The sequence below is a fragment of the Paludisphaera borealis genome (assembly GCF_001956985.1).
GTDB classification, from domain to species: domain Bacteria; phylum Planctomycetota; class Planctomycetia; order Isosphaerales; family Isosphaeraceae; genus Paludisphaera; species Paludisphaera borealis.
This window is the reverse complement of the sequence record NZ_CP019082.1, coordinates 2,364,144-2,479,486: the sequence shown is the minus strand read 5'-3', so window position 1 is coordinate 2,479,486 and position 115,343 is coordinate 2,364,144. Positions and strand designations below refer to the sequence as shown.

The following is a 115,343-nucleotide window of genomic DNA, read 5'->3' as shown; positions in this document are numbered from 1 at the left end:
GTGGCGACGGTGCTCTTCCTGGGCGGTGGGACCCCGTTCCCGTTCATGGAGTTCCCGATCAGCCTGCTGAGCGACTCGATCGCCTCGCTGATCCTGGTCGACGTCGTCCTGGTGTCGGTGTTCATGGGGAAGGTCCTGTTCTTCATCTTCCTGATGTTCTGGATTCGGGCGACGCTGCCGCGGATGCGGGTCGACCGGCTCATGAATTTCGCCTGGAAGTTCCTGATCCCGCTGAGCATCGTCAACATCGTGTTCGCGGCCGTCTGGTACGAGATCGTCATCCGTCCGGGCGTGCTGCTGTTCAGCAACTGGTTGTGGGGGACGCTGGTGACCGGTGTTCTGGTGGTGGTCGCGGTGTATCTCGTCCTCTGGGCGAACCGCAAGATCACCGCGTCGCAGCCGATCAACGCCGACTGGCCGACCCTGGGGCCCCCCGCCCGCGAGGCCGACGGCCGGCCGGCTCTCCACCCGCAGCCGTGACCGGGGCGCATCGAGAGGTCGTCAACGAACCACGCGAGAATCAGCCGGGCGGAGCGCCGCCCCATCGAACGGAGAGGCGAACGTGGCCGAGTTTCTTTTCCTGGTGATCGCGGTGCTCGGGTTGGCCTCGGCGTTCGGGACGGTCCTGGCGCGCAATCTGGTGCACGCCGCGCTGTATCTGATCGGCTTCTTCTTCACGGTGGCCTGCATGTTCGTGCTGCTGGAGGCCGAGTTCCTGGCGGCGATCCAGGTTCTCGTCTACATCGGCGCGGTGGCGATCCTGTTGATCTTCGGGATCATGCTCACCCGCAACATTCAGGGCGACGACACGACGACGATCCCGACCGCCTGGAAGGTCCCCGGCCTGTTCGCCGGTTTCTGCCTGTTCGTGATCCTGGTCTTCGGGATCAACAACGCCGTGGCGCCGTCGGGAAAAGGGACCTGGTCGAGCTCGACGCTCCGGCCCTCGATCGCCGTCGGGCAAGGCCCCGAACCGGCCTGGGTGACGGAGCGCAGGCAGTCGATCAACGACATGGCCCGAATGGTGGGCATCCAACTGATGACCCGCTACGCGGTGGCGTTCGAGGTCGCCGGCCTCTTGCTGACTGCGGCCCTGGTGGGAGCGATCGCGCTGGCCCACCGCGAGGAAGACGATCCCACGCCGGGCCGGTCGGCCGCCATGGGCTCGCAATCGACCACGGACAACGGCGCTCGCGGCGCCGTCTCGACCCCGCCGGCGGTCGCGTCGTCGCGGTCGCGAGCTTGATCTGGATCTTGAACGTCGCTTCCGTCCGTCGTGCGTCCGGCTCTCCGATTCTGGTCCTCGAACCCGCTCGAGCATGAACCCATGGATTCCGACATTCCGCTCAACTGGTTCCTCTATTTCGCCGCGGCGTCGTTCACGATCGGCCTGGTCGGCGTGTTGCTGCGGCGGAACGCGATCGCGGTCTTGATGGCGATCGAGATCATGCTCAACGCGGCGAACATCAACCTGGTCGCCTTCTGGCGATACGGGACGCCGCCGCCGGGCGCCGGGCCGCTCGCCGGGGTGATTTTGGCCCTGTTCGTGATCACGATCGCCGCCGCCGAGGTGGCCGTGGGGATCGGCCTGATCTTGCTCTGCTACCGTCGTTGGAACGCCGCCGACGTGGACCGCTACGACAGCCTGTCGGGCTGAACGAAGCTCTCTGAGAAAAAAGCTTCTCCAACCACCAGGGTGAACGACCGATGCCCCCGACCGTCCCGACGATCGACTTCCGCGACTTCTGGCACATCGCACCGGCCGTCGTCCTCGCCGCCTGGGGCTTGGTCGTCCTGATCGCCGACCTGGTTCTGGCCAGAAGGATGAGCGTCGACGCGCGCCGGCGGTCGATCGGCCTGTTGTCGCTCGTGGGCGTCGGGCTCGCCTTGCTCGCGGCGATCGGCCTGCTCGCGATCGGCGTCCGCCCGGCGGACTTTTCGAAGTTGCTCGGCCCCTCGCTCGAGGCGTACTTCAGCCAGCCGAGTTCGACGATCTTCCTGGGGACATTGGCCGCGAACTTCCCGACCGACGTCTTCAACGTGCTGTTCGTGATCCTCCTGGGCCTGGTGGTCTGGGTCTCGACGTCGTACACGTTCACGGACAACTGGGGCGAATACTTCGCGCTGTTGATCTGGGCCACGGTGGGCATGATGCTGCTGGCGGCCTCGGAAGAGCTGGTGACGCTGTTCCTGGCGCTCGAGACGATGACGATCTGCCTCTACCTCCTGACGGCGATGGAGAAATCGCGGCGGCGGTCGACGGAAGCGGGGCTCAAGTACTTCGTCTACGGCTCGGTCTCCTCGGCCCTCTTCCTGTATGGTTTGAGCCTGGTCTACGGCCTGACCGGGACGACCCAGTTCGACGGCATCCGCCAGGTCCTCGTGGCTTCGGGGCCGACCGACGTCGGGCTTGCGGGCAACCTGGCCGGCGCCACGGCCTTGCTGTTGATGCTCGTCGGCTTCGGCTTCAAGGTCGCGGCCGTGCCGTTCCACCAGTGGGCGCCCGACGTGTACGAAGGGGCCCCCGCGCCGGTCACCGCCTGGATCGCCACGGGCTCGAAGATCGCCAGCTTCGTGGCTCTGCTGAAGGTGTTTCTGCACGCCGTCCAGCCCTGGTCGCATCCGTCGAACGAGCTGCTGGGCCCCGGCTGGCTGGCCGTGGTCGCGGTGATCTCCGCCGTGACGATGACCTACGGCAACTTCGCCGCGTTGGCCCAGAAGAACTTCAAGCGGATGCTCGCGTATTCGTCGATCGCCCACGCCGGCTACATGCTGGTGGGCGTCGCCGCGGTGAGCGTGTCGACGAGCGGTCCCGCGTCGGCCGGGTCGGTGCTGTACTATCTCGTGGTCTACGCGTTCGCGAACATCGGCGCGTTCGCGGTCGCCGCTTGGCTGGTTCGCGACCGTAACGGCGACCAGATCGACGACCTCAACGGTCTGGGCCGACAGGCCCCGGTACTCGCCCTCTGCCTCGTCGTGCTGATGCTTTCGCTGATCGGCATTCCGCCGTTCGCGGGCTTCTTCGGCAAGCTGTACATCTTCATGGAAGCCCTCAACCAGGGGTCTTCGGGCTACCGACTGACCCTGATGGGGCTCGTCGCGCTGGGGTTGTTCAACTCGGTGATCTCCGCGTTCTACTACGTCCGGGTGCTCAAGGCGATGTACCTGCGCGAGCCCTCGGGCCAGCGTCTGGGACCGCCCCGATCGTCGATCGCGTTCCCGGTTCTGATCTCGGCGGTCGTGGTGACCGTGTTCGGCCTGACCCCGACGCCGCTCGTCGATCTCATGAAAGCGGCCGCGGTGCCGATGCTGACGGCCGCGCAGCCCGCCTCGGAGACGGCCCCGCCCCCGGAAATGGCCCCGGCCCCCGTCGCGGCGCCCGTCCCTGTCGCGGCTCCGGCGGCGGCTGCGGCGGCCCCGTCGCCAAGGCCGGGACTGTCCGGCTGATGTTCGAGTTCAAGCGGATTCCTCTTTCCCCACGCCCGTGAGATCCCTCGATCATGGCGATCATCAATACGTTTCAGAAGTGCCTGGACAGTCCGTACTTGATTGCCGACAAGGACGCCGGCTCGCGGATCGGAGAATTGCTTGCCAAGGCCGGCGACCGCCTCGAAGGTGCGCTGAACATCCAGTCGACCGGCCAGGGCGACCCCGCCGACGCGGTCTTCCTGAGCTACGAGGCGATGTTCTGCTGCCTCCGAGCCCTGGTCTACGCCAAGGGGTACCGCGAGATGGGACTCCGCTGTCTCCTCCTCGCCTGCGAGAGCCTTTACGTGAAGCCCGGACAGTTCGACGCCGAACACCTCCGCAAGTTCGAACTCGCCCAGCGCCTCAAGCTCTCACCCGCCGACGCCGTCGCGTCAGCCTCCGCGTTCGTCAAGAGGACCCTCGAACTGATCGCCCAGTAAGGAAGATGGCTCAGTTCGCGAGCTTCTCGACGAACCGCTGATGTTCGGGACCGGCCATGGCTTGCCGGAGGGTTTCGAGGACCTTCGCGACGTCGTCGGCGAGCATCGCCGGGGAGTCGAGCGCGAGGCCGGGGAAGATTCGGCTCCGATAGACGCCTTGCTCGTCGGGGGCGAGAGCAACGAACTCGCCGTCCTGAAGAGCGAACCAGTCGATCTGGCGATCGCGGACCCGCCAGATGATGTACTCGCGGACCCCGTTGCGGCGGTACGCCTGGAGTTTCTGGTTGCGGTCGATGCTCGCGGTACTGGACGACACCTCGACGACCAGTTCCGGCGCTCCCTCGATGTAATCGTCGCTCGATCGGCGCGTCTGGCCGCCGCGCTTGGGGTCGATCAGGAGGAGGGCGTCCGGCTGCGGCTCATTGTCGAGATCGAGCCGCACGGTAGCGTCGGTGGCGACCCCTACCCCGGGCGTCTCGGCCTTGTAGACGATCAGCCATCCCAGGACTTTCGCGTGGGGCGAACCGTGCCGCTCATAGCTCACCGGCGATGGCATATAGACGATCCCTTCAATCAATTCGGCCTTTTTCACCCCGGGCATCGCCAGATAGCGGCGCTCGAATTCGATGCGTGACAGCCGATCCCCGTTCTCGAGCGGTGGCACGGCGACTTCGGGCGGCTGATGGGACTTCGTCGGCGACGTGATCGTTGACATGGGATCGACTCCACGAGGCTTTGCTTCCAGACAGCGCATGGAGGACGTCGAACTCAGGCGGGCGTGGACCGACCGGTGATCTCGTCGATCGTCACCAGCCGGGCTTCATCGACGGCTTTGCGGACGAGGAGGCCGGTCAGGGTGGCGGCGCGGGCTTCGGCCAGGGAGATCGGCGGAGGAGTGGGAGTCTCGGCCCGGACGGCGGCGAGGAAGGCTTCGAGGGCCAGGCGGGTGTCGTTTTGCGAGCCGGGATGGATCGTCTGCCGGGCCTTGCGGCGGTCGCGGAACGTCAACGCGCCGCTGCCGAAGTCGAGGCCCCCTTCGACGCCGAGCACGCGCAGGTGCGAGCCGGTGAAGTTGTCGTCGGCGGGAGCGACGTAGCTCTGGGAGAACGACGCGCGGAAGCCGTCGGCCCAGGCGAGATCGACGGCGTAGTGGTCGGTCACGTCGCGCCCGGGCTGCTCGCGCTCGAACAGTCCGCGCAGCCCCCAGCCGCTGGCGCGGACGGGAGGTCCGCCGTGCAGCCAGTTCAGGACGTCCCAGATGTGGACGGCTTGCTCGACCATGAAATCGCCCGAGCGGTCGCGGCGGCCGAGCCAGCCGTCGTGGCCGGTGAGCGGGCCGTTGCTGCTCGTCCACGAACCGCGCGCCTCGATCAGCGCGCCCAGCTCGCCGTTGCGGATGCGTCCCACGCCGTCCTGAAACCGTGGGTTCGACCGCCGCTGGAAGCCGACGTGAACGACGACGCCCGGCGCTTTCGCCGACTCGGCGATCAGGCGGTCGCAGCCGGCGATGGTCAGGGCGAGCGGTTTCTCCGCATAGACGTGCTTCCCGGCGCGGACGGCGTCGCCGGCGATCGATTCGTGGAGGTCGCAGGGCACGGCCGCGATCACTGCGTCGAGGTCGTTGCGTTCGATGAGCCGTCGGGGGTCTTCAACCGCCTCCGGGCGTTGCCCACGGGCTTTCTCGACGATTCCCTGGCCTCGGGCGCGGTGCCGCGGCTCGGGATCGCAGACGACCGGGACGACCGTCCCCGGCAGTTCGAGCAGGCTGCGCAGCAGGTTGGTCCCGCGATTGCCGACGCCGATCAATCCCACCCGGACGGGGTGGTCCGGGCCGCCGCCGGCCGTCGGGGGCGCGAGGGCGCCCGGCGACAAGGCCAGGCTCGCCGCCGAGCAGCCGAGGAATCGGCGCCGATTCAGGGAGATCGGGGGCATGGGGACGACTCCAGATCGCGGCTCAAGGACTTTGCATGCGTGGGCTCGACCGACCGGGCGGCCGACGCCACTTGACCTCGGCCTATTGTATCTCATGACGGACCAAACTTCGACCGTCGCAAGTCTCGGATCAGTTGAGACGGTGGATCGCGCCGTTCAGCACCGCGGCGAAACTCACCCAGAGGAGGTAAGGAACCAGGAGCAGAGCGGCACCCCGACTGATTTTGAAGAAGCTGAGGATCGTCGCCGCGATCACCAGCCAGAGCGAGAGAATCTCGGCGAACGCGAGCCCGGTCTGGTGGAGGCCGAAGAACAGCCAGGACCACGCGGCGTTGAGGGCGAGCTGGAAAACGAAGCACCCGAGCGCCGTCTGGACGTCCTCCCGGTGAGTGTTTCGATGTCTCCAGACGAGCCATGCGGCGAGCGACATCAGCAGATAAAGCACCGTCCAGACGGGTCCGAAGAGCGAGCTGGGAGGAATCCACGGCGGCTTGCGCAGCCCGGCGTACCAGGGGGACAGGTTCGGGATCGTCGCCGCGGTCCCGATGGCGGCCGCGCTGAACGAGAGGATTACAAAGCCGAGCAAGCCGGCCAGATCGAGCAGCAGGGGCCGTTTTCGAATCACGAGGTCGACTTTCCGAACGTGAAGCAAGGGAACGACGAAGCCGACGCATCGGCGGCCTCCGGACCCCGAGGAAGCATCGATCATCGACCGAGGCGACGGTCGCGTCAAGCGGGAGGGCCGCCTCGGCGGTCCGCCAGGTGCTTGACGCCCACGCCGCCGTTTCTTAGCATCTTGCCACCCACTCTTCTATAGAACAAAATCAAAATCAGACGTCCAAGGAACGAGTCGCCATGCCGACGCTTATACCGCGTCCGAGCCGGGTCGAGGCCGCCGGGACACCCCCCAAGCTGATCGACGAGTACGTCGGACGGGTCAACACCGGCGACTCTCGACTGAGCGTCGCGCACATGCGCAGCCCGTCGGGCTGGGTCGAGCCCGGACAGACGCCGGCTTTCGACGAGTACACCTTGGTTCTACGCGGCCTGCTGTGCGTCGAACATCGCGACGGTCGGCTCGACGTCCGCGCGGGCCAGGCCGTTCAGGTCGCCTCGGGCGAGTGGGTGCGATACAGCACGCCCGAGGCCGAGGGCGCCGAGTACATCGCCGTCTGCCTTCCGGCATTCACCCTCGAAGCCGCCAACCGCGATCCGGAGTGAGGCGACGCCGCCATGACACCGCAGCATACTCTTCCGTCGATGCAAGGCAAGACCTGCCTCGTGACCGGTGCGACCACGGGCATCGGTTTCATAACGGCTCGCGAACTGGCCCGCGCCGGGGCGCGCGTGCTGATCGTCGCGCGGTCGCCTGAAAAAGGGGCCGAGACGATTCGGCGGATCGCCGAGGAAACCGGCGCTCAGACCGTCGAGGCCCTGACGGCCGACCTCGCCTCGCAGGCCGACATCCGCGCTCTGGCTCGCGAGGTCAAGAGCCGCGTCGACCGGCTCGACGTGCTCATCAACAACGCCGGAGTCATCCTGCTCGACCGCCGCGAAAGCGTCGACGGCATCGAGATGACGTTCGCGGTCAATCATCTGGCGTATTTCCTGCTCACCAATCTCTTGCTCGACCTCCTGAAGGCCAGCAGCCCGGCGCGGATCATCAACGTCGCCTCGGGCGCCCATCGCGGGGCGAAAATCAATTTCGACGATATCGGCGGCCGCGAGCACTACAGCGGGTGGCGGGCGTACCAGCAGTCGAAGCTCGCCAACATCCTCTTCACCCGCGAACTGGCCAAGGCGCTGACGGGCACGGGCGTCACGGCCAATTCACTCCATCCCGGTTATGTGAACACCCAGATCTTCCGCGAGGAAGGTTTGCGAGGGCTGATCATGCGCTGCGCCGCGGGGCTGTTCGCGATCGCACCCGAGCGCGGGGCCGAGACGACGCTCTACCTGGCGTCCTCGCCCGCCGTGCAAGGCGAGTCGGGCGAGTATTACGCCCGGTGCAAGCCCGCGAGCATCTCCAAGGAAGCACGCAACGAAGCCACCGCCCGGCGACTCTGGCAGTTCAGCGAAGACCTGGCCGGCATGAAGTCGCAGACCGTCTGACCCCGCGACGTCGGGACATGGAAATTGACGCTCCGGCGTCGCCAGGATGCGCGGAGCGTCGAAAGAGCGGCGTCATGCGTGGGCGTGGAATCGCTGGCGAGCGGCGGTCATGGAGAAGGTCCGTTCGGTCGACTTCCAAGTTCGGAAGTTCGATAGCCCGCCACTTCGGCGTGCGGTCCGATTGGCGAACGGATGCGCGACGCCGTGCAGGATCGCGGTTCGCGGTCTGATTGAGATCGACGCGGGCGGGTCGGCGATCGCTTGGGGGTTGGTGTTGCCAGCGGTCAGGGCGAAGCTCGTCGATGGGGAGAGCGATCCGGAGGAAAGGCTGCGGGCGTTGTCGAGCTGGTAGGCCCAGAGGTAGCGAGGCTGTCATGAGGTCCCATCTGGCCGCGAGCACCTCCGCGCAATAGAGCCGATGCCTCGGCCTCAACACGAGGCACCGGGTGGAAGGAACCCAGGGCGGCTGCCGTCTCGATGCGCCGCAAGGATCAGTCGTAATCGGCTAACTCTTCCTCAGCTTGAGAAGGAACATGTTTGTTCCCCTCGGGTTCGTCAACGTGTGGGTGCCGATGGGGTCTGGGTCGAAGTCAACCGTGGCGGAGGAGTAGTAGCCGGCCAGGTAGATGTTGCCGGCCGCGTCGACCGCGATCCCGTTTGCGTAGTCACCCCCCGTGCCACCGAACGTCACCGCCCAGTCGACCGCCCCGGTCTTCGTCAGTTTGGTCACGAAGACATCAGTCCCGCCCAGAGAAGTGGCGGTGGGCAGGCCGAAGCCGGGAACAAACGGCTCGTAGAAGGTGCCCGTGGCATAGACGGCGCCGGCGGTGTCGACTGCCAGGCTTGCGACCGGCGCACAGCCCAGCCGGGTCGCCCACTGGAGCGAGCCGGTGGGCGAGAGCCGGGCGACGAACCCGTCGCTGGTGAGCGTCGCGAAGTTCGGCAGTCTGGTATCGACGCTCGTACTCGGGTTGAAGTCGACCTGGCCGTTGTAGATCCCGCCGACGACGATGTTGCCCGCCGCGTCGAGAGCCAGGTCGGTCGGGCTGACCGTGGAGAGCACCTGGGTTGACCGGGTAATGAACGGCGCGACCCAGCCGAAGGAACCGGCCGCCGTCAGTTTGAGGACGTAGGCGTTCGCGTTCGGTCCTCCGGTCACGTAGTTCGTCTTCTTGGCGTCCGGATCGAAGTCGAGGATGCCGAAGAAGGCACCGGCGACGTAGACGTTGCCCCCCGCGTCGGTCGCCAGGCTCGAGGCCCCCCCGCCCGAATTGTCGAAGCGCTTGGACCACGTGACCGCCCCGGTCGGGCTGTACTTCCGGACCTCGAAGCCGGTGTAGTAGATGGTGTTGCCGCTCTGGTACCACGAGGTACCAGCCGTGAAGACGTTGCCGGAGGCGTCGATGGCGATATCCCCGTCGTGTTCCCCCGTGGTCGATGATCCCCAGCTCTTGGTCCAGAGGAAGTTCCCGTTCGCGTCCAGCTTGGTGACGAAGGCGTCGGAGGGTCCAGCCGCCGTCAAGGACGTCGATCCGAAGGCGGCCTGACCGGAGAATTCGCCGCTGACATGGACGTTCCCGGCCCCGTCGACCGCGACGCTACCGGGCCCTGTACTGAGCTTGCTGCCGACCATGCGGGCCCAGACGAGCGTGTTGTCGGGGGCGTACTTGGCGATGTAACCGGCCCAGGGTCCCGGCGGGGTGAGGATGTCGGAGCCGTCGGGGCGGACGACGTTCGGGTCGAAATCCATCGGGCCACTGAAGCTGCCGATCACGTAAGTGTTGCCGGCCGCGTCCACGGCGTTGGACTGCGCGGTGGCCGACGCGGTATCACTCCCGACATCAAAGACCGAGTCGAACACGGCGGAGAGGACGACGCGGTCCTCGAGGGATTCAAGGCGGGGACGCGACGCCTTGCTCACGGTCCGGGGACGCTTCGGGGAGGTTTGGGTTCGGGACGAGAAGGGCTGCCACATTGCTCGGCTCCTTGGGAGGGTTCAGGGTGAAGGTTGAATCGGGATACGCTCGGCGCGCACCCCGGACGTTCGCGGAGTGCACCCGTCGCACCGCGGGGATTGGGAGACATGGGTCTCGGTACAGTGGGCCGCGGCGCGGCTCGGGACTGGTCGACCGACTCACCCGGGGCCTGGCGGCCTCGGGGCGGTTATCGCCCTCGCTCAGGCGACTCGGTGCCCAGCAGGGTCGCCGCCTCGTCGCGAAAGCGGCGGAACAGCGGCGGTTCTGGGTATTTGCTCCCGTTCGAGTGCGTTTCGTAGCCGCGTAACCATTCGTCGCAACGAGCGAACATCGCGCGGGCCCTGGCCTGGTCTCCCAACCTCCAGTAGGCCATGACGGCGACGAAATCGCCGAGGCGTGAGTAATCCTTTTGCTTCTCCAAGGACTTGATGCAGCCCGTCCAGTCCCCCGAGCGGTACTGGGCCCAGCCCAGGGATTGCCACGCTTCGCCATCGTCGGGAGCAACCTCGACCGCCCGGCGAGCCAGTTCCAGCGCGCGCGGCGGGTCATAAAACCGCTCTCCGCGCCAGGCAGAACAGATGTCAGCGAGCGCCTCGAGGCTTCTAGCCAGGGTCACGCGGTACTCGAGCACAGCCGGGTGCTCGCGGACCAGGGCCTCGCCCACCTGAACGGCCAGTTCACCGGTCTGTATCGCTTCCCCTAGACGGCCTGCCACGCGGAGCTTGAGAACCAGTGCCTGCTCGCATTTGGCAAGGTGAGCACGATACTCGGGAACGTCGGGGAACTCGCTGATGAGGGATCGGAGCAGTTCCTCGCCGCGCCGCGAACTCGCGATGGAGTCATCCCGTCGCCCAGTGATTTCCAAGGAGAGTGCGTGGTTATCCAGAGAGACGGCGAGCCGGTGCCGGAGGTCCGCCTCGGTCGGGTCTCCCACCAGAAGCGCATCGAACCGCGTCACTGCCAGACGGTCGGCCTCCTCGGCCTCTCGATATTGGTCAGTACCGTGGAGGACGCTCCCGAGGCTCATGTCCCGGGCGGCGAGTGATCGCAGGCAATCCCGATCGCGAGGGGCGTCCGCCAGGAGCTTGAGGAGGATTTCCCGCCCGCGACGTACGTCGGACTCAGCCTCCTGCCAGCGTCCTTGCGCCACACGCAAGTCGCCCTTCGCCCCGAGTGACTGAGCGAGCCCGAGGCGGTATTTCCGGACATCTGGGAGTCTGGCCACGAGCGAATCGTAGGTCACCACCGCTCGCGTGAGAAGGGGTTCGGCTTCGGCGGATCTCGCGTCCATCGCGTATTGCCTTCCGAGTGTTCCGAGAGCGTCGGATAGCTCGGCACTGTACTCGGCACGATCGGGGTGGCAGCCGACAAGGTCTTCGAGCCGCTCGATCGCCTGCCGCCGGGCGGCCTCCGCCCGTTCGGGCCTCCCAAGCTTGTCCTGAATCGTCCCCGTCCGGAGCCCGGCCCTGGCGGCTTCGAGCCGGACCCCCGAGTCGTCGCCCTCCTCGGCGGCGAATCGCTCGTAGAACGCCAAGGCCTTCTCGAGGAACTCCCGCTGAACCTGGGTGAGCCGCGGCTGCCGGGCGAACCACTTCTCGGCGACCTCCGTGTACATCTCGTCGACGGCGCGGCGGGCCAGGACTAGCCGGCCCTTCGCCTTCGCCTGCTCCCGCGAGATCGCCAGCAGGCTCACCGTGAGACCGACCACCGCGAGGACCAGGATCGTCGCCACGACCGCCGACGTCGTGATCGCCATGCGGTGGCGCCGGGTGTACTTTGTGAACCGATACCATGACGACGGCGGGCACGCCTCCACCGGCTTGTCGGTGAGGTACCGCATCACGTCGGCCGCGAAGTCGTTGGCCGTCTCATAACGCCGTTGCCGTTTCTTGTCCAACGCCTTCATCACGATCCAGTCGAGGTCGCCACGGACGGAGCGGTCGAGGCGGCGTGCGTCGGCCTTGCGATTCGCCGAGATCGTCGACTGCGTCGCCCCGAGAGAACTGAGTCGAGTGCTCGGCTTCGGCGGCTCCTCCTCGCGGACGATCCGGCGGATCTCGTCGAACGCGGCCTTGCGGAACGTCTCGGAGTCGAACGGCGCCGTGCCGGTCAGGAGTTCGTAGAGGAGGACGCCCAGGGAGTAGACGTCGCTGCGGGTGTCCACGTCGACGCCCGCCAGCTCCGCCTGCTCTGGGCTCATGTACATGGGCGTGCCGACGAACTGGGCGAAGGCCGTGAAGCAGGTCTTGTCGGTCAGGGTCTGACCCGTGGCCTTGGCGATGCCGAAGTCGATGATCTTGGGGACCGCCGAGCCGTCGACGACCGTCACCAAGATGTTCGAGGGCTTCAGGTCGCGGTGGATGATCCCCTTCTGGTGGGCGTGCTGAACGGCGCGGCAGACCAGGACGAACAGCTCCAGCCGTTCGGGGATCGAGAGCCGCTCGCGGTCGCAATACTCGGTGATCGGCAGGCCGTGAACCAGCTCCATGACGAAGTAAGGCCGGCCGTCGTCGGTCGCTCCTGCGTCGTGTACCCTGGCGATGTTCGGGTGGTCCATCATCGCCAACGCCTGGCGTTCGACCTCGAAGCGGGCGATGATCTGCTTCGAGTCCATCCCCGGCTTGATGAGCTTGAGCGCCACCTTGCGTCGCACGGGATGCGTCTGCTCGGCCATGTAGACGACGCCCATGCCCCCCTCGCCGATCGCCTCCAGCAACTTATACGGGCCGATGGCCGCGCCAAGGCTGTCGGCCGAAGGCGCGGAGCCGAGTGTAAGGGTGTCGGCCTCGGTGGCAGTCTGAAGGAATCCGCCCGCCCGGATATGGGCGTCGAGCAGCGACTCGACCTGCCGACGCAGCGCGGCGTCGCCGCCGCACGCCCGTTCCAGAAAGTCCGACCGCTCGGCTTTCGAAACGATCTCGATCGCTTCGCTGAAGACGGTCTCGACGCTCGGGAGTTTCACGCTCATTGTGGATCTCCCTGAAGTGACTCGCTCGGTCCTCAACGCAATGCGAGAACGAGGAGGCGACGGGCTCACGAGACGTCGAAAAGTCTTCAGGACGGCGGGGGAGGGTCGGCGCCCTCGATCACGCGGAACAACCAGGCGCGGGCGTACGTCCAGTGTCGCTTGGCCGTCGCCGGCGAGATGCCGAGGACGTTGGCGGCTTGTTCGATCGACAGGCCCGCGAAGTAGCGGAGCTTTACCAGCTCGGCCTTGGCCGGGTCTTCGGCGGCCAGCCGGATCAAGGCCTCGTCCAAGGCCAGCACGTCGTCGTCGGCGGCCTCGGCGACGATCTCGACCTCGTCGAGCTCTCGACGGCGAAGGCCTCCGCCGTGCTTTTCGCACCGTTTCCGCCGGGCGTTGTCGATCAAGATGCGCCGCATGGCCTCGGCCGCGGCGGCGAAGAAGTGGCCGCGGCCGTCCCAATTCCGGCCGCCGTCGTGGCCGACCAGACGCAGATAGGCCTCGTTGACCAGCGCCGTGGCCTGGAGCGTCTGCCCCGGCTTCTCCTGAGCCAACCGCTGGGCGGCCAGCCTGCGGAGTTCGTCATAGACCAACGGCAGCAGCTGCTCGGCAGCTTGGGCGTCGCCCTGATCAATGGCTGAGAGGACGCGAGTCACTTCACTCATCGAATGGAGGCCCCAGAAGGGATCGGGCCGAAAGAAACGGATGACCGGGATCGATGGAAACAAAGCCTGTCCCCGCGATGCGGTCTGTGAGCGACGCCTCGCGCAGTCGGCTCGAATTCATCATTATTGCATAGTTGCCAAAAACGCGGTTCCATGAATCATTTTTAATATATCGGACTCCTCTGCTTGGGAGAGGGGATGAGGGGCCCCGCGCTCGTTCGGAGCTGGCGATTCGAGGCGCGCTTGACCCGCCTCCGCAGGGCCTTCTATCATGCAGATGAGGACGAGAAGCCCCCAGGACCCGGCGGGTCCGCACCGGATGAGAGTGAGTTTACGTGTCGCGATACGTCGTTTCTTATGGCAATGAGAGCCTGGATTTCGAGCTTCCGGCTGAGTCGGTCGTCGGCTGCTGGAATGGTCCCGACGGAATGGAGCCGGAAGCCGCCGAGGCCGCGCTCCGCGCGGCGATCGAGCAACCGCGCGGGTATCCGCCGCTGCGACAGGTCGTTGTTCCAGGGGACCACGTCGCCATCGCGATCGACTCCGGCCTGCGACGAACCGGAACCCTCGTCAAGGTCCTACGAGAGGTCTTGAACGAGTCGGGAGTCGAGCCCGATTCGATCAACGTGGTCGCTCTCTCCGCGCCGGTCGAAGGCGCCGAGGCGGAAAAGGGGGGGCCGACGGTCGAGATCCACGACCCGTCTGATCGCGACCGACTGTCGTACCTGGCGACGACCGCCGAAGGACGGCGCGTCTATCTCAACCGGACCCTGACCGACGCCGACGTCGTGTTGCCCGTCGGGCTGCTTCGGTACGATCCGCTCGTGGGTCGTCACGGTCCCTGGAGCTTGATTTTCCCCGGCCTGAGTGACCAGGAGACCGGTGAATCCTACCGTCGCGGCATGCGCGACGACTCCCAGGATCAGGCCTTTCCGCAGCCGCACATCGACGAGGCGCTGGAGGCTTCCTGGTTGCTGGGGAGTCAGATGCAGATCGGCGTGGTTCCAGGAGTCCGCGGTCCGGCGGAATTCGTGGCCGGGCTGATGGAGACGGTCCGCGACCAGGGTGCCGATGCGGTCGACCGGCTCTGGAGTTTCCAGCCCGAAGCGCGCGCCGAGCTGGTCGTGGCGGGGATCGGGCGGCCCGGCGTTGCGACAACCATCGACGACCTTGCCGCCGGCCTGGCGACCGCGAGTCGCCTGGTACGGCACGGCGGCAAGATCGTCGCGCTTTGCCAGGTCCGCGAAGCGCTCGGCCCCGCGTTGCAGCGTCTGATCGCGTCCGGCGATTCGATCTCGTCGTCGGGCGTCCTGTCAGGACACGAATCCGACCGCGATTCCGTCGCCGGCCGTCGGCTCGCCAAGGTTCTCGGATGGGCCGACGTTTATCTCCTCAGCGGCCTCGATCATGAGACCGTCGAGGATCTGTCGATGATCCCGGTCGAACGGATCGAGGACGTTCGGCGCCTCGCCGCCCGCGCGGCGTCGTGCACGTTCGTCAGCCAGGCCGAATGGACGCGTGGTTTCGTGCCCGACACGGACGCCTCCTGAACTGGGCCGGAGGGCGGCGATAAGCTATAATGACGATATAAGGACAAACGGCGGCCTGCGGTCGGCGTTTTGTGCGCTCTTCCTTGCGCTGTTGTTTCAGACGATCTATCTCCATTCAGAGAACTTGCGTCCATCCATGATGAGTCGTTTCGATTCTTATCGGGCGGTTGACGAGGCGGTCGGCTGGATCGATCGATCCTCGCGCTCGCGGCTGGAGATTTCGGGACCCGACGCCGCCAAGTTTCTGCACAATCTGACCACGAACGACATCAAGCGGCTGCCCCAAGGGCGCGGTTGCGAAGCCTTCGTGACCAGTCCGCAAGGCAAGACGCTGGCGTACATCTCCGTGCTGGCCCGGCCCGACGCGCTGCTGGTCCGATCCGATCCCGACGGCCTGGCGCTGGCGTTGCCTCACCTGCGGAAGTACGGCGTGTTCGACGATGTCACGCTGGTTGATCGCACCGAGGACTCGCGCGAATACCACCTCGCGGGGCCGGTGTGCGAGGCGTGGCTCGCGAGTGTGGGCGGAACCGCGCCGGAGGCCGACGACCTGGCCTTCGTCGTCACCCGCGTGCTCGGCCGCGACGTGCTTTGCATTCGCGAATCGCCCACCGGACGGTCCGGCCTGACCTTGATCGCGTTCGGCTCGGACGCTTCGGAGCTTGGCGAGGCGCTGCGGTCGGCAAGCTCGGGACCGGTCGAGATCGACGCCGAGACCTTCGAGGCGCTCCGGATCGAGGCGGGGACGCCGGTCTTCGGCCGTGAGGCGACCGAGAGCAACCTGCCCCAGGAGATCGGCCGCGACGACCGCGCGATCAATTTCGTGAAAGGCTGCTACCTGGGTCAGGAGACCGTCGCCCGGCTCGACGCGTTGGGCCACGTGAACCGGATCGTCAAGGGCCTGCGATTCGAGCCGGGCGCCCCGTGTCCGCCGCCGGGCGCCGTGCTCGAAGCCGACGGCAAGCGCGTCGGCGTGGTCACGTCGTCGGCCTTCTCGCCGGGCTGGAAATCGTGCGTCGGCCTGGGCTTGGTCCGCGTATCGCACTCGGCTCCCGGCACGACTCTCGCCTGGGTGGGGGCCGAAGACTCCACGTCCTACGCGGCGACCGTCTGCGACCTCCCCTCGCGGCCGCCGCTCGAAGCCGTTCCCGTCGCCCCCCTCGACGGGCTCTGATCAGCGCCTGGGACGTCTCGCCGGATACACCCGGCGACGTCGCATTCCCGAAACGAGTCGACGCATGCCGCATCCTCGCTACATCTGTATTCATGGACATTTTTATCAGCCGCCACGCGAGAACCCGTGGCTGGGCGTCGTCGAGGTTCAGGACTCCGCCGCGCCGTTCCACGACTGGAACGAGCGCGTCACCCACGAGAGCTACGCCCCCAACACCCGGGCGCGGTTGCTCGACGACCGGGGGCGGATCACCAACATCCTCAACAATTACGCGTGGATGAGCTTCAATTTCGGGCCGACGCTGCTCCAGTGGATGGCCGACGCCGAGCCCGACGTGCTGCGGAAGATCGTCGAGGCCGATCGCCTCAGCCGCGAGCGGCGGGGGGGCCACGGCAACGCGATCGCCCAGGCGTACAATCACATGATCATGCCGCTGGCGAGCGCCGTCGACAAGCGGACGCAGGTGCTGTGGGGAGTCGCCGATTTCCGTCATCGGTTCGGCCGCGAGCCCGAGGGGATGTGGCTGGCCGAGACGGCCGTCGACGTCGCCTCGCTCGAAGCTCTGGCCGACGCTGGGATCAAGTTCACGATCCTCGCGCCCCGGCAGGCGAAGCGGTGGCGGAGGATCGGCGAGAAGACCTGGATCGAGAACGGCGGCGGAATCGATCCGTCGCAGGCGTACCTCTGCCGGCTCCCCTCGGGCCGTTCGATCGCGTTGTTCTTCTACGACGGGATCATCTCGCAGCAGGTCGCGTTCGAGCGGCTGCTGGATCGCGGCGAGCGGTTCCTGGGCCGTCTGTTCGGCGGGTTCGACGGTCATCGCGACCATCCCCAACTCATGCACATCGCCACCGACGGCGAATCGTACGGCCATCACCACGCGCACGGCGACATGGCGCTGGCGTACGTGCTCGAACGGCTGTCGAAAGATCCGAACGTCAAGCTCACCAATTACGGCGAGTTCCTCGAACTGCATCCGCCGCGGTGGGAGGTCGAGATCCACGAGAACAGCTCGTGGAGCTGCGTCCACGGCGTCGAACGCTGGCGGTCCGACTGCGGCTGCAAGACGCGGGGCGACTGGCAGCAAAAATGGCGAGGTCCGTTGCGGTCGGCACTCGACGGACTCAAGGAGCAGCTCGACCACCTGTTCAGCACCCGGGGCCGCGTCTGCTTCCGCGACCCCTGGGCGGCGCGCGACGGCTACATCCGCGTGATCCTCAGTCGCTATTCCGAGGAGGCGATTCAGGCGTTTCTGAACGAGTTCGGGCATCCCGATCTCGACGATCAGCAGACGACCGACGCGCTTCGGCTGCTGGAGATTCAGCTCGACGCCATGCTGATGTACACGTCGTGCGGCTGGTTCTTCGACGAGCTGAGCGGCCTTGAGACGACCCAGTGTCTCCAGTACGCGGCGCGGGCGATCTCGATGGCGCGGCAGTTCGACCGCGATCTCGAAGAGGCGTTCGTCACGGCGCTCGAGGCCGCGCCCAGCAACTTGCCGCAGTACGGCGACGGCCGGGGCGTCTGGGAGCAGTGCATCCGGCCGTCGGTCGTGGACCTCGACCGCGTGCTGGCCCATCACGCCATCAGCCTGATCTACCAGTCCGGCGACGACGGCCGGCGCGACGACGCCTCGGCCTACGACGTGCAGACCCTGGATCAGCAGATCCGGACCCGGGGCGTCGGGCACCTGGCCGTGGGCCGGCTCCGCGCCCGGTCGCGACGGACCTGGAACGAAGCCGAGAGCAACTTCGTCGTCGTCCATTTCGGAGGGCTCGACTTCCACACGGTGCTGAGTTCGAGCCTGAGCGCCGAGGACTTTCTGGAGTTCCAGTCGCGGTTGCTGCCGATCTATCGATCGGGCTCGCTGGCCGAGCTGATGAGGCTTCTGGACCAGGAGTTCCCGGGCGCCACGCACCAGCTCGACGACCTGTTCCGGGACGAGCAGCGGCGGATCATCGGGATCGTGCTCAGCGACCGCTTCGAAGACTATCGCCGCGCGTTCGAGCATCTCGCCAACGAGGACGAAGAGGTTCTCAATCGGCTGGGAAGGCTGCGGTATCCGATCCCCAAGCCGCTCCGCGCGGCGGCCTCGACCTATCTCGACCACCATCTGCGCGAGCAGATCGATTGGCTCGAAACCGGCGAGGAGCACAGCCTCGCGCCCGTCGAGCACCTCTGCGACCGAGGACGAAGCTGGGGCTACACTCCCGAACGCGAGGCCCTGGGCAAGGCCGTCGCCGAGGGCTTGCAGCGCACGCTGCGGGGAATCCAGGACGGCTCGAACCTCGGCATGGTCGCCACCCGGGTCGAACTCCTGCTCGACGCCGCCGCCCTGCTGGGGATGAAGCCCGACCTCTGGCAGGTCCAGAACCAGTTCCTCGACGCGTTCATCAGACTGTCCGACGACGGCACCCTCGATCCGTCGCTGCGCGAGATCTTCGCCAAACTCGCCGTCCGCCTCGACGTCAGCCCGTCCGTACTCGACTGGCGTCCCTGACTCGCTTCCAGATCAAGGGAAGCGAGAGGTGCTGATTTCACTTGGGACTGTCCCGCTCCAGAGTTGCATGTCAGACTGATTCCAAGATATGCAACCCATCCGCGATGACGGACTGGAGCTCGCCCGATGTCCCAAAGGCCTGCGCAGTCGACGCCTCAGCTTCCTCCCGGACCCAGGTCCCCGGCCTGGTGGCAGCTCGTTCGCTTCGCGGGCGACCCGCTCGGGCTGCTCGACGAGTGCCACCACCGGTACGGCGACGCCTTCACGCTCGACATCGCCGGCTACGGCCGGTTCGTGATGCTTTCCAACCCGGAGGCCGTCCGCGAGGTCTTCCGCGCCGACCCGGAGACGCTCCACTCGGGCGAAGCCAACGCGATGCTCACCGCGACCGTCGGGCGGAACTCGGTGCTGGTGCTCGACGGGGCCCCGCACGCCCGGCAGCGCCGCGTGTTGGTCCCGCCCCTGAAGGGCGAGCGGATGCGGGCCTTCTTCGACGCGATGCGGAGCGAGACGTTTGACGCCGCGCGGGCGTGTCCGCTCGACTCGCCGTTTCCCGCCCTGCCGATGATGCGGCGGATCACGCTCCGGGTCATCCTCCGCACCGCCATGGGCCTGGCCCCCGGCCCGGAGATGGACCGCTTCGAGCGCAAGATGGAGGCGTTCCTGTCCAACGGGCGGCAGCGGTACGCGCTGGTGCTCATGACGATCGTCCCGATCAACCGGCTGAGCGGTTCGCGATGGGTCCCGCTGTTCCGGCAGTTGAGCGACCTCGATGACGACCTGTCCGCGGTCATCGCGGCGAGGCGGCGCGGCGAGGGCCCGACGGGTGGCGAAAACGTGCTCGACGACCTGCTCGCGGCGACGCACGAGGACGGCTCGCCGCTCGATGATCGGGAGGTCCGGGACGCGCTGATCACGATCCTGATCGCGGGCCACGAAACGACCGCCCTGGCGCTCGCCTGGGCGCTAATCGATATTGTGCCGCGCCCGGAGGTCGTCGATCGCCTGGCCGACGAATTGACGCGGGTCACCGGCGGCGGCCCACCCGAGGCCGAGCACTTGCCGGCGCTTGAGTACCTCGACGCGGCGATCCGCGAGAGTCTGCGGATCAGCCCGGTGGTGCCGTTCGTCGTTCGGAAGACGGTTCGACCGTTCGTCGCGGGCGGGCGGGAGTACCCGGCCGGGGTGGTCCTCTGCCCGTGCTCGTACCTGGTCCACCGGCGCGACGAGCTCTACCCCGAACCGGATCAGTTCCGCTCGGAGCGGTTCCTGGAGCGGAAGTTCGGGCCGCACGAGTGGTTCCCGTTCGGCGGCGGCAATCGAGTCTGCCTCGGGATGCCATTCTCCCTGTACGAGATGAAGACTCTGCTCGCCACGCTTTTTGGTCAGGTCCGGCTGGCTCGCCCGACCGGAGCGCGTTCGCGAGCGAGGCGGTACGGCCTCGTCCTGGGGCCGGACGACGAGGCGCGGGTGGTTGTTAGGAGTTTGTCCCGATAAGACTTTTGCTCGCCTAAAAAAGAAACGGCCCGTGAAGGGCCGTTTCTTTTTTTGTGTGAGCTGGATCGACGTCGTCAGTTGGCCGAGGCGGCCAGGTTGACGTTCCCGGCGTGGCGGGGAGCGACGTCGCGGACGCCGCCGTCGGGGATGTCGGCGATCTGAACGAGGGACAGGGGACCGGGCACGAGGCCCGGCTGCTCCAGGGCGACGACGCCGAAAGGCGAGGCCGGGTTGCGGCGATGCAACGACCGGTCGACGTCCGGCTGGGTCACCCGCCCGCGGACGGTCGCGGCGGCCGTGGTGACTTGCACCAGCGGCGTCGAGGTTCCCTGTTTGCGGCGGATTTCTTGGAGCACCGACTCGAACTGTTCAGCGGTCATCTTGGAACCTTCCTGGGTGGTCATGAAGCCTACGACGGGAGACTTCTCGACGTCACAGAGCAAGAGCCGCACGGCGAGGAGGCCTTCCTGGCCAGCTCCCGGACCTCTCCCTCCGCTAAACTCGCGAACCGCGGCTCTAGCTACTACGGGTGATCGGAAGATTCGGGACACCGCCGACACCCGTTGAAGGAGTTTGATCGGCGTTGACCGGTCGCGGAATTTATGCCAAAACTCCGCCTCTCGGCCGCCGATAGAATTATAGTGCGCCATTCGACGCGTTTCTCAAGCCGGACCGATCTGGAATTCTCCCTCAGGATGAGGACGAGGAGCCGCTCATGGGCAAGGAGTCGCCATATTCGCCAACGTCGCGCGCCGGCGTCGTCCCCCACCGCTGGACGCGCGTCGAGCAGCCCGACGCGGAAGCGGTGGTCGCAGCCTACGAGACGGTGATCGCCGGCGGCGGCCCCGCCGGTCTGACCGGCGCTTATGAACTCGCCAAGCATGGTCGATCCTGCGTCGTCCTTGAGGCCGATTCCCGGCTCGTCGGCGGCATCAGCCGGACCGACGAGTACAAGGGGTTCCGGTTCGACATCGGCGGGCATCGGTTCTTCTCCAAGAGCCAGGAGATCAACGACCTCTGGCGTGAGATCCTCGGCGATCAGTTCGTCACGCGCTCGCGGTTGAGCCGCATTTACTACGACCGCAAATTCTTCCATTATCCCCTCAAGCCGGTCGACGCCCTCCGCAAGCTGGGCCCCTGGCGCGCGGCCCGGATCTTGCTCAGCTACATGCGCGCAAGAATCAAGCCGATTCAGCCTGAAAAGAGCTTCGAGGACTGGGTCGTCAACCGCTTCGGGCGGACCCTCTTCGAGACCTTCTTCAAGTGCTACACGGAAAAGGTTTGGGGGATGTCGACCAGTTCCATCTCGGCGGACTGGGCGGCCCAGCGAATCAAGGGGCTGAGTCTGACCAAGGCGGTCTGGAGCGGCCTGTTCGGCAACGCGGGCAAGCGTCGTGGTGAGGTGATCAAGACGCTGATCGACGAGTTCCAGTATCCTCGGCTGGGGCCGGGGCAGATGTGGGAAGCGGCCCGCGACCGCATCCGGGAGTTCGGTGGAGCGGTGCAGCTCGACCGCCGAGTGGTCAAGATCGAGCACGACGGTTCGAGCGTGACCGCCGTCGTCTCGCGCGACCAGGCCGGTCGGATTTACCGCTACACGGGCAAGCAGTTCCTCTCGACGCTGCCGGTCCGCGACCTGATCCGGTCGATGGACCCGCCGGCGCCGGCCGAGGTGATCGAGGCGGCCGAGTCGCTCAAGTACCGCGATTTCCTGTCGGTCGTCTTGATCGTCGATCGGCCCGAAACCTTTCCCGACACCTGGATTTACATTCACGAGCCCGACGTCCGCGTGGGCCGGATTCAGAACTTCAAGAACTGGTCGCCCGACCTCGTCCCGGACCAGTCCAAGACGAGCCTGGGCCTCGAATACTTCTGCTTCGAGGGCGACGACCTCTGGACCATGTCGGACGCCGACTTGATCGCCCTGGGACGTCGCGAGATCGACGCGATCGGCCTGGTCTCGGCCTCCGACGTCGTCGACGGCTGCGTCGTGCGGATGCCCAAGGCGTATCCGGTCTACGACGACGAATACCGCCAGCACCTCGACGTGATTCGCGGCTGGCTGAGCCGGCTCGACAACCTCGAACTCGCGGGCCGCAACGGCATGCACAAGTACAACAACCAGGATCACTCGATGATGACCGCCCTCCTCGCCGCGCGGAACATCCTGGGGCTCGGCCAGTACGACACCTGGAAGGTCAACACCGACGCCGAGTACCACGAGGAAGCCGCCGCCGACGGCGCGCAAGCCGCGAACGTCGGCCGTGCGGTCCCCCAACGCCTCAAATCGGCCTGAGACGTTGCGGTTGGGTGAATTCCTCCGACAATAGGGCGACCTTCATGCAAGGCGTGATTCCCGCAAGTCTTCCGTCGAAAAACGCCCTCTGGATCGGCCGAGGCCTGTCCGGCCTCGGCGTTCTGTTCCTGCTGTTCGACGGCGTGGGGAAGGTGCTGAAGATCGCGCCGGTCATGGAAGCATGCGCCCCGCTCGAAATCCCCGAATCGGTGATCCCCGGTCTCGGGATCGTCTTGATCCTGGCCACGCTGCTCTACGCGGTCCCGCAGACCTCGATCCTCGGGGCCATCGTGCTGACCGGCTATCTCGGCGGCGCGGTCTGGACCCACGTCCGCATGGGTGGGCCGGTCTTCCCGATGGTTTTCCCGGTACTCTTCGGCGCGATCCTCTGGAGCGGGCTCTACCTGCGCGAACCCCGCCTCCGCGCCCTCATTCCCCTCCGAGGTCAGCGCCCCTGACGCGCTGCTCCCCGCACGTCGGTTCGGCTGTCGGCGCCCATCCCACGAACTGGCGACCCGGCACGTTTCTGGAAGTCTCCGATCGGAATCCAAACCATCGGCGCCCCGGCCTCATGAAGATGGGTGGGCGGCCCGGGTTCGCATTGGATTTCCCCGAAAAACAAGCCCGAAGCGCAAGCGAGAGAAGGGCGCGCGAACCTCGTCGCGTCCGGCGCCAGCAACCCAAAGCCCTTCCTCCCTCGCTTGCGCGTCGAGCTTGCATTTGGAGCCCTCATCTTTATGAGGCAGGGAGTCCCGACGACGTCATGATGGTTCGTGTCGGCGTCTTGCACTCGCTCGCGGCAAAGTACCGGGTCGTTAACCCCTAGTGGAACGGGCCCTCTCGGCACCATACACCCGGCACAAGCCGCCCGGAATTCTTCGCCGAGAGGCTGGAGTTCTTTTCTTAAGCGGTCGGCGTGATCCACACTCAAGATGGAGCACTCTGCTCATCCGTTGCACGAATCTTTGGAAATTCGGTTGGAAGGATCATGGCGATTCGCCGCATTCATCGGGATGCGCCAGACGCACGTCATGGGCCGGCGCGATGAGCGGCGAGCGGGGTGGCGAGGATCGGGAAAAGTGAGCGAGCGAACCCAATTCGCCGGGCGTTGCCTGCGGCGCGCCAGACGAGCCTCGCCCGCCCCCGCAGGGCACCGTTTCCATGGAGCGAAGAGAGGTTCGGAGACGAAAAGCACGCAGACGAAGCCAATTTTTTGAATCGTGAAGAAAGTCTTACCAAATCACGAGTTAGAACACGAAATCGGAAGCCGTGCCGGCGCGAACGAAGCCAATCGACGAGGAACGGGGAGATCGACGCGGCGGGTCGTCGGCCGAGTTGGGGAGGGCGGTTTTCGGCGCGAACGAAGCCAATCGACGGGGAACGGGGGCATCGACGAGATGGCGGCCGAGTTGAGGAGGGCGGTTTTCGGCGCGAACGAAGCCAATCGCGTGGGCCGAAGCGGCGGCTCTCAGAACTTCTTGAGGGCCGAGGGTTCGTCGGGGAAGATCTCGAACAGCTTGTCGAACTGGCTGACCTTGAAGGCGTCGACGATAGGCGGTCGGAGGGCGCAGAGCCTCACCTTGCCGCGAACCGATTGCATCTTACGGTTGAGCCGGATGAGCTGCGCCAGCATGGCGCTCGACATGTACCCCGTGTTGTACAGGTTCAAGAGGATCTTGGTGAACTTCTTCTCATCGATCAGGTCGAAAAGCTCCTTGGCCAGCTTGTCGACGCGATCTCCCTCGATCATCGACGCCGATTCGAGGAAGCCGATGACGGCCACGCCGTCCACGACTTTCACCGTCAGATATTCAAAACGCGATGGAATGACGGGCATCCGACCACTCCCCCTGAAAAGGCCCCAGCATCTGATTCCTGAGAGGCACCTGCGATCCATGGTTCAAGCGGCACCGCCCGCCACCCGGACTGAGGTGAAGGGCTCGGCTTCATGATTCATGATAATCGAGATTGATTTCTCTTCATATTGCTTCGCTGGCGCGTCCCTCTTCTTGATCTGAGACGAGTATCGAGTGCCTGCCCGGTGATGGCCGAAACAAGACTTATTCCAGGGACGTGGATTTCGTGCGTGAGCAAGGGGGGGAACTGATGGCCAGGTCGAATTCCCGTGGTATCCACCCGTCGTTAGAGGGGCTGGAGCCTCGCCTTGCGCTGAGCGCTTCGCCGCCCGCCAACGTGATTGGTGTGAACCTCGGGACGGTCGCGAGCCCACATCAGGTCAGCCGAACGTCGGTGGCCGTCGCTGGTCGGAACATCACGCCTCACAAGCGAGCCACGCTGTTCGGGCTGTTCGTCGAACCCGAAGGCGACAGCAGCCTGAAGCCGCGAATCGTGGCGGCCTCAGCCGATCAGGGGAGGAAGCTGCCCCTCAAGCAGGGACGAGTCGCGCGGTCGGGGGCGAATCCCACGTCCGTCGCGTTCACCAAGACGAACCAGTCCGGAGACCTGACGACGTCCGTGGCCGGTGCCGCGGGGACGACGGGTTTATACTGGTCTCAGACGACGCTTGTGGGCGACGTGAACGGCGACGGCGAGGTGAACTTCGCCGACCTCCAGGCGTTCGCACCGACGTACATGTCCTCGGCGGGGGGATCGAAGTACGTTGCATCGGCCGATTTCAATCAAAACGGCGTCATCAACCTGTACGACGCCAAGGCGCTGCTGCACAACCTGGCCCCCCTGACCCGGAACATCCCGCTTTCCGTATCCATGCATCTGGCGCCCGCCGACCAGGCGCACTACGCGGCGACGACGACGTCGGGCGCGTCGACGCTTCACAAGGTCGTCACGATCATCGGCCGGACGACTCCCGGCAGCCTGATCATCGAAGACAATCACACGTCGCGACTACCCGGCGGGACCCAGACGTACAGCTTTACGGGACCCGCCCACGCCACCGACGCCAACGGCTTCTTCTCGATCCAGACGACGAACGAAGAGGGGCTGAACAACAACGACTTCCTCATACTCGACCCATTCGGGCATCAGCTCATTCGCGCCTTTCCGATTTTCTGGATCCCGTTCGCCGCCGGCAGAGTTTGATCGAACGCGACGCCGCCCGCAGCTCCGATTCAAGAGGAACTCTTCCTATAGTCGATGAAACCGGTGCAATCCCAGTTCCAGGCACGTTGGACCCCAAGGGAAAGCGGGGAATCATGGGCAGGATCATGCGATTGGTCGTCGCTGGAGTATTCACCGCCGCAAGCTCGCTCGGCGGCGGTTCGGCGGCCGCCCAATCCCAATCGCCATTCGCTGACCGACCGGCGGCGGCAACGGACTCGACGGCTGGAAGCGACCTGAAGCCGCTTCCGCTGGAGACGAACGACCGAGGGCAGGCGGACGACTCGAATTCGCGGATTACCACGCCGCCGTCTCCTGCGACGCTCCTCGACCCGAACGTCCGCCCGATCGATCTGAATACCGCGCTTCGGTTGGCCGGCGTGCAAAACCCCCAGTTGATGATCGCCAGGCAGCGCGTGGTCGAGGCCGCGGCGTTAAGGCAACTCGCGGCCGCCCAGATCCTGCCTTCGATCAACCTGGGCATGAACTACGACTCTCACTCGGGCCCGTTGCAACAGTCGAACGGCAACATCCTCCCGGTCAACCGGTCGGCGCTTTATCTCGGGGCCGGTTCGGGCGCCGTGGCCGCCGGCACGGTCGCCGTGCCCGGGGTATTGCTCGAGGGGAACGTGGCCGCCGGCGTGTTTGGGTACCTGGCCTCGCGCCAGGTCGTGGCCCAGCGCCAGTTCGCGACCCTCGCGATCAGGAACCAGACTTTCCTCCAGACGACCTTGGCGTACTCGGAATTGCTGCGGGCCGAAGGCCGGCGCGCCGTGTCGCTGCAAGTTCGAGGCGAGGCGAAGCGGGTCGCCGAGCTAACCGCCTCTTACGCCAACGAGGGGCAGGGCCGGCAGGCCGACGCCCAGCGAGCCCAGACCGAACTGGAGTCGCGCGAATACGATATCCAGGCGGCCGAGGAGGCCATCCTGACGTCGTCGGCGCGACTCTGCTACGTCCTGAACCTCGACCCGTCGATCCGCCTCCACCCGACCGACGCGTTCGTCGTTCCCCATCCGGTGGTTCCCGACCCGACCTCGGTGCGCGAGCTGATCGCCCTGGGACTGCTCCAGCGACCGGAGTTGAAGGAGCGTCAAGCGGCGATTCGCGAAGCCTTCCTGGCCCTTGAGGGGGCGAAGCTCTTGCCGTTCTCGCCCACGATCCTGATCGGGTACAGCGGAGGCGGGTTCGGCGGCGGCAGCAATCTTGTTCGTCCGGTCTTCGGGGCGTTCGGCGGCCGTTCCGACTTCGACGTCATGGCGTACTGGACGCTCCAGAATCTCGGCGTCGGAAATCTCGCCCAGATCAATCTGGGCAAGGCCCGCCTGGGCGTGACCAATTTTCAAGAGATCGCGGTTCTCGACCAGGTTCGGGCCGAAGTCGCGGAAGCATACGCCAAGACGCACGCTCGGTACGCCCGGATCGGGACCTCCGAGAGAGCCGTGCGCAGCGGCACGCGCGGCTTCCAGGAAGACCTGATTCGGATCGAAAACTCGGTGGCCCCGGCGATCGAGACGGTCGACAGCCTGCGGCTGCTTGCTCGCGCCCGGTACGCATATCTCGATGCGATTGTGGATTACGACCGCGCCCAGTTCGAGCTTTACGTGGCGCTCGGTCAGCCGCCGGCCGATGCGTTGGCCCATCCCGTGCCGACCACCGGCGTCACGCCGTCCCCCGAGCCGACGACGGCGTCTCCCGATCAACCCGCCAACAACAACCCGGCCGAATCCGTCCCGCCTCGCGATCCGGGCGCACGAGTGCTTACCCCGATCGCGCCTTCGTCGCCGCCGGCTCGCTCGTCCTGAGTCGACCGACGCAAGGAACAAGGAGGAATGAGAAGACGTGGAAGCCAATGTTTGGAGGGGGCGATGATGACGACATCCGCGGATTATTGGAGCGCGGACCCCAGGCTCCGAATACCTGTCGTACTCTCGTATCTGGCATTGTTAATGTCGTCGATACTCTCTGGGTGTACGTCGACGACCGAACTGCGCTGGCAAGGTTCCCAGGCGCCTCACCGTGAATCTCCGCCGGAGTCCTCGCGCGACGAGGTGAAATCCGACCTGCCGAAGCGCCGAGGGCGGTCGAGGCCTCGGACGCCCGACGCGGAGGAGCCGCGGGTCGGGGACGTCGGACTCGTCCTGACCGCGGCCGAAATGCCGTCCAGGCTTGCGACGGGCGATCCGATCCACGCGATCCCGGCCGCGGAACGAGAATACCCCATCGATCTGACGACCGCGCTCCGGCTTGCTGAGATCGAAAACCCGATGATCGCGGAAGCCCGACAACGGATCGGCGAGGCTCTGGCGATACGGCAGAAGGCCATGGTCTTGCTGCTGCCCTCGCTGAATCTGGGGATGAACTACCACGGTCATACGGGCAACCTCCAGCGCTCGGCGGGCCGGATTCTGAGCCTCGACGAGAACTCGCTTTACTTCGGCGGCGGCGCCGGCGTGATAGCGGCGAGCGCGCCGGAGGTCCCCGCCGTGAGCATCTTCAGTGAATTGACCGACGCGATCTTCGAGCCGCTGGCCGCGCGGCAGCAGGTTGAGGCGGCGCGATTCGGCGCGTCGGCCACGGCGAACAACATCCTCCTCGAGGTGGCGGAACTGTACTTCGAGCTCTTGGCCGCCGAGGCCGACCTCGGTGTTCGGTATGAGACGGCCGAGCAAGCGGCGGAGGTCGCAAGGCTCACCCGCGCCTATGCTCAAGCCCAACAGGGCCGAGAAGCGGACGCCGAGCGCGCGGCGACCGAGCTCAGCCTGATCGTGGACGAAATCCGGCAGGCCGAGGAGCAGGTGGCGGTCGCCGCGGCCCACCTGTCTCAGCGACTTCACCTCGACCAGTCCGTGCGGGTTCGACCGGTCGCGCCGAAAGTCGAGCTGGCCACGATCGTCGACCCCGTCGCTCCGCTGACGGACCTGATCCAGGCGGCGCTCGCGGGACGCCCCGAGGTCGGGGCCAGGGGGGCCGCGGTCGCGGCGGCGGAAGTCCGGCGCAAGCAGGAATGGTACCGTCCGTTTCTCCCGACGCTCTGGCTCGGCTTCAGCGGAGGGGCGTTCGGCGGCGGCAGCAACGTGGCTCCGCCCCAACTCTCGAATTTCGGCGGTCGAACCGATTTCGACGTGCAACTCTTCTGGACGCTTCGCAACCTCGGCGCCGGCAACCTCTCGCTCGTCAAGCGCCGCCAGGCCGAGGTGGGCCAGGCCGTCGGCGAGAGGTCGCGCGCGATCGCGGAGATCCGAACGGAGGTCGCGTCGGCCTACGCCGGGGTGTCGGCCTCCCGCCGGCAGGTCGCTCTGACCACCCGTCAGCTCAACAGCGCCGTGATCGGATTCCGCGAAGACCTGGTGCGGATCAAGAACACGGTCGGCCGACCCATCGAAGTCGTCAACAGCTTGGAGTTGCTGAATCAAGCGCGAGTCGACCGTATCCGGGCGGTCATGGATTACAACAAGGCGGAGGTCCGGCTGTTCGTCTCCCTTGGTTCGCCGCCGCCGCTGGGCGAGTCCGCAACCGAGCCGATCCCGCCAGCCCCGATCGCCTCGCCGCCCTTGCCCCCGCTCGCCGCGATGCGGGCCGCGCCCTAGCCTGGCCTGTGCTGATATAAGCCGACGCGCCCGCTCGCGGGGCCTAGTCACAAGAAGTTATGTGTTAGGGGCGTGCTCTGTGGGGGACGCTTCGGCCGGCTCGGATTCTCCCACTTCTTGATGAATGCCGCGGACGGGAATGCCTTCGGTCACAGAGCTGGGATTCGTAAGCACCTCGTCTTCCGGATTGACGCCGGAGAGGATCTCGACCCGGATGCCGTCGTCGGCCCCGACCGCGACGGCCGTTTTTTTCGCCTTGCCGTCCTTGATCAGGTAGACGTCGGCTCGGCCCCCCCTCGACTCCCCCACGAGGCAGGAGGCGGGCAGGGTCGAGTTCTTTGTGGACATGTCGAGGATGATCTTGGCGATGCCGTACATCCCCGGGCGGATTCGATTCTCGGGGTTGGGGAGATCGATCTCGGTGTGCATGGTCCGGGACGTGGGGTCTTCCCGCTCGGCGATCCGGGAGACCTTGGCCTTGAAGACCTCGGTCCCGAGGGCGTCGAGCGTGATCTCGACCGCGTCGCCGACGTCGGTCAGCGGCACGTCGCGGTCGGGGACCTCGGTGACCACGTAGACCTTGTCGGTCCGGGCGACCGTCAGCAAGGGGACGACGCCCCCCTCGGCGGCCGACCGGATGAACGCCCCTCGAAAGAAGTTGCGCTTGGTGACGACGCCGTCGTAGGGAGAGTGGATCTTGGTGTACCCGAGCAGCGCCTCGGCCCTGGCTCGCTTGGCTTCGGCCACCGAGATGTTGGCCCTGGCCTCGTCGAGGTCGGCCTTGGCCTTCTTGATCCTGGCCTCGGCCGCGATGAGGTCGGCCTTGGCTTTCAAGACCGCATGCCGGGCCGCGTGCTCGTTGGACCTGGCCGATTCATAACTCTCCTCCTCCTCGTCGGCGATCTCCTGGGGAACCGCCTTGCTCTGGACCAGCCGTCTGTAGCGTTCAAATTTCTTGCCGTGGTAGGAGCTCATGGAGACGAATCGCTCGACCTCGGAGGTCGCCTGTTCGACTGCGCTGGCCGCGGCTTCCCGGTCCGCCTTCGCGACCTCGATGAACGCCTCGGTCTGGGCCGAGGCCGCCACGGCCTGCCGCACGTCCGCCACGGCCTTCTCCGCATCGGCCTCGACCTCGGGATCGTCGATCTCGGCCAGGACCTGGTCTTGCTTCACCGAATCGCCGTAGTTGACGTTGAGCTTCGAGAGGTAGCCCGAGATCTTGGCGAAGAGGTCAGCCTCCTCGTAAGGGTGGACCGAGCCGATCTGGGTCGAGGTTCTTATGATCCCCCCCTTGGTCAACCGAACTGTTTCAACCGGGATCGGCTCGTCCGCCGCCTGCCCTTCAGGGGTGTTTGAGCTTCTAGCCGTGCGTGACGCGGCCGCGGCCTCTTTCATGTGAATGTACCAGGCCGCGGCGCTCAGACCGGCGACGACCGTCGCGGCGAGCACGATCCATCGCCGCCGTCCTCGTTTCGCCGGAGCAGCGTGAGGCGACGCATGAGTACTTGTTGCAGTTGACACGGACGAAGGCCTCCAAATTTCAGACGCCGCAACGATTCTTTCAATTGATCATCGGCTGAGAGTTTCGATCCTAGTATTCGTCGACATCCACCGCGAATTCGTCGCTGTCGCGGTTGGGGGCCGCGTCGTCAGCGCCCTCGCCGTCGTGGGCGCCCGCGCGGTCGCGCACCAGGAGCGAATAGAGGCAAGGGAGCACGAACAGGGTGGCGGGCTCCCCGGCCAGCAGGCCGCCGAGGATGGCGCGGGCGAGTGGGGCGTTGGCCTCGCTCCCCCGCTCGAGCGCGAGGGCGCCCGGGATCAGGGCGAAGAACGCCGCGACCGCCGTCATCGTGACCGGCTTGACCCGGATCGACGCCGACTTGAGTATCGCCTGAGTCGGGGTGAGCGACTCGGAGTGTCTGAGTTCCTGGGCGAAGTCGGTCATCAACACCGTGTTGGCCACTTTGATACCGACGACGAAGATGAACCCGAGCAGCGACTGCACATTCACCGCCGTCCCCGTGAAGAAGAGGGCCGGCAGGATGCCGACCAGGCAGAGCGGCACGATCAGCATGACGGTCAAGGGGACGACCCACGACTTGTCCAGACCAACCATCAGGAAGTAAATCAGAACCGATGCGCCGATCAGTCCGAAGCCGAGGTTGCGGAAGGTGTCCTGCATCCGCGAGTACTCGCCGCTGAGCACGATCTTCGAGCCTTTCAGGAGCTGCTTGCGGCTGGACGAAGGATCGAAGGGCTGCCACGACCCGTCCGCCTGCTTCACGCCGAAGGCGTCGACGACGGCGGTCACGTCGTCGGAGATGTGGCCGAGGTCGCGGCCGTAAACGCCCATCGCCAGGTCGATCGTCGGCTGGATGTTGTCGTGGGTCACTTCGGTCGGCACGGTGGTCTTGCGGAGCGTGATCAGGTTGCGAAGCGGGATCGCCTTGCGCTGGTCGGTGCTGGTGATCGGTATGTTCAGCAAGGTCTCGATCGACTTGATGTCCCCTTCGGGATACTGGACGCCGACGAAGTACTGGTTGCCGCCGATCGGGTCGATCCAGAAGTTCTTCTTGTTGAACTGGATCGAGGAATTGAACGCGGCGACCACGTTCTTCATGACGTCGATCTGAGTCAGTCCCAGGTCGGCCGCCTTGGCCCGGTTCACCTCGATCACGTACTCCGGATAGTCGAGCCGCTGGATGATCCGCGCGTCGACGATACCGTCGATCTTGACGCACCGCGCGCGAATCTGCTCGGCGACGCTGCGCGCCGTCCGCTGGTTCTTGCCGGTGATTCGGATGTTGATGGGAGTCGATTTGCCCTCGTTCATGGCGCCGCGAACCAGGCCGCCGGCGTCGAAGCCGAAGTCGAGGTTGTGGAACCGCGAGTCGTTCGCCACGGCGGTTCGAACGATATGCACGTATTCTTGCGCCGACTTGCCGCGATGTTCCTTGAGCTGGACCTTGATCACCGCGTCCATCGGTCCCGAGTTGGGCGTGTACGCCGCCGACCAGTCGGCGTTGACTCCGATCTCGGAGACGAACAGCTCCAGGTCGTGCTTGGGGATCGTCGTCTTGATGAGTTCCTCGATCTGGGCGATCTTCTCCTCGGTCCTCTCGATCCGTGTGCCGCTCGGAGCCCGGACGTACATCTCGAACGCCCCGGCGTCCACCTCGGGGTAGAACTCCCGGCGCATGATCGGCCAGAAGACCAACAGCGTCAGGACCAACGCACCGTAACCGACGCCGATCACGAGGAGTCGATGCCTGAGGACCACTTCCAAAACTCGGGCGTACGCCTCGAACATCCCGTCGACCATCCGTTCCCAGCGAGCGAACGCCCTTGCCGCCAACCATCGGCTCTCGCCGTCGCTCGCGTTCCCCAAGGAGTCCGCTTCCGCGTGCCCGTGCCCCTGGCCGTGGCCGTGACCGCTCAGCCATGCGGCGCTGCAGGCTGGGACCAGCGTCCGCGAGAGGATGTAGGCCGAGCACATGGCGAACGCCACCGCCAGAGTCAGCGGCATGAACAGGAACTCGCCCATGCCGGGCATCAGAGCCAGCGGCGCGAGCACCAAGAACGTGCAGAGGGTTGAGACCAACTCGGGCAGCGCCACTTCGCTGGCGCCGAGGTAGGCGGCTTCCCTGGAACTCGCCCCCAGGCCCAGGTGTCGATGCGTGTTTTCCAGACAGATGATCGCGCTGTCGATCATCGGCCCGATTGCGAGGGTGAGGCCGGCCAGTGTCATGACGTTGATCGTCTGGCCCGCGTAGAAAAGCAGGATGCACGCCGAGAGCACCGAGATCGGCAGAGTCATCACGGCGATCGCGGTCATTCGCCACTGGCCGAGGAACAGCAAGATGGTCAGCGAGCAAAGGACGGCTCCCAGCACGCCTTCCTGGACCAAGCTGGAGATCGCCTGGCGGACGAAGATCGACTGGTCCATGACCAACTTGAGCTCGATCCCGTCGCGGGTCAGTCGCGAGGTGAATTCGTCGAGCTTCGCCTTCACATTGTTGACGACGGCCAGGGTGCTGGAGCCAAGCTGGCGGAAGACGGGGATGTAGACTTCGCGGCGGCCGTCGATCCGCACCACGTTCGTCTGAATGTACGACGCGTCCTTGGTGGTCGCCACGTCCCGTAGGTAGGAGACGTTGCCGATCTTGGAACCGAGGGGGATGTCTCCCATGTCCGAGGGATAGTCGAACATCGAGTTCGAATCGAGCGCGTAATCGACGTCGCCGATCTTGGCGTCGCCGGTGGGGAGAAAGACGTTGTAGTTGTCCAGCGCGTTCATGACGTCCAGCGGCGAGAGCCCCCGAGCTTGAAGCCTCTGGCGGTCGAGATACGCCATCACGGCCCGGATCTTCCCGCCGTAGACGACCGGCGCCACGGCGCCCTTGATGCTCATGAGCATGTTCCGGACTTCGTAACGTCCCACGTCGTAGAGGATCGATTCGTTCTGCGAGCCGTCGGGACTGTCGACCGCGACGATGCCGACGGGCGTGATGCTCGTGGGGTCGAACGGCAGGACCACGGGGGGAAGAGTGCCCGGCGGCAGGTTTGGAACCGCTGCCAGGGCCAGCGAGTTGACCTGGGTCAGTGCGCCGTTGGGGTCGACGCCGCTACGGAAGAAGTCGCGGACGATGCTCGCCCCGACGATCGACCGCGACTCTTGCCGGGACGTGCCGTTGGCCTGGCCGACCCAGCGTTCCATGCGGTTGGTGATGTCCTTCTCAATGCTCGCCGCGGGCATTCCCGAGTAGAACGTCAGAACTTGCACGGCCGGGCTCTTGAACACCGGCAGGATGTCGATGGGGATCATGTATACCGAAACCGTTCCGAGCATGACGAGCGTCAGGCAAAAGACGGTCACGGCGTAGGGATTCCTGAGCGATGCACGGATCAAGCCGTTCAATTGAGAGTCTCCACCGTTGGAAAGGCGATTCCAGATGGGGGTGAATGGTCGGAATGTAACGACGCGCACGGGATCCCGACTGGAAACTCGATACGGCCGATCATCAGGAGGGTGGGACGAAGCGGCTCAACAGCGCGGACTATCGACCAGTCGGCTGGCGGTCGTGCTTCGAAATAAGCTCAGGACGAGCTGAGAGAGGCAGGCGCGGGTCAGGCCGGCGGACCCACGAACCAGAGAACTCAGCGGCGGATCGTCGTTCGGAGTCCACCGTTGGCGCCAGATCCTTGAAAGGATCGACGCACAGGTCAAGCGTTGCGGCTTCTGGGCCGGCCACGCGCACATGCGGACCACGAAGTGGTCGCGCGCCGGGAGCCTGAGCGCGTCCGACCGTAAGGCGACGGGCGCTGCGAGCATGCGCAAAAGGATAAGCGCTACCAGAAATCTCATCGTGCCCGATAACGGACGCATGCTCGATTTCAGACTTTCGCTGGGTGCGACGGAGCGATCAAGCCTATCTGGCTTCCATACTATTATTAAAAACAGCTAAGCCTGGCTGTCAAGGTAGAAGAGACCCAATCGGATGAGACAAAGCCGCCGACGGGCGACTCCTGGTCAGGATCTCGCAAGTCGTCGGGGGGCATGATAGGATCGCGTTCGGTCGTCCTCGGCCGCGTTGGGATTCGTGCATATTCTCGATCCGGCGATTCTGTCGCCACTCCTCTGACCCGGCGGTGATCGATGCGGATCGCGTTGCTCGCCTTGGTGTTGATGGGATATCCCCCCGATGATGAAGCGCCCCGGTCGCTGTTCGACGGCAAGAGCCTGAACGGTTGGATCGCCGAGGGGGCGTCGGAGTTCCAGCGCGACGGCAAGACCGTCCCGGTCTGGACGGTTCACGACGGCCTGCTCTCGTGCAAGGGCAAGGGGTTCGGGTTCCTCCGGTTCAAGGAGCGGGAGTTCGACGACTTCACGCTCCATCTCGAATTCCGGATGGCGCCCGGCTGCAACAGCGGCCTGGGGATTCGCACCGGCGCCTTCAACCCCGAGCAATCGCGGGCCACGCGGCCGTCGTTCTACTCGTACGAGATCCAGCTCGCCGACGATTCGGGGAAGCCCCCCACGCCGCACAGCACCGGCTCACTCTACCGGTACGTCGCCCCGAAGGAGAACGCGATCAAGCCGGCCGGCCAGTGGAACACGATCGAGGTCACCTGCATCGGACCGAAGATCCGCGTTTCGCTCAACGGCAAGCTGATCCAGGACGTCGACCAGAGCGCGCTCGAGCCGCTGAAGACGAAGCCGCTGCGAGGCTTCATCTGCCTTCAGAACCACGGCGGCGACATCGAGTTCCGGGCCATCGAGGTCAAGGAGCGGAAGGCCGGCGATCGGGGCCGGGTCGATCGATCATCGGATCGAAACGTCCTCAGCGCGCGTTAGACCAGGTTAAAGCTGAGTTGCGCCCGAAGGCGGATCTGAATTCCCTTCTCTCCTTGAGGGAGAGGGTATGCTCGCGACAGCCGTTTTTGATGAATATCTGAAACCCCAGAGCAAGAATCGCGTTAGGCTCGCCTCACGCCTCCGGCTTGTCTTCGGACAGGATGATCTGCTGGAAGATCGCCCGGGCGCGGGTGGTGAACCGGGCCGAGTCGAGGAGGAACGTGGAGACCGCGAGCGTTGGATCGGCGGCGTCGTAGTTGAGCCGACGCGCGAGTCGGGTCAGGTCGTCGGGGTCCTCTGGAAGCTCGGTCCCCGCGCGGTCGTGGACCAGCCGGAGCCGAGCCTCGACGCTTCGGAGGAAGTTGTAGATGTCGCGAAGCTCGGCGTGCATGTCGGCTGGGAGCACGCCCGCTTTCAGGAGCGCGTCGAGCCCGTCCCAGAGATTCGTACGAAGCACATCGGGCCGTTGGGCGGCGTTGACGAGCATGAGATACTGGACGATGAACTCGACGTCGGCCAACCCGCCGATGCCCCGCTTGAGGTCGTTTCGGCTGCGTGAATCTTCGAGCCGGCGGCGCATGGCGGCGACTTCGGGGCCGATCGTCGCCGGGTCCACGGGCGCTGTGAGAATCGCGCGGAGCGCCTCGCCGACCTCGCGGCCGAAGCCGCCGGTGGCGAAGATCACGCGCCCGCGCGTCAGTGCGAGTCGTTCCCATGACTGCGCGGCGGTCTCATAGTAATGCGTGAACGACTCCAGGGTGTTGACCAGCGGCCCGGCGGCGCCGTGGGGTCGGAGCCGGGTGTCGACCTGGTAGAGCGTCCCGGTCAGGGCGTCGCGCCCCAGCGCCTTGAGCATCCGCTGGGCGACCTCGGTCACGAACTGCTGATTCGAGGTCGTATCGACGCCTCTCATCGTCTGTCCGTCGCTCTCATGGAGGAAGACGAGGTCAAGGTCGCTGTGGTAGTTCAGCTCGCGTCCGCCGAGTCGGCCGAGAGCCAGGATCGCCCACCGGTCGCGCGCGCCGTCGGTCGCGCGCGTTGGGACGCCGAACCGCTTGGCGCGCTGGGTCCACTGGTTGCGCGCGATCTGGCCGACGACGGCCTCGGCGACGTCGGCCAGCTCGCGCGTCACCTCGCGGATCGGTTCGCGCCCCAGCACGTCGCGCGTGCCGATGCGCACCCACTCCTTGTTGCGGAAACTCCAGAGGATCGGCGCGAGGTCTTCCGCGCCCTTGGTCAGCTCGGCGAGTTCGGCCTTGATCGCCGCGCCCGGGAGCGGCCGGTCGATGACCAGAGAATCCATCAAATCGTCGATCATGCCGGGGTTCGTGATCAAGAGCCGTGAGACCAACTGGCTGGTCGCGCAGAGATCGACGTACAGCCGCAGGCTCGGTGGGTTGAAGTTGAACAGCTCCCAGAGGATCGCCTTAGCGCCGAGCGAGGCCGAGACTTTTTCGAGGTTCGCGAGCGTCAGGTCGGGGTCGGCGGTCTGGCCGAGGGCTTGCATCAGCCGAGGCGCGATCGACGCCAGGAAGTGCCGGCAGCGCGCGTGCGACAGGAACGGGAAATCCTCGCGCGCCAGCGCCATCAAGTTCTGATACGCGCCGGCGCGGTCGCGGAACGGGTATCGTCCGAGCACTTCGGCGACGAGTTCATCGCTAGGATCGGGGTCGAGGACCAGGTCGACGACCGGATCGGCCTCGGCGCCCGCGTCATCGAGAAAGGCGTCGTGGAGGATATGGTCGAGGATGCGGCGGTTCAGCTCGGTCTTGCTCTTGTAGTCGGCGAGGAACCGATGGGCCGGGCCGGACCGTTCGTCGAGCGCGCCTTGCGCGGTGTATCCCATCCGGATCGCCAGGGTGCGCAGGTCTTCGATGTCGCGCGGCATCTCGTGGGTCTGGCGGTCGAAGAGAATCTGGAGCCGGTGCTCGACCTGCCTGAGAAACCGGTAGGTGCCGTCCATCACGGCGCGCTCTTCGGCGGTGAGCGACCCGAGCTGTTCGAGGCGGTCGATGGCTTCGAACGTGTTAGGGCCGCGGACCTCGGGGTATTCGCCGCCGTGCAGGAGCTGGAGGAACTGGACGACGAACTCGACGTCGCGAATGCCGCCGCGGCCGGTCTTGACCTCGACTTCGGCCCGTCCCGCCGAGGCCGTCCGCTGCTCGATCCGCCGCTTGAGCGCCTTGATTTCCGCGATCTCCGAGGCGCTCAAATAGCGTCGGTAGATGAACGGCGTGATGGCTTCGATGAAGCCGCGGCCGAGATCGAGGTCGCCGGCGACCGGCCGGCACTTGATGAGCGCCTGGCGCTCCCACGTCCGACCGCGCGTGACGTAATAGCCCATCGTGGCGTCGAACGAGCGGACGAGGACCCCCTGGTCGCCCTCCGGCCGCAGCCGCATGTCGACGCGGTACGCCATGCCGAGCTGGGTGTGATCGGCCAGCAGCCGGACCACCTCGCCCCCCATCCGCGCGAAGAACTCGGACGACGAGACGACCCGAGGCCCCCGCGTCATCCCGTCCTCGTCGTACATGAAGATCAGGTCGATGTCCGAGCTGTAGTTCAGCTCGGTCCCGCCGAGCTTGCCCAGGCCCAGGACCACGAACCGAGCGGGCTCGCCGTCGGCTCGCATCGGCGTTCCGTAACGCGATTCGACCGACGCCCGCGCCAGCCGCGTCGCCGCTTCGACGCAGGCGTCGGCCAGGTTCGAGAGGTCGACGGTGGTGACTTCGAGCGGGAAACCCCGGACGATGTCGTTGTAGCCGATGCGGAGCGTCTCGCGGAGCCGGAACCGGCGGAGGGCCAGCCGATGATCGTCGGCCGGTTCGCTCCTGGTCAGGATGTTCCAGAGGTCGTCGATCAGGGTCTGGCGATCGCGACGCTCGGCGCCTGACTGCAACCAGTCGATCAGCTCGGGACTGCGGATCAAGACCTCGCTGAGATGCTGGCTGGTGCTGAAAACCTGAAGCAGCGTCTCGGTCGCCCTCGGCCGCACGGCCAGCCTCGCAAGGCCGCCTCGCGGGGTCGCCAGGGCCGCGACGTAACGATCGAGGTTCGTGAGCGCCATGCCCGGATCGGAGCAACGCGGGAGGAGGACTTCGAGCTGCTCAAGGATTCTCACGACGACGTCGTTCGAGTCCGAACCGCAGCGGCCGACCAGATCGAGCAGATCATCGACGCCCCGTTTGGCGTCGCGAACGCCCAGACCGACCAGCCACTCGCGCGCGTCTTCCAGGTTTGCGAGCTTGCTCAGGAGCCGATGGGCGTGCAACGACGAGATCTCCAACGAACCCGGGAGCGGACTCGACTGCGGTGGCGCTCGTTCACGAGGGGGCGAAATCCGGCGGGACGTGCTGAACGTGTCGGATGATCGCTTCCACATCGTCGTTGCTCAGGCCGGTTCGCGCCGCGATCTCGCGTTCGTCGACGCGGGCCGAAACCAGCGAACGGACCTCGGCGGCGAATCGACGGAGACGGCCGGGCAACTCGGGCTGCGGCGTGAACCGCCGATGCGCCGCCCAGGGGTCGCCGAGATCCGTCGAACCCGGGTCCAGCCAGTATTCCCGGCCTCCCTGGCGGAGCAGTTCGAGAAACCACTCTTCAAAGCTCCGGGCGATGATCCGAGGGGAGGTGCCGGCCTCGTCGTCGCCCGAGACGAAGATTGGATGGCCGCCGCCGGGCCAGCGGTAGGCCAGATCGACGCAGACCGTTTCGATGTTGGGGTTGCCCAGCTCGAACCAGCTTTCCGGCTGGATCAACAGCTCGTTCATCCGCGCGAAGATGACCATCGGACCGATCGCGGTGATCGGGTGGATCAGCGGGCCGCCGCGGTAGAGGCCGTTGGAGAGCAGCAGCCAGGCGCGAAGGCCCGTGGGCAGGCGGAACCCGTGACGGTTCTCCCACGCCGCGATGGCACCGGGATCGGCGGGGGGCCGGCAGACGTCGGTCTCGGCGAAACCGGTCGCCAGAACCTCGTCGTCGGGCGCAAGGCTCGACTCGATCCCGCCCCAGGCCATCCAACAATTCACCAGCGCGCCGAGCTGGCACGCCATCGGCTCCCCCTTCACACCGAAGACGCGATTCGCTCGGCCGTCACAACCTGTCCGAACAAGGTTACGCCGCTGGCGTTCTCGATCCGGACCTGAACCATCCGACCGATCAACCGCTCGGGGCCGTCGAACACCACGATGCGGTCGCAGTGCGTCCGGCCCGACAACTGATCGACGCCGTCCCAGCCCTCCCGACGCGTCGTCGAACGGCTCCGGCCTTCGACCAGGACGGTCGTTTCCCGCCCCACGAACTCCATGTTGTCTTCCAGGCTGATCGCCGTCTGAAGCTCCAGCAACTCATGATTGCGGCGCTTCTTGACCTCCTCCGGGACGTCGTCGGCGAACAGGTCGTCGGCCTTCGTGCCGGTCCGGGGGCTGTACTTGAAGATGAAGCTGTTCTTGAACCGCGACCGCTCGACCAGGCCGATGGTCTTCTGGAACGACTCGTCCGTCTCGCCGCAGAACCCCACGATGAAGTCGCTCGAAACCGACGAGCCGGGGATCGTCTCGCGAAGCCGGGCCAGCATGTCTTCGTAGAAGCCGACCGTGTACATCCGCTTCATGCGCTTGAGGACCAGGTCGCAGCCGCTCTGGGCGGGGACGTGGATATAGCGCGAGACCTTGGGGAGGTCGCGGACGGCCTGGAGCAGGTCGTCGGTCATGTCGTTGGGGAAGTTCGTGATGAACTTGATCCGCTCGACGCCTTCGACGTCGTGGAGCCGGGCCAGGAGGTCCGAGAGCCGCGTGGTGCGGCCGTCGGGCTCGCGGAACTTGTAGCTGTTGACCGTCTGACCGATGAGGGTGATCTCCTTCACCCCCTGGCCGGCGAGGGCGCGGGCCTCGGCGACGATGCCGTCGGGCGGCCGGCTCTGCTCGGGGCCTCGGACCGACGGCACGATGCAGTAGGTGCAGAACTTGTCGCAGCCCATCATCACGCGGAGATACGCCTGGAACGGACTGGGCCGGACCGAGGGCTCGCGGTCGGAGTCGTAGTTGTCGAAGCTCGACGTGACGTCGTCGCGCGACCCGGCGGTGCGCGCCAGGCTCACGGCGAGCTGCGGCTTCGCCTCGGCCTTGGCGATCGTCAAGAGTTCGGGCACCCGCGCGAGCTGGCCGGGGCCGACGACGATGTCGACGTGCGGCGCCCGCTTCAGGATCAGGTTCTGATCCTTCTGCGCCATGCAGCCGAGGACCCCGATCGACAGCTCGGGCTTGCGCTTCTTGAGCTGCTTGATCCGTCCCAGGGCGCTGTAGATCTTGTCTTCGGCGTGCTGGCGGACCGAGCAGGTGTTGTAGAGGATCGCGTCGGCTTCCTCGATGTCGGTCGTCAGCTCATATCCGTCGTCGCGCAACCGCGCAACGACGAGCTCGCTGTCCAGAACGTTCATCTGGCAGCCGACCGTCTCGATGTATAACTTCTTACGCGGATGCGAGGTCGGCTGATCGGCCATCGCTCTTGCTCCCAGACCGCTCATTGGCTCGCGGACTGACAGGCAGGTATCTCTCGGGTCGAGATCCATTTTCAACAGGCCCAATCACCTGCGCCGGGCGACCGCTTCCGGACCTTGATTCTAACAAGCTTGGCGCGGCATGGGAACCGCTGTCGATCGAGGCCTTGAGAACGAGCCGAAATGCGGCCGGCATGACGGCTGGAGGGCGTCCGCAACCCTTGGAATTCGTCGCGGCAGAGAAAATAGGGGCGATGAGCAAGGCGTGCGGGCTTCGTCGTCGTGGATTCCTCGGTTCTTGCCGGCTCGGCGGGCACTCGTGGCGTGTGGTTCTGGTAGGATTGCACCGCGCTTGATGGAAACCACCTGGCAAAACTCCTCCGCTACGATCAGCCGCTGAACCTCATGAAAATACTGGCCGCTCATCCCAGCTCGTTGATGTACACGAAGATCTTCCTCCGTCTCGAACCGTTGGGAATCGAGACGATTGCCGCCGAGCTTCGCCGCTCGGGGCACGACGTCCGCCTGATCGACTTGCAGGTCGACGACCACGCGGCGTACTTCCGCGAGATCGAGAGCTGGCGTCCGGACGTTGTCGCATTCTCATGCAACTACCTGGCGAACATTCCGGAGATCGTCGACCTGGCGAAGGCGACCAAGGATCGCCTGCCCGACGTGTTTTTCTTCGTCGGCGGCCACAGCGCGTCCTTTGTCGCGGCCGACATGATCGCGCACAGCGACGGCGCGATCGACTGCGTGCTCAAGGGAGAGGGGGAGGCCACGGTCGCGAGGCTCATCGAAGCCGCCGCGTCCGATCGCGACCCCGCGAGCCTGATCGAACTTCCCGGCGTCGTCACGGCGGCGGGCGCGGGCCCCGCTCCCGCGTTCGTCCGCAACCTCGACGACCACCATCCCGCGCGCGACTTGCTGCGCCATCGGCGCAAGTACTTCATCGGCGTCCTCGATCCATGCGCCTCGATCGAGTTCAGCCGAGGCTGCCCGTGGGATTGCTCGTTTTGCAGCGCCTGGACGTTTTACGGCCGGAGCTATCGAGTCAAATCGGCCGAGGCGTCGGTCGACGAGCTGGCCTCGATCCGCGAGCCCGGCGTCTTCATCGTCGACGACGTGGCGTTCATCCAGGCCGAGCACGGCATGGCGATAGGCGAGGGGATCGCGCGGCGGGGGATTCGCAAGCAGTATTACCTCGAAACCCGGGGCGACGTCCTCCTTCGCAACAAGGACGTCTTCCGGTTCTGGAAGACGCTCGGACTTCAGTATATGTTCCTCGGCGTCGAGGCGATCGATGAGGATGGGCTCAAGCGGTTCCGCAAGCGGGTGACGCTTTCGAAGAACTTCGAGGCGCTCGAATTCGCCCGGTCGCTCGGCATTATGGTGGCGATCAACATCATCGCCGACCCCTCGTGGGACCATCAGCAATTCGAGGTGATCCGTCAGTGGTGCCTGGAGATCCCCGAGATCGTCAACATCAGCGTCAACACGCCGTATCCGGGCACCGAGAGCTGGGTGACGGAGGCGCGTAAGCTGACCACGCGCGACTACCGGCTGTTCGACATCCAGCACGCGGTGCTCCCCACCAAACTGCCGCTCCACGAATTCTACGGCGAGTTGGTGCGGACGCAGCAGGTCTTGAACCGCAAGCACCTGGGATGGCGCGCGGTGGGGGCGTTGGCCGGCATCCTGGCCAACAACCTCAGCCGAGGGCAGACCAACACGCTGCGGATGCTCTGGAAGTTCAACAGCGTCTTCAACCCCCAACTCCAACTCGCCGACCACCGCCAGACGGTCAAGTACGAGATGAGCACGCCGCCGCCGCACCGCGACGTCGTCGATCCCAACACGCTTTACATCCACCCGGCGCGCGGGCGTCGCGGCCGGGCGATCGACGCCGACACCGAGAACTTCGTCGAGCAGACGCGGATCAACGGCAAGCCGGCCGTGTGACGCGATCGCCGACCGATCGGATCAGATCTCGACGTCGATCCTGCGATGATTCTCCTCGAACCGCCGTGCCAGCTCGGCCGCCTTGCGGTCGTAGGCTTCGGGGTCGGGCCATGAGGCGCGCGGGTCGAGGACGTCGGGCGGCAGCCTGGGGACCCGGCTCAGCGCGCTGAGATGGAACGCCTCGTTGACCTTCGTGGGCACGTCGTCCAGCTCGCCGGCCAGGGCTGAGTTGATCAGCGACCGGGTGATCGGCATCGCGATCCGCTTGCCGACGCCGTACGGTCCGCCGGTCACGCCGGTGTTCACCAGCCAGCACCGCGCCTGATGCTCGGCGATCTTCTTGCCGAGCAGCCGGGCGTAGACCTTGGGATGAAGCGGCAGGAACGGCGCTCCGAAGCACGGGCTGAAGACGACTTGCGGCTCGTTGACGCCTTCCTCGGTTCCGGCGACTTTCGATGTGTAACCGGTCAGATAGTGGTACATCGCCTGCTCGGGGGTCAGCCGGGCGATCGGCGGCAGCACGCCGAAGGCATCGTACGTCAGCAGGAAGATGTTTCGGGGATGGCCGCCGAGGCCCTCGGGGTCGGCCCCCGGGACGTGCGTGATTGGATACGCGGCGCGGGTGTTCTCGGTCAATCGCTTGCTGTCGAGGTCGAGTTTCCGAGTCTCCGGGTCGATGACGACGTTCTCGAGCACCGTGCCGAACATCCGGGTCGTCTCGTAGATCTCGGGCTCGCTCTCTGCATGAATGCCGATCACCTTGGCGTAGCAGCCGCCTTCGAAATTGAAGACGCCGTCGTCGCTCCAGCCGTGCTCGTCGTCGCCGATCAGGCGGCGGTCGGGCGAGGTCGAGAGGGTCGTCTTGCCGGTCCCCGAAAGCCCGAAGAAGAGCGCGACGTCGTCCTTGTCGCGGCCGTAGTTGGCCGAGCAGTGCATGCCGAGGACGCCGCGCTGCGGCAGCAGGTAGTTCAGCAGCGAGAAGACCGACTTCTTGATCTCGCCCGCGTACTGCGTGCCGCCGATCAGCACCAGCTTCTTCGCCAGGTGTACCAGGATGAAGGTCCCCGAGTGGGTGCCGTCGGTCGCGGGGTCGGCGGACAGGTGGGGGGTGTCGATGATCGTGAATTCGGGGACGAAAGCTCGGAGCACGTCGTGAGCGTGCTCGCGGATCAGCAGGTCGCGGACGAACAGGCTGTGCCACGCGTATTCGGTGACGATCCGGACGGGGAGCCGGTAGCGCGGGTCGGCCCCTCCATAGCAATCCTGGACGTAAAGCTCTTTGTCGGCCATGTAGGCCCGCTGCCGGGCCCAGACACGCTCGAACGACTCTTCGGAGAGCGGATGATTACTGACGCCCCACCAGATCTTGTCACGGCTGCCCGGCTCGTCGATCGTGAACTTGTCATTGGGCGCCCGACCGGTGTGCGCGCCGGTGTCGACGACGAGCGCCCCGCCGTACGCGATCAGTCCTTCTTGCCGCCGGACGGCGTGCTCGTACAAGACGGCCGTGGGCGGGTTCCAGTACGTGGAAGCTCGGCGCTCGATCCCCAGCTTTTCGAGTCCCCACGCTCGGGACACGTCGTTCCGGTTGTCGCTCATGATCGACTCTTGCCTCCATACGCCGGGCCCGTTGTCGTTCGCGATGGTGCTGCACCCTCATCCTACTCCCGGAGCGGCCCACTCACAAACGACCTGAGACCAAACCTCCTGGGCGGACCGGCGACGGCCGGCGTTTTCGGCTCAGCGCAAGGACCGTCGGGGTCGCGCGCGGCCTCGGACATCGACTTGCCAGACTTCGCCGGAATGGACGTCGAGGGCCGTCAGCCATCCGCCGCCGTAGCAGTAGGTGTCGATGCACCGGAGATGGCCGAGGTCGAGGATCTTGCCGTTCTTCTGCGAAGTGTGGCCGGCGACGACCGTCTTCCCCGACACGTGCCGGCCGGGGATTCCCCGGCGCAGCGACTGCCAGCGGAGCAACGAGGTCGGCTGCTCATTCATGGGTAAGACAGGATCGTAGCTGGCGTGCAGGAAGATGTGGTCGTCGGTCTCGAAATAATCGTCGCAGGCTTCAAGGAAGCCGAAGTGCCCTTCGGTGAGCGCGATCTGGGGGCGGTCGATCTCGGACGCGGCGCGCGTCAGCAGGCCGCCGGCCGGCCTCTGCGCGACATCCGACGATCCGCCTCGGGCTCGCAGCAGCATCTCGTCGTGATTGCCCAGAATCGAAATCAGACGCGATCGTCGGCGGAGGTCGATGAGCTGGTCCAGCACCCCCCGCGAATCGGGGCCGCGATTGACGTAATCGCCCAGGGTGACTATCAAATCGTTCGAGCCCGGATCCACCGCCTGGAGCAGGGAACGCAAAGCCATCGAACAGCCGTGGATGTCGCCGATGGCGATGGTTCGTCCGGTCATCTTCGCGGGAGTGCTCCTGTCGATGCTCCGAAAGGAAGCGGTCGGGCCAAAGACACTATAACTCACGACGACGTTCGCGGCGCCGATTTCGATCCATCACCCATTTGATCGCCGGGCTGAACGTGTCGACCACGAAGGAATTCCGCGGCCGTCATGGGTTTCTTGCCGGGAATCTGGACGACCAGCAGTTGGATCGCCCCCTGGCCGGCGGCGACGACGAGGTCGCCCTGGGTGGCGGACAGCACGACGCCGGGCTCGCCTTCGCCTTCGACGGGGCGCGTCTTGTGGACGATCACGCGAAGCGGGCCGGTGGGCGTCCATGGGAGGGCGGTCCAGGTGGTCGAGGCGATCGGCCAGGGCTGCATCGCCCGCACCAGGTTGTGGATCTCAAGCGCGGGGCGGGTCCAGTCGATGACGCCCGACTCCTTCCGCAGTTTCGGGGCCTTGGTGACGAGCGAACCGTCCTGGGGGAGGATCTCGGCCCGGCCGGCGATGATCTTCTCGATGACGTCGAGCGTCAACGGAGCCCCCAGGCGCGCCAGCCGATCTTCCAGTTCGCCGGCCGTCTCGTCGGGATCGATCGGGGTCCGGGCGACGGCGATCATGCCCCCCGCGTCGATCTTCGGCGTCATCTGGATGACGGTCACGCCGGCCTCGGTCTCGCCCCGCTCGATCGCTCGGGCGACCGGCGCCGCGCCTCGGTAGGAGGGGAGGATCGAGCCGTGCAGGTTGATCGCTCCCAGCCGGGCGACGCCTAGAAGTTCGGGCGAGAGGATCTGGCCGTACGCCGCCGTCACCAGCAGGTCGGGGGCGAGTTCCCGGATCGACTCGACGGCCTCCGGCTCGTTGACCTTCTCGGGCTGAAACACGGGCACGCCCAGGCGCAGGGCCGACTGCTTGATCAGGCTGGGGATCAGCTCTTGATGACGCCCCTGCGGGCGGTCGGGCTGGGTGACGAGGGACAGCAGCCGATGGCCCGCTCCGTGCAGGCTCTCGAACAAGGGTAGGGCGAAGTCGCCGGTTCCCAGCATGACGATCGCGATCGGCGTGGCCATGAGCGAAGCCTCTCATCCATCAAGGTCGTTGCGCCGGCGATCGTTCAGGTGCCGGCCGAAGTGCCGCTCAGGGTTGCGATCGCCCCAGCGCTCGGGGCGGACATCGCGTTGAGCCGCCGGACGATCTCGGCGTCGTCGGGAACCTCGCCGCCGGCCTGGGCCTTGCGGAACTCCAGCTCGAACTCGCGGAGCTTCCCCTTCATCGAGTGCCGGGTGAGCGGGCCGAGGTAGTCGATGAACAGTTTGCCGTCGAGGTGGTCGGTCTCGTGCTGGATCGCCTTGCTGAACAGCTCGTCGGCGTCGTATTCGACCTGCTCGCCCGCGAGGTCGAACGCCTGCACCTTGATCTTGCGGGCGCGCCGGACCTTGGAATATACGCCGGGAATACTCAGGCAGCCTTCCTCGTCCTCAGCCGAGGAGTGCCGCTTGACGATCTCGGGATTGATGAACACCAGCTCCTGGTCCTTCTCGTCCGGGTCGGCCGTAACGTTCAGGATGAAAAACCGGAACGGCAACCCGACCTGATTCGCGGCAAGGCCGACTCCGCGCGCCTCGTACATCAGGTCGAACATCTCGCGGACGACGGCGCGCAGCTCATCGTCGATCTGACCCACGGGTCGCGAGGTGTAACGAAGGGCGGGATGCGGGTACTTCACGATGCTCAGCACGAGTCGGGCTCCGGGGCGGCGGCGGGTCTGCTCTCCTTCTCCAATCCTATATTATAGTAGACGCATGGCCCCGGTCATCGCCAGGTTTCCAGGTCTCAGCGCGCGTCGAGCGGGGCGAAGACGTCGTCGGGGAGCGGTGCCGACGATCCCTCGGCCCCCGGCTCGATCAGGGCTTCCCACGCGGGACCGGGCAGCAGGAAGACCGGGCCCGTCGCGCCGTCGCCGGTCGTGGCCAGGACGAAGCCGTCGCGGGTCGGCGACCCGAGCCGCACGACGCTCGGCGGCTTGCCCGCGCCGAAGCCGATTTCGATCTTGAGTCGCGGCTCGGCCAGGCCCGAAGACGTCGGGATCGGCCCTTCATACTGCGCGAATCGAACCGCGTGAAGCTGCGACAGGTGGATGGCCAGGTCGTTGAACCGGGACAGGTCGATCCCCTGAACCGAGGTTCCCGGCTCGGGCGACCAGTCGGTCGGTTGACCCGTGGGCTGGCTGCTCCGCGCGAAGGCGAGCGTTCGATCCGGCCATCGCAGCACCAGCCGACGGACGTCGTCGAGCGGGAATTTCTGCACCAGGGTCTCGTGCATCTCGGCGAAGTAGGGCTGAAGCGCCTGGGCGTCGAGCGTGAACACGGGAGGGTAGCCGCTCAGGACCGCGTAATAGGTCGACGGCTTGTCGGGAACCTGCTTGCCGACTTTCAGGCCGCCGGCCGCCCCCTCGCCCTCCCAGTTCAGATCCAGCAGTGGGGCATTGAGACCGAATGCGACGCCGTCGCCGGCCGAGTCGGCCGCGAAGTCGTCGGCTCGCAGGTTCGAGAGGGCGGCGAGAACGGCGGTCACCGCGCGGACGTCGGCCGGCGCTTTCACGGGCGCGATCATCCGCCACTGGTTGGGAGTGGCCGAAGCGCGATCCGGTTCGAGGACCGTCGTCCTGCCGTCGTGGACGAACGTCAGCTTGGCGACGCCGGCGGGCTGTGCGGAGGGAAGCGTGCGGTCGCGAAACGCGTACGAGTTCTTGGGAAGCATCTTGAGGAACGAGTCTGGCAGCGCCAGGACGTACGAGTCGCCGGGGAGCCGTCCGTAGATCGTCTTCTTGAGGATGTCATGACGGCCGAGCGCGAGTTCGAAGGCGGGAGGAGCGTCGGCCGGGGCCTTCCGGTTCTTTGCCCCGCCCAACTCGATCTCCCAGACCCGGATCGACATGATCGGCGGGTCGAGTCCGACGTCGATCATCTGCGAAGGGTCGAGGTATTCGCTGGTCTGGAGGGCGTCGATCTGGCCGAGCAGCGAATCCACCAGGAACCGGTCGGCCTTGCCGGGTTGAGGCGAGACCAGATCCCAACCCGCCGGATTGCGGACCATCTCGAACGGGCCGCCGGGGGCCTTGATCTCGATGCGGTAGGCGGCCGGCGGCGTTATCTCGGCGATATGCTGGCTCCGGAAGCCGAGCCGGTCGGCGGGGATCTCGGCGAGGAATTTGGCGTCGATGAGCGCCACGTCGTCCTGGTCGCCGCGGCGGACGTAGACGCGGCCCGGCTGGTCGGCGGGCGACTTGCCGACCATCAAGACCGTGGGGTTCGACGGATCGGCCGAAGACGTCAGCTCGATCGTCGCCTCGGGCTTGTCGAGGCCGTAGGGCGCGAAATCCTTCACGTCGTCAGCCGCGAAGCTGCCCGACGGTCCGGCGATCCGCAGGCCCGCGAGCGCGGCGAGCGCCGCCTCGATTTTGGAGCCGTCGGCCGGGAGGCGGACCGGTTCGGTCAGCCGCCATTGGCCGCCCGATATCCGCTCGGCCTTCAGCGTCACGCCGGGACGCTGGATCGATACGCCGGTCACCTGGAAGGTCGGCAACGGCGCGAGCATCTTGTCGCGCCATTCGGCGGCCGGGCGATCGATCGCGGTGAGCACCCTCCGGTCGACGACGTCGATGCCGCCCGCGTCGTCGGTCTTCACATACCGATGATTCTGGGCCGTTTTACCGATTTCGAGGACGGCGACGGGGTCCTTCGGGCTCGTTCCGCCCTGGGCGCCGCCGGCCCACAGCCGCAACGTCGCCTCGGCCGGGGCCAGGCCGTACGATTCGGCGGGCGCGTCGATCACGCCGGCGTCGGCCGACCGTCGGAGCGCCCGCAGGTTCTGGAGCAGGCTCTCCAGGTCGTTGGCGTCGGCCGCCGCGTCGATCGGCCCCCGCATCTGCCAGCCGTACCGGCCGCGACGCTCGAAGATCAGCCGCTCGCCCTTGCGGTCGATTTCGACCTTCTGGATTCCGGACTCCATCACGTCCGTGAGCGCGGGGAGGATGCGGTCCTGCCGTCTCCGCCGCTGCGACTCGGTGAGGACGCCCGTGAATTCGAGCCCCCAGAGGAGGAGCAGGCCGGCGAAGAACAGACCGATCAAGACATAGGTTGTGCGCGACGTTTTCATCGGTGATACGGTTCGATCCAGAGGGTCACTCGTGTCGGACGACGTAAACCAGGCCGCCCAGGCCGACGATGGTCAGCACGGCGGCGACCGTCGGCACGACGACCAGCCGCCAGCGGAGTAGGGGGTCGGCGGTGAGAGTCAGGGCCACGTGGGTCTTCGGTGTGATGCCCACCGCGTTGGGCCGCTCGCGAAGCCAGCTCACGGCGTTCATCACCAGGTCGAGGTTCGTCGGCTCGATCCCCTGGACGATGTTCTCGGCGATCGATCGCGTCGAGAACAACACCAGCCTCGGCTTGGTCGCCGCGGCGGGTTCGGCGCCGCGCTCGACGACCGCGACGCCCACCACGATCGGTCCCGCCTGGTCGACGTCCTGGTCGAAACGCGGGCGCGGGTTCTTGAGGTCGGTCTCGGCCCATGACCGCGACCCGCTCTTGACGATCGGCGTCGGCACGAACCGACGATCGACCGACTTGTTCAGCTCCTTCGCCTGCGGTTTCGTCCCGAGGATCTCGATCGGCGCTCCGTTGGCGATGAGGACCGACCGCTCGCTACCCAGCGAGTCGGTGATCGGATGGCCCACGCCTCCCTTGAGGATGCAGTGGACGAGCTGCATGTTGTGGTTGAAGTTGAGCTGGGGATCGATCACCAGCCCCTTGCCCAGCTCCAGATTGAACGACAGCAGGAAGTCGTCGAGGCCCGTCGGCTCGGTGTTGCCGAGCATCGCCAGTACCGGGCCGCCGCGATCGGCGTACGCCTTCAGCCGGGCGGTCTCCACGGGCTTGAACGCGTCCTTGGGGCCAGCCACGACGACCAGCTCGACGTCGTCGGGGACCGAGGCTTCCAGCAGGTTCAGCTCGGTCACGTCGTAGCCGTTCGACGTCATCCGCGCTTTCCAGAGCCCGAGTCCGGGGCCGTTGGGATTGAGGTCGTCGAGCCTCGGCTCGCCGTGGCCGACGAGGAAGGCCACCTTAGCCGTCCGGCCCTCGCGAATCCGGATCAAGGCCGAGGTCAGGGCGTCCTCCCCCTTGAACGTCGACTCGAAGCGGTCGAGGCTCGCGGGGGACCGCTCGGGCGGAGGGGCGTCGAACATCTCCTGACCGCCGACCGCGACGTACTTGGCGTCTTCCCCTTCGCCGAACTCGATCAGGACGCCCCCCCCTTGCATCACCGCCAGGTCGGGAGCGCGCTTGGCGAGGTCTTCGGTCCGCTCCAGGTCGGTGAACGGGTTGACGCTCTCAATCTTGACCATGTCGGGCCGGGCGGTTCGGTAGAGTTCGAGCAACTGGGCGATCCGGTCGAGCTGCCGCCCCGCCCGGGCGCCTCGCCCGTAGATCAGGTGGAACGTCAAGGGACGATCGAGACTGCCGACCTGGTTCATCGTCAGCGACGAGAGCGAGTACGCCCGCTCGCGGGTCAGGTCGATGACGTGGCCGCCGTAGCGGAAGGCGATGACGTTGGCGACGATCAGCACGCCCGCCAGGAGCGCCGTGTTGAGGATCGCGTTCGAGTACTCGATCGTGCGCCGCAGGCTGGGGCTCGAATGCCGGTACCGCTGATTGACCATCGCGAGGGCGAGCACCATGCCGAACCCCAGCGCGAAGAGCGGCAGCGACCACGGGACCCCCCGAGTCGCCGCAACGTAGGCACCGGCGAGGATCAAGAGCAGGCCCGTCACGACGGCGGCGATCACGCGGTCGCGATACCCCGAGCGCGGGGCGTCGTCGTCGTCCTCGGCCGTCGCGCTCTGGCCCGGGGGCGCTCCACGGAGCGTCCAGTACAGGACCAGGAACGCCGCGACCGCCAGCGCGCCCACCCAGATTTCAGCGCGGTTCAAGAACATCGATAGACCTGAAAGCATCGCGGCTCGATCGATCCTCCACCCTTGAGCGTTTCGATCAACGTCCTCGCCGCGCGGCGAAGATCATCGTCGTGGCGTACAACACGAACACGCACACCGAAAGCTGAAGCGCGACGGTCCTCAGGTCGACTCGCCCCAGGCCGAAGCTCTGGACCTGGTAGAGGATCGCGACGTGCCGCGCCGCCTCGGCCCAGCCCGCCTGCTGCCTCGCCCCGTAGAAATAGGCCAGCAGCGTCATGACCACCAACAGGAACAGGACCACGAACGTCCAAATCGCCGCGACCACCTGGTTCTTCGTCAGCGCGCTGAAGAAGACCCCGATCGCGACGAACATCATGCCCATCGTCGCCAGGCCGACGCCCAGGCTGACGACCGGGCCGACGTCGAAGTAGAATCGCGCCTGATAGTAGAGGAACGGCAGATAGAGGGCGAACGGCGCCAGCAACACCACGTACATGACGACCCCAGCGAGCCACTTGGCGATGACGATCTCGCCTTCCGTGACCGGGACCGTCAGCAGCGTCTCGATCGTCCCGGACCGCTTCTCCTCGGCGAACAGCCGCATCGTCAGCGCCGGGACGGCGACCATGATCGCGACCCAGAAGGGCGTGCTCCCCGAGATGTACGCGCTCATCGGATCGCGAAGGTTCGAGAACTCGCTCTGGGGCTGGCTGAGCGCGTCGACCAGCTCCCAAAAATTCATGAAGGCGATGATCTGGAAGGCGAGCATCACCAGGTAGGCCGTCGGCCCCCAGAAATAGGCGCTCAGCTCGCGGGCGAGGAGGGCGGGTACATGTCTCATAAGGCTTTCAGACCGCCTCCTTCTCGTGAACCGACAGGCTCGATCGCGTGACGGCGTCGATGAATCGCTCTTCCAGCGAGCTGCGGCGGGCGTCGAGCGTCCGCAGCGGCCAGCCGTTGGCCGCCAGCCGTCGGGAGATCTCCTCGCGGGGGTCGTCCCCCTCGCGGGTCTGGACCTCGAACTCCGCCACGCCGTCGTGCTCGCCGGTCGTCCGAACCCGTTCAACTCCGGGGACGGCCGCCAGGGCGTTCCGGATCGCGTCGGCCGGGCCCCGCGCCTCGACGACGAGCGCGGTGTCGTGCCGGAGGTTCTCGAGCCGCTCGTCGAGGGCGATCCGCCCCCGGGCGATGATGACCACGCGACTGCAAACCGCTTCGACCTCCGACATGATATGGGTCGAGAGCAGGACCGTGTGGCGGTCGCCCAGCTCGCGGATCAAGGCCCGGACCTCGCGGATCTGGATCGGGTCGAGCCCCGCGGTGGGCTCGTCGAGGATCAGGATCGGCGGGTCGTGGACCAACGCGTCGGCCAGCCCGACGCGTTGGCGATACCCGCGCGAGAGGTTGCCCACGATCCGGTTCTCGACGTCGGCCAGCCCGCACCGGGAGACCACCTCGGCGACGGCCCGCCGCCGCTTCGACCGGGGGACGTCCTTGAGCTTGGCCCGGAAGTGGAGCAGCTCGCGGACCCGCATCTCGGTGTACAGCGGCACGTTCTCGGGCAGGTAGCCGATCGACCGACGGACCTCGATCGGCGAGTCGAGGACGTCGTGTCCGCAGAGCACCGCCTTGCCGCTGGTGGGCGTCAGGTAGGTGGTGAGGATGCGCATCGTCGTCGTCTTGCCCGCCCCGTTGGGACCGAGCAGGCCGGCGATCTCGCCTTTCCCCATCTCAAAAGAGATCTGGTCGAGCGCTCGAATCGAACCGTAGTTCTTCGAGACTCGTTGCACGTCGATCATCGAGCGATTCATCCCTTGCGGAAACGTGTTCGTGAAAGCCGCCCCTGACCCTACGCGGCCGAACCGCGACGGTGACGGCGGACGACGAGTCGGGCGAGGTTCAGGCGCGACCGACGAGCCTTGCCACGCCGATCCGAAAGATGATCCAGATCGCCGCCGCGGCCTCGCGCGAGTTGATCTTCGACATGCCCGAGCGGCGGTTCATGAACAAGATCGGCGTCTCGCCGAAGCGGCAGCCGACCTTCTTGCACCAGTAGAGGATCTCTTCCTGGAACGAATACCCGCGCGAGCGGATCTTCGAGAAGTCCATCTCCGCGAGCTTGCTGACGCGGTAACAGCGGAACGCGCCGCTGTTGTCGCGGTTGGTCAGCCCCAGAAACGTCCGCGCGTACATGTTGATGCCCGTGCTCATGAACTTCCGCTTGAGGTTGAACTCGCCTTCGACGCCCCCCCCGGGCACGTACCGCGACCCGATCATGACGTCATGATCGGCCATTCCGGCCAGCAGGTCGGGGATGAACTTCGGCGGATGGCTGAAATCCGCGTCCATGTTCAGCAGGTAGTCGAACCGGTTCTCGATGGCGAACGCCATCGCTTCGAGCGTGGCGGTCCCCAGACCGAGCTTGCCGCTGCGATGGATCACGAAGACGTTCTTGAGCCGCGCGGCCATTGCGTCGGCGATCGCGCCGGTGCCGTCCGGGGAATTGTCGTCGATCACCAGAATCGAGGCGTCGGGTGCGAACTGGCGGATGTTCTCGATCAGCGGCTCGACGTTGCCGGCCTCGTTGTAAGTCGCCAGCGAGATGAGAACCTTAGGCGCCTCGGCTTGGGTGGACACGATAGGTGAATCCCCGGGAATAACTCGGCGCACGGCGACGACGCCGGCCGTCACGCAAGCTGTTGCCTAGTCTATAGGATCTTCAATGCGTGGAGTAAGAGACCTTCCACGCAGTCCCTCCTCGTGGGACGACCCCCAAAGTTGAATGGTTCCGTCAATCGAAGTCAAGCCGCATCGCCGCCGTCGGCCGTCGCCGCCTCGACCCGTCACCTTGGGGCGGGGCCGACGATCCAGATCAGGACGAGCGAGGGCCGGGTGGGATCGGCAGTAGCGGGAGCGGCCGGAGCGTCCTCGGGCCGCGCGGGGGAAGTTCGGCCCTTGTCGGATCGCTTGGAGGCTTCGGCCGGTTCCGGACGGCTCGAAACGGGCGAGCCGGAGCGAACGCGGAGGGCGAGTTCGCCGGTCTGAGGGACCAGAACGTCCGCCGCCGGCGTTGCGGGAGAGGACGTCGCCTGGCCGACGTCCGCCAGCAGGGCCGAGACTTCCGGGTCGGCGTCGCGCTCTTCGACCCGTTTCCCGAAATGCGACTCGAGGCGTCGCTGGAGAGTCATGAACTCGTTGGGATCGAGGGTTGCGGCGAAGGCGACGGCCGCCTCATCGCCTGGAACGCCGTTGGCTCCGGTGGGGACCACGATCTTGTAGAAATCGCGATGGGTGGACTGCCCGACCAGCGTCGCCACGGTCGCGGTCGTCGATTCGCCCGCGTCGGGGGTCACCGCGAAGTCGCGTCGAGGGCCGGCGGTCGCCCAGAACTCACGGAACCCCGGAGGATCGTCGCGCTGGGCAACCCGAGACTCGACGACCGTCACGGCGGGGGCCGGCGTTGAAATCGGGGCCGGTCCGACGGGCTTGGGTTGAGCCGTCGCGACCACCTCGGTTCGCGCGGAGGGCGTCGCCACGGTCGAAACCGGAGCGGGAACCGGGACGACGAGCGTCGAGGCCACTCGCGGCGGCTCGACGAGCCTCCAGGATCGGGTTTGTCCCCCCAGGACGACGACCAGCGCCACGCTCGCCGCGATTCCGGCCGCGCCGAGTCCGCGCCCCACGTACGGCCCCCAGGTTTTCCAGGGACGAGGCCGCGCGGCGTCCGCGGCGAGCCGGCTCAGAACCGAGGCGGAGACGTCCGGCGCCGGCGGACGAGACAGTCCGGCGACCAGGTCGCGGATGGCGGCGAACGCATGCAGGGCTTCGGCCGCGGCGGGATCGGAGGCGACGGCCGACTCGGCGCGTCGTTTCTGATCCGGGTCGACCTGACCGTCAAGGAAGGCGGACAACAGTGAGTCTTGATCCATACTCATGATAGTGGGTTCGCTGGCTTGGGACGGCGAAGGGACCCCATGGGAATCGGAGTGGTCTTGGAGAGTCCGGTGTTTCCGCCTCGGCGTCGCATCAGGGCCTCACGCTCTCGACGTCGGGATGGGCCGGGTCCGGGTCCTCGACGAGCGATCGCAGCCGATCGCGGAGTTGACTTCGAGCCCGGTGGAGGCGGCTGCGCACCGTGCCGATTGGAATGTTCAGGATTTCGCTGATTTCTTCGTAACGGCGGCCGTCGAAGTCTTTCAGGACCACCACTGCGCGTTGCTCCGGGGCGAGTTCTCCGAGCGCGGCGGCGACGACCGCCTCGCGCTCGGCTTGTTCCATCGCGAACGCGGGATCGACCCCGGGCGACTGATCCGGCGGGTCAAGAGCGAGCTGGTCGCGGTTCGGCTCCCACAACCGAAGGACTCCGCGCAGACGTCGCCTGCGGAACCGCGTCAACGCCAGGTTAACGGCGATCCGGTAGATCCAGGTGTAGAACGAACTGTCTCCGTGGTATTGATCGAGCTTCTCGAACCCCCGGACGAAGGCGTCTTGAAGGACGTCCTGGGCGTCTTCGTGCGAGCCCATGAGGCGCAGGATCGTCGGGAAGAGGCGGTCCTGACAGCGCCGGACCAGAAGACCGTAGGCCTCGGTCCGACCTGCGCGACACGCCTGCACAAGGCTGAGGTCGTCGACGTTCCGCGTCATCAAGGTCTTGGACGCTCCTACTCTCGCGAAAGTTCCCGAGCAACCCGCTCCAGGCGTCGATTTCGAGAAACCGTCCGAGGACCGGCTTGCCGCGACCGGTGTCGGGGTGACTCCTCCGTTGATTATCGCCCATCGCCGGTCGCGCCGAGAAGTCCCCCGGCTCCCGCGGATCGTTTGGAGGACCCGGCCGCGCAATTTTGCTGACGCGGCGGCAGTGGAACGCGCCGTCTTCACAATGAATTCATTCGTTTCGCGTTATGAGATGATTTGATGGATCGAAGCACGGATCGACAAAATAAGCCGGCTTGTTGATATTCATCGACGTACTGATAGACTTCGTTCTCTTTCATGCTTTCAGATGCACGTACGAAAGCCCGAGGATAGGTTGACTGTTCTCATCACTGTGTGAACGAACGCGCCGGCGTCACATGCCCGCCGCGTTGGTTCCGCGCGCTTCACTGACGATCGACGACGAGTCTCATCCGGCCCGCGTGTGGGCCACCCAGCGACGAAACCGCATCTTGTGATTTTGAGGTGGTCATGTTGAAGCGTATTCGACGTGTTCGTTCGATCCCCCGTCTCGAAACGCTCGAGGATCGAGCGATGCTGAGCGGAGTGGGTGTGAACCTGTTGGTGAACTACCAGTACCAAGGCGACGCGGTCTGGACCAACGTCTCCCGCCTCATGGGGGAGTGGGGCGACATCAACAAGGCGAACTGGTGGACGGCGGATCCGTCGTTGCCGACGAACTCGTTGAATTCTCCGCTAGTCGACGCCTCGACGTATGCGTATCTCACGAACTACCCGGACGGCGTGTACCAGGTAAGCTACGAGGGGACGGCCACCCTCGACTTCTGGGGAGTGGGCCATCTGGTCTCTCCGCTCGTGAAGGGGGCGGACGGAGTCACTCGCGGTCAGGTCAAGGTCAGCGGGGTCGGCGATCAATCCGGCCAGCGGGCGTTGGTCATGGACGTGACGGCGATCGATCCCAACAATCCGCTCGCCGATCTCAAGATCATCGCGCCGGGGTACGCCGCGGATGGCAGTCAACCCTTCACTTCCGGGTTCCTCAAGGACCTTCAGCCGTTCGACAACATTCGGTTCATGGACTGGGGATTGACCAACGGTTCGAAGGTCGCCCATTGGTCGGATCGCGGCCAGCCCGACGAACTCCTCAGCACGACGCCGTCGAAGCGGCCGATCGACTACGAGACCATGATCGAGCTGGGCAACGAGGCGCATAAAGATATTTGGTTGAACGTCCCCGCCCTGGCCGACGACGACTTCATCAGGAACCTCGCAACCCTGGTGCACGACAAGCTCTCGCCGGACTTGAAGGTCTACATCGAGTACAGCAACGAGACCTGGAACACCGGCTTCGAGCAGAACGCGCAGATCCTGACGGCCGCCAAGGCGAACCCCCTGGTGCCGGTGTCGACCAACACGGGGACGATGGTGGCCCAGCAGACGGCGTTCCAGCTCAAAAAGATCTCCGACATCTTCCGGCAAGAGTTCGGCGCCGATTTCGACCGCGTCATCCCGGTGCTCGGCGGTTGGACGATCTCGCCCTGGGTGATCCAGGTGGGGCTGCAATTCATCCAGGATCACTACGGCGCTCCGGACCAGTTCATCAAGTCGACGGCCATCGCCCCCTACTTCGGGCTCAAGTCGGGCACCAAGGCCGCGACCCTGTCCGCCTCGGGCTTCTTCACCTCGATAAACCAGTACCTCGATCAGGCCGGGACCAACATCCAGAACAACGTCAAGGTCGCCGCGGCGTTCGGGCTCCCCCTCGACGCATATGAAGCGGGGCAAGGCCTCACCACCCCGTCCAGCATCGTGACGACCCAGGCGATCCTCGACGATCCCCGGATGTACGACGTCTACAAGCGTTACATCAGCGTCTGGCAGAAGGCCGGCGGCCGGACGATGGACTTTTACACCTACAGCGGCGACTTCTGGGGGCTCAAGTCGCGGGTGACGTCGCCCGGGTCGCAACGATGGGACGCCGTGGTGAGCACGCTCGTTCCTGGCGGCGACGCGAACCTGGACGGCAAGGTCGATTTCGCCGACTTCCAGATCCTCGCAGCCAATTACAACCTGGCCGGTCGATGGTGGGAGCAGGGCGACTTCAACCACGACAACAAGGTCGACCGCGCCGATCTTGACGTGTTGCTCGCACATATCAACGCTGGCGCACTCACCGCCGATCAGGCGGCGCAAATCGTCACGTTCGCCCAGCCGTCGGCGATCGCTGCCAACCAATCCATCGAATTCGAGTTGTTCGGCCGGTCGTACGTCGGCGATCTGGCCTTCGGAAACGGCGGCGTCACCCCCATCGCGGTCAATGCGACTTACAATGGAACCGCCAGCGGTGGGGGCCTCGCCTCGCTCGGCGGCGTCGTCTACAACAAGGGGGTGGGCGTTTCGAGCAACTCGAAAGTCGTCGTGCCACTGAACGGCGCCTATACCAGCTTCGATGCGATCATCGGAGTCGACGACAGCGCCGGCGCGGGAGTCGGGAAGTCGGTCTTCCAGGTGATCGGCGACGGCAAAATCCTGTACACCTCGGCGGTGATGACGGCCGGGTCGTCGCCGGCCGTCATCGATGTCGCGGTCAAGGGCGTGAAGACGTTGTTGCTCGTCGTGACGACGACCGGCGGCGCCAGCGCGGCGACTCCGGCCGACTGGGCCATGGCGCGCCTGGTGAACTCGCCGTCGACCTCGGCCGTCTCCCCGACCAAGCTCGCCTGGACGGTCACGAAGAATGGAAACATCGTGACTTCCACCAATGTGGATTCCTTCGTGTTCATCCCGTCGGGCGCCGGAAATTACGTCGTCTCGGTTCAGGCGACCGACGCCTACGGCGCCAAGGCCACGCGGAGCGTCGAGGTGAACGTGACCGCCGCCTCGACCGCGACCTCGGCGAAGTTCGCCGGAACCGACGCATCGACGCGAGGAAGCTGGAAGGGAGCGTACGGCGGGGCCGGCTACAGCCTTGCGGGCAGCGTCGCGAGCTACCCATCGTACAGTTTCGTCCAGGTTTCGGGTCAGACGACCCCCTTCTGGACCGTCAGCACCAGCGACGTCCGCGCGCTTCAGAAGGCGCCTTCCTGGAATGACGACCGCTTCGCCGCGGCCTGGAGCGGGAACCAGTTCACGATCGACGTCGCGTTCTCCGACGGCCTCGCCCATCGGGTGAGCCTTTACGCCGTCGACTGGGATTCCAGCGCCCGCTCGGAGCGGATCGACGTGGTCAACGTGGCCACCGGAAAGGTCATCGACAGCCGCACGCTGTCGTCGTTCCATAACGGAGTCTACACCACCTGGAACATCACCGGCCACGTGAAATTCGTGGTCACCAAGCTCGGCGGCGCGAGCGCCGTCGTCAGCGGACTGTTCCTCGACGGGACCCCCTCGGCCGCCTTCGTCGGCAAGGATACGACCACCCAAGGCACCTGGAGAGGCGTCTACGGGTCGCAGGGCTACAACATCGCCAACAGCGGGTTCAACTACCCCGCGTACGTGAACTCGGTCACCATGAGCGGGCAGACGCTGCGCAATGGGTACTGGACGAGCACCGACATGGTGCCCCTTCTGAAGGCCAACCCCTTGGTCGACGACCGGTTGAATTCCTACTGGTACGGCGCCCAGATCACGATCGACGTGGCTTTCACCGACAATCTCATGCACAAGCTGAGCATCTACGCCTACGACCGCGACGGCTCCGCCCGCACCGAGCGGATCGACGTGATCGATCCGAACTCCGGGGCGGTCCTCGACAGTCAGACCCTCTCGTCGTTCCAGAACGGCGCCTACCTGACGTGGAACGTCAGTGGTCACGTGAAAATCCGCTTCACCAAGATCGCGGGAAGCAACGCCTCGGTCAGCGGTCTTTTCTTCGGCTGAGCCGCGATCGTGATGGGACGTCAGAAGGATTCGAGACCCCCCGCTCAGACTGCTGAGCGGGAGGGCTCGATTCGCTTTGGGATGCTCGGCAGCCGAGTTTTCAGGAAGCGACCGCGTCCCAACGCGCCATGAACCGGGCAAACGCCTGCTTTGCGAATTCGAGCCGCTCGGCGTCTTCGTGGTAAAGCTCGCCCGCTTCGCGGGGCATCCGCGACGCCGCGTCGGCGATCTGGTCGCGGCCGCCCTGAAGCTGGTGGAAGATCTTCTCGTACTCCGCGCGACGCGGGTGGTTCGCCAGCAGCCCCAGCTTCTTGCGGACGGCCGTGATCTTCTCGTCACACGACTTGAGGGTGGTCGCGAGCCCGGCGCGGTCGGCCTGGTGGGTCCGTTCCGGATAGCTCGGATTCTTGAACCATCGGGCCGAAGTCGGCTGGGCGAGTTCAGAGCCGTCAGGACGGGACGGATTGATCGCGGGACTCGAAGACACGGGAAAAACTCCTCACCGGGCGAGTTCCGGAACCAGCCCTGGAGACGTCCCCCGAGGCGAGCCCGAACCGGTTTACATTGAGGTGAATCGGCAAAGGCGGTACGATTCCGCCGCGGCCCCGAGCCTCTATTGTGGTCGACCAGGCGTTCTCTGACCAGACCACTCGGAGCCCGACCGCCAGCCGGCCTGCTCGTCGCCGAGACCATGGAGGGGTGATCACGATGCGAATTCCCATCCGTCTTGCATTCCTGTGGATCGCCACCCTTCCAGCCACGATTGCGGCCGGCGTCGAGGACGGGGCCGAAATCGAAGCCGGTCGGCCGGCGGCGGCGGAAGGTTGGAAAGTCGAGCACGTCGCCCTACCTTCGCGATTCGGCTCGCCGTCCGCCGTGGTCTCCAGACGCGATGGCTCGCTCTTCCTCGGCCGGAATCCGTCCCCGCCGACCGCTGAACCCAGCGCCTCGGTGTTCGTGCTCGACAAGGGTGCCTGGCGCGTCTTCGCCGATCATCTGGAATCCGTGAACGGCCTGGAGCGGATCGGCGAGACCCTCTACGTGGTTCATCCTCCATTCGTCTCGGCCGTTCGCGACGCCGACGGCGATGGCCGGGCCGAGAGCCGCATCGACCTGTTCTCGGGCCTGGGCGCCCCGGCCGTCGGCGAGCCGATCGACGACCATTCCGGCGGTGGGATTCGTCGAGGCGTCGACGGCTTCCTCTATATAGCGGTCGGCGACCGGGGCATTCCCCGAGGAACCGGTAAGGACGGCGCGACCATCCGGATGCAGTCCGGGGGAGTCGTCCGGGTTCGCCCCGACGGAACTGGGCTCGAAGTCGTCTCCACCGGCGACAACCGAACCACCGGACTGCTCCTCTCGGCGGCCGACGACGTCTTCACCTTCGGCGGGGGCGACGACCGCAAGCGATGGGCCAAGAGCCTGGTTCATCACGTCTCTTCCGGGCGTTACGGCTACCCTTACCAGTTCCTCACCGCCCCCTTCCGCGCGCTGCCGGTCCTGGCGAAGCTCGGCGACGGCCGGGCGGGGCAGGGGATCTGCACCAACGAGGAGGGGCTGCCCGAGTCGTACCAAGGGAACCTGATCCTTTGCGACCCCGACGCCCAGACCGTCTACCGGCTCGAAATCCGCAAGGCCGGCGGTTCGTTCGCCCTCGCGAAGCGGACCCCGCTCGTGACCAAGGGGAGCCTCGCCGACTTCCACCCGTACGCGCTGGCGACCCAGGCCGGCCAGGCGGGCTTCTGGCTCGTCGATCAGGCGATGAGCCGCGACCCGGTCCGGCCGTCGTCGACCGGCCGCCTTTACCGGCTGACCTACCAGGGACCCGACCGTAGGCCGACGACACCGCCTCCCGGCAAGGGGGGGTTCGCCGACCGGGTCAAGGCTCTCGACCATCCCGCACTCTCTGTTCGGCTCGACGCGGAAGACGACCTCGTGGCCTCAGACGCGGCTGCGGTTCCGCCGCTGACGGCCCGGCTGAACGGGCCCGAGCCGGCGGCCGGTCGGATTCACGCCCTCTGGACGCTCGACCGGATCGGGACGCCCGAGGCCCGCGCGGCGATCCGATCGGTCTTGGTGGATGCGTCCGCTCCGGTCCGACTCCAGGCCGCCCGAAGCTGCGGACTCCGGCGCGATCGCGAGGCCGGCGAGGCGCTGGCCGGGTTGGTCCACGATCGCGATCCCGCCGTCCGTCGCGAGGCGGCCGTCAGCCTCGGCCGGCTCGGCGACCGCTCGACCGCCCCGGCGCTGCTGGCCGCGCTCGGCGATGCCGACCGGCTCGCGGCCTGGACGATCCGGCAGGCCCTGCTCGCGGTCGGCGTCGACGACCAGAAAGGCCTCGTCGCCGCCTTCCTCGACCCCCGAAGGCGCGAAGCGGGCTTGCTCCTGGCCGATGAATCCTGGTCGGTCTCCATTGTGTCCGCCCTCGTTGAAGCCCTCGCCAAGACCCCCGAGCCAGCCGTGCGCGGGCGCATGCTGACCTGTCTCGCCGGTCAATTCCGCCGCTATCCCGAGTGGTCGGGCGCCTGGTTCGGCCCCGATCCGCTGGCCGGCCCCTTGCCCAAGAAGACCGAGTCGTGGACGCCCGAGGGGATGGCGGCCGTCGTTCGCGGCCTGGGGATCGGTCTCAAAGACGCCGACGCTTCCGTCCGCTACCAGGCGATCCTCGGGCTTCAGGCGGTGGGCGCTCCGGCCGCTCCCTTGCTTCGCGACGCCCTTCCGGCCGAGCGGGACGACGACAACCAGGTCGCGCTGGTCGAGGCCCTCGGGGCCCTGAACGACGCGGCGTCGACCCGGCTTTTGCTGCCGGTCGTCGTCGACCCCGAGCGTCCTGAGGCGGTTCGGGCGTCAGCTCTCGACTCCTTGAATCGGCTTCGGGGTCGCGACGTCGTCCGGGCCCGGTTGACCGTCCTCTATGATGAGAAAGCCCCGGACGCCCTCGTCGCCCGGGCGTTGCCTGCCCTGGCCCGCGACGGGTTCTTGCCGGCGAACGACCTGGCCGGCTTTCTGGAGAACAAGTCGCCCCTGGTCCGCGCCGCGGCCGTGATGAGCTTCAACCCCTCGCGGCCGTTGCCCCCCGAGGTGAAGGAGGTCGTCCTGGCCCGACTCGACGACGCCGACGCCGACGTCCGCCGGGCCGCGTTCCTGGCCGCCGGTCCGCTCCGGCTCCAGGAGGCCGTTCCGAAGCTCATCGAGAAGGCGAAGACCGCCCAGGCCGAGGATCGCCCGAGTGTGCTCCATGCCCTTTGCGCCTTGCCCGACCCCCTCGCCCTAAGCTTCTACCTGGCCGCTCTCGACGACCCCGACCCGTCGCTGAACCGGGCCGGGGTCCGCGCCCTGCTGGCGATCCGGAACCAGGCCGAGGCCGAGATCCGCAAGGCCCGCCAGGCCGGCCCAACCCCCGCCGCCGCCCTGGCTCTCGACCGCGTCCTCGGCCGGTTTGAGCCGATCCGCGCCTGGCGCGTGCTCGGTCCGCTGCCGCGTCCGGCGGTCGGCCTGCTCGCCCGCGACGGCTCGATCGACGCCGCCCGGAGCCATCCCGGGGCGGGCGGAACGCCCGTCGCCTGGAAGCCGTTCGAGTCCAAGGACGAATCCGGCCGCATCGATCTGCTCCCCCTTCTGGGGGAATCGCCCCAACCGACGCTTTCCCGACAACCGTCATCCCCGGCCGCGACGGCTTACGCCGAGCTGACCTCGGCCGATTCGCGCCGCGCCATCGTCTTGATTCGCTCAACCGGCCTATGCGATATCTTCATTAATGGCGTTCCGATCGACGCCGAGGTGGTCTCCCGCGACCACTTCACGGTTTCCCTGGTCCGTGGCGTCAACCGGTTCCTGGTGACGACCCAGCCGGGCCAGGCCGGCTGGCAGTTCGAATGCCTCGTCTCAACGACCGACGACCCGGCTCCGCAGCCCGCCTCCGGACCCGAGTAAGAACCCCGACCCGGGCGGATTCCGTTTGGCTTCGTTCGACCAGGAACCACCCTTCCATCGCCTTCGATCCTTGGCCGGCCGTCCCTTGAACGCCCCCGGTTATTGGCTTCTTCTGAAAATCTTCCGGGCCATGTGTCAGGCTGCAGGGGCTGGTAGTTGGCGTTCGCGGTAGTCGGCCCCGTTCTTGAGCAGGTGCCAGATCACCACCAGGATCTTGTGCGCCACGGCGATCAGAGCCTTCTTTTTCCCGAGTCGTGGGACCCATCGACGGTAGCAGATGCTGAAGGCGGTGTTCTTGGCGTGGCTGGCCGACCACGCCGACTGCACCAGGAGCGAACGCAGCCACGGACTCCCCTTGGTCGTCTTGCCGCTGCGGCGTTTGCCGGCGCTTTGGTCGTTGCCCGGGCACAGCCCCGCCCAGGAGCAGAGGTGGCCCGCGGTCGGGAACGACTCCACGTCCGGCCCGATCTCCCCCACGATCACCTCCGCCGCCCGATCCCCCACTCCGGGGATCCCCTGGAGCCGGCCCGCCGCCTCGTCGAACGGCCTCATGGCCTCGTCGATCCGCTCGTCCAGCCGCTCGATCAGGCGTTCCAACGCGTCGATCTGATCCGTCAGCAGCCGGAGCACGAAGCGGTGGTGGTCGGTGACCCGGCCCAACAGCGCCCGCCTCAGCTCGGGGATCTTGCCCCGGAGCCGCTGCTTGGCCAGATCGGCCAGCTTCTCCGGGTCGTCCTGGCCGTCGATGATCGCCCGGATCATGGCGCGCCCCGAGGCCCCCAGGACGTCGCTGGCCACCGACCCCAGCTTGACGTTGGCGTCCTCCAGCGTCTTCTGGAGGCGATTGGCCACCGCGGCGCGGTCGCGGACCAACTCGGTGCGCTGCCGGGTCAGGTCGCGAAGCTCGCGGATCTCCGGCTTGGGGATGAAGCTGGGCGACAGCAGGCCGTGCTGGAGCAACTGGGCGATCCACTCGGCGTCCTTGACGTCGGTCTTGCGGCCGGGGACCTGCTTGAGCCGCCCGGCGTTGACCAGCATCACGTCGAATCGCCCTTCCAGGATGTGGAAGATCGGCTTCCAGTAGACGCCCGTACTCTCCATGGCGACCTCGCGGACGCCGTGGGCGTCGAGCCAGTCGGCCAGGGCCAGCAAGTCCGCGGTCATCGTGCCGAAGGTGTGGACCACCGAGGCGACCGAGCCGTCGGGGTTGATGTGGCGGACGCAGGCGACGACGGTCTTCTTGTGGACGTCGAGCCCGGCGCAGCGATCGTGAACGATGTCCATGACGTCCCCTCCAACTCGAGTGGTCGGAAACGAAGCAGTCCGAGCCGGTGGGACGACCTCGGGGCGTAAAGCAGTTTCTTCTACGTGCTTCCCCGCTTCCGGGGGGCGACAGGACGGGGTTCGACATGAAGTCGAGCCGAGGCCGGGACCAAGTTCGATCGCGGGTTCGCGACACCAAAGCCAATGACGGCCTCTCGCCCAGGGCCGGACCCCCACAGCATAACCAACCCCGAACCCATTTTCATGGGTCGGGGTGAGCCAAAGGCTCATGACAGTTCGATCGCTCAGAAACGGAGGATTCCGCAAGGGCGAGGCCCGACGGGGCGTTGGCTTCGTTCGGCGTATCAGGTTGCTGGGAAACGAATGTAAAGTCTGATTACCCATGGTCTTGCAGTCGCGGGGAGTTGGCTTCGTTTGGCGGAGTATCGTCGATTCCGCGAGCCTCCCAGGCTTTCGCACGCGACCAGCCCCAGCCTGGAATCCGCCTCGGTCGGCGTCGGCTTCCAGGGGGAGACGCGCCTCGGAAATTGGGTTCGTTCGCGCGAATTTGTACGGCTGTCCCCGCGTGGGGGCCGCATCCGGATTGGGAAAGAGCGAAGGGCTGCGCTGGGGCGCGAGCCTCCCTCCTTTGAATTTACGACAGAAACACCCAGTTCAACGAGCTGATCGCGCACGGACCACCGGAATCCGATCGACATGGAAACCCGTCAGGACGATATCGCCACCGCCTGGCTGGATGGTCTTGCAAGGTGCAGTCGCCCATGAAGCCATGCTTCGGCGAACAGCCCTTGCCGCGTCGGACCGGGAGCGGAGTCGGGGGCGCGCGACGCGCAGTGGCGTCGACGCCTCATCGGTTGTCCGTAGACATTAATTCGTAGTATGATCTTCGGATCGTTGCGATAGTCAGCAACGACCATTTATGCGAACGGATCGCCGGCTCGTCCCTTCGACTTCGCTTGGGACGATCGCGGTCCTTCATCTGTAAAACTTTGCCATAAAATCGGTTAGGTCTGAATTCGACGCTCGTCCGAAGCAGTCGATGCGTTCTCTCGTTCGAAGTGGATGACGTTCTGCCGTCGTGCGTGAGGCAATGGTCGATCGTCGTCGTGTCTCGGCCGTTCGGGTTGAATAAGTCGAGAATGTTGATGGTTTTTAATTTATCGAATTCACGGCAAGGTCTATGATTGGGCTTCGCTGGGAGCGCGCCGATGAATCGCCGGGTCGTTTGGTTTGGAACGAGGTACGGGATCTTGAGACGGGATCGTTCAGGAGTCGCGTCGCGATGAGGATCTTCTATGCAGCCGGACCGGGGAATGTCATAGGGACGTATCGACATTATCTTCGGGGCGAGCAAGACCCGAGCCAGATCTCGATGACGTACTCCGGCCAGTTCTTCGACGTGTGTCGCAAGCTGGATCTCGACGCGACGGTGGTCACGGTCTTTCGGGAGGAGGGCTCGTTCGCCGCGGGACGGGTTGAGATCGAGAACTGGCCGAGGAGTTGGCTGAATTCTGGCGGGATTCGCTATCGGCTCGGGAACTTGTGGTATCACCTCCGGCTGAGTCTGGCGGTGCTTCGCTCGCGGGCGAAGGCGATGGTGCTCTCCGACGACGGCGCCTGGTATCTCCTGTTCCCGGCCGCGTTCCTCGGGGTGAAGGTCATTCCGTCGATTCATTGCACGTTGTGGGCGAGCGACCGTCCGCCCGGGCTCCGTCATCGGATGGCGCTGAAGCTCAACGGCTGGTTCTTCCGGCGCTGCACCGTCGGGGTCATGTGCGTCTCCGACGAGATCGCGCGGCAGGTGCGGTCGATCGCGGGCGACGCCCTTCCCATCGGCGTGTTCCTGCCGACGTACCTTCCCGGCACCTTCGAGAACTCCGAGTCGCGGCAAGCTCCGCGCGAGGGCGAGCGGAGACGGATTCTGTTCGTCGGCCGGATCGAGGTCGACAAGGGGGCGTTCGACCTGATCGAAATCGCCAGGCAACTCCGCGAGCAGGGGAGGAACGATCTCCTGTTCGAGGTGTGCGGCGACGGTGGGGCGCTCGAGGATATGAAGGCGAAGTGCGAGATGGTCGGCCTCGCCGACGACTTTCGGTTCCATGGCTACGTCACGCAGCCGGAGTTGGGATCGATTTTTCGCTCGGCCTTCGCCTTGATCGTGCCCACGCGCAGAGAGTTCGCCGAGGGTTTCAACAAGGTGGTCGCCGAAGGGGTCCTGGCGTGGAAGCCGGTGATCACCTCGTCGGTCTGCCCCGCGGTGGAGTACTTCGGCGACGGCGTCGTCGTGGTCCCTCCGGAAGACGCCTCGGCCTACGCCGCGGCGATCGCAAGGTTGGCAGACGACCCCGAATTTTACGAGGCGACGGTCAATGCGGGCGACGAACACCGCGCCCAGCTTTACGACGAGGAGCGGAGCTGGGCCCGCACTCTCGAAAAGCTTCTGGCCATCGCCTCGCCGGCCTTCCGGGCTCGCGAACGGGCCGAGTCGTCGGTCTGAGAGTCTGTCCCACATGCGCGTATAACGGGAGGGCGAGGCTCCCGCCGAGCCGGGCGCGGCGGTGAATTCCGGCTCGGCGGGAGCCTCGCCCTCCCGTTGCGAGACAGACTCTAAGCGATCTCCAACTCCCGCTCAGGGATTTGCAAGAAGAAAAGTCGCCGGAGCGTTCGAGTCGGATTTGGATTCGGATGTGGAGAACGGCGGCTTGCTTGATCTGAAAATAGGCTTTGAGCGCCGAGGGCACGCCCCATTACGAACCCGGCCGCCGCGATGCCCCATTTTCATGAGGCTGGGTGTCCTCTTGCTCTGAAAATTCCGGTCCGTGGTTTGCCGTAGGGGCGCCCCTTGTGGGTGCCCGCCCGATCGCCGAGCGTGAGCGCTCGACGTGAAACGAACCGGGCACCCACAAGGGGCGCCCCTACCGGACCCGGTCGTGACGCCAGGCGAAAAGCCCCCGATTTTCATGAGGCCGGGGGGGTCGTCACGGCGTCATGAGGGTTTCCATTCGGAGGCCACCCGCGCCACCCCGAACCTCCATTTTCATGGGGTGGGGCGACCTTTCTTGAAGGTCATGACTGTTCCTTTCCGAACTGCGACCGATCACCAAGACGTTGACCGAGCTGCCTGAGTCGTCTTCCCAGATCGAGTTGGGCCGGTTCCCATCGCCTCAGCGCCTCAACCACGTCGCCTTTGGCAGCGGTCAAGCAGTCCGCGAGGGCGAGGGTGTTGGCTGCGGCCTTGGCCGTACTCGCCGCCGTGTGGGGCCTGGGGACGAATGCGGCATCTCCGGTCAGGCACGTCCGCCCAAAGGCCATGTTCGGCACGGCGAGGTCGTGGATCGTTTGGACGAACGGATCGCCGGTCGCCTTGACCAGCCGAAGGAAGGTCTGAGGCAGGGTGTGGTGGGCCTGGTGGTGCAGCCAGTCGAGCATGTCGGGGGCGACGAACCCCTGCGGCACCGAAAACTCCCGCCGCCGCCCGTCTTTGTCGGTCAACACGCGGTCGAGCTCCTCGCCGAGGGCGGCGTTCAAGTACCAGACCCAATTGAGCCGCCGACGCCCTGGCGTGAGTGACCCGTCCGGGCCAGGAATGAGGTAACAGAGAATGTGCGTGTGTGGGGCCTGGAAAAAGGTAAAGTGGTCGACGAATTCGGCGGCGAGATCGGGGGCCTGGTGTTCCAACACAACACCTCGCCATGCGACGTAGCCGGCATACTCCGACCGCAAGCCCGGCAAGAGTTGTCGCCGTACCGTCGAACTGGGGCCATCCGCACCCACTAACAGGTCGCAAGTGACTTCCCGCCCGTCGTCGAACCGAACATTCACTTTGTCATTGACCGGCTCGAACCCGGTCAGTGGGACGCCGACGTGATAGTGGTCGTTGCTGAAGGCGGCACGGAGTTTCCGGTAGAGCACGTCCCAAGAAGTCATCGCCTGGGGCATAGGCCCTTCTTGCGCCACCGAATCGTCTGCGGCTAGGTAGCGGCGCGCGCGGACGGGCACGACGACGGCTTCCAGCGGGGCGACTTCGTACCGGGTCAGAAACTCGGCGACCTCCTGCTGGAATACGATTCCCGCGCCCCGATCCTTCATCAGCCCAGACGATTTCTCGAAAACCTCGACCTCGCAGCCGAGCGAACGCAAGGCAATGGCGTTGAATAAACCGCCGAGCGAGCCGCCCGCCACGACCACCTTCAAGGCCGGTCCGTTCCTCTTCAACATGACGGCATCCCTCCCTCGCCGATCTTGCAGACGCTCCCCTCATCGGCGGTCGGCGACTTGGCCCCGGTCCGGTCGAAGGCCGCGAGGAACGCCGATGCGTCTTGCGCACCTGGGAGCGCGAACTTGTTGTTGACGAGAAAATACGGCACGCCCTGCACTCCTGACGACCGTGCATGCTCTTCGGCTTTCCGAATAGCCTCGATCCCGTCGTCATCTTTCAGCATCGCTTCGGCTCGGCCCCGGTCTAGGCCGGCCCCGGCGACCACTTCGAGCAGCGTTGGGGGGTGGCTGATGTCCCGGCCCTCGGTGAAATACGCCCGGAACAACGCCTCCACGACGGCGTCCTGCACGCCTTCTTGGTCGGCCAGCCAGATGAGGCGGTGAGCGTCGAAGGTGTTGGGCGTGCGCTCGATCTTGTCGAAGGCGAACAGGATACCCTCGGTCCGGCCTACTGCCGCTACTTGAGAGTCGAGCGCCAACGACCGCGCCCAGCTTCCGAACTTGGCGGTGCGGTACTCCCTGCGATTCATACCCTCCTTGGGCATCCGGGGGTTGAGTTCGAACGGATGCCAGCGCACCCGCACATCCCCACGCCCGGCGAGTGCGGCGACGGCCTTCTCCAGCCGCCGCTTGCCGACATAGCACCACGGACAGATCACGTCGGAGGTCACGTCAACGGTCAAGGTCATGGTTTTTCTCCTTGGAGTATGATCTGCTGCTAAGGCACTGAGCAGCAAGTAGGAACCTATTGGTTCCCTAGTCGCCACTGGAAGCCATGATGGACCAAACGACCGTTTACAACGAGGACTATCCGTCTCGCCGCCTGTTCGACCTGATCGGGGACAAGTGGACGCCCATCGTCCTCTACATCCTCGGTCAGGGCACGAGACGGTACGGGGAAATACAGCGTCATCTGCCGGACATCTCGAAGAAAATGCTGACGCAGACGCTCCGCGCTTTGGAGGAAGGCGGACTCCTCCTGCGGACTGTGTACGCTGAAGTACCGCCCAAAGTCGAGTACGACTTGACTGCATTGGGGCGGATCTATCTGGAACCAGTCACAGCATTGTGTCGCTGGGCCACCCAGCACTCGAATGACCTTGACGCCGTCCAGGCGAATCGCCTAAAGGCACATCGGCGGAAGTGAGCACCTCTCCAACCGAATGAGCATGGCAAGCCCCGACTCGCTGCCCAGGCTCTGGCGATCGAGTTGGTGGGATGGAAGGGAGACGTCTCCATGCGGGCGGTCCTCGCCGCGAGCCTGGGCGCGCGTCGCCTGAAGCAGGACGACGCGGCGAAAGTGCTACTCGACGCCGCCGACTGGCAGGCCGATAAGACGCATTGGCCGTACCCGGTCGTGAGCTTCCCGCGGCGTGAGATCGACGAGAAGGCGCTCCACGAGCGGGCGACCGGCCCGGGCATGATGGCCGACGTCCGCTTCGATCTCGCCCTCGATCAGCTCATCGCCGGCTGGATCGACGAGGCGAAGATGAACCTCCGCTGGATCAAGGACGGCGGAGGCCCCAAGCACAGCTTTTACAGACTCGCCCTGGCGGAGTTGGAGGAACTGGAGGCGACGGCTTCGCCCGTCGCCTCCGGACGCTGACCCGCTCGCAATCAGATCACCTCGGGCGATGGGAAGTTCGTGCGGTGGCCCGGTTGGCCGTTGGGCGAGGGATCGAGTTCGTCGTCGACGTCTTCGTCGCCGTCTTGGGACGACGCGTCGGGCTCGCGCTCGACGCCGCGAAGCTCGGCGAGGTAGTCGCCGATGCGTTCGCCGAGGACGTAGTAGATCGGAATCACGAACCGGCCGAGCACCGTGCTGACGGCGATGCCGAAGGCGATGACGATGCCCAGCGAGTTGCGGCTGTAGGCGCCCGCGCCGGTGGCTCGGGCCATTGGCAGCACGCCCATGACGAAGGCGAACGAAGTCATCAAGATCGGCCGGAGCCGCTCGCGCGACGAGATCTTGGCGGCCTCGATGATGCTCTTGCCGTGCTTGGCTCGCTGCTCGACGGCGAACTCGACGAGGAGGATCGCGTTCTTGGTCTCAAGGCCGATCAGCATAACGAGGCCGATCTGACCGTAGACGTCGAGCGGCATGTCGTAGATCCAGAGGCCGACGATCGCGCCGAACATGGCCAGCGGGACGGTCAGGATGATGACCATCGGCCGGATCCAGCTCTCGTAGAGCGCGGCCATGAACAAGAAAACGCAGACGATCGACAGGGCGAAGATGAACATCGCCTGATTGCCGGTCTTCTGTTCCTGAAGCGTGGTGCCGGTCCACTCGTAGCCGAATCCCTCGGGCAAGACCTTGTCGGCCACCTCCTGCATGACCAGGAGCGCCTGCCCCGAGCTGAAGCCCGGCGCGGGGCCGCCGTTGATCTTGGCCGAGGCGTAGAGGTTGTAGTGGGGGACGTCGATTGGTCCCAGCGCGTAATGGACCTCGCCCAGGCTGCTGAACGGCACGCGCTCGCCCTGGCGGTTGAGGACGTAGAGGTTTTCGATGTCGCTGGCCTTGGTCCGGACCGCTCCCTCGGCCTGCATCATCACCTTCCAGACCTTGCCGTAGAGGTCGAAGTCGTTGATGTAGAAGGCGCCGAGATTGACCTGGAGCGCGGCGAAGACGTCGGAGACCGGAACGTCGAGCCGTCGCGCCTTGGTGCGGTCGAGCTCGAACCGCAGTTGGGGGACGCGCGCCGAGTAGGTCGTGAAGATGCCCGCCAGCTCGGGGCGCTTGCGAGCCTCATCCTGGAACCGGTCGACGACCAACTGAAGGGCTTCAGGCCCCTTCGCCGCGCGGTCCTCGATGACCATTTCATGGCCGCCGGTCTGACTCAGGCCGCGAATCGGCGGGGGCTGCATCACCAGGGCCAGGGCGTCGTGGATCGAACCGAAAAGCATGCCCTGGAGCTTGCCGGCCAGGGCTCCGGCACGAAGCTCCGGCTTGGTGCGCTCGGACCACGGCTTGAGCGGCATGAAGACGACGCCGGCGTTGCTCTGATTGGTCGAGTTCATGACGTTCATGCCGTCGAGGGTCACGACGTGCTGAACGCCTTCGAGTTCCGTGGCGATCGCCTCGACCCGCTTGACGACCTTCGAGGTGACCTCGCGGCTCGTTCCGTCCGGCGTCTGGACGACGACGATCAGGTAGCCCTGGTCTTCGGTGGGGATGAACGCCTTGGGCCGCACGACCAGCATCCAGCTCGTGAGGGCCAGCAAGAGGACCGAGGGGACGACGATGGTCCACCAGTGGTGCGCGGTGAATTCTAGGACCGAGTCGTACGAGTTCTCGATCCAGCTCAGAACGGCGTTGAACCAACGGAAGAGGAAGAATTTGGTCTCGCCCTGTTTTTCCCTGAGGAACAGCCGCGCCATGGCAGGGCTGAGGGTCAGCGAGTTGATGGCCGAGAAGACGAACGAGAAGACGATCGTCATGGCGAACTGGTTGTACAGTTTGCCGGTCATGCCGGGCATGAAGGCGACCGGAACGAACACCGCGGCCAGCACCAGCGTGATCGTGACGATCGGCGTGGTGATCTCGGCCATGGCGGCCCGCGTGGCCTGGAGCGGCGGGTAGCCGCGGTGGAGGAACTTCTCGACGTTCTCGACGACGATGATCGCGTCGTCGACGACCAGCCCGATGGCCAGCACCAGGCCGCAGAGCGTCAGCGAATTGATCGAGAACCCGAAGGCCGCCATCGCCGCGAACGTGGCGATCAACGACACCGGGATCGACAGCATCGGGATGATCGTGGCGCGGAAGCCCTGAAGGAAGACGAAGACGACGATCATGACCAGGCCGAAGGCTTCGAGCAGCGTGTGCTCGACTTCCTCGATGTTCTCTTCGACGAACTTGGTCGTGTCGTAGGCCATCGCGAAATCGAGGCCCTCGGGGAACGTCCCCTTGAGCCGCTCCATCTCGTGGCGGACCTGCTCGACGATGTTCAGGGCGTTGGCGTCGGCGTACTGGAAGACCGGCATGGCGCCGGCGGGCTTGCCGTCGAGGTAGCCCGAGGTCTCGTAGTTCTCTGACGACAGCTCGACCCGGGCGACGTCCTTGAGGCGGACGATCGAACCGTCGTCGTTGCGGCGGACGATGATCTCCTCGAACTCGGCGGCCTTGGAGAGCCGCCCCTTGACGGTGATCGGGAACTCGAAGACCTGGCCGGTGGGGACCGGCTGGCCGCCGATCTTGCCGGCGGCGGCCTGGAGGTTCTCCTGCTGGACCGCCATGATGATTTCCGAGGGGCCGATCCGCATGTTGGCGAGGCGGTCGGGGTCGATCCAGATCCGCATCGCGTACTTGCGGCCGAACGTCATGACGTCGCTGACGCCGGGGATGCGCTTGAGCACGTCGCAGACGTAGATCTGGCCGTAGTTGTCGAGGAAATTCGCGTCGTAACGGCCGTCGGGCGAGATCAGGTTGACGACGCAGACCATGTCGGTCGACGTCTTCTTGATCGTCACGCCGTACTGCTTCACTTCGGGAGGAAGCTGGGGCTGGGCCGTCTGGACCTTGTTCTGGATGTCGACGGCCGCCATGTCCTGGTTGTAGCCGACGTCGAACGTCGCCACGATGTTCGAGACGCCGTTGCTCGTGCTGTCGGAGCTGAAATAGATCAGCCCCTTGGTGCCGTTGATTTGCTGCTCGATCGGCGTGGTGACCGTGCGGGCGACGCTGAGCGCGTCGGCCCCGGTATAGGTCGTGGTGACCTGCACCTGAGGCGGCACGATCGGCGGGTACTGGGCGATCGGCAGCAGGAACGCGCAGATGCCGCCGATGATCACCATCAGTAGGGCCAGCACGGTGGCGAAGATCGGCCGGCTGATGAAGAAATTGACCATGGTGGATGGAGACTCTCTCGGTTGGGTTCGGACCCAGGACGAAGAATGCGGCGGTCGCTTACTTGGGTTGGCTCTCGGCGCCCTCGGCGGGCTTTTTCGCGGTGGATCGCGGCCAGCCTGGCGCGGGCTCCGACGAGGGCTCGTGACGCTTGGGCGCGACTTCCTTGGAGGCCTCGTCCGTCGCGGCCCCGACGATCGGCTTCTCGTCGCCGAGGATGGCGACCGCCTCTTTTTCAACGGGCCGCGCGAGAACCGCGGGCTCGGCCTTGACGGGCATGCCCGGGCGGATCATCTGAAGTCCCTCGACGATCACGGGCACCCCCGCGTCGAGCCCCTTGGTCAGGACCCGCAGCCCCTGGTACATCGTCAGCCCGGCCTCGACCCGCTGGACCGCGACCTTGCCGTCCTTGTCGACGATGTAGACGACCGGGCCGGCCTCGGTCTCCATCACTGCCGAGGCCGGGACGACGATCGCGTCCTTGAGATCGTCGACTTTCATCTCGAGCTTGACGTACTCGCCGGGCAGCAGCGTCCCGTGCGGATTGGGAATCCGGGCTTTCGAGAGGAACGTGGAGGTGGTCTCGTCGATGTAGTTGTCGATGAAGTAGCACTCGCCGATGTAGGGGTGGACTTCCTCGCCCTCGACGCCGGGACGCGTCAGCTTGGCCGGAAGGCCCTGCTGGACGAGCCGCGACGCCTTGTCGAGATAGCGAGAGCTGACCTGGATGTCGACGGTGATCGGGTCGAGCTGCTGGATGGTGCCCAACTCGGTGTAGCTTCCCCCTTCCTGTCCCGGGCCGACGAGGTTGCCGACCTTGACCCGCGCCTCGCCGATGCGGCCGTCGATCGGTGAGGTCATCCGGCAGTAGCCGAGGTTCAGCTCGGCGTCGCGGACCCCGGCCTTGGCCGCCTGGAGTTGGGCTTTCGCCGCGAGGATGGCGACGTCGTAGTCGGCCACCGCCTGGTCGTGGTTGGCGCGGTCCGCCTGGACCTGGGCCTCGAACTGCTTGCGGTCGGCCTCGGCCCGGTCAAGCTCCTCCTGCGACCCGGCGTTGCGGGCCAGCAACTTCCGGCTCCGCTGCTCCTCGATCTGCTTGAGGTTGAGCTGCGCCATGTCGAGCGCGACCTTCGACGCGGCCACCTCGCGCGCCTTCGACTGCTCGGCCTTGCGGACGGCGGCCTCCGACTCCTCCTGCTTCGCGCGGGCCGAGTCCAGGGCGATCTTGTACGGCTCCTCCTCGATCACGAGCAGGAGCTGGCCCTTCTTGACGGTCGCGCCTTCCTCGAAATGACGCTCCGTGAGAAATCCACGGACCCGGGCCCGCAAGGTGACGACCTCGGCCGCCCGCGTCGTGCCGTTCGGCGTCGCCAGGACCGGCACGTCCATCTTCCTCGAATCGACGACGCCGACCCGTGGAGGAGGAGGCGCCGCCGGCGCGGGGGGCTTCTGGCATCCCGAGAAGGAGGCCCCAGCCAAGACGGCGACGAGACCCGCCGCGAACCGCCCGTTCATCGTGCTCAACCCGAAATACGTTCGCATGTTGTCGAGACCCCTCAAGGGCGTTCTCCGGTCGGGGAATGGAAGGGCGATTCGGTCCTGTTCGCGAAATCCCACCAAGACGACAGCCCAGGGGCCGCGCGGGTTCAGAGGGTTTCGAGACGCCGATACTCGTCGGCGAAGACGTCTTTGATCAGCCTGTGGTAGGTCTTGCAGTAGTCCCACTCGGTGGTGAGCGGTCGCCATCCGAAGCCGTCGAGCAAGATCTGGACGCCGTCACGGGCTAGGCTTTCGGGAGGGCCGAGTTCGGCCGCGTCGAACATGGACCCGTAATTGTGCATGCCGAGGTGCGTGCCAAGGGCGATCGAGTACACGGCGAAGGAGACCTGTTCCGCTGTCCGAGGACGCTCGAGCGCGAGGTCTCCCGCGGCGACCGCGGAAGCGACGATGTCGCGAACTCGGTTCATGCAGGTCTGGTCCTGGCCGCAGAGATGCTTGCACCGCTCGGCGTCGGCGCGAGTCTGCAAGGCGGCCATCCGGATCACCATCTCGGCTTTGTAATACTGGGGATGCAGCCGGGCGAACAACTCGTCGGCCACCCCGATCGCGAACATCCGCTCGCGAGGCCGCCCCGGATACTCGCTCGCCCGGTCGAACAAATCGGACCGATACGTCAGGCTCTGAATCGCCAGGGCCGCGACCAGGTCCTCCTTGGTCGAGAAATGCTGGTAGATCGTCCCCTTGGAATACTCGGTCGCCTCCGCCAGCCGGTCCATGCTCAAACCCGCGAACCCTTGCTCCATGAGCATCGTCCGGGCCACGTCGAGCAATAGCGACTCGCGCTGCTGGATCTCCCGCTGTTTTCTCGTCAAAGTGCCCATGGAGGGGATTATTGACGGATCGTCAAAATTCGTCAAGTCGTCGAATTCGTATTCGAGTGGGTCAAGCGGTTGATTCGGGGTTCGCGGGTGCGACGTCCTGGAGTGAGCCGAGTTTGCGTAAATTGGGCCAGATCAAGGCGATGCCGACGACGGTGACGAGCGTTCCGACCCCGCCGAGGACGACCGCGCCCACCGTGCCGACGAGCCGCGCGACGACGCCTGATTCGAATTCGCCGAGTTCGTTCGACGATGAGACGAAGATCGTGTTGATCGCCGAGACGCGGCCGCGCATGTCGTCGGGCGAGAGCATCTGGGAGAGCGTCTGGCGGACGACGACGCTGACGTTGTCGCAGGCGCCCAAGAACACGAGCGCCGCCAACGAGACGTGGAAGTTTCTGGAGAGGCCGAAGACGATCGTGGCGACGCCGAAGCCCGCGACCGACCACAAGATGACCGGACCGGCGCGCTGGATCGGCTTGCGATGCGCAAGCGCCAGGGCGGTCGCGAACGAGCCGACCGAAGGGGCGGCGCGGAGCCATCCCAGGCCCTCGGGCCCGACCTTGAGGATGTCGCGGGCGTAAATCGGCAAGAGCGCGGTCGCGCCTCCCAGGAGGACGGCCACCATGTCGAGCGTCATCGTCGCCAGCAGCAGGTCGGTCTTGAGGACGAACCGGAGCCCCGCGAGCAGCGTCTGGAGCGTGACCGGGCTGGCGTCGCGGACCGTGGGGCGAATCCTCAGCGACGCGTTGAGCGCGACGGCGAAGACCAGGAACACCGCGTTGAGGCTGTAGCACGCGGTCGCCTTCGCGGTCGCGGCGATGACGAACCCGCCAAGCGCCGGACCTCCCACCGAGGCGATCTGGCCGACGCTCGAACTCCAGGTGATGGCCGAGAGCAGCAGTTCGCGGGGCACGAGCATCGGCTGGATCGCCCACTGCATGGGACGGTTGAGCGCCTGGCCGATCCCCGTGATCATCAGGAAGACGTAGATCCAATCGACGGGCGCCTCGTACGCCGAAACGACCGCGAGGCCGACCGCCGCGATGAGCATCAAGACGTTCGAGGCGACGAACAACATCTTGCGGTCGTGACGGTCGGAGAGATGACCCGAGGGGATCGCCAGAAGCAGGATCGGCGTCACCTGAGCCAGACCGACCATGCCGAGGGCCAGGGCCGACCGCGTCCGCTCGTAGATTTCCCAGCCGACCGCGATAGACTGCATCTGGGCGCCGATCCGGAGCAGCAGCGCGGCGGTGAGGAACCGCGCGAAATTGCCGTCGCGGAGCACCTGATAAGGGTCGTGTCGGGCGGGCGGAGGCTCGGGGTCGAGGGCCGATCCGTCGTGGGCCTGGCTTGCTTCGGTCACCAAAAGCCTCGGTACGTGGGAATTCGGACTCTTCGAGTATCGCGGTTCTCGGACAAGGTCGACGAGCCTGGTGGGAAGCCTCGCGGCGAGGTCAGATGCGATCGGCCCGCGGCGGGGCGGGGTGGTCGGATCGCCGACGGAAGTGGAACGCGGGCTAGGCAAAACGGCGTGAGACCAGTAAATTTGGGCTGCGTGTCAGAACACGCGGGTTCGGTTTTTCGCCAAGCGCTGGACGGTCTCGGTTGCATGGATTCGCCGACGACTTCCGGATGACGTACAGAGAGACGCAAACAGCCATGATGATCAAAGCAACCGACGTCCGCCGTGGCATGGTGATCACGATGGAAGGCGTGAACTATGTCGTCGTCGATTTCGCCCACCACACGCCTGGCAACCTGCGAGCGATGGTGCAGACCAAGCTTCGCAACATGAACTCCGGATCGCTGATCGACAAGCGCCTGCGGTCGGTCGACCAGATCGAAGTCCCGTACGTCGAGACCAAGGAATACGAATACCTGTACTCGGCCGGCGACGAGCATGTGTTCATGGACACCGAGACCTACGACCAGCTCCATTTCTCCCCCGAAATCATCGGGACGTCGATGCAGTACCTGCTGCCCAACAGTAGGGTGCTGGTCAAGTACATCAACGACAAGCCGGTCTCGATCGAGATCCCCGACTCGGTCGACCTGACCGTGTCCGACACTCCGCCGGCCCTCGCCGGAGCGACGGCCACCAACCAGTACAAGGAAGCGACGATGGAGACGGGCCTGAAGGTTCAGGTGCCGCCGTTCATCAAGCCCGGCGAGCGGATTCGCATCGACACCCGCACCAGCGAGTACATCGAGCGCGTGAAGTAACGTCCGCGTCGCGGCGTCGCCGGCTCATGGGGCCTCGACGCCGAGGCGGCTCTCGTTTTCCCGATGTGGTTGAGTTGCGTTGAGTTGAAAGGGCGCGGCACGTGGATGAGCTGACTCGTCTCCTGTCCGAACTCGTCTCCATCCCGAGCGTCAACCCGATGGGACGCGCGCTGAGCGGGCCCGAACTGCTCGAAACCCGGCTCAGCGCTTACCTCGAATCGTGGTTCCGCGACCGGGGGCTTCACGTCCAGAGACAGCCGGTCGCGCCGGGCCGCGACAACCTGCTGGCTCGGTACGATGCGCCCGACGCGCGGCGGACCGTGCTGTTCGACGTTCATCAAGACACGGTGCCGACCGACGGAATGACGATCCCTCCGTTCGAGCCCCGGGTCGAGGTCGGAAAGCTCTACGGCCGGGGAGCCTGCGACGTGAAGGCGAGCATGGCCGCCATGCTTCTGGCCTTCGAACGGCTCTGCCGCGAGCGGCCCCAAGGTTCGGCGTCGGTCGTCCTGGCGTGCACGGTCGACGAGGAGTTCACCCACCTGGGGTCGTCGAAGCTGGCGGAAACCCAGTCGGGAATCGACCTGGCGGTCGTCGCCGAGCCCACCCAGCTCAACGTCGTCCACTGCCACAAGGGGGCGACCCGCTGGAAGATCCGCGCCCGCGGCGTGGCCTGCCACAGCTCGACTCCGGATCGCGGAGTGAACGCGATCTATCGCATGGCGCACGTCGTCGCGGCCCTCGCCGACCTCGCCCGCGATCTGAGCCGGACGCCGCCGCACCCGATCCTCGGGCCTCCCAGCCTCTCGGTCGGCCGGATCGAGGGGGGGCTGAGCGTCAACATCGTCCCCGACGCCTGCACGATCGAGATCGACCGTCGGATGATCCCCGGCGAGACCCCTTCCGGCTGCATCGAACAGGTTCGGAAGTTCCTCGTCGGTCGGCTGGGAAACCTGGACGGCGTGGAGTTCGATCCTCCGTGGGTCCGCATGCCCGCGCTCGACACCCAGCTCGGCGATTGGGTGGGACCGCTCTCCGAGGCCGTGCAGGGTGCGACCGGACGGGCGCCGGAGCTGATCGGCGTCCCCTTCGGCACCGACGCCGGCCCACTGGGCGCGGCCGGCATTCCCGGCGTCGTTTTCGGACCCGGCGACATCGCCCAAGCCCACACCCGCGACGAGTGGGTCGAACTGGACCAGGTCCATCAGGCGGCCGAGGCGTATTACCGGATCGCCTGCGCCCTGGGATGAGCCGGCCTCCGGGATCGAAACGGAACCGCCCCGCGGACTCGCTCCTTCGGGAAAAGGAGCGGCGCGGGGCGACTCACAGGGAGCACCCTGGACGAGATTCGAGGGGCGCCCGGCATTCCAGCACGGCGTTCATCGCGATCAGGCGATCACGATCAAAAGACGTCGAGCGTGAAGTGGTTGCCTTCGTAGAACCGCTTCTTGTTCCAGTCGTGCCAGCCGTTGGGATGCCGGAAGATGCCGAACACGCGCTTGCCGCCGTAGAAATTGCGGTAGTACGGCCCCTGAATCTGGGGCACGATGCGCTGCTCGCGGGGGTATTTGTACCAGCCGTCGTAAAGTCCGTTGTACTCGAAGCCGTTGCCTGGAACCTGCGGCGGCACGTACGGCCAGTGCAAGTAGTCGTTCCAGTCCTGGGCCTTCGCCGAGTTGAGCCCGCTCAAGCCCCAAAACGCCAGGGCGAGCGCGAACGCCTTAATCCATGAGCATCGCGACACGTTCCACCTCCGTGTAGGGAACTGTTCCCAAACCGAGACTAAACATGCCACACGAAATCCGCCCGCGCGACAAAAATGCGGACGGTTTCGAGGCCCCGAGGATGGGTTATGCATGACGCGCCGCTCGATTCGACAACGCACGCGCCGACGGGAACGACCTCTCGGCCGATCGCCCGCTTTCCCCACGTCGCAACGGTCGCAACGCCATGGCTCGCCCGGACGATCTTGCCGTGCCTCTGCCTACTGACGGCGCTCGGCGCCGCCGACCCTTCGAAGCCCGAGCGCGCGCGGCTCGAAAGCTGGGTCAAGACGCTGGCGTCGCCGGAGTTCGAAGGCCGGCGCTGGGAAGGGGGGCGGAAGACGGCCGCTCTGCTCGTTGAGGAGTTTCGCCGGCTCAAGCTCGAACCGCTGTTTCAGGAGCAGTACATCCAGACCGTGCCGTCGACTCCACCGGCGAACGTCCCGGGTCGAAACGTCGGCGCGGTCCTTCGAGGGGCCGACCCGGTCCTGCGCGACCAGTACATCGTCGTGTCGGCCCATTACGACCACCTGGGCGTTCGCAACGGCGTGTTGTACCCCGGCGCCGACGACAACGCGTCGGGCGTGGCCATGATGATGGAAACCGCCCGCTGCCTGGTGACGGCCGCCGAACGGCCCAAGCGGTCGATCGCCTTCATCGGCTTCGACCTCGAAGAAGCGGGGCTCTACGGCTCGCGCTATTACGTCGCGCACCCGCCGTTCCCGGTCGACAAGATCACCCTCTTCATCACCGCCGACATGATCGCGCGTTCGCTCGGCGGCGTCTGCGATCCGTACGTCTTCGTGATGGGGACCGAGCACATCCCGGCCGTGCGCCCCTGGATCGCCGAGGCCGCCCGCGACCGGCCGTTGACCGTGGGGCTGCTCGGCGCCGACCTCTTGCTGCTCAACCGCAGCGATTACGGGCCGTTCCGGTCGCTCAAGGTCCCGTTCCTGTTCTTCTCCACCGGCGAGAACCCGCGCTATCATTCCAGCGAGGACAAGCCCGAGACCCTGAACTACGCCAAGCTGACCGAGATCAGCCAGGTGATCCACGAAGTCGCCGCGCGGGTGGCCGACGAGACGTCGCCGCCGTCGTGGAACGACGCGACGGATCATCCGCTCGACGAGGCCGTCGCCATTCGCGACGTCCTCAAGATCCTCCGCGACAATCGCGAGACCCTGCAAATCAACGCGGCCCAGATCTACCTGATCGACGGCACGCTGCGGACGCTCGACGGCGTGATCGCGCGCGGTCGAATCACTCCGTCGGAACGCGCGAGCATGCTCCATTCGGCACGGATCATCATCATGACCGCATTTTAAGCGATACGCCCGCTCAGAGCCGGGGCGCGGGGGGGGCGGTCGGTTGGACGGGGGGCTCGTTGGGCATCGGCGGCTCCGTGAACCGCGGCCGGGGAGGCGTGACGAGCATCCGGCCGCCGAACCGGGCCGCGTCGAATCCCTCGCCGGCGTCGCCCTGTTCGTTGGGGACGAACGGGAACTGAGGGCGGGCGTCGAGCACCCGGCCGTCGAGGCCCTCCCAGACGCCGGGGGGAGTGAAGTTCTCGATCCCCTCGCCGTCGGCCATGCCCCCGACGAGTTGGCTGCGCGAGCGCCGGAGCGCCCCGTCGTGGAGCGTTTGGGCCAGGTCGTTCGACCAGTCGCTTGCGGGGTTGGGGATGGTCGCCATCACCGGTCCGAGCGGCGTGTCCTCGATCTCGTACGACTGGGGCCGCGTCGCGCGGGCGATGTAGTCGACGAGCCCCCGCGCCCGTTCGAGTTCGCCTTGCCCGATAAGGATCTGGGCGCGGAGGCAAAGCCAGCGAAGGCGGGTTTCCGGATCGATGGCCCGCGCCTCGACCGCCGCCAGACGCGCGTCGGCGGCCGAGTAGTCGCCTCGCAGGTAGTCGAAGAACAGCCGAAGCTCGGCCTGTGAGGTCGGCTCATCGTGGGCGTCGGCCGGGGCCGGCTGGTTGAGCAGGCCGTTGGCGATCTTCGCCAGGCGACGGAGTCGGATCTGGCGGGGATTGTTGCCGGCGATCTCGACGGGTGACGGCAGGATCGTCGCGCGGGCCACGGACTTGACGCCCAGGGCCTGCGGGCTCCAGGTCTTGAGGATGTCGGCCGAGCACGAAGCGAGCAGCTCCAGCCAGACGCGCTGGGTCGGACCGTCGGGGGCGATCAGCGTGACCGCCTCGGTCGCCATGTCGCAGTAGGCCGGCAGCCCGAGCATGCCCGGGGCTTCGACCCGGAACGCAACCGTCTGGCCGTCGGGAGAGATCGAGGGCGCCCCGATTTTAAGGGTCAGATCGAGGGGGTGGAAAAGCTTCGCCGATCTCTGGGTGCGGATATTGCACCACCGCATCGACTGTTCCTGGCCGTCGATCTCGATCATCGCGACGCACTGCTCCTGTTCGCGGTCGAGGCTCAAGGTGCTTTTGGCCACGACCAAGTCGGCGGCGAGGGCCGGACCGGGGGGGATGGCCTGGCCGAACCCAGGACCGGCACCGGGGCGACGCATCGGCAAGCGGGCGTTGCGGTTGCGTGGGCCCCCCATCGGGGGCCCTTCGAAGTTCATCACGGGAAGGATCGGGCCGGAGTCGAGGCCGATCCGGACCAGGTCGACCTGCGTGTGGTGCATCCCGGCCCGCGTCGTCTGGGCGACCGCCAGGATCGATTGACCGTCGAGGCTCCAGATCGGCGGGGCGTCGAGCAAGGCGACGTTGGTCTTCAACGGACGCGCCGAGCCCAGATCGCGGTTGAGGATGTTCACCACCCGAGCGGATTCGCCGGTCCGTCCTTCCAGCTCCTGAACGAACAGGAGACGGAGCCCGTTGGGGGCCCATGAGGGATGCCGCGCGCCGTCGATCGTCTTGACCACCGCCCCCTGATCGAGCCGGACCATCACGACGCCGGCCGACTTCCCTGGACGCGGCAGCGCCAGGTAGCGGCCGTCGGGGCTGATCTCCGGCTTCAAGCCGATGATCGCCGCGAGCTGCTCAGCTTCAAGGTCCAGCTCGGGGAGGACGACGATCACCTTCTTTTGATCCAGACCCGACTGGACGACGACCTCGTAACGGCCGCGGACGAGCGTCTGGTCGGCGTCGTCGGAAACCGGAACGAACCGGCCGAAGATGAGCGAGCGGCCGTCCACCCCCCACGTCGGCGAGGAGAGCGGCCACCGCGACTCCTCGATCAAGACCGACTCGTTGGCCCCGAACTTCGACGCCCAGACCCGGTGCTTCGCCCCGACTCGCGACGGTGCCGCGGCGGCGGCCGGAGCGGAGGACACCAACTCGACTTGCGGAAGCAACCAACCGTCGCGAAGTATCGACGTCGATTCGAGGTCGGTGATCGTGAAGGCCAACCATTGTCCGTTCGGCGACCATTCCAGCGGTGCGGCGAACGAGGTCGCCAGCAGCGAGGAGGCCAACACGCGTGACAGGCCGATGAGGCTGGATAGCATGAGAGAGGGTCCCCGCCGAGACGCGACGTCTAGGGAGCCCGGACCGACGTCCCGACTTCCGGCGACCGATCAAGGGTACGCCCTTGTTCAGTATAGGGCGGCGGGAGCCGTCTTCCTAGCGGAAAACGAGCCTTGAGAACCGCGCGGTCCGATCCCTTTGGGGCGCATGGCTGTTTCCGTCCAGGTCGTGGAGGATCCGGCCGAGCGACCGACGGGGGGCTTCCACGGAGGAAATCCCGATGGGGCGGTTTGACCGCGCGTCGGAAAGTTGTATGTTACATCCAAACGAGTTACGTCTAGAGACCGCGACGTTGAATATCGAGCGGGACCTTGAAAATCGGTCGCCCCGGTGCATAAGATGCCGATCTGCCTCCTTCGCACTCTCTACTCTCTCGACCGGCGTCCGAATCCTGGACGGCTCGAGATTCGAGCCCCATTGAGTCTCGCCTTCTACTTTCGGGAGCTTCCATGCGTTTCGTCCTGATCGATCGAATTCTCGAGGTCAAACCCGGTTGCTCCCTCCACGCCGTGAAGAACCTGTCGCTGGCGGAGGAGTATCTGAGCGACCACTTTCCGGGCTTTCCCGTGATGCCGGGGGTCTTGATGCTCGAGGCGCTGACGCAGGCGGCCGCCTGGCTGATCCGCGATATGGAAGATTTCGCGCACAGCATCATCGTGTTGAAGCAGGCCAAGACGATCAAGTACGGCAGTTTCGTCGAGCCCGGCCGCCAGCTTGAATTGAAGGTCGACCTCGTCTCCGACGACTCTCCGAACGCGACGTTCAAAGGGGTCGGGGTCATCGACGGCCAGGAGATGGTCAAGGGCCGAATCGTCCTGACCCGCTACAACCTTCGCGATCGCAACCCTCTCCTGCACGCGACCGACGCCCAGATCGTCGCCGGCCTTCGCGACCTCTACTCGACCCTGCGAAAGGGATCGGTGGGGGCCCGCGCCATGTCGCGAACGCCCGAGCCCGCCGGCGTGAAGCTGCTCTGAGCCGCCGCTGGCCGCTGTTCGCGGCCGAATCCGCCGCGTCTGGACCGATTATTCCGTATTCGCCGGATCGGCGCAAAGGGTTCAGGCGAAAAAGTCCATCAGGCCTACGCAGCTTCAGCGTATTATTGGTTAACTGTGGATGAGGTTGCACGTTTTCCCGATTTTCACGACAATAGTCGAGCGAGATCCTGAACCCGGCCGAAGGTCCAGGATCTTCCCTCATCAACAGTCGAGATTCCGACTTCGATCCTGCCCCTTTGAAGTTCTTTGCTCGATCCCGCCGACGATTAAGTGAGCCGACTTGATCATAGGCTTCCCTGCGGACTGATGAGCAGCGGATCGAGCACGAGAAAGTGTTCCCCCCCTTTTCCTGAGGATGTCATGCCCGCATACGAAGAAATCTTCGAGAAGGTCCAATCCACTCTGGTCGACGCACTGGGGGTGGATGAGGAGGACGTCACGCGTGAGTCCACCTTGCAAGGCGACCTGGGAGCCGAGTCGATCGACTTTCTCGACATCGTCTTCCGGCTCGAGCGGAACTTCGGCATCAAGATTCCCCGGGGCGAGCTGTTCCCCGAAAACCTGATCGCCGATCCCGAATGGATCACCGACGGCCGACTGACGTCGAAGGGGTTGAGCGAGCTGAAGGGCCGCCTGCCGTTCGCCGATCTGTCGAAATTCGAGGCCGATCCGGACGTCGAGAAGATGGGCGACCTGTACACGGTCGACATGCTGGTCAATTACGTCCAGAGCAAGCTCGCCGCCTGATCTCGGCCGTCGATCGCGTCGGATGGCGGATCGAAGCACGAACCCGGGCGGGGACCGCAATTCGGCGGGACGAGCATCCGCCGTCCCGCTCGGTCCGCGGGCCTGGACGTTACGCGCGTCCATGGCGGATCAACCTCTCCCCCAATCCTAATCCGGCGGTTTCCTCGACCATGCGATGGATCTGGATCGACAAGTTCCTGGAGTTCCGAAGCGGTCAGTTCGCGCGAGCGATCAAGAACCTGACCCTGGCTGAAGAGCATCTCCACGATCATTTCCCCGGCTACCCGGTGATGCCGGCCTCGCTGATCATCGAGGGTCTCGCCCAGACGGGGGGGATTCTGGTGGGAGAGGCCGGGGGGTTCGCCGAGAAGGTGGTGCTCGCCAAGATTCCCCGCGCCGAGTTCTTCGGCGTGGCCTGCGCCGGCGATCAGCTCATCTACGAGGTGACGTTGACCGACCTGCGGGCTGAGGGGGCCGTGGTCGACGCCAAGGCGTTCCTCGACGGTGAACTGCTGGCGGAGGTGGAAATCGTCTTCGCCCATCTGGACAACACCCGAGCCAACCAGATCTTCGGACCCAAGAACTTCGTCTTCACCCAGCAACTGCTGGGGGTGCTCGACCTCGCCAAGGCCCAACAGCGGGCTCGCGAGCAGGATGCAACCACGCACGACCTTGAGTCCAATGGTCAACCGCACGGCACGCCGACTCTCCCCTGAGCCGTCCGCGCCCCTTCTCAAGCCGCAGGGCTTGTCAATTTCGGAAAATCCCCATATTTTTACGGGATAGGTCGAGTCTAAGGATTCCTGGACTGCATAATTGCCCGAGCGGATCGCGGGGCGAGCCGCAAGCTGGGATCGGGTTCGAGGCCAACACCGGGGAGTTCGACGGGTCTTACATGCTTGGTTCCGAACGCCGCGTGGTCATTACCGGTCTGGGGTTTGTCACTCCCCTCGGCGATTCCCCGGATCGAATCTGGGAACGACTCGCCGCGGGGCAGGGTGCCCTGCGCCGGGTTGAGGCGTTCCCGGTCGCGGGATTGCCATCCGACGTCGTCGCGGAGATCCGCGACTTTGATTTTCTCAAGGGCTACGCCCTTCCGAAGTTCCGCAACGCGTTGCGGAAGAGCCGGAAGTACATGGCTCGCGACATCCTGCTCGCCGTGGCCGCCGCCCAGCTCGCGATCAACGACGCGGGCCTCGTCGACGGCGGCGTCGAGCCGTCGCGGATCGGCATCGACCTCGGCGCCGGCCTGATCTCGACCGAGCTCGACGAGCTCGCGCCGGCGATCACGATGGCGTCGGCCGGGACGGGAAGCTTCGACTTCCCGGCGTGGGGCCGCGAGGCGATCGGCGTGATCGAGCCGATCTGGCTGCTCAAGTATCTGCCGAACATGCTGGCCTGCCACATCTCGATCCTGATGGACTGTCAGGGGCCGAGCAACACGATCACCGAGGCCGACGCATCGTCGAATCTGGCGATCGCCGAGGCGTCGCGGATCATCGCGCGGGGCAAGGCCGACGTGATGATCACCGGAGGCGCCGACTCCAAGATCCACCCCCTGAGCCTCACCCGCATGGCGCTCTACGGCAACATGTCGCGGTGGGAAGGCGAGCCCTCGGGCGCCTGCCGTCCGTTCGACAGCCGTCGCGACGGCTCCGTGCCCGGCGAGGGGGCGGGGATCTTGATCCTGGAGGAACGCGAGCACGCGCTGCGGCGCGGGGCGAAGATCCACGGCGAGATTCTGGGCTCGGGCTCGGGCTGCGACGCGATGGCGACCGGCGGCATGGACCCAGACGGCAGCGGCACGGCGACCGCCATCAAGGCGGCCCTCCGCGAGGCCCGGCTCGACCCCGATGCGATCGGACACGTCAACGCCCACGGCTCGGGCTTGAAGATCGGCGACCGCGCCGAGGCGCGGGCCTTCCACCGGGTCTTCGGCGGCTCGCCGCCGCCGGTGACGGGACTTAAGGGCTTCATGGGCAACATGGCGTCCGGGGCCGGAGCCGTCGAGCTGATCGCCAGCCTGGTCGGCGTCAATCGCGGGCTCATCCCGCCGACGCTCAACTGCGACGATCCCGACCCCGAGTGCGCCCTCGACGTGGTGACCGGTTCGCCTCGGCCGACCGACAATCCGATTTTCGTGAACACCAACTTAACCGTCAATGGACAGGCCGCCGCGGTCGTGGTGCGGGGCGAGGCCCCGCACGTCGCGGACTGAGCGCCGATCGAGTCGCGGCGGCGTGACGCGGTCACGGGGCCGGCTCGGGTCGATTTCAGCTACAGGAAGTTCGTTCATGCGGCGAGTCGTGGTTACAGGCATGGGCATGGTCACCCCGGTGGGTCGGGACGTCGAATCGAGCTGGTCCGCGCTGCTCGCGGGCAAGAGCGGCGTCGGTCCGATCTCGCTGTTCGACGCCCGCACGTTTCCAACGCGGATCGCTGCCGAGGTCAAGGGGTTCGATCTCGACGACTACCTCGACCAGGCGTCGCGGTGGACCGAGTATTCGCGGAACACCCGGTTCGCCCTGGCGGCCGGCAAGATGGCGATGGACGACTCGGCCCTGGACGTCGCGGCCGAGGGGTTCGACCCTACCCGGTTCGGCGTCTACCTGGGCGCCGGCGAGGGGCAGCAAGATTTCTCGCGGTTCGTCAAATTGGTCTACAAGACCAGTCGCAACAGCAAGGTGCTGACCGAGGAGTTCTCGCGCCACGGGGTCACCGATCTGCACGCGGTTCGCGAAGCCGAGCAAGAGCCAGGCACCCCCGCGGCGCATCTGGCGAGCGTCTTCGGCGCCCGGGGGGCGAACTCGAACTGCCTCACGGCGTGTGCGGCGAGCTCGCAGGCGATCGGCGAGGCCTACGAGATGATCCGGCACGACTGCGCCGACGTCATGCTCTCGGGCGGCACGCACAGCATGATCCATCCGTTCGGCGTGACCGGCTTCATCCTCCTGACCGCGCTCTCCACTCGCAACGATGAGCCGACGCAGGCCAGCCGGCCGTTCGACCGCGACCGCGACGGTTTCATCATCGGCGAGGGGGCCGGCATGCTCGTGCTCGAAGAGCTTGAGCACGCCAAGGCGCGGGGCGCCCGGATTCACGGCGAGATCGTCGGCTACGGGTCGACGGCCGACGCCTTCCGGATCACCGACAGCCACGAGGAAGGCCGCGGCGCCATCGCCTGCCTCAAAGAGGCGCTCGAAGGAGCGAACCTGCGGCCCGAGGAGATCGACTACGTCAACGCCCACGGGACCAGCACGTCCGTGAACGACTCGGTCGAGACCCTGGCGATCAAGAAGACGTTCGGCGACGCCGCGTACACCGTGCCGATCTCCAGCACCAAGAGCATGATGGGCCACTTGATCGCCGCCGCCGGCAGCGTCGAGGCCATCGTCTGCCTTTTGACGATCCGCGACGGCCTGCTTCCGCCCACGATCAACCTCGATAATCCGGACCCCGAGTGCGACCTCGACTACGTCCCGCACGAAGCCCGGAGCAAGAAGGTGGACGTCGCGCTTTCCAACAGCTTTGGATTCGGCGGCCAGAATATCACGCTCATCCTGAAACGCTACACCGATTGACGTACTACCACGCCCGGCCGACCCTGGGGGCCGCGGACCGCATGAGCGGGCCGCATCCGAGCCCCCTGGTTCCACGGTTCGGGCCTTGTGAATTGGAGCCCATCCGTGGTTGGCGCAGCAAGCCTTCTTTACTTCCTCGCCGTCGTCGCGCTGCTTCCGGTGGTCGGCTTGGTGGGCTTCCTGATCTTCGCGGTCTTCCGCTACTGCCCGGTCATCACCCGGATTTTCGTGGAACGGCCGGTCCTCCTGCCTCTGAGACTGACCCCTGACGACCTGGGCGAACCGGTTTCGTTCGCGGCCGAGGACGGCCTCGCGCTGTCGGGTAGCTACTTCAAGGCCCGGACCCCGTCGCGAACCGGCGTGCTCGTCTACTGCCATGAGTTCCTGAGCGATCGTTGGAGCTTCGCCCCCTATATCGACGGCCTACGCGACAAGGGGTTCGACGTCTTCAGTTTTGACTTTCGGAACCACGGCGAGAGCCCCGTCGAGCCATCGTACGAGCCCATCCAGTACGCGACCGACCGCGAGGTCGGCGATCTCCGCGGCGCACTCGCCTATCTGCGGTCGCGCCCGGACCACGACCCGGCCGGCTTCGGGCTTTTCGGCGTCAGTCGAGGCGGCACCACGGCGTTGTTGGTCGGGGCAGTCGAAGCCGACGTCTGGGGCGTCGTGACCGACGGCGCGTTCCCGACCCGCGGCACGATGACGGCCTACATCGACCGTTGGGCCGAGATCTACGTTCGCAACGCCTTGTTCCTGGCGATTCTCCCCCGGTTCGTCTACTCGTTCCTGGGCGACGTCGCCCGCAGGCAGTCGCAGCGCCAGCTCAATTGCGTCTTCCCGAGCGTCGAGCGAGCCGTGGCCCGGCTCGCGCCGCGCCCCTGGTTCCAGATCCACGGCGAGCGCGACGCCTACATCGGGACCGACATCGCCCAGGCCCTGTTCGCCTGCGCCCGTGAGCCCAAGGAACAATGGCTGGTGGCCGACGCCAAGCACAACCGCTGCCGCGAGCTTGAGCCCGAAGCCTACGCCCGCAAGCTCGCCGCGTTCGTCGATCGGTACGCCCCGCGGCGGCCCCTGGCCGGCCTGCCGTCCTTCCAGGCCTCCGAGGCGCGGTACAGCGACTACAACGTCACTGGCGTCCGCGTTCCGTCGGCCGAGCTGATCACGAACGTCGCGTCGACCATGACCCGTTGAACCGAACAATCCGACGGGGGTCCTCTCCCTCATGCTCAACTTCATCAAGCGGCTCGCGGGCCGGCCGATCGCCAATCGCGCCCGACGGCTCGCCGCCGAGTTTCTCGATCAGACGAACCGCGCGGGGGACGTTCAGCGCGATCTCCTGTTGTCCCGGATCGCCCGCAACGCCGACAGCCAGTTCGGCCGTGACCACCATTTCCACGAGATCCGCACGCCGGCCGACTTCCGCAAGCGGGTGCCGATCGGCGACTACAACCGCCACGAGCCGTACATCGACCGGGTTCGTCGCGGCGACGTCTCGGCCCTCTTCGGGGCCGGGACCGACGTGCTCATGTTCGCCATGACCTCCGGGACCACCAACCGGCCCAAGACGATTCCCGTCACCCGCGAAGCGCTCAAGGACTATCGCGAGGGCTGGACCATCTGGGGCATCCTGGCGTTCGACGGCCACCCCAACATGATCGACCACGGCTTGCGGCCGATCCTCCAGATCGCCAGCGACTGGCGAGAGAGCCAGACCGCCGCCGGCATCCCCTGCGGCGCGATCACCGGGCTGACGGCTTCGATGCAGAACCCCCTGGTTCGAACCACCTACTGCATGCCGGCCTGCGCGTCGCGGATCAAGGACGTCGAGTCGAAATACTACGTCGCGCTGCGGTTCTCGATCGCCCGCGACCTCGGCACCGTGATCGCCGCCAACCCGAGTACGATCCTGGGCATGTTCCGCCTGGGAGATCGCGAGCGTGAGACCCTGATCCGCGACCTCCACGACGGCACGATCGACGCCAAGTGGTCGATCCCCGACGACATCCGCAAGCAGCTCCGGTTCCGCACCCGCATCCGTCGCAAGGCGACCGCCAAGCGGCTCGAAGCGATCGTCGAGGAGACCGGCCGACTGCTGCCTCGCGACTACTGGCCGAACCTTGAGTTCCTCTCCAACTGGATGGGAGGAACCATGCGCGCCTACCTGCGCGGGTATCCCGAGTTTTTCGGCGACAAGCCGGTGCGCGACGTCGGCCTGATCGCGTCCGAGGGTCGGATGACGATCCCGATCGAGGACGGCACGGCGGCGGGCGTGCTGGACATTCGCCATCACTACTTCGAGTTCATCCCCGAGGAGCAGGGCGACCTTGCCGAGCCCGACACGGTCGAGGCCGTCGACCTCATCGAAGGCCGCAACTACTTCATCATCCTGACGACCGCCGGCGGCTTGTATCGCTACAACATCTTCGACCTCGTCCGGTGCGTGGGATTTCACGGCAAGGCGCCGGTCGTCGAGTTCCTGAACAAGGGTGCCCACTTCTCCAGCCTGACCGGCGAGAAGCTCTCCGAGCATCAGGTGGTCGCCGCGGTCGAGGCGGCGCAGCGGGCCGTGGGGATCAGGCTCCGGTCGTATCTGCTCCTTCCCATCTGGGGAGAACCGCCGTCGTACGGCCTGCTCGTCGAGACCTCGGACCTTCCCGAGACCCAGGGCGCCGACCGCTTCACCGCCGCCGTCGAGGAGCAGCTCCGCGCGCTCAACGTCGAGTACGCCTGCAAGCGCGACACCCTTAGACTTGGCCCGGTCCGCACGATCCGCCTCCCCAACGGCGCCTGGGGCGAATTCCAGAAACGACGTCTGGCCCGGAGCGGGGGAACCGTCGAACAATACAAGCAACCGCACCTGATCCCCGATACCAACGAGATCAACTCCTTCTCGGTTCTGGATTCGGTCGCCCCCTGAAATTCGAGGGGTTCGATGGAGCGATCTCCCGCGGGCCGAAGGGCCCCAGGCGTATTGCTCGACGGTTCAAGGAAGAGCTACAACCCCGTTGGACGAGCAGGTTCGGGTTGCCCCGCGGCCGTGGTTGTGGTAAGCGTGGGGGCGATTCAAGGCCAAGGGCTCAAGGGCCGCCGCCCGGTCATCGCGACCACGGGCGGATTCCCCAGGGCGGGGGAGAGGGAAACGATGAATCGAGCGATCGACAACGCACGGGCGGCGCTCTTCGCTCCCAGCAGGATTCTGATTTTCGTCGCGCTGGCTTCGGCCTTGTTCGAGACCGGATGCGCCAGCACGGCCGCCATGCGAGCCAGCGCCAGCGCGCTGGCCGGCTCAATCTGGGATCGGCCTCGAACCGAGCCCACGTACGATCTCTACGCCCAGAACATGGCCGGCGCGCGTGGTCCCGCGCCCGCCACGCCGATGGTCGCCTCGAACGACGCCTCGAAGGCGAAGAGCGATTCGACGGCCCCCGAGGCGGACGAGGCGAAGACCGCCGAGGACGCCGAGCCCGTCGCCGCCGCCGAGCCCGCCTCGACCCGTCCGCGCAAAGCCCGAACCGACGAGAGCGTGCGGATCACCCTGGGACGTCCCGAGAGCCTGCCGGTTTTGAAGGAAGGCGCGCCCGCCGAGTTGGCGGCGGCCGACACGCCACGACCGACGTTCGCGCCCTCGAAGCCGCGCGAGGAGGCCGCGTCCGCGGCTGAGACGAAGGAAAACGAGTCGATGGCGCTTGCCGCCGCCCCGCCCCGCGCGAAGAAGCCGAAAGACCCCGATCAGAAGCTGCGGACGATCCTCGACGAGGCCAAGCAGCGGCTCGAAGAGATGTCCACCTATCAGGTCAACATCACCCGCGCCGAGCGCGTCGGCAGTCAGCTTCAGCCCCAGGAAGCGGTCTTGCTCAGCGTCCGTCGCAAGCCGAAGGCCGTCCGGCTGGAGTGGCCGACCGGATCGAGCAAGGGGCGCGAGGTCATCTACTCGACGGCGATCAACGACCGGACGATGTATGTGAACATGGCCGACTCGGCGCTGCCGATCCCCCGGATGTCGATCCCGATCGACAGCCCGCTCGCCATGCGGAGCAGCCGTCACACGATCGGCGAGGCCGGCTTCGACACGATTTTCGACAACCTCTTCAAGCAACTGGTTCCCGCCGGCGCCCCGACTCCCGGCGGCAAGCTCGTCTACAAGGGCCTCGAAAAGCCCAAGGAGATCGACCAGACCTGCCACCTGATCCAGCGCACGACGCCGACCAAGGAGGTCTGGAAGGTCTATCTCGACACCAAGTCGCTGATGCCCGTCGTCGTCACCGCGCACCAGGAGGACGGCGAGCTGCTTGAGTGCTACACCTATACCCAGCTCCAGCCCAACCCCGAACAGCTCGCCTCGGCCGACGCCTTCGATCCCGACAAACGCTGGGGCGAGGCGAAGGGCCTCTTCTCCCGACTCGCCAAGGCGGCCGGCGACGCTCAGGGCGGCAGCCCGACCAAGACGCGCTGACTGCCAAAATGACCAGCAGGGTGCCTTCGGAGAGCGCCGACCGAGGCTTTTCGGCGACTCTCCGATAATTTTTAAAGATCGGCCTTGCATTGACTTGCTACTATCGATTCTGATGGAGAGAAGCAGTTCAGTGCGTTTGGCGCATGGATTGCTTAGCTCACTCCCGTATTGAATCCTCGACGACGGATCAAGCGTGAGTCCGGTACATGATGTCAGCAATCCAGGACTACTCCATCCTCATCACGGACGATGATGCGGCTTCTCGCGAGACGCTTCGCGAGATCTTTGCGCCGCAGGGCTATCGCACGTTCCTCGCCGAGAGCGGGGAAGAGGCGATTGACATCGTCCGCGACAACCACGTGCATATCGCCTTGCTCGATATGCACCTGCCGAGGCTCTCGGGTCTCGAAACCCTGGCGATCTTCCGCCAGATGCGCGGCGCTCTGCCCGCAATCTTGATCTCGGGCGACTGCGACGACAGCTTGATGCGTCGGGCTCTCTCCGAGCACGCCTTCACCGTCCTCGCCAAACCCATCAGCCGGCACGTGATCGTCCACGTCGTCCACAAGGCGTTGCAGAAGTTTTATAACTGACGGCGTGGCGCTTCAGTCTCGCCGTATGCCGAGCGGAAGATCGACTTTCGTGCCGTCGTCGATCAGGAGCATCGCTTTGATGTCGCCCGGAGGCCGATCGTCGGGCAGTGAGGCCATGCCGTCGGCCGCGGTGGCGACGTGGGCACCGCGATGTTCTCCCAGAGCGTGCTTGCTCGAAATGTTCGGCCGGCTCCGGTCATTTACCCGGAAGCTCATGTCACCCCAGACGAGGTCCCTCGGCTCCATCCAGTGGATCGCGGCGTTGTCGGACTCGACGAGCATCAGCGTCGATTCGGGATCGTCCCGGATGTCGGTCAGCCGCCCCGGCACACCGCTGCCAGGGAAGAGCGTCCTCGGGCCGACGACCGCGAGGATGCTCGTGAAACCGTGCTCGGCGGCCTCGGGACCGCTCGGGCAGAAGAATGTTGACGGCCGCATCGCGTGGAGTTCACGGTTGTTCGGGCTGTCCCATGGTTCGTCGAACCGAATCTTCGCGTAGAGGGAGTCCTGGCCGAGGAACGGAAGCAACAGCACCCTCCAGCTATGCAGCGGCTTGCCCTGAGCGTCGGCGACGTAAGCGGGCGGAAGGCTGCCGTAGGTTGATTCGTAATTTAGCAGAGCGAGTCCGACCTGCTTGAAGTTGCCGACGCACTGTGCGGATCGGGCCGCCTCCCTCGCCTGACCCGCGGCCCAGGTCAGCCAGCCCGCGGCCGTGAACGTCACGACCGCGAGCACCAGCCAGAAAGCGAATCCAACGCTGTTGATCGTCTCCCTGCGGGTCGATCTCGTGAAAGTTCGCATGATTTGGTCGCCGGGCGAGGCATCGGGGAACATCATCCCATCTTCTTGACGATCACCCGGCTCCCCTGGACGTCGACGACTTCGACGAGGCAGTCGGTCTCGACGAAGAAGTTGTCGGCGGTGACGTCGATCAGCATGTTGCCGAACCGCGCCTTGCCGGTGGGTCGGAGCGGCGAGGTCGTGCGGCCGGACTCGCCGATCAGGAACGCGAGCGAGTCGTAGCCGTCCATCGACGGCTTGGCCGTCGGGTCGGACTCGACCACGGTCCACGGCTCGGGCTTGAGGATCAGCCGGTTGAAGATGGGGATCGCCGGGAAGTAGCGGGCCAGCACCACGGCCCCGGCGGTGACGCCCAGCAGCGCGATGGTCACCTGGAACAGGGTGTAGCCCATTTCCCGGTATTCATACTCCTGCGTGGGCCACGAGAACGAGTGGCTGGCCATGACGATGCTGGAGAGCATCAACACGATGCCGGCCATCCCGAAAACGCCGAAACCGGGGAAGACGAACAGCTCAAGCGCCAGCGACACCAGGCCGAGCAGGAAGAGGATGATTTCGAGCTGGTCGGCCGTGCCGCTGAGGTAGTGGCTCCAGAAGAACAGCATGAAGGCCAGGGCCGACGTGATGGCCGGGAGTCCGATGCCGGGGAGCTTGAGCTCGATGACCAGCATGAACAGGCCGACGAACAGCAAGAGCCAGCTCACGTAGGGGTCGGTCAGCACGGTCACGAGCGAATCGACCCAGCCGGGCCCTTCGACGCGGATCTGCTGGCCCTGGAGCCCGTAGAGGGCTTTCAGCTCTTCCTCGTTGCGAACCACCTGGCCCACGCCGAGGGCCGCGGCGTCGTCGCCGGTCAGGGTCAACTGGCGGCCGGCTTCCTTGCGGGTCTGGATGTTCTGGAACCGGCCCGGGTTGGCTTCGGCTTCATCGCGGAGCAGCAGCCGCGACGCGCCGGTCTCCTGATCGTGGACCTCGACGACTTCGACCTCGGGATCGACCATCGCCTGCGCGACGGCCTCGGGGTGTCCCATCTTCGCCGCCAGAAATCCGGCCTTCTTGCTCAAGCTGGCGATCTGGCCATCGGTGAGCGCCTCGACGCGGCCGCGACCGGTGATGATCTGCCGGACGTCGCCCATCCGGCCGCGTTGCTTGAAGACGATGTCGCGGCAGGCCAGGGGGATGAGCGCCGCAACGCCGGTCGCGCGCTCGTCGACGTAGGCCACGGTCTTCATATCGGTGATCCCGGCGATCATGTCGGCCAGGGCGTCGGCCGACGCGACGAGGCCGCCGGGGCTGTCGATCTGGAAGAACAGCAGATTCGCCCGTTCTCGGCGGGCCTGTTCGATGCGACGGCCGAGGTAGGAGACCTTCGACTCTTCGACCGAACCTTCGATCTTGATCCAGACCGGCCGGACGACCTGGCCGAGCGTCGGGTCGTCGATCGACGACTGGCCGCTGATCTGGTAGATCTGCGCCACTTCGGCGGGAGTTTCCGCCACGCGCTTGCAGAACCCTTCTTCGCGGGCCCGCTCGGCCGTCAGCACGCCGCGACGGCCGTCTTCCCAGGCGGGGCGTTCCTCGGCCACGTCGCTCGTCTTGCGGAATTCCTGCAGGTTCTCGGCGAGCACGTAATGGAGCGACCTGTCGGTCGATCGCACCAGCCGCAGGTCAGCGTCCCGGTCGAGCATGCCGAGCAGCAGGTCGGGCTCGCGGGTCTTGCGGACGGCAAGGAACCGCACGGGATCGCGGTACGCGGGGTCGAAACTCTGGTTCTCGGGCGTGATCGGCCCGAGGGTCGCGTTCGAGCCCATCACCAGCTCGGTGCAGGCGACCGCCGGCAGAACGGCGAAGCCCTTGAGCGGCTGCGGCACGTAGGCGACGGTCAACTTGGCACCGCCCAGCTCCTTGGAGATCACGCTCGCCAGGTCGTACGAGGCGCCGAAGTCGCTGCCGCCGGGCGCGGTCTCGCCGGGGAGGAACTGGAAGATCAGGATCGGACTCTTGCCCTTGGCGTCGGCCGCGTTCTTGTCGACGAGGTTACGGGTCGCCGCTCGAATCCTCGAGATCGTCTCGTTGGTGATCGGCTCGGTGATCGTGAAGAACTGTCCGGGAGTCGACTCGAACTTGGCGGGCGGCTCGGCCGACGCCGCTTCCATCGAGACGACGCACGCGACGATCGACACCAAGAAAGCCAGCCCATGACGTGCGACAACGGGGCGGATCATCACGGTCGGACTCCCTCCGCAGGTCCATTTCGGCGCTCAGCGTCTTTCACCTGACCGATCGCTGCGAGAATCGGGTCGGCGGGCGAGGTCGGAATCGGCCTCGGAGGACGTCCTGAGCGGTCGATGACCATCGCGGAAAACGCCGGATGCGCCTTCAAAGCTCCTACCGCGCTGATTATATGCCCCCCGAAAATCACCGTCAAACGTACGAGTCCAGGGCGGTTGCGACAAGCCCTCCCCGCGACACCCGTTCGGGCGCATGGGAAAGCCCTCCGAAAGGAGGGCTGGCGACCCCATCGACGGCGTTTCCGGGGAACCGCCCCCGGGAAATCACCGCTTCGGCGCGGCCTGGTTGCGAGCGGCGGCCGGCGCGGGGCGTCGTTGCCCTCCCGCCACGCCGGCGCGGGGGCGCTCGTCGCCGTCGGGATTGCGGACCACCTTCCAGGAGGCGTCGGTCTTTCCCTGGAACGTATCGTCTTCGATCTTGGCGTTCGGCTTGATCCCGCTGAGCTGGAAGTCTTTCTGGCTCTTGCCGTCGGGCGAATGGAGGATGATCCGCACCGGCAACAGGTACTTACGATCGAGCTGGACGAACGCCTGGCTGAAGCTCTCCTGGTCGACTTCGAGCTTCGGCCGGACGCTGATGCCGTAGGTCTTCTCGTCCTCGCTGATCAGCGTCATGTTATAGCGCCGCTTGGCGTCGTCGGCCTTCATGTTGAACAGGAACGGTAGCGGGCCTTCCTCGAGCGCCTTGGCCGCCTGGTCCTTGTCGAGAGGATAGATGATGATCTGCTTGGTGTCGCTGTCGTACTGCCAGACTTCGTTCCCCGTGCAGATGATCCGTTCCTTGGGCGCGCTGACCCAGGCGTTGGTCTTCGGGTCCTTGACCGGCTTCTTGTCCTTGTCCTGCTGGATTTTGCGGAAGTCGATGTAGGCGAGGTTGGGATTTTTGAAGATCGCGCGGCCTTCGAAGTATTCGTACTCTTCCCAGGCGACGATGTAGTCGCGGCGGAAGATCTTGGCGTCGAGGGTTTTCAGGAGCGAGCTTTGCTTTTCCCAGAGCACCAGCAGCCGCTCCATCTTGGCGGGGTCGGCGGGGGCCGCCTTGGCCTGTGCGGCGGCGGGCTGAGCTTGCTTCGGCGCGGCGGGGGCCGCCTTGGGGGCCTGGCCGAATGCGGTCGGCGCGCCGGCCGTGCAAACAGCCGCCAGGAAACCCGCTCGGATCGTCGCTCCTCGTCCCATGACTCGTCGTCCTCCATGCCTGTCGCCCGAGCCTCGCGGCTCCGTCGAACCCGGGACGCCGGACCGATGTCGGCCTGCGCCCTCCCTTCCTTGAGCCGAAACCTACCAGAGACGCAGAATTCCCACCAGAGCATCCGTGGCGAACCCCCGACTCGTAATCGCGTGGCTGAAGAGAAGAAGGCGGTCGACTTCGCGGCGATGTCGCACTTTTTATCAAAAGAGCTTGAACTTCGAGCGAATTATCATCAGACGGTCGTGGAGCAGGGGGCGAGTTCTGGACGTTAACCTTGGTTATATCGAGAGTTAACGGAATTGCCCTTCGCGCGGCACGGTCTTTGCAATTCAGAGTCGTGTCGGTCGAGTCGTGATTCCGAATTCTGAACCGATCCGGCGTTTCCGTCAGATTGAGCTTCGGTCAAGGAAGGAGATTCGCATGCGTCCCACACCGATCCAGGAGATGGCGCCGCCGGCCTGGCCCTTGCCGTTGATCGCGATCGAGCCGAGGGGGCCGCGCCAGGCTGCTTGACGAACCCCGGCGGGTCGTCGACAATGAGCCGATACTGGAACCCATCCCTGTCCCGCTCGCGGCCTTGAAAACCTCAACGGATGGCACATGGCTCCTCTCGACCGCCCCAAGCTCCGCCTGCTCGCGGCTCGGCGACTCGAACACATGGGGCAGTCGTTCGTCGTCCTCGAAGACCCGCTGAGGCTTTGCCCGAATCCGGTCGTGCTGGCGCTCGACGTCTTCAACGAGGTCGTCCGCCATTTCAACGGGCGGAACAGCTTGCGGGACGTCCAGACGCTGGTGCTCGAATCGACCTCGCAATACCTCGAAATGGGGGCGATCCGGCAGCTCGTCGATCAGCTTGACCAGGCGCTCGCGCTGGAGAGTCCGGCCTACGCCGTGGCGGTCCGATCGTTCCTCGACGCGACCGAGCGGCCGGCGGCGCTGGCGGGCTTGTCGTATGCCTCGGAGCCCAAGCGGCTGCGGAGCGACCTTGACCGGTTCTTCAAAGCCCGCGACGGCGCGGGAGTTCTCGCACTGCCCCCCCCGGCCGCCCGGAACGGCGACGACGATCGGTCCGCGAAGCCTCGGTTGCGGGCGATCGTCAGCCCTCATATCGATTTCCCGCGCGGCGGGCCGGTTTACACCTGGGCGTACAAGACGCTGGTCGAGCGGAGCGACGCCGATGTCTTCGTGATTCTCGGCGTCGCCCACCAGCACTGCCGGCGTCGGTTCGTGCTCACCAGGAAGGACTTCGCGACTCCGCTGGGCGTCGTGTCCACCGATCGGGAATACGTCGATCGGCTGGCCGAAGCGGCCGGCGCGCACCTGTTCGACGACGAGCTGACGCATCGCTCGGAGCATTCCATCGAGTTCCAGGCCGTCTTCCTGAAGCACGTCCTGGGCGACCGGCCGTTCACGATCGTGCCGATTTTGGTCGGCTCGTTCCACGACCTGATGAAGCGGAAGGCCGACCCGATCACCGATCCCGAGGTCGAGCGGTTCATTCGCGCGTTGCGGCGGACCGAGCTTGCCAGCGGGCGGAAGGTCGCGTACATCGGCGGGATCGACCTCTGCCACGTCGGCCCCGAGTTCGGCGATCCCGAGCTGGTCGACGCCGCGCTTCAGAATCGGATTCGCGCGTTCGACCACGAGATGCTGGCCCGGGCCGAGGCCGTCGACCCGGTCGGCTGGTTCCGGACCGCGTCCGACGTCGGCGACCGCTGGCGGGTCTGCGGGCTCGCGGCTGCTTACACGATGCTCCACGTGCTCGGCCCGTCGCGCGGCGAGCTGCTCAAGTACAACCAGGCGGTCGACGACCGCAAGACCTGTTGCGTCAGCTTCGCGAGCATGGTCTTCCACTCCGTCGCCGCCGCTGTCGAGTGACTTCGCCGATGACTCTCCCATCGCCCGCGTCCGACCTGGCTCCCTCTGTCGCCGACTTGTCGGCCGAGCCCCCTCCTACCTGCCGCCCCCCGCGAAGGTTCGCGCCGAGGTGGCCAGGTACGACCAGGCGGCCGAAGTGGGAACCTGGAACGGACCGCGCTACCGGATGACCTACCGGGTGCTCGGCAAGGGACCGCCGCTGATCTGGGTCCCCGGGATCGCGACGACCCACCGCGGGTACGCGATGGCCCTCAACCTGCTGGCGGAGCGGTTCCAGACGATCCAGTATTCCTACCCCGGCGACGAGCCCGACGACGGCGCGAAGCTGGGTCGGATCAGCCACGACCACCTCGTCGACGACCTGTTCGGCCTGATCGACCACCTGAACCTCGGCCGCGTGTTCCTGACGGGCCTCTCGTTCGGCTCGACGGTCGTCCTGAAGGCCCTCGCCCGCGAGCCTCGGCGATTTCCCCGCGCGGTGGTTCAGGGGGGCTTCGCCCATCGGAATTTCACGATCGCCGAACGATCGGCTCTGTTCTTCGGGCGAAGGTTCTCGGGGAATCTGGGTCGGCTGCCGCTGCACGAAAAGATCCTCAGTTACAACTGCCGGGGCGACTTCCCGTCCTTGATCGCCGATCGCTGGGATTTTCATCTCGAACAGCACGGCCTGACGCCGATCCACGCTCTGGCGCATCGCTCGACGCTTCTGACGCGCCTCGACTTACGACCGATCCTGCCGACGATCTCCAGCGACCTGTTGCTGATCCACGGTCGCGAGGATCGGGTTGTGCCGCTCGCCCATCTTGAGGTCCTCCGCGCCGGGCTGCCACGCGTCGAGGCGGCCGTCATGCCGACGGTGGGACATATTCCGCACATGACGCACGTCGACCCGTTCGCCCGGCTGATCGGCGATTGGCTGCTCCCTTGCGCTCCGGAGGGCTGCCCTCACGATGCGGCCGAAGGGGCGCCGGACTGCGCGTCGGCGGGGCCGTCGTGTCCTGGCGCGCAGGCCAAGTCCCCCTGCGCTGGTTCCCAAGGCGGTCACGCATTACAATAAGCCTCGTATGACACGACGAGCCATTCTAGTCCTTCGAGATCCTAGATGAGTGACGAGGCGCGACCGAAGTTGGTGATTCTAGGAATCGGTGACGACGGGCTCGCGGGCCTGACGGAGGCCGCCCGACGTTTGCTGGCCGGGGCCGACGTGCTCCTGGGCGCGCCGTCGGTGCTCGAACAGTTCGACGATGCGCCGGGGCGGAAGGTCGTCCTGGAAGCGGAGATGCCCGGCGCGCTGGCGCAGGTGCGCGAGGCGCTCAAGGCTCAAAGCCCCGTTCTGGTCTGCGGCGGCGATCCGTTGTTTTACGGCGTCGCCCGCTACCTTTGCGACCGACTGGGCAAGGACAGCTTCACGGTCGTCCCCCACGTCAGCAGCATGCAGTTGGCGTTCGCTCGCGTGAAGGAGAGCTGGGAAGAGGCGTATCTCACCAGCCTGGCGGGACGGCCGATCGAGGCGGTCGTCGACCGTATCCGCACCGCTGAGAAGGTCGGCCTGTTCTCCGGCGACGACCACACGCCTTCCCGGCTGGCGCGCGCGCTGCTCGATCGCGGAATCGATTACTTCCGGGCCTACGTCTGCGAAAACCTGGGCTCGCCCGACGAGCGGGTCACCCAGGCCGAGCTGTCCGAACTGATCGGGATGGATTTCTCGCCGTTGAACGTGCTGATCCTCGTCCGCAAGCCGAACCGCCCCAATCAGGCCAGCCGGCACGGAGGACGACGGCTGTTCGGCAACCCCGACGACGCCTTCGCCCAGAGTCTGCCGTCGAGCGGGCTGATCACCCAGGCCGAGGTTCGAGCGATGGCGTTGGCCCAGCTCGACATCCGGCCGTCCAGCACGGTTTGGGACGTCGGCGCCGGTTCGGGCTCGCTGGCGATCGAGGCGGCGCAGCTCGCCAGTCTGGGAATGGTCTACGCGATCGAGCCGGAGCCGGCCGACTTCGCGTTGATCCAGGCCAACGCCGAGGCGTTCGGCGTACCCAACGTCAAGGCGGTCGCGGGCCGCGCCCCCGAGGTTCTGGCGGGCCTTCCCGACCCCGACGCGGTGTTCCTGGGGGGCCTGGGCCGGCAATTCGACCTGCTGCTCGGCGAGGTTTACAAACGACTGCATCCTGGAGGCAACCTGGTCGTCAACGTGGCGACGATCGAGGGCCTGTACTCCGCGTATCAGACGCTCAAAACGCTCGCGGCCCCCGTGCGGGTCTGGAACGTCTCGATCGCGCGCGGCATCGAGCAGATGGACACCCTCCGGTTCGACGCCATCGCGCCGACGTTCTTGCTGGCGGTCACGAAGCAGGCCCAGACGGGCCGGTGACCGGAGAGACGCGCCGGCTCCGTCGGCCGGACGGACGATCTAGGCGCGCGTCGGCGATCGATTTTCCCCGCCACGACTTTTCGAAGGAAGAACCAACGTATGTCTGCCGACGGTGATATGGAGCTGGACCTGATCGCCGTGGGCGCTCATCCCGACGATGTGGAGATCGCCTGCGGAGGGACCCTCGCGCGGCTCGCGCGGAAGGGGTACGCGGTCGGGATCGTCGACCTGACCGACGGCGAGCCGACGCCGAACTCGCCCGGTCCGGACGTCCGCCTCGAAGAGGCGCGCAAGGCCGCCGAGGTGCTCGGCGTTCAGATGCGGATCAATCTCAATCTGCCCAACCGTCGGCTCTTCGACGGCTTCGAGGAACGCGTCGCCCTGGCCCGGGTCTTCCGTCGCCATCGGCCCAAGGTCGTGCTCGGGTTCGGCGGCAAGACCGTCCTGGCGTCGCCCGACCACTACCAGGCGATGCTCATCACCGACGCCGCCGTCTTCTACAGCCGACTGACCAAGTGGGACGAGCATTTCGACGGCCTGCCGCCGCACACAATCACCAACCAACTCAGTTTTCCAATCGCGCTTCATGGGTTAGACTTACCTGAGGCGTCCGGCTACGTCATTGCTGACATGAGCAGCACCCTGGACGTCAAGCTGCAAGCCGTCAGGTGTTATCAGACGCAGTTTCCCGCGAATAAGATCGGCATCTACAGCGCCGTGGAGACCATGAATCGCTATCATGGATTGACGGCGGGGTTTGAAGCCGGCGAGCTTTTTTTGACGTATCGTTCCGTCGGAGTAGACGACCTGATGCGGTGGGCGAGTCCGACTCACGCCCGAACTTGAGCGGGTTCCTGAGAAAGTCCGTTCCAAAACCAAAACAACGTCTTGATTACGTAAGGGGGCATCCCTCACAATCAAGTGTTGCTTGCATCGCGGATCGCGACCGACTCCAGGCCCTGGAACGGGGCGAGGGCGACGACTTCCCCCAGGCTTGCGGAACGCAAAGGCGGTAGACGTGTCCGTGTTATCGAGATTGAGTAGATGGTGGAAAGGGCTGACCGCGACGGCCGGTCCCCGCCACGATCCGGAAGCGACCGACGAGTTCGCCACTCTGTCGTCGCTCACGCTCCTTCCCGGACGGCTTCGACTCCGGGTGGGGGTCGTTTCGGTGCGCGGCAATTATCGCGAGCATAACGAAGACAATTTCTATGTTCCGGGCAAGCGGTCGGTCCGTCACGACAGCTTCGGCGACATCGGCGGCGGCGGTTTCGGCGAGGGCGAGGGGGGCGCGATGACGCTTGACCCCTCGAACTTGTTCATCGTGGCCGACGGCATGGGGGGGCAGCAGGCCGGCGAGCAAGCCAGCTTGATGGCCGTGGAATTGATTCCGCGCGAGCTGGCCAAGCGGCTCCCCCCCGATCAGAGCGAGCCCCGGCGCGTCCAGGAGGCGATTCGCGAAGCGGTCGCCGAGGTCAACCAGGAGATCCTCGGCAGTTCGGGCACGATCACCGAGTTCTCGAACATGGGGACCACGGTGGTTCTCGCCCAGTTCCGCCCCGACAAGGTCTACGTCGCCGGCATCGGCGACTCGCGGGCGTACCGGCTCCGCGAAGGCCGGCTCGAACAGCTCACCAAGGACCACTCGCTGGCCGACGCCCTGGTCGAAGCCGGCACCATCACCCGCGAAGAACTGCCGACCCACAAGTTCAAGAACGTCCTCTACCTCTATCTCGGCAGCAAGGACGCGCGGAGCGGGCCGGAGGACTTCCGGGTCATGGACGTCCATGTGGGCGATCGTTTCCTGATGGCCAGCGACGGCTTGACTGGCGTGGTGACGGACGACGACATCGCCAAGATCCTCGGCTCCGTCGACGACCCGCACCAGGCGGCTGTCCAGCTCAAGAATCTGGCCCTCGACAACGATTCCAAGGACAATATCACCTGCCTGATCGTTCACGTGGTGTCCGACGGACTCCCCGCGGGGAAATCCTGAGCGTACAGTGAACATCGCCGGTCGTCCGGTCCAGGTGAGGCGTTCGGCCGTCGCGACCGTCCCATGTATTCGTTCCGATCCGCTGAAGCAGCCCGCGCCGTCTCGGCTCGCGCCGCTTCCTCGGACGTTTCTCCAAGGGCCGGTGATGATCGGGCTGGACGACTTCCTCGCGTGCGTCGATCGATCGGGGTTGGTCTCGCGTGAAGACCTGAACCCGTTCCGCGCGCGGACCGTTCCGACCTCGCCCTCCGACTCCGATCTCGCCCCCCGGGTCGCCCGCCAGCTCGTTCAGCAGGGATTACTCACCCAGTACCAGGCGCGCAAGCTGCTGGCGGGGGCGACGCGCGGATTCTTCCTGGGGGGATATCGCATCCTCCGGCCGCTCGGCGAGGGGGGGATGGGCAAGGTCTACCTCGCCGCCCACGAGGGCGACGACCAGAAGGTCGCCATCAAGGTGCTGCCTCCCAAGCGGGCGCAGGAGGAGGCCAACAGCCTCCATCGGTTCCGTCGCGAGATGGAGCTGTCGATGCGCTGCAACCACCCGAACGTGGCGCGGACGCTGTCGGTGGGCAACGACGGCGACGTCTACTTCATGGTCCTCGAATACATTCCGGGCATGAGCCTGTTCGACATGGTCAAGAGCGAGCAGTACGGCCCGCTCCGGGTCGCGACCGCGGCGCGGTTGTTCCTGAAGGTCCTCAGCGGGCTGGGAGCGGCCCACCGGGCCGGGCTGATCCATCGCGACATCAAGCCCTCGAACATCATGATCACGCCCGACGGCGACGCCAAGGTGCTCGACCTCGGCCTGGCCAAGGCGCTTGGCGAGGAAGGGGGTCTGACCCGCGCCAACGCCGTGCTCGGCACGCTCGACTACGCCAGCCCCGAGCAGCTCAGCGACGCCTCGCGCGCCGACGTCCGCAGCGACCTCTACAGCGTCGGCTGCACGCTCTATTTCGTGCTCGCCGGCAAGCCGCCGTTCGAAGGCGGCGACGCCATCAACAAGATCTACAAGCAGCGGATGGAAGACCCCGAGCCGATCGAGCGCGTCGCCCGCGGCGTCCCCGCCGCGTTCGGAGCGATCATCCGCAAGCTGATGGCCAAGAACCCGGCGGAGCGCTACGCGAATTGCACCGAGCTGCAAGGCGACCTCGTGCCCTGGACCGACCCCCAGCGCGTCCGGGCGATCCTCGGCGCCGACGCGGACTCGGCCCACTCGTTCCATCCTCCGCCGCCGATCCTCGCCGAGGACGACCTCCGGCTTCTCGGCCCCGATTCCGACTCCGGCCCCAGCTTGCTCTCGCTCCGCGACCTGGGCGACGCCGAGCCCTCGGCGGCCCCGCTCCACCGGTCTCCCCCGCCCCCGCTCGCCGCGAAGCTCAAGCTCCTGCCGCGCCAGGCACTCGCCCCGACGCCCGCCGGCGACTCGCGCTGGCTAATCCACTTTTCGCTCATCGCGCTGGCCGTCGGCCTCGTCGCCATCCTCGCCATCGCCGTGTTCCTCAACTCCTGAGTTGTAGCGGGGGGCCTCATTCGTTGGCGGCGTGAACTTCCGTACAACTCGGCCTTGCTCTTTCGCGGGCGCGCATCGACAATCGACGATGGCGGACGACTCCGTCTCCTACAAGCTCGAAGCGCTCGCGAGTAAATCCCACCGACGGCCACATCGTCGGCGGAAAAGGCGGCGGGCCGGCAGGGGCGATCACGAGGAAATACGGAACCTCGCACGATGCCGAAGGGTCGTACAACCGGGGGGAAGAACGTCCGGTCGTCCGACGTGCCGGGAGTTGACGCGCTCGACCTCTTCTTACCTCCGGTCGCAAGCTGGTTCCGCTCTCGGCTGGGCGCGCCGACGCTTCCGCAGCAGCTTGGGTGGCCGGCGATCGAGGCGGGTGAGAACACGCTGATCGTCGCTCCGACGGGGTCGGGCAAGACGCTCGCGGCCTTCCTCGCGGGTCTCGACTTGCTCTGGCGTTCGCCTCACCGCACCGCCGGCGTGCAGATCCTCTACATCTCGCCGCTCAAGGCGCTCAACGAGGACGTCCGTCGCAACCTCCGGACGCCGCTCGACGGCATCCTCGCCGAGTCCGAGGAGGTGGACGAGCCCTTGCGCCCGCTCTCGGTGGCGGTCCGCAGCGGCGACACTCCGGCGGCCGAGCGGGCGCGGATCGCGCGCAAACCTCCCGAGATCCTCATCACCACGCCCGAATCGCTTCACCTGATGCTCACGTGCCGGGCGCGCGAGGTGCTTCGGAACGTCTCGCACGTCATCGTCGACGAGATCCACGCGGTCTGCGGCAACAAGCGGGGGGTCTTTCTGGCGTTGCTTCTCGAACGCCTCGAAGCCCTCGGCGCGCGCCCGTTCGTGCGGATCGGCCTGTCGGCGACGCAGAAGCCGCTCGACGAGGTCGCCCGCTACCTCGGCGGCGATCGGCCCGTGACGATCATCGACGCCAGCGGCCGGAAAGCGATCGACTTGCAAGTGATCTGGCCGAGCGGCGGGCCAGCGCCGGTGCTCGGCGGCCCGGGCACGATCTGGCCGGCGATCGAGGACCGCATCCTGGGGCTGGTCGAGAGTCATCGCTCGACGATCGTCTTCGCCAACAGCCGGCGGACGGTCGAGAAACTGACGGCCAAGCTCAACGAGCTGGTCGAGCGGAACATCGAGAGCGCGGTCGCCGACGAGCCGCCGGCCGCCGCGTTTCGGGCGCACCATGGCAGCCTCAGCCTCGACGAGCGGCGGGCGACCGAGGAGATGCTCAAGAACGCCGACCTCCGGGCGGTCGTCACCACGGCGTCGCTGGAGCTGGGCATCGACATGGGCGAGGTTGACCTCGTCTGCCAGGTGGAATCGCCGGGAAACGTCGCGCGCGGGCTCCAGCGGGTGGGACGTTCCGGCCACCTGGTGGGAGGGACGAGCAAGGGGCGGTTCATTGCCAAGACGCCCGCTGACCTGCTGGAGACCGCCGCGCTGGCCCGAGCGATGCTCGCCGGCGACATCGAGCCGCTGCACGTTCCACGCAACTGCCTCGACGTTTTGGCTCAGCAAGTCGTCGCCTGCGTGGCGATGGACGCCTGGGACGCCCCCGCGCTCTTCGACCTGATCCGTCGGGCCTATCCCTTCAGCGACCTCTCGGCCGACGCCTTTGAGCGGGTGCTGCTGCTGGTCTCGGGGCGGTATCCGACCGGCTCGTTGCGCGACCTCCGCGCCCGGATCGTCTGGGACCGCGTCCACAACCGCCTGGCCTCGCTGCCGGGCTCGGCGCGATTGGCCCTCGTCGGCGGCGGCACGATCCCCGACCTCGGGCATTACCCGGTCTATCTGGGCGAGGGAGGGCCGCGACTCGGCGAGCTGGACGAGGAGTTCGTTTTCGAGCGACGGGTCGGCGAGAGCTTCATGCTGGGCAACAGCACGTGGCGGATCGACTCGATCGACGTCCACCGGATGATCGTCAGCCCCGCCCAGGGCCAGCAGGCCGTCATGCCGTTCTGGCGCGGGGAGACCAGCCCGCGTTCGTTGCAACTCGGCGGGGCCGTCGGCAAGCTCACGCGGGAGATCGTCGCGCGGCTCGACGACCCGTCATTGCCCGCCTGGCTCGAAGCCGAATGTCGGCTGGAGCCTCCAGCGGCTCGGTTCTTGATCCGCCACGTCGAGCGGCAGAAGCGACTCGCGGGCGTCGTTCCCGACGATCGCACGGTGCTCGTCGAGAGCTTTCGCGACCCGGCGGGCGAGCTGGCGTTGGCCGTACTCTCGCCGTTCGGCCGGATGCATCAGGGGCTGAAACTCGCGCTTTTGGGGGTGATCCAGGAGCGGTACGGCGTGACGGCCTCGTGCCTCCACGGCGACGACGGCCTGCTGTTCCGCCTGCCTCAGACGGACGAGCCGCCGCTCGACCTCCTCGACGGCCTCAACGGGGCCGAGGCCGAGCGTCTGGTGCGTCGGGTCTTGCCCGACACGGCGCTCTTCGGCTTGCGGTTCCGCCAGAACGCCGGCCGGGCCTTGCTGATGCCGCGCCCCGACCCCGCCAAGCGGACGCCGCTCTGGCTCCAGCGGCTGCGGGCGAAGGATCTGCTCCAGGTCGTCGGCAAGTTCCCCGACTTCCCGATCGTCGTCGAGACGTTCCGCGAGTGCCTGAACGACGACCTCGAAATGCCCAGGCTCCGCGAATTCCTCGATTCGGTCGCGGATGGTTCGATCCGGGTCGAGAAGCGGAGCGGCGAAACGCCGTCGCCGTTCGCCTCGGAGCTGGTCTTTCAGTTCACCGCCGCGTATCTCTACGAGTGGGACGAACCTCGGCGAAACGCCGCGCAACCGGCCCTGGCCTCAGTCGACGAAGACTTGCTGGACGGCCTGTTGCACAGTCTCGACGCCGGTCGCGGGCTCGACGTCCAGGCGGTCGGCCGGGTCGAAGCCCGGCTCCGCCAGCGCGGGCTTCCGCCCCGGACGGTCGAGGAGATGAGCGAGGCCCTCCGCGTGCTCGGCGATCTGTCGGCCGCCGAGCTGTCCGGCCCCATGGAGCAATTCGCCAACGAGTTGCGCGAGCAAGGCAGGGCGGATTGGATCGAGCTGGCAGGAGCCGACCAACCGGGCCGTTGGATCTCGGCCGAGGAGCGAACCCTCTACGAAACCGCCTTCCCGGCGCGAGCCGAGCCTGATTTCGAGGGCGTCGAGACGATCGTCCGGCGCTTCCTCCGGACGCACGCGCTGGTCGGCCTGCCCGACGTGCTCGGCCGATACCCGATCGCCCCCGAGGTCGCCCGCGAGTTGCTCGAACGCTGGGTGGAGTCGCGCGAGGTCGTCCGGGTCGACGAGGGCGAGGACGGCCCGCGCTGGGCCGAGCGCGAGAACCTGACGGAGATCCACCGCCTCGCCGTGGCCAACCGCCGCCGCGAGAGCGTCGCCGTGCGGCCCGAGGTCTTCGCCGACTTCGTGCTCCGACGTCAGCATCTCCACCCAGCCGAACGGCTCAAGGGGGCCGAAGGGCTTGAACAGGCGCTCGACCAGCTTCAGGGCTTCGCCGCGACGTCCGGATTCTGGGAAGCCGAGATGCTCCCGCGCCGCGTGGCCGATTATCGTCCGTCGTGGCTCGACGAGTTGTTCGCCGGCGGCTCGTGGTTCTGGCGCGCATCGCTTGCCGGCCGCGAGGAGCCGTTGACGGCGATCGTCGCCCGCGACTTCGCCGGGGGCTGGCCCGAGGCTGGCGAGATCGAGCCGCTGGACGAATCCGGGCGGCAGGTTCTTGAAGCGCTCGAGCGCCGGGGGGCGAGCTTCGCCGTCGACCTGGCCCGCGCGGCGAACGTCGATCCGATCCAGGTGCGTCGAGCCTTGCGCGCGCTTCTAGGACGCGGGGCGGTCGGCAACGATCGATTCGACCCGCTTCGACCCGGCGCGTTCGACGTGCTCGACGCCCTTAACGAGGCCGCCGCTTCGCCGCGCTCCGGTCTTCGCCGCACGCGGTCGCGACGGATTCAACCGGGCCGACCCGAAGGACGATGGTCGGTGATCGAGCCGGTCGCCGAGGACGTCGAAGCACGCCGCATGGCCTGGATCGACCACCTGTTCGATCGTTACGGCGTCCTCGCCCGCGAAGTCGTCGCGCTCGACCCCTGGGCGCCCTCCTGGGTCGATCTCTTGCCCCACCTGGCCCGCCTCGAACTCCGGGGCGAGATCCGCCGAGGGTATTTCGTCGAGGGGTTGTCGGGCGTCCAGTACGCCACCGACGACGCGGCCGGCCGGCTGGCGGCCCTCGCTTCGGCCGCCAACCTCGATCACGAAGAAGTCTTCGTCTCCGCCGCTGATCCCGCCAACCTGTACGGCGCGGGGGGCCCGCTCGACATCCCGCTGCTCGAAGGGGGCACGGCGCGATTGAGCCGGGCTTCGGGGAATCACCTGGTCGTTCGCGGCGGTCGGCCGATCTTGATCCTGGAAGCGAACGGCAAGCGGTTGACCGGCCTGGCGTCATCCTCGGCCGACGAGATCGACTCGGCGCTCGGCCGGGTGCTCGAACTGGTCACCCCCGAGCGCCGGGTTTTCAAGGTCGAGTCGTACAACGGCATGCCGACCCTCGCCAGCCCCGCCGCCGGCCGGCTCGCGGAACTGGGCTTCGTCCGCGATTATCCGGCGATGACGTATTACGCCGCGTGGTCGTCGGCCGGCGTCTGAACCGGTCGGTGGTCGAGGTTGAAGTTTCGATGTATCCCGTGACAGACGGGCGGGTTTGCTTTACGATTCGCGAGGATCGCCGGTAATCTCGTAGCAGCGGCGGCTCAGGTCCGCGGCCAGCGAACGATCGGTGGGAGTCTCTTATGTCGGTCGCCTCGAATCCGTCCGCCAGCCCCGAAGCCGTGCACTACGATTGCATCGTGATCAGCGACCTGCATCTCGGCAGCGCGGTTTGTCAGGCGAGGCTGCTGGAGGAGTTCCTGATCTGGGCGTTTGATCACTGTCAGACGCTGGTCATCAACGGCGACATCTTCGACGACCTCAATTTCAAGCGGTTGAGCAAGCGGCATTTCGCCTGTCTGAAGGAGATCCGCCGCAACAGCGATCGCAACGACGTCCGGGTCGTCTGGGTGCGCGGCAATCACGACGGCCCGGCCGACATCGTCAGCCACATCGTCGGGGTCGACATCCACGACGAGTTCGTGTTCGACAACGCCAAGGTCCAGCTCCTGATCCTCCATGGCGACCAGTTTGACACGATCATCACCGACTACCCCTGGCTCACCGACCTCGCCTGCAATGCGTTCTACTTCATCCAGAAGTGGATGCCCCACCGCGCCGCGCGATGGATTCGCCGGCTCACCAAGAAATTCCAGCGCAACAGCCAGTTGATCGAGCACCGGGCGACCGACTACGCCCGGGGCCGAGGCTTCCGGTATGTTACCTGCGGCCATACGCACCTGCCCCTCACGGCCGAGCACGACGGCGTCGTCTACATCAACACCGGCACCTGGACCGAAGCGCCGCCGTGCCCATTCCTCGTCGTCGAGGGCGCCCAGGTCCGGCTCGAATTCTGGCCGTTGGCCTCGATCGTGCTTGAACCTGAGGCCGAAGAACGCCATGAGCCGGCCGCCGATCGTCTTCCTCCCATGCTTCCCGCCATGGGTTGACCGCCGGTCGTTGGCGTTCTCGTTTACAATCGAGAAAGACGACGCAGACCGTTGCGAACCCTTGCGCGCGGCGACCGTACTCAAGCATCCGAGGAGGATCCCGATGACGCAGACGCGAATCGAACGCGACTCGATGGGCGAGATGCCGGTGCCGGCCGAAGCCTACTATGGCGCACAAACCGAGCGGGCGCGTCGCAACTTCGAGATCGGTACGCTGCGGTTCCCTCGCGCTTTCCTTCGGGCGCTCGGGCTGATCAAGAAGTCCGCCGCGAAGGTGAACGTCGAGCTGGGGCTGCTCGACCCGAAGCTCGGCGAGCTGATCCAATCGGCCGCCCAGGAGGTCGCCGACGGCCGTCGCGACGAGCAGTTTCCGCTCGTGATCTTCCAGACGGGGAGCGGGACGTCGACGAACATGAACGCCAACGAGGTGATCGCCGGCATCGCCAACGAGCGGGCCGTCGGCCAGCGTGGAGGACGATCGCCGGTCCACCCCAACGACGCCGTGAACATGGGCCAGTCGTCGAACGACGTGATCCCGACCGCCATCCATCTGGCCGGCTCCGAGGCGATCCGCACGCGGCTGATCCCCACCCTCGAACGGCTTCGCGAGGCCCTCGCCGAGCGCGCCGAGGCGTTCGATTCGGTCGTCAAGATCGGCCGGACCCACCTGCAAGACGCGGTCCCGATCCGGCTGGGACAGGAGTTTTCGGGATACGCCGCGCAGGTTTCGCACAGCGTCCGGCGGTTGGAAGGAGCCGCCGAGGCGCTCGGCGAGCTGCCGATCGGCGGCACGGCACTCGGGACGGGGATAAACACGCACGTCGAATTCCCAACGCGGATGGTCGAGGCGCTCGGCCGCGAGACCGGGTTGCCCCTCCGCGTGGCGGCGAACTTTTTTGAGGCGATGGCCGGCCGCGACGCCGTCGTCGAGGCGTCGGCGATGCTTCGGTCGACGGCCGTCAGCCTGTCGTCGATCGCCAACAATCTTCGATTGCTTGGTTCGGGGCCGCGGTGCGGGATCGGCGAGATCCGTATCCCGGAGCTGCAACCGGGAAGCTCGATCATGCCCGGCAAGGTCAACCCGGTCATCCCCGAGGCCGTGATGATGGTCGCCGCCCAGGTGGTCGGCAACGACGCGACCATCGCCTGGGCCAACGCTCTCGGGTCGAACTTCGACCTCAACGTCATGATGCCGGTGATGGCCTACAATTTACTGGAGTCGATCGAGCTTTTGACAGCCGCGGCCGACCACCTCGTGCGCAAGTGCATCGATGCGAGGGACTTCCTTTCCGGGCAGAAGTCGCAGGGCGTCGCCCGCATCGAAGCCGACGAGGAACGCTGCCGCGAGCACGTCGAGCAAAGCCTGGCGATGTGCACGGCGCTTGCCCCGCGAATCGGCTACGATAACGCGTCGGCGATCGCCAAGACCGCCTACCACGAAGGCCGGACCGTCCGCGAGGTCGCCCACGAGCTGGAAGGACTCGCGGTGGACGCCGTTCTGCAAAAGCTGGGGCCTCCCGCGTCGGCCGAGACGCTCGCGCGGCATGGCGGGGTCCCGCCGAAGGCCGAGGTCGATCGACTGCTCGACCCGCGAGCCCAGACCGAGCGAGGCTCGGGCGTCGGCGGCGCGGGAGGTTGAAAATCGGAATCAATCGAGAATTGGCTGTTCGGCGAGCCGGACTTTCAGCGACAATCATAAACGGCGCAATCCAGAGAACGACGGAGACTTGAAGGCATGTCCGAAGATCCGCTATTCAATCTGGAGACCGACCCGCTTGTTCCCGACGAGGAACTGGAATCCGAACCGTCGGCCCAGGCCCAGGTGCCACCGGTCGTGATGATCCAGTACCGGAATCGAGGCATCCCGCCGGTTCTGTTGTTTCCAACGACGTTGATCCTGTCGCTGGGCATGTTCGCCGCGTACCACTACTTGTTCGTTGCGCCCCGGCAGCGTGAGCTTCAGGAGCAAGCGCGGGCGCAAGCGGCGTCGTTGGCGGTTGCGACGAAGACGGAAGCGGAAGAGATCAAGCCGCCGGAGCCGCCGCTGATGGCCTTGTCGCTGGACAGCCAGCCGTTGCCGCCGGGCTTCCAGTTTCCGACGCCGATCGTCAAGGACGCCGACGCCACGCGGGTCGTCGCCAAACCCGTCGGCGACCCCGAGGCGGAGCCTTCGATCTGGGACCAGTTGAACGCCGAATCGGAGAAACCGACGGTCGCGAAGTCGGAGGTTCCCGCCGCCGTCGTCGCGCCGTCGCTCGCGACCGAGCCTCGCAAGGAAACCGCTCCGTCGCTGGCGATCGGTGCCACCAGGCCGCCGGACGTGCCGAAAATCGAGCCGCCCAAGGAAGTCGCCCTGGGACCGGCGGCCGCCGCGCCGAAAGACGTCGTGAAACCCGACGACGTGAAGCCCGCCGCCGTTGCGGCGCCGGTCGAGACGCCACCGCCGACGCCGACGCCCGAGGAGATGCAGCGGTCGTTGGAGGCCGAGGCCGAGGCCAAGCGCATCGAGCGGGACGAGCAGGCGAAGATCAAGGATCTGGCCCGCATCCAGGTCGAGAACGAGGCCCAGGACCGCGTCGAGGGCGAGCGCTCGCTGTTCCGCGAGGAGCTGAAGCGGATCGTCGCCGCCGGAGGTTCGGGGGCCGGTCAAGAGATCGACGAACTCTGCGACAAGTTCGGCCGCACGTACAGCAGCGACCTCAAAGCCCAGGTTCTTGGTCTTCTGTCGCGGTATCACGGCAAGGTCTCGCGCGACATCGAGGTCCGCATGCTGCGGTCGCTCGGCATGCCCGAGCCCGGCATCCTCGATTACCTGGCCAATAACGTCCACCGGTCGATCAACTCCCGAAACGGCCCGCACAGCCCGGACGAAGTTCGCGTCGCCGCCGCCAAGCAGTTGCTCCGGACGAAGCTGCTGTCGAATCCCGCTATGGGCGTCGGTGCGCCGGCCGCGCCGACTCGCGTCCGCCAGCCGCAGGCCGCTCGCGGCGCGGTTTCTCGACCGGCGCGGTAATATTGTCTGGATTGACCGCGAAGAACTACCGAACTCGAGTCGTCCGACGCTCTTTCTTAATGTTCGTCCTCCCACGGGGACGGGGATTGAAACAAACAATCATGAAATCGCTGCTGGTAAATCTGGCTTCGCTCGGCTGTCTCGGCCTCATCGTTTCGGGTTCGGCGGTCGCCGACGAGCCGTCGGCCGCACTC

At 66.1% G+C, this 115,343-nt stretch carries 83 protein-coding genes (2 of these 83 cut by a window edge); 46 read left to right on the top strand and 37 right to left on the bottom strand.

What is annotated here, in order from left to right:
- The 5 genes from nuoH to BSF38_RS09555 form a co-directional block, all read left to right on the top strand.
- A protein-coding gene (nuoH, locus tag BSF38_RS09575; RefSeq protein WP_076345088.1) for an NADH-quinone oxidoreductase subunit NuoH crosses the window boundary here: on the top strand, positions 1 to 480 show its end. 807 nt of this gene lie to the left of the window's left edge; 480 of the gene's 1,287 nt are visible here — the last part of the coding sequence; its start codon lies beyond the left edge, outside the window; it ends in the stop codon at positions 478 to 480.
- A gap of 82 nt (positions 481 to 562) precedes the next feature.
- Positions 563 to 1,246, top strand: a complete 684-nt coding sequence (locus BSF38_RS09570) for an NADH-quinone oxidoreductase subunit J family protein (protein WP_076345086.1) — start codon at positions 563 to 565, stop codon at positions 1,244 to 1,246.
- 81 nt (positions 1,247 to 1,327) lie between these two features.
- Positions 1,328 to 1,657, top strand: a complete 330-nt coding sequence (gene nuoK, locus BSF38_RS09565) for an NADH-quinone oxidoreductase subunit NuoK (protein WP_076345084.1) — start codon at positions 1,328 to 1,330, stop codon at positions 1,655 to 1,657.
- A 50-nt stretch (positions 1,658 to 1,707) separates the two neighbouring features.
- Positions 1,708 to 3,447 carry an NADH-quinone oxidoreductase subunit N gene (locus BSF38_RS09560; RefSeq protein WP_076345082.1) on the top strand — a complete coding sequence of 580 codons (1,740 nt, stop codon included), beginning with the start codon at positions 1,708 to 1,710 and terminating at the stop codon, positions 3,445 to 3,447.
- A 53-nt stretch (positions 3,448 to 3,500) separates the two neighbouring features.
- A complete protein-coding gene (locus BSF38_RS09555; RefSeq protein ID WP_076345080.1) occupies positions 3,501 to 3,908 on the top strand; it encodes a HEPN domain-containing protein in 408 nt (135 codons plus the stop codon).
- Between the two features lie 10 nt (positions 3,909 to 3,918).
- On the opposite strand, the gene BSF38_RS09550 is transcribed toward BSF38_RS09555, so the two are convergent.
- From BSF38_RS09550 to BSF38_RS09540, 3 genes are all read right to left on the bottom strand, one after another.
- A complete protein-coding gene (locus BSF38_RS09550; protein WP_076345079.1) occupies positions 3,919 to 4,623 on the bottom strand; it encodes a Uma2 family endonuclease in 705 nt (234 codons plus the stop codon).
- 53 nt (positions 4,624 to 4,676) lie between these two features.
- Complete coding sequence (locus BSF38_RS09545; protein WP_076345077.1) at positions 4,677 to 5,840, bottom strand: Gfo/Idh/MocA family protein; 1,164 nt, start codon at positions 5,838 to 5,840, stop codon at positions 4,677 to 4,679.
- Between the two features lie 130 nt (positions 5,841 to 5,970).
- Positions 5,971 to 6,465, bottom strand: a complete 495-nt coding sequence (locus BSF38_RS09540) for a TspO/MBR family protein (protein ID WP_210405697.1) — start codon at positions 6,463 to 6,465, stop codon at positions 5,971 to 5,973.
- 230 nt (positions 6,466 to 6,695) lie between these two features.
- Between BSF38_RS09540 and BSF38_RS09535 the strand changes: the two genes are divergently transcribed.
- Both BSF38_RS09535 and BSF38_RS09530 read left to right on the top strand, forming a co-directional pair.
- Positions 6,696 to 7,061, top strand: a complete 366-nt coding sequence (locus BSF38_RS09535) for a cupin domain-containing protein (protein WP_076345075.1) — start codon at positions 6,696 to 6,698, stop codon at positions 7,059 to 7,061.
- Positions 7,062 to 7,073: 12 nt separating this feature from the next.
- Positions 7,074 to 7,952 (top strand): SDR family oxidoreductase, encoded by an 879-nt coding sequence (locus BSF38_RS09530; RefSeq protein ID WP_210405696.1) that lies wholly within the window; start codon positions 7,074 to 7,076, stop codon positions 7,950 to 7,952.
- A gap of 505 nt (positions 7,953 to 8,457) precedes the next feature.
- On the opposite strand, the gene BSF38_RS09520 is transcribed toward BSF38_RS09530, so the two are convergent.
- The 3 genes from BSF38_RS09520 to BSF38_RS09510 all read right to left on the bottom strand — a co-directional run bounded on the left by BSF38_RS09520 (position 8,458) and on the right by BSF38_RS09510 (position 13,558).
- On the bottom strand, positions 8,458 to 9,927 hold the full coding sequence (locus BSF38_RS09520) for an SBBP repeat-containing protein (RefSeq protein ID WP_076345069.1): 1,470 nt from the start codon (positions 9,925 to 9,927) through the stop codon (positions 8,458 to 8,460).
- A gap of 188 nt (positions 9,928 to 10,115) precedes the next feature.
- On the bottom strand, positions 10,116 to 12,896 hold the full coding sequence (locus BSF38_RS09515; RefSeq protein WP_076345066.1) for a serine/threonine-protein kinase: 2,781 nt from the start codon (positions 12,894 to 12,896) through the stop codon (positions 10,116 to 10,118).
- A gap of 86 nt (positions 12,897 to 12,982) precedes the next feature.
- On the bottom strand, positions 12,983 to 13,558 hold the full coding sequence (locus BSF38_RS09510; protein ID WP_076350722.1) for an ECF-type sigma factor: 576 nt from the start codon (positions 13,556 to 13,558) through the stop codon (positions 12,983 to 12,985).
- Positions 13,559 to 13,893: 335 nt separating this feature from the next.
- Here BSF38_RS09510 and BSF38_RS09505 point away from each other — a divergent pair, with 335 nt between their 5' ends.
- From BSF38_RS09505 to BSF38_RS09490, 4 genes are all read left to right on the top strand, one after another.
- Positions 13,894 to 15,108, top strand: a complete 1,215-nt coding sequence (locus BSF38_RS09505) for a lactate racemase domain-containing protein (protein WP_076345064.1) — start codon at positions 13,894 to 13,896, stop codon at positions 15,106 to 15,108.
- 136 nt (positions 15,109 to 15,244) lie between these two features.
- Entirely contained in the window at positions 15,245 to 16,282 is a 1,038-nt protein-coding gene (gene ygfZ / locus BSF38_RS09500; protein WP_076345062.1) for a CAF17-like 4Fe-4S cluster assembly/insertion protein YgfZ, read from the top strand.
- 64 nt (positions 16,283 to 16,346) lie between these two features.
- A complete protein-coding gene (locus BSF38_RS09495; RefSeq protein WP_076345060.1) occupies positions 16,347 to 18,782 on the top strand; it encodes a DUF3536 domain-containing protein in 2,436 nt (811 codons plus the stop codon).
- 126 nt (positions 18,783 to 18,908) lie between these two features.
- Positions 18,909 to 20,279 (top strand): cytochrome P450, encoded by a 1,371-nt coding sequence (locus BSF38_RS09490; RefSeq protein ID WP_076345058.1) that lies wholly within the window; start codon positions 18,909 to 18,911, stop codon positions 20,277 to 20,279.
- A 74-nt stretch (positions 20,280 to 20,353) separates the two neighbouring features.
- On the opposite strand, the gene BSF38_RS09485 is transcribed toward BSF38_RS09490, so the two are convergent.
- Positions 20,354 to 20,659, bottom strand: a complete 306-nt coding sequence (locus BSF38_RS09485) for a hypothetical protein (RefSeq protein WP_076350721.1) — start codon at positions 20,657 to 20,659, stop codon at positions 20,354 to 20,356.
- A gap of 335 nt (positions 20,660 to 20,994) precedes the next feature.
- On the opposite strand from BSF38_RS09485, the gene BSF38_RS09480 reads away from it, so the two are divergent.
- Complete coding sequence (locus BSF38_RS09480) at positions 20,995 to 22,575, top strand: NAD(P)/FAD-dependent oxidoreductase (protein WP_083712831.1); 1,581 nt, start codon at positions 20,995 to 20,997, stop codon at positions 22,573 to 22,575.
- 44 nt (positions 22,576 to 22,619) lie between these two features.
- A complete protein-coding gene (locus BSF38_RS09475) occupies positions 22,620 to 23,033 on the top strand; it encodes a DoxX family protein (RefSeq protein WP_076345056.1) in 414 nt (137 codons plus the stop codon).
- Between the two features lie 1,010 nt (positions 23,034 to 24,043).
- Here BSF38_RS09475 and BSF38_RS09470 read toward each other — a convergent pair.
- The gene (locus BSF38_RS09470; protein ID WP_076345054.1) at positions 24,044 to 24,412 is read right to left on the bottom strand and encodes an STAS domain-containing protein; all 369 of its coding nucleotides are present in this window, start codon (positions 24,410 to 24,412) and stop codon (positions 24,044 to 24,046) included.
- A 413-nt stretch (positions 24,413 to 24,825) separates the two neighbouring features.
- On the opposite strand from BSF38_RS09470, the gene BSF38_RS09465 reads away from it, so the two are divergent.
- The 3 genes from BSF38_RS09465 (at position 24,826) to BSF38_RS09455 (ending at position 29,240) form a co-directional block, all read left to right on the top strand.
- Positions 24,826 to 25,635: a dockerin type I domain-containing protein gene (locus BSF38_RS09465; RefSeq protein ID WP_145952039.1), complete on the top strand. Its 810-nt coding sequence runs from the start codon at positions 24,826 to 24,828 to the stop codon at positions 25,633 to 25,635.
- Between the two features lie 113 nt (positions 25,636 to 25,748).
- The gene (locus BSF38_RS09460; protein ID WP_083713833.1) at positions 25,749 to 27,455 is read left to right on the top strand and encodes a TolC family protein; all 1,707 of its coding nucleotides are present in this window, start codon (positions 25,749 to 25,751) and stop codon (positions 27,453 to 27,455) included.
- 351 nt (positions 27,456 to 27,806) lie between these two features.
- Positions 27,807 to 29,240 (top strand): TolC family protein, encoded by a 1,434-nt coding sequence (locus BSF38_RS09455; protein ID WP_237170819.1) that lies wholly within the window; start codon positions 27,807 to 27,809, stop codon positions 29,238 to 29,240.
- Between the two features lie 57 nt (positions 29,241 to 29,297).
- Here the strand turns inward: BSF38_RS09455 and BSF38_RS09450 are convergent, their stop codons facing one another.
- Together BSF38_RS09450 and BSF38_RS09445 are read right to left on the bottom strand one after the other, a co-directional pair.
- Complete coding sequence (locus BSF38_RS09450) at positions 29,298 to 30,689, bottom strand: efflux RND transporter periplasmic adaptor subunit (RefSeq protein ID WP_076345046.1); 1,392 nt, start codon at positions 30,687 to 30,689, stop codon at positions 29,298 to 29,300.
- A gap of 142 nt (positions 30,690 to 30,831) precedes the next feature.
- Positions 30,832 to 34,158 (bottom strand): efflux RND transporter permease subunit, encoded by a 3,327-nt coding sequence (locus tag BSF38_RS09445; protein WP_083712827.1) that lies wholly within the window; start codon positions 34,156 to 34,158, stop codon positions 30,832 to 30,834.
- Between the two features lie 738 nt (positions 34,159 to 34,896).
- On the opposite strand from BSF38_RS09445, the gene BSF38_RS09435 reads away from it, so the two are divergent.
- Positions 34,897 to 35,595: a 3-keto-disaccharide hydrolase gene (locus BSF38_RS09435; RefSeq protein ID WP_076345042.1), complete on the top strand. Its 699-nt coding sequence runs from the start codon at positions 34,897 to 34,899 to the stop codon at positions 35,593 to 35,595.
- Between the two features lie 133 nt (positions 35,596 to 35,728).
- On the opposite strand, the gene glnE is transcribed toward BSF38_RS09435, so the two are convergent.
- Genes glnE through miaB form a run of 3 tightly spaced genes read right to left on the bottom strand, consistent with a single transcriptional unit; the run spans position 35,729 to position 41,095 of the window.
- A complete protein-coding gene (glnE, locus tag BSF38_RS09430; RefSeq protein WP_237170818.1) occupies positions 35,729 to 38,866 on the bottom strand; it encodes a bifunctional [glutamate--ammonia ligase]-adenylyl-L-tyrosine phosphorylase/[glutamate--ammonia-ligase] adenylyltransferase in 3,138 nt (1,045 codons plus the stop codon).
- A gap of 52 nt (positions 38,867 to 38,918) precedes the next feature.
- Positions 38,919 to 39,647 (bottom strand): SMI1/KNR4 family protein, encoded by a 729-nt coding sequence (locus BSF38_RS09425; RefSeq protein ID WP_145952038.1) that lies wholly within the window; start codon positions 39,645 to 39,647, stop codon positions 38,919 to 38,921.
- A gap of 11 nt (positions 39,648 to 39,658) precedes the next feature.
- On the bottom strand, positions 39,659 to 41,095 hold the full coding sequence (miaB, locus tag BSF38_RS09420; protein WP_076345036.1) for a tRNA (N6-isopentenyl adenosine(37)-C2)-methylthiotransferase MiaB: 1,437 nt from the start codon (positions 41,093 to 41,095) through the stop codon (positions 39,659 to 39,661).
- A gap of 402 nt (positions 41,096 to 41,497) precedes the next feature.
- Here miaB and hpnR point away from each other — a divergent pair, with 402 nt between their 5' ends.
- The gene (gene hpnR / locus BSF38_RS09415) at positions 41,498 to 43,054 is read left to right on the top strand and encodes a hopanoid C-3 methylase HpnR (protein ID WP_076345034.1); all 1,557 of its coding nucleotides are present in this window, start codon (positions 41,498 to 41,500) and stop codon (positions 43,052 to 43,054) included.
- 21 nt (positions 43,055 to 43,075) lie between these two features.
- Here the strand turns inward: hpnR and pckA are convergent, their stop codons facing one another.
- The 11 genes from pckA to BSF38_RS09360 form a co-directional block, all read right to left on the bottom strand.
- Positions 43,076 to 44,653, bottom strand: a complete 1,578-nt coding sequence (gene pckA, locus BSF38_RS09410; RefSeq protein ID WP_076345032.1) for a phosphoenolpyruvate carboxykinase (ATP) — start codon at positions 44,651 to 44,653, stop codon at positions 43,076 to 43,078.
- A 141-nt stretch (positions 44,654 to 44,794) separates the two neighbouring features.
- On the bottom strand, positions 44,795 to 45,466 hold the full coding sequence (locus tag BSF38_RS09405; RefSeq protein WP_076345030.1) for a metallophosphoesterase family protein: 672 nt from the start codon (positions 45,464 to 45,466) through the stop codon (positions 44,795 to 44,797).
- Positions 45,467 to 45,528: 62 nt separating this feature from the next.
- Entirely contained in the window at positions 45,529 to 46,521 is a 993-nt protein-coding gene (gene fmt, locus BSF38_RS09400) for a methionyl-tRNA formyltransferase (protein ID WP_076345028.1), read from the bottom strand.
- Between the two features lie 44 nt (positions 46,522 to 46,565).
- Positions 46,566 to 47,189 (bottom strand): peptide deformylase, encoded by a 624-nt coding sequence (gene def / locus BSF38_RS09395; protein WP_076345026.1) that lies wholly within the window; start codon positions 47,187 to 47,189, stop codon positions 46,566 to 46,568.
- 95 nt (positions 47,190 to 47,284) lie between these two features.
- Positions 47,285 to 49,609 (bottom strand): DUF4340 domain-containing protein, encoded by a 2,325-nt coding sequence (locus tag BSF38_RS09390; RefSeq protein ID WP_076345024.1) that lies wholly within the window; start codon positions 49,607 to 49,609, stop codon positions 47,285 to 47,287.
- A gap of 25 nt (positions 49,610 to 49,634) precedes the next feature.
- Entirely contained in the window at positions 49,635 to 51,467 is a 1,833-nt protein-coding gene (locus tag BSF38_RS09385; protein WP_076345022.1) for a GldG family protein, read from the bottom strand.
- Between the two features lie 37 nt (positions 51,468 to 51,504).
- On the bottom strand, positions 51,505 to 52,269 hold the full coding sequence (locus BSF38_RS09380) for an ABC transporter permease (protein WP_076345020.1): 765 nt from the start codon (positions 52,267 to 52,269) through the stop codon (positions 51,505 to 51,507).
- 7 nt (positions 52,270 to 52,276) lie between these two features.
- Positions 52,277 to 53,227: an ATP-binding cassette domain-containing protein gene (locus BSF38_RS09375; protein WP_076350719.1), complete on the bottom strand. Its 951-nt coding sequence runs from the start codon at positions 53,225 to 53,227 to the stop codon at positions 52,277 to 52,279.
- A gap of 100 nt (positions 53,228 to 53,327) precedes the next feature.
- Positions 53,328 to 54,065, bottom strand: coding sequence for a polyprenol monophosphomannose synthase (locus BSF38_RS09370; protein WP_237170817.1), 738 nt, complete (start codon positions 54,063 to 54,065; stop codon positions 53,328 to 53,330).
- 206 nt (positions 54,066 to 54,271) lie between these two features.
- Positions 54,272 to 55,363 carry a hypothetical protein gene (locus BSF38_RS09365; RefSeq protein ID WP_145952037.1) on the bottom strand — a complete coding sequence of 364 codons (1,092 nt, stop codon included), beginning with the start codon at positions 55,361 to 55,363 and terminating at the stop codon, positions 54,272 to 54,274.
- Between the two features lie 91 nt (positions 55,364 to 55,454).
- Positions 55,455 to 56,072: an RNA polymerase sigma factor gene (locus BSF38_RS09360; RefSeq protein ID WP_076345016.1), complete on the bottom strand. Its 618-nt coding sequence runs from the start codon at positions 56,070 to 56,072 to the stop codon at positions 55,455 to 55,457.
- A 603-nt stretch (positions 56,073 to 56,675) separates the two neighbouring features.
- Here BSF38_RS09360 and BSF38_RS09355 point away from each other — a divergent pair.
- The gene (locus BSF38_RS09355) at positions 56,676 to 59,981 is read left to right on the top strand and encodes an NPCBM/NEW2 domain-containing protein (protein WP_168189353.1); all 3,306 of its coding nucleotides are present in this window, start codon (positions 56,676 to 56,678) and stop codon (positions 59,979 to 59,981) included.
- Between the two features lie 100 nt (positions 59,982 to 60,081).
- On the opposite strand, the gene BSF38_RS09350 is transcribed toward BSF38_RS09355, so the two are convergent.
- Positions 60,082 to 60,468: a hypothetical protein gene (locus BSF38_RS09350; RefSeq protein ID WP_076345012.1), complete on the bottom strand. Its 387-nt coding sequence runs from the start codon at positions 60,466 to 60,468 to the stop codon at positions 60,082 to 60,084.
- Positions 60,469 to 60,689: 221 nt separating this feature from the next.
- On the opposite strand from BSF38_RS09350, the gene BSF38_RS09345 reads away from it, so the two are divergent.
- The gene (locus BSF38_RS09345) at positions 60,690 to 63,914 is read left to right on the top strand and encodes a HEAT repeat domain-containing protein (RefSeq protein WP_076345010.1); all 3,225 of its coding nucleotides are present in this window, start codon (positions 60,690 to 60,692) and stop codon (positions 63,912 to 63,914) included.
- Positions 63,915 to 64,049: 135 nt separating this feature from the next.
- Here BSF38_RS09345 and BSF38_RS09340 read toward each other — a convergent pair whose 3' ends face one another.
- Positions 64,050 to 65,198 (bottom strand): IS110 family RNA-guided transposase, encoded by a 1,149-nt coding sequence (locus tag BSF38_RS09340; RefSeq protein WP_076343043.1) that lies wholly within the window; start codon positions 65,196 to 65,198, stop codon positions 64,050 to 64,052.
- 1,282 nt (positions 65,199 to 66,480) lie between these two features.
- Here BSF38_RS09340 and BSF38_RS09335 point away from each other — a divergent pair.
- Complete coding sequence (locus BSF38_RS09335) at positions 66,481 to 67,695, top strand: glycosyltransferase family 4 protein (protein ID WP_076350717.1); 1,215 nt, start codon at positions 66,481 to 66,483, stop codon at positions 67,693 to 67,695.
- Between the two features lie 569 nt (positions 67,696 to 68,264).
- On the opposite strand, the gene BSF38_RS09330 is transcribed toward BSF38_RS09335, so the two are convergent.
- Entirely contained in the window at positions 68,265 to 69,416 is a 1,152-nt protein-coding gene (locus tag BSF38_RS09330; protein WP_076345008.1) for an FAD binding domain-containing protein, read from the bottom strand.
- Positions 69,410 to 70,105 carry a DsbA family oxidoreductase gene (locus BSF38_RS09325; protein WP_076345006.1) on the bottom strand — a complete coding sequence of 232 codons (696 nt, stop codon included), beginning with the start codon at positions 70,103 to 70,105 and terminating at the stop codon, positions 69,410 to 69,412. The genes BSF38_RS09330 and BSF38_RS09325 overlap by 7 nt, the downstream gene beginning before the upstream one ends.
- 89 nt (positions 70,106 to 70,194) lie before the next feature.
- Between BSF38_RS09325 and BSF38_RS09320 the strand changes: the two genes are divergently transcribed.
- Both BSF38_RS09320 and BSF38_RS09315 read left to right on the top strand, forming a co-directional pair.
- The gene (locus BSF38_RS09320) at positions 70,195 to 70,563 is read left to right on the top strand and encodes a winged helix-turn-helix transcriptional regulator (protein ID WP_099092080.1); all 369 of its coding nucleotides are present in this window, start codon (positions 70,195 to 70,197) and stop codon (positions 70,561 to 70,563) included.
- A gap of 90 nt (positions 70,564 to 70,653) precedes the next feature.
- Entirely contained in the window at positions 70,654 to 71,022 is a 369-nt protein-coding gene (locus tag BSF38_RS09315) for a hypothetical protein (protein WP_076345002.1), read from the top strand.
- A gap of 11 nt (positions 71,023 to 71,033) precedes the next feature.
- Here BSF38_RS09315 and BSF38_RS09310 read toward each other — a convergent pair whose 3' ends face one another.
- The 4 genes from BSF38_RS09310 to BSF38_RS09295 form a co-directional block, all read right to left on the bottom strand.
- Positions 71,034 to 74,267 carry an efflux RND transporter permease subunit gene (locus BSF38_RS09310; RefSeq protein WP_083712822.1) on the bottom strand — a complete coding sequence of 1,078 codons (3,234 nt, stop codon included), beginning with the start codon at positions 74,265 to 74,267 and terminating at the stop codon, positions 71,034 to 71,036.
- A gap of 58 nt (positions 74,268 to 74,325) precedes the next feature.
- Entirely contained in the window at positions 74,326 to 75,807 is a 1,482-nt protein-coding gene (locus BSF38_RS09305) for an efflux RND transporter periplasmic adaptor subunit (protein WP_076345000.1), read from the bottom strand.
- A 104-nt stretch (positions 75,808 to 75,911) separates the two neighbouring features.
- Entirely contained in the window at positions 75,912 to 76,646 is a 735-nt protein-coding gene (locus BSF38_RS09300) for a TetR/AcrR family transcriptional regulator (protein WP_076344998.1), read from the bottom strand.
- A gap of 61 nt (positions 76,647 to 76,707) precedes the next feature.
- On the bottom strand, positions 76,708 to 78,012 hold the full coding sequence (locus BSF38_RS09295) for an MFS transporter (RefSeq protein ID WP_076350716.1): 1,305 nt from the start codon (positions 78,010 to 78,012) through the stop codon (positions 76,708 to 76,710).
- Between the two features lie 296 nt (positions 78,013 to 78,308).
- Here BSF38_RS09295 and efp point away from each other — a divergent pair, with 296 nt between their 5' ends.
- Positions 78,309 to 78,872 (top strand): elongation factor P, encoded by a 564-nt coding sequence (efp, locus tag BSF38_RS09290; RefSeq protein WP_076344996.1) that lies wholly within the window; start codon positions 78,309 to 78,311, stop codon positions 78,870 to 78,872.
- Between the two features lie 101 nt (positions 78,873 to 78,973).
- On the top strand, positions 78,974 to 80,122 hold the full coding sequence (locus BSF38_RS09285) for a M20 family metallopeptidase (protein ID WP_076344994.1): 1,149 nt from the start codon (positions 78,974 to 78,976) through the stop codon (positions 80,120 to 80,122).
- A 152-nt stretch (positions 80,123 to 80,274) separates the two neighbouring features.
- Here the strand turns inward: BSF38_RS09285 and BSF38_RS09280 are convergent, their stop codons facing one another.
- Positions 80,275 to 80,616 carry a hypothetical protein gene (locus BSF38_RS09280; RefSeq protein ID WP_076344992.1) on the bottom strand — a complete coding sequence of 114 codons (342 nt, stop codon included), beginning with the start codon at positions 80,614 to 80,616 and terminating at the stop codon, positions 80,275 to 80,277.
- A 108-nt stretch (positions 80,617 to 80,724) separates the two neighbouring features.
- Here BSF38_RS09280 and BSF38_RS09275 point away from each other — a divergent pair, with 108 nt between their 5' ends.
- A complete protein-coding gene (locus BSF38_RS09275) occupies positions 80,725 to 81,960 on the top strand; it encodes a M28 family metallopeptidase (protein ID WP_076344990.1) in 1,236 nt (411 codons plus the stop codon).
- A 13-nt stretch (positions 81,961 to 81,973) separates the two neighbouring features.
- Here the strand turns inward: BSF38_RS09275 and BSF38_RS09270 are convergent, their stop codons facing one another.
- A complete protein-coding gene (locus BSF38_RS09270) occupies positions 81,974 to 84,103 on the bottom strand; it encodes a TolB-like translocation protein (protein ID WP_076344988.1) in 2,130 nt (709 codons plus the stop codon).
- A 468-nt stretch (positions 84,104 to 84,571) separates the two neighbouring features.
- Here BSF38_RS09270 and BSF38_RS09265 point away from each other — a divergent pair, with 468 nt between their 5' ends.
- The 9 genes from BSF38_RS09265 to BSF38_RS09225 all read left to right on the top strand — a co-directional run bounded on the left by BSF38_RS09265 (position 84,572) and on the right by BSF38_RS09225 (position 94,500).
- A complete protein-coding gene (locus tag BSF38_RS09265; RefSeq protein WP_076344986.1) occupies positions 84,572 to 85,099 on the top strand; it encodes a 3-hydroxyacyl-ACP dehydratase FabZ family protein in 528 nt (175 codons plus the stop codon).
- Positions 85,100 to 85,480: 381 nt separating this feature from the next.
- Positions 85,481 to 85,867 carry an acyl carrier protein gene (locus BSF38_RS09260; RefSeq protein WP_076344984.1) on the top strand — a complete coding sequence of 129 codons (387 nt, stop codon included), beginning with the start codon at positions 85,481 to 85,483 and terminating at the stop codon, positions 85,865 to 85,867.
- A 170-nt stretch (positions 85,868 to 86,037) separates the two neighbouring features.
- Positions 86,038 to 86,583, top strand: a complete 546-nt coding sequence (locus tag BSF38_RS09255; RefSeq protein WP_076344982.1) for a 3-hydroxyacyl-ACP dehydratase FabZ family protein — start codon at positions 86,038 to 86,040, stop codon at positions 86,581 to 86,583.
- Positions 86,584 to 86,762: 179 nt separating this feature from the next.
- Complete coding sequence (locus tag BSF38_RS09250) at positions 86,763 to 88,085, top strand: beta-ketoacyl-[acyl-carrier-protein] synthase family protein (protein ID WP_076344980.1); 1,323 nt, start codon at positions 86,763 to 86,765, stop codon at positions 88,083 to 88,085.
- Between the two features lie 76 nt (positions 88,086 to 88,161).
- Entirely contained in the window at positions 88,162 to 89,448 is a 1,287-nt protein-coding gene (gene fabF / locus BSF38_RS09245; RefSeq protein ID WP_076344978.1) for a beta-ketoacyl-ACP synthase II, read from the top strand.
- Between the two features lie 105 nt (positions 89,449 to 89,553).
- Entirely contained in the window at positions 89,554 to 90,645 is a 1,092-nt protein-coding gene (locus BSF38_RS09240; RefSeq protein ID WP_076344976.1) for an alpha/beta hydrolase, read from the top strand.
- A gap of 31 nt (positions 90,646 to 90,676) precedes the next feature.
- Complete coding sequence (locus tag BSF38_RS09235) at positions 90,677 to 92,371, top strand: GH3 auxin-responsive promoter family protein (protein ID WP_076344974.1); 1,695 nt, start codon at positions 90,677 to 90,679, stop codon at positions 92,369 to 92,371.
- A gap of 225 nt (positions 92,372 to 92,596) precedes the next feature.
- Positions 92,597 to 93,907, top strand: coding sequence for a DUF1571 domain-containing protein (locus BSF38_RS09230; protein WP_076344972.1), 1,311 nt, complete (start codon positions 92,597 to 92,599; stop codon positions 93,905 to 93,907).
- Between the two features lie 206 nt (positions 93,908 to 94,113).
- The gene (locus BSF38_RS09225; RefSeq protein WP_237170816.1) at positions 94,114 to 94,500 is read left to right on the top strand and encodes a response regulator; all 387 of its coding nucleotides are present in this window, start codon (positions 94,114 to 94,116) and stop codon (positions 94,498 to 94,500) included.
- 12 nt (positions 94,501 to 94,512) lie between these two features.
- Here BSF38_RS09225 and BSF38_RS09220 read toward each other — a convergent pair whose 3' ends face one another.
- From BSF38_RS09220 to BSF38_RS09210, 3 genes are all read right to left on the bottom strand, one after another.
- The gene (locus BSF38_RS09220) at positions 94,513 to 95,301 is read right to left on the bottom strand and encodes a DUF1559 family PulG-like putative transporter (RefSeq protein ID WP_168189352.1); all 789 of its coding nucleotides are present in this window, start codon (positions 95,299 to 95,301) and stop codon (positions 94,513 to 94,515) included.
- 32 nt (positions 95,302 to 95,333) lie between these two features.
- A complete protein-coding gene (locus tag BSF38_RS09215) occupies positions 95,334 to 97,526 on the bottom strand; it encodes an NfeD family protein (RefSeq protein ID WP_076344970.1) in 2,193 nt (730 codons plus the stop codon).
- Positions 97,527 to 97,856: 330 nt separating this feature from the next.
- Positions 97,857 to 98,768, bottom strand: coding sequence for an outer-membrane lipoprotein carrier protein LolA (locus BSF38_RS09210; RefSeq protein ID WP_076344968.1), 912 nt, complete (start codon positions 98,766 to 98,768; stop codon positions 97,857 to 97,859).
- 613 nt (positions 98,769 to 99,381) lie between these two features.
- Between BSF38_RS09210 and amrB the strand changes: the two genes are divergently transcribed.
- The 11 genes from amrB to BSF38_RS09155 all read left to right on the top strand — a co-directional run.
- Positions 99,382 to 100,659, top strand: coding sequence for an AmmeMemoRadiSam system protein B (gene amrB, locus BSF38_RS09205; RefSeq protein ID WP_076344966.1), 1,278 nt, complete (start codon positions 99,382 to 99,384; stop codon positions 100,657 to 100,659).
- 109 nt (positions 100,660 to 100,768) lie between these two features.
- Positions 100,769 to 101,716 (top strand): alpha/beta fold hydrolase, encoded by a 948-nt coding sequence (locus BSF38_RS09200; protein WP_076344964.1) that lies wholly within the window; start codon positions 100,769 to 100,771, stop codon positions 101,714 to 101,716.
- 45 nt (positions 101,717 to 101,761) lie between these two features.
- Positions 101,762 to 103,030, top strand: a complete 1,269-nt coding sequence (gene cbiE, locus BSF38_RS09195; RefSeq protein ID WP_076344962.1) for a precorrin-6y C5,15-methyltransferase (decarboxylating) subunit CbiE — start codon at positions 101,762 to 101,764, stop codon at positions 103,028 to 103,030.
- 99 nt (positions 103,031 to 103,129) lie between these two features.
- Positions 103,130 to 103,876, top strand: coding sequence for a PIG-L family deacetylase (locus BSF38_RS09190; protein ID WP_076344960.1), 747 nt, complete (start codon positions 103,130 to 103,132; stop codon positions 103,874 to 103,876).
- 172 nt (positions 103,877 to 104,048) lie between these two features.
- Positions 104,049 to 105,026, top strand: coding sequence for a PP2C family protein-serine/threonine phosphatase (locus BSF38_RS09185; protein WP_237170815.1), 978 nt, complete (start codon positions 104,049 to 104,051; stop codon positions 105,024 to 105,026).
- A 145-nt stretch (positions 105,027 to 105,171) separates the two neighbouring features.
- The gene (locus BSF38_RS09180) at positions 105,172 to 106,536 is read left to right on the top strand and encodes a serine/threonine-protein kinase (protein WP_145952036.1); all 1,365 of its coding nucleotides are present in this window, start codon (positions 105,172 to 105,174) and stop codon (positions 106,534 to 106,536) included.
- 216 nt (positions 106,537 to 106,752) lie between these two features.
- Complete coding sequence (locus tag BSF38_RS09175; RefSeq protein ID WP_083712818.1) at positions 106,753 to 111,186, top strand: DEAD/DEAH box helicase; 4,434 nt, start codon at positions 106,753 to 106,755, stop codon at positions 111,184 to 111,186.
- A 143-nt stretch (positions 111,187 to 111,329) separates the two neighbouring features.
- Positions 111,330 to 112,136, top strand: a complete 807-nt coding sequence (locus BSF38_RS09170) for a UDP-2,3-diacylglucosamine diphosphatase (RefSeq protein ID WP_083712817.1) — start codon at positions 111,330 to 111,332, stop codon at positions 112,134 to 112,136.
- 103 nt (positions 112,137 to 112,239) lie between these two features.
- Entirely contained in the window at positions 112,240 to 113,775 is a 1,536-nt protein-coding gene (locus tag BSF38_RS09165) for a class II fumarate hydratase (protein WP_076344954.1), read from the top strand.
- A gap of 96 nt (positions 113,776 to 113,871) precedes the next feature.
- Positions 113,872 to 115,149 carry a hypothetical protein gene (locus BSF38_RS09160; RefSeq protein WP_076344952.1) on the top strand — a complete coding sequence of 426 codons (1,278 nt, stop codon included), beginning with the start codon at positions 113,872 to 113,874 and terminating at the stop codon, positions 115,147 to 115,149.
- Positions 115,150 to 115,250: 101 nt separating this feature from the next.
- Positions 115,251 to 115,343, top strand: the beginning of a protein-coding gene (locus BSF38_RS09155; protein ID WP_076344950.1) for a hypothetical protein. Its footprint extends 1,416 nt past the window's final position; the window shows 93 of its 1,509 coding nt (coding positions 1-93); the start codon lies at positions 115,251 to 115,253; its stop codon lies beyond the right edge, outside the window.

Excerpts from the sequence above, each read along its gene's own strand:
- nuoK (WP_076345084.1), top strand. The coding sequence starts at position 1,328 with ATGGATTCCGACATTCCGCTCAACTGGTTCCTCTATTTCGCCGCGGCG.
- BSF38_RS09560 (WP_076345082.1), top strand. The coding sequence starts at position 1,708 with ATGCCCCCGACCGTCCCGACGATCGACTTCCGCGACTTCTGGCACATC.
- BSF38_RS09555 (WP_076345080.1), top strand. The coding sequence starts at position 3,501 with ATGGCGATCATCAATACGTTTCAGAAGTGCCTGGACAGTCCGTACTTG.
- BSF38_RS09550 (WP_076345079.1), bottom strand. The coding sequence starts at position 4,623 with ATGTCAACGATCACGTCGCCGACGAAGTCCCATCAGCCGCCCGAAGTC.
- BSF38_RS09545 (WP_076345077.1), bottom strand. The coding sequence starts at position 5,840 with ATGCCCCCGATCTCCCTGAATCGGCGCCGATTCCTCGGCTGCTCGGCG.
- BSF38_RS09535 (WP_076345075.1), top strand. The coding sequence starts at position 6,696 with ATGCCGACGCTTATACCGCGTCCGAGCCGGGTCGAGGCCGCCGGGACA.
- BSF38_RS09530 (WP_210405696.1), top strand. The coding sequence starts at position 7,074 with ATGACACCGCAGCATACTCTTCCGTCGATGCAAGGCAAGACCTGCCTC.
- BSF38_RS09520 (WP_076345069.1), bottom strand. The coding sequence starts at position 9,927 with ATGTGGCAGCCCTTCTCGTCCCGAACCCAAACCTCCCCGAAGCGTCCC.
- BSF38_RS09515 (WP_076345066.1), bottom strand. The coding sequence starts at position 12,896 with ATGAGCGTGAAACTCCCGAGCGTCGAGACCGTCTTCAGCGAAGCGATC.
- BSF38_RS09510 (WP_076350722.1), bottom strand. The coding sequence starts at position 13,558 with ATGAGTGAAGTGACTCGCGTCCTCTCAGCCATTGATCAGGGCGACGCC.
- ygfZ (WP_076345062.1), top strand. The coding sequence starts at position 15,245 with ATGATGAGTCGTTTCGATTCTTATCGGGCGGTTGACGAGGCGGTCGGC.
- BSF38_RS09495 (WP_076345060.1), top strand. The coding sequence starts at position 16,347 with ATGCCGCATCCTCGCTACATCTGTATTCATGGACATTTTTATCAGCCG.
- BSF38_RS09490 (WP_076345058.1), top strand. The coding sequence starts at position 18,909 with ATGTCCCAAAGGCCTGCGCAGTCGACGCCTCAGCTTCCTCCCGGACCC.
- BSF38_RS09485 (WP_076350721.1), bottom strand. The coding sequence starts at position 20,659 with ATGACCGCTGAACAGTTCGAGTCGGTGCTCCAAGAAATCCGCCGCAAA.
- BSF38_RS09480 (WP_083712831.1), top strand. The coding sequence starts at position 20,995 with ATGGGCAAGGAGTCGCCATATTCGCCAACGTCGCGCGCCGGCGTCGTC.
- BSF38_RS09475 (WP_076345056.1), top strand. The coding sequence starts at position 22,620 with ATGCAAGGCGTGATTCCCGCAAGTCTTCCGTCGAAAAACGCCCTCTGG.
- BSF38_RS09470 (WP_076345054.1), bottom strand. The coding sequence starts at position 24,412 with ATGCCCGTCATTCCATCGCGTTTTGAATATCTGACGGTGAAAGTCGTG.
- BSF38_RS09460 (WP_083713833.1), top strand. The coding sequence starts at position 25,749 with ATGGGCAGGATCATGCGATTGGTCGTCGCTGGAGTATTCACCGCCGCA.
- BSF38_RS09455 (WP_237170819.1), top strand. The coding sequence starts at position 27,807 with ATGCCGTCCAGGCTTGCGACGGGCGATCCGATCCACGCGATCCCGGCC.
- BSF38_RS09435 (WP_076345042.1), top strand. The coding sequence starts at position 34,897 with ATGCGGATCGCGTTGCTCGCCTTGGTGTTGATGGGATATCCCCCCGAT.
- BSF38_RS09425 (WP_145952038.1), bottom strand. The coding sequence starts at position 39,647 with ATGGCGTGCCAGCTCGGCGCGCTGGTGAATTGTTGGATGGCCTGGGGC.
- miaB (WP_076345036.1), bottom strand. The coding sequence starts at position 41,095 with ATGGCCGATCAGCCGACCTCGCATCCGCGTAAGAAGTTATACATCGAG.
- hpnR (WP_076345034.1), top strand. The coding sequence starts at position 41,498 with ATGAAAATACTGGCCGCTCATCCCAGCTCGTTGATGTACACGAAGATC.
- pckA (WP_076345032.1), bottom strand. The coding sequence starts at position 44,653 with ATGAGCGACAACCGGAACGACGTGTCCCGAGCGTGGGGACTCGAAAAG.
- BSF38_RS09405 (WP_076345030.1), bottom strand. The coding sequence starts at position 45,466 with ATGACCGGACGAACCATCGCCATCGGCGACATCCACGGCTGTTCGATG.
- fmt (WP_076345028.1), bottom strand. The coding sequence starts at position 46,521 with ATGGCCACGCCGATCGCGATCGTCATGCTGGGAACCGGCGACTTCGCC.
- BSF38_RS09390 (WP_076345024.1), bottom strand. The coding sequence starts at position 49,609 with ATGAAAACGTCGCGCACAACCTATGTCTTGATCGGTCTGTTCTTCGCC.
- BSF38_RS09385 (WP_076345022.1), bottom strand. The coding sequence starts at position 51,467 with ATGCTTTCAGGTCTATCGATGTTCTTGAACCGCGCTGAAATCTGGGTG.
- BSF38_RS09380 (WP_076345020.1), bottom strand. The coding sequence starts at position 52,269 with ATGAGACATGTACCCGCCCTCCTCGCCCGCGAGCTGAGCGCCTATTTC.
- BSF38_RS09375 (WP_076350719.1), bottom strand. The coding sequence starts at position 53,227 with ATGATCGACGTGCAACGAGTCTCGAAGAACTACGGTTCGATTCGAGCG.
- BSF38_RS09365 (WP_145952037.1), bottom strand. The coding sequence starts at position 55,363 with ATGAGTATGGATCAAGACTCACTGTTGTCCGCCTTCCTTGACGGTCAG.
- BSF38_RS09360 (WP_076345016.1), bottom strand. The coding sequence starts at position 56,072 with ATGACGCGGAACGTCGACGACCTCAGCCTTGTGCAGGCGTGTCGCGCA.
- BSF38_RS09355 (WP_168189353.1), top strand. The coding sequence starts at position 56,676 with ATGCTGAGCGGAGTGGGTGTGAACCTGTTGGTGAACTACCAGTACCAA.
- BSF38_RS09345 (WP_076345010.1), top strand. The coding sequence starts at position 60,690 with ATGCGAATTCCCATCCGTCTTGCATTCCTGTGGATCGCCACCCTTCCA.
- BSF38_RS09340 (WP_076343043.1), bottom strand. The coding sequence starts at position 65,198 with ATGGACATCGTTCACGATCGCTGCGCCGGGCTCGACGTCCACAAGAAG.
- BSF38_RS09335 (WP_076350717.1), top strand. The coding sequence starts at position 66,481 with ATGAGGATCTTCTATGCAGCCGGACCGGGGAATGTCATAGGGACGTAT.
- BSF38_RS09330 (WP_076345008.1), bottom strand. The coding sequence starts at position 69,416 with ATGTTGAAGAGGAACGGACCGGCCTTGAAGGTGGTCGTGGCGGGCGGC.
- BSF38_RS09325 (WP_076345006.1), bottom strand. The coding sequence starts at position 70,105 with ATGACCTTGACCGTTGACGTGACCTCCGACGTGATCTGTCCGTGGTGC.
- BSF38_RS09320 (WP_099092080.1), top strand. The coding sequence starts at position 70,195 with ATGGACCAAACGACCGTTTACAACGAGGACTATCCGTCTCGCCGCCTG.
- BSF38_RS09315 (WP_076345002.1), top strand. The coding sequence starts at position 70,654 with ATGCGGGCGGTCCTCGCCGCGAGCCTGGGCGCGCGTCGCCTGAAGCAG.
- BSF38_RS09310 (WP_083712822.1), bottom strand. The coding sequence starts at position 74,267 with ATGGTCAATTTCTTCATCAGCCGGCCGATCTTCGCCACCGTGCTGGCC.
- BSF38_RS09305 (WP_076345000.1), bottom strand. The coding sequence starts at position 75,807 with ATGCGAACGTATTTCGGGTTGAGCACGATGAACGGGCGGTTCGCGGCG.
- BSF38_RS09300 (WP_076344998.1), bottom strand. The coding sequence starts at position 76,646 with ATGGGCACTTTGACGAGAAAACAGCGGGAGATCCAGCAGCGCGAGTCG.
- efp (WP_076344996.1), top strand. The coding sequence starts at position 78,309 with ATGATGATCAAAGCAACCGACGTCCGCCGTGGCATGGTGATCACGATG.
- BSF38_RS09275 (WP_076344990.1), top strand. The coding sequence starts at position 80,725 with ATGCATGACGCGCCGCTCGATTCGACAACGCACGCGCCGACGGGAACG.
- BSF38_RS09270 (WP_076344988.1), bottom strand. The coding sequence starts at position 84,103 with ATGCTATCCAGCCTCATCGGCCTGTCACGCGTGTTGGCCTCCTCGCTG.
- BSF38_RS09265 (WP_076344986.1), top strand. The coding sequence starts at position 84,572 with ATGCGTTTCGTCCTGATCGATCGAATTCTCGAGGTCAAACCCGGTTGC.
- BSF38_RS09260 (WP_076344984.1), top strand. The coding sequence starts at position 85,481 with ATGCCCGCATACGAAGAAATCTTCGAGAAGGTCCAATCCACTCTGGTC.
- BSF38_RS09255 (WP_076344982.1), top strand. The coding sequence starts at position 86,038 with ATGCGATGGATCTGGATCGACAAGTTCCTGGAGTTCCGAAGCGGTCAG.
- BSF38_RS09250 (WP_076344980.1), top strand. The coding sequence starts at position 86,763 with ATGCTTGGTTCCGAACGCCGCGTGGTCATTACCGGTCTGGGGTTTGTC.
- fabF (WP_076344978.1), top strand. The coding sequence starts at position 88,162 with ATGCGGCGAGTCGTGGTTACAGGCATGGGCATGGTCACCCCGGTGGGT.
- BSF38_RS09235 (WP_076344974.1), top strand. The coding sequence starts at position 90,677 with ATGCTCAACTTCATCAAGCGGCTCGCGGGCCGGCCGATCGCCAATCGC.
- BSF38_RS09230 (WP_076344972.1), top strand. The coding sequence starts at position 92,597 with ATGAATCGAGCGATCGACAACGCACGGGCGGCGCTCTTCGCTCCCAGC.
- BSF38_RS09225 (WP_237170816.1), top strand. The coding sequence starts at position 94,114 with ATGATGTCAGCAATCCAGGACTACTCCATCCTCATCACGGACGATGAT.
- BSF38_RS09220 (WP_168189352.1), bottom strand. The coding sequence starts at position 95,301 with ATGCGAACTTTCACGAGATCGACCCGCAGGGAGACGATCAACAGCGTT.
- BSF38_RS09215 (WP_076344970.1), bottom strand. The coding sequence starts at position 97,526 with ATGATCCGCCCCGTTGTCGCACGTCATGGGCTGGCTTTCTTGGTGTCG.
- BSF38_RS09210 (WP_076344968.1), bottom strand. The coding sequence starts at position 98,768 with ATGGGACGAGGAGCGACGATCCGAGCGGGTTTCCTGGCGGCTGTTTGC.
- amrB (WP_076344966.1), top strand. The coding sequence starts at position 99,382 with ATGGCTCCTCTCGACCGCCCCAAGCTCCGCCTGCTCGCGGCTCGGCGA.
- cbiE (WP_076344962.1), top strand. The coding sequence starts at position 101,762 with ATGAGTGACGAGGCGCGACCGAAGTTGGTGATTCTAGGAATCGGTGAC.
- BSF38_RS09190 (WP_076344960.1), top strand. The coding sequence starts at position 103,130 with ATGTCTGCCGACGGTGATATGGAGCTGGACCTGATCGCCGTGGGCGCT.
- BSF38_RS09180 (WP_145952036.1), top strand. The coding sequence starts at position 105,172 with ATGATCGGGCTGGACGACTTCCTCGCGTGCGTCGATCGATCGGGGTTG.
- BSF38_RS09175 (WP_083712818.1), top strand. The coding sequence starts at position 106,753 with ATGCCGAAGGGTCGTACAACCGGGGGGAAGAACGTCCGGTCGTCCGAC.
- BSF38_RS09170 (WP_083712817.1), top strand. The coding sequence starts at position 111,330 with ATGTCGGTCGCCTCGAATCCGTCCGCCAGCCCCGAAGCCGTGCACTAC.
- BSF38_RS09165 (WP_076344954.1), top strand. The coding sequence starts at position 112,240 with ATGACGCAGACGCGAATCGAACGCGACTCGATGGGCGAGATGCCGGTG.
- BSF38_RS09160 (WP_076344952.1), top strand. The coding sequence starts at position 113,872 with ATGTCCGAAGATCCGCTATTCAATCTGGAGACCGACCCGCTTGTTCCC.